Genomic DNA, 113121 nt, shown 5'->3' on the forward strand with positions numbered 1-113121 from the left:
GGTATGGCCCTGGGCGTCAGCCAGCAGCACGCAGTAGTCGGCGGCCTCGACCCGCCCATGCAGGGCCGCGAGTTCGCCGTCGGCCACGCGCAGGAAGTCTTCGGCGGCCTGCTGGTGCTGGCGCAATTCGTAGCGCGAGAGGATGCGCGGGCCCCGCAGGCTGCCCGGGTCGAGCTGATACTGCTCGAAGGAGCGCCGCCAGGAATCGAGGATGCGCCCGGGCGGACTGGCCGCGCGCAGCGGGGCGCGCAGGGCCTGGTCGATGGCGCGGGCGTGATAGCGGGCCTGGGTAGACAACATGGGCGTCTCTCCCTGAATTCCGGTCATGGCATGGAAGGCCGGTCATTGTTCTGCCCTTCATTTAGCGCTCCCCAGGCGCTGGCTTCAAGTCCGCCGCTCCGTGAGACGAATCGTCTCAGCGTCTCGCTGTTCCGCCATCGCCCTGAGACGAGCGGGCTCGTCCAGCCGCTCCCGACCAGACCGCTCCAGGTGCCTGCAGCCCGCGCCAGGCCTGACCCGTGAGGGATCGACGCCAACCTGGCACCGGCCTTGCTCTGGCCTCTGCGACGCTCCCATGACAACGACAAGAGGGCCAGACCCATGAGCGCATCGCGGTATAGCAGAGCGGCTCCCATGACGGGCGACCTGGCACTCCGGAGCCCGTCATGCCCATAACCGTTGGCATCCTGCCCAACCCGGCCTCGGGCCGTGACCTGCGGCGGCTGACCGGTAATGCCGCCCTGACCTCCAGCACCGACAAGGCCGGGGTGGTGATGCGCCTGCTGGCCGCCTTTGGCGCCACCGGCGTGGAGCGGGTGCTGCTGCCGCCGGACATGACCGGCATCGCCGCCGCCGTGCTCAAGGCCAGCGGCAGCCGTCAGGCCCGCGAGCAGCACTGGCCGGAGCTGGTGTTTCTCGATCTGCCGCTCACGCAAACGGTGGATGACACCCGCCGTGCCGCCAGGGCCTTACTGGCCCAGGGCGCCCGGGTGATCGCCGTGCTCGGCGGCGACGGCACCCACAAGGCGGTCGCCGCCGAGGTGGGCGACCTGCCGCTGCTGACCCTCTCCACCGGCACCAACAACGCCTTTCCGGAATTGCGTGAGGCCACCAGCGCGGGACTGGCCGGCGGCCTGGTCGCGGCCGGCCGGGTCGACCCGGCACTGGCGCTGCGGCGCAACAAGCGGCTGCGGGTGGAAGTGCCCGAGCGCGGCATTCGCGACTGGGCGCTGGTGGACGTGGCGGTCTGTCGCCAGACCTATATCGGTGCCCGCGCGGTGACCCAGGTGGAGGATCTCGCGGAGGTCTTCACCACCTTCGCCGAGCCCTGGGCCATCGGCCTGTCGGCCCTCTGCGGCCTCTGGCATCCGGTCGCGCGCAGCGCCCCCCATGGCGGCTGGGTGCGGCTGGAACCCGAGGCTCCGGCGCAACTGACCGTTCCCCTCGCCCCCGGCGTGCTGGCCCAGGCCGGCATCGCCGCCAGTGGCCTGCTGCTGCCCGGCGAACCCCGGGCGCTGTCCCTCGCTACCGGCACCCTGGCGCTGGACGGCGAGCGGGAAATCGAATTCGGCCCCGAGGAGCGTCCGCTGGTGACGCTGGACCTCGACGGCCCCCTGAGCATCGACGTGGAGCGGGTATTGGAACTGGCGGCGCAGCAGCGCCTGCTGGTCCGCCGCGTGCCCGCGTCGGCCCTCGGCAATCCTGGAGAACAATAAGATGAGCGAGAACCCTAGCGTCGAAAACCTGAGCCATGCCTATCGGGTGATGCGCACCATCCGCGCCTTCGAGGAGCGGCTGCACGTGGAATTCGCCACCGGCGAAATTCCCGGCTTCGTCCACCTCTATGCCGGCGAGGAGGCCTCGGCCGCCGGTGTCATGGCCCACCTGGGCCACGAGGACAGCATCGCCTCCACCCACCGCGGCCACGGCCACTGCATCGCCAAGGGCGTGGACGTCTACGGCATGATGGCCGAGATCTACGGCAAGAAGACCGGGGTCTGCCAGGGCAAGGGCGGCTCCATGCACATCGCCGATCTGGAAAAGGGCATGCTCGGTGCCAACGGCATCGTCGGGGCTGGCGCACCCCTGGCCGCAGGTGCCGCCCTGGCGGCCAAGCTCAAGGGCAGCGACGCGGTGGCCGTGGCCTTCTTCGGTGACGGCGGCTCCAACGAGGGCGCGGTATTCGAGGCCATGAACCTGGCCTCGGTGTGGAATCTGCCATGCATCTTCGTCGCCGAGAACAATGGCTACGCCGAGGCCACCGCCGCCAACTGGTCGGTGGCCTGCGACCACATCGCCGACCGCGCCGCCGGCTTCGGCATGCCCGGCGTGACGGTGGACGGCTTCGACTTCTTCGCCGTCCATGAGGCCGCCGCGGCCGCCGTGGCCCGTGCCCGGGCCGGCGAAGGTCCCTCGCTGATCGAGGTGAAGTTCACCCGTTACTTCGGCCACTTCGAAGGTGATGCCCAGACCTATCGCGATCCGGACGAGGTCAAGCACACCCGGGAGCAGCGCGACTGCCTGATGCAGTTCCGCGAGCGGGTGACGCGCTCCGGCCAGCTCCAGCCCGCCCTGCTCGACAGCATCGACCAGGAGGTGGAACAGCTCATCGAAGACGCCGTGCGCAAGGCCAAGGCCGATCCCAAGCCCGGCCCGGAAGACCTGCTCACCGACGTCTACGTCACCTACGCCTGATCGGAAAACAACAAGGAGCGCCACCATGGCCAGAAAGATCAGCTACCAGCAAGCCATCAACGAAGCCCTGGAACAGGAGATGCGCCGCGATCCCACCGCCTTCCTCATGGGCGAAGACAACGCCGGGGGCGCCGGAGCGCCTGGCGAGCAGGACGCCTGGGGCGGCGTGCTCGGGGTCACCAAGGGCCTCTACCACAAGTTTCCCGGACGGGTGCTGGACACCCCGCTGTCGGAGATCGGCTACGTCGGCGCGGCGGTAGGCGCCGCTGCCCGCGGCACCCGGCCGGTGTGCGAACTGATGTTCGTCGACTTCGCCGGCTGCTGCCTGGACCAGATCCTCAACCAGGCGGCCAAATTCCGCTACATGTTCGGCGGCAAGGCCGTCACCCCGCTGGTCCTGCGCACCATGGTCGGCGCGGGCCTCCGCGCCGCGGCCCAGCATTCGCAGATGCTGACCTCCTGGTGGACCCATATCCCCGGCCTCAAGGTGGTCTGCCCGGCCACCCCCTACGATGCCAAGGGCCTGCTGATCCAGGCCATTCGCGACAACGACCCGGTGATCTTCTGCGAGCACAAGCTGCTCTACGGCATGCAGGGCGAGGTGCCCGAGGAGTCCTACGCCATCCCCTTCGGCGAGGCCAGCTTCCTGCGTGAGGGCGACGACGTCAGCCTCATCACCTATGGCCGCATGGTGCACCTGGCCATGGAGGCCGCTGCCAACCTGGCGCGCCAGGGCGTTTCCTGCGAGGTGCTGGACCTGCGCACCACCAGCCCGCTGGATCGCGACAGCATCCTGGAAAGCGTCGAGAAGACCGGCCGTGCGGTGGTCATCGACGAGGCCAATCCGCGCTGCTCGGTGGCCACCGACATCGCCGCCCTGCTCGCCGAGCAGGCCTTCGACGATCTGCGCGCCCCGGTGCAGCTGGTGACCGCGCCGCACACCCCGGTGCCCTTTTCCGATGCCCTGGAAGACCTCTACATCCCCGACGCGGCCAAGATCGAGCGCGCCGTGCTGAAGATCACCCAAGGGAGGCAGGCCGCATGAGCCAGATCCATACCCTGACCATGCCCAAGTGGGGCCTGTCCATGAGCGAAGGCCGGGTCAACGCCTGGCTCAAGGCCGAAGGCGACAGCATCACCAAGGGCGACGAGGTGCTCGACGTCGAGACCGACAAGATCAGCAGCAGCGTGGAGGCGCCCTTCTCCGGCACCTTGCGCCGCTGCCTGGCGCGGGAGGACGAGACCCTGGCGGTAGGCGCCCTGCTGGCCATCGTGGTGGAAGGCGAGGCCAGCGACGAAGAGATCGAGGCGGTGATCGTGCGCTTCCAGGAGGAGTTCGTGCCCGGTGGCGAAGACGCCGCCGATGCCGGTCCCCAGGCCCAGCGCATCGAACTCGACGGCCGGCCAGTGCGGTATCTGGAGCGCGGTGAAGGCGGCCTGCCGCTGGTGCTGATCCACGGCTTCTCCGGCGATCTGGACAACTGGCTGTTCAACCAGGAGGCGCTGGCCGCCGAACGCCGGGTGATCGCCCTGGACCTGCCGGGCCATGGTCAGTCCGGCAAGGGCCTGGCCACCGGGGACCTTGCCGAGCTAAGCGTTGCGGTGCTGGCTCTGCTCGACCATCTGGACATCCCCCGCGCCGTGCTCGTCGGCCACTCCATGGGCGGCGCCGTGGCTTTGCAGCTGGCGCAGACCGCGCCACAACGGGTTGCCGGCCTGGTCCTGATCGGCAGCGCCGGGCTGGGCCAGGACATCAATGGCGCCTACCTGGAAGGCTTCGTCGCCGCCACCAGTCGCAACCAGCTCAAGGGACCGGTCAGCCTGCTGTTCAGCGATCCCGGCCTGGTCACCCGACCACTGCTGGAGGACCTGCTCAAGTACAAGCGCCTGGAAGGCGTGGACCAGGCCCTGAATCGACTGGCCGGCACGCTCTTCCCCAATGGCCAGCAGGCCCAGGTGCTGCGCCAGGTACTCGAAGGCGATCTGCCCGCCCTGGTGATCTGGGGCAAGGCCGACGCCATCATTCCGGTCCAGCATGCCCAAGGCCTGCCGGAAACCGTCCAGGTCGAGATCCTGGAGGGCCAGGGCCATATGGTGCAGATGGAGGCCGCGGACCGGGTCAATGCCCTGATCCAGGCCTTCCTGCCCCGCTGCGAACGCTAGAGGAGCCTCACGATGAAAGCAGCCCGTTTCCATGCCGCCCGCGACATCCGGGTGGAAGACGTCCCGGCCCCCGGCGAGCCGGGCCCTACCCAGGTCTTGGTGAAAAACCAGTTCTGCGGGATCTGCGGTACCGATCTGCACGAGTACCTTGGCGGTCCCATCTTCATTCCTACCGCGCCGCACAGCTACACCGGTGGCAAGGTGCCGCAGATCCTTGGCCACGAGTATTCCGGCGTGGTGGAGGCCGTGGGCAGCCAGGTGACGTCGGTGAAACCCGGTGACCGGGTCTCCATCCAGCCCATGGTGTCGCCACGCGACGACTACTACGGCCGCCGCGGCCAGTACCAGCTCAGCGAACAGCTGGCCATCATTGGCCTGTCCCATCCCTGGGGCGGCATGGCCGAGTACTCCCTGGTGGAGGACTACAACGCCATCCCCATGCCGGACGACCTCAGCACCGAGCACGCGGCGCTGATCGAGCCCACGGCGGTGACCGTCTATGCCACTCACCGGGGCGGCGTGAAGCCCGGCGACAGCGTGCTGGTCGCCGGCGCCGGGCCCATCGGCCAGCTGCAGGTCCTGGCCGCCCGCGCGGCCGGGGCCACCCGGATCTTCCTGGTGGACCTCAACGACAACCGGCTGGAGATGGCCCACCGCCTGGTGGAGGGGCTCATCACCCTGAATCCCGGTAGCACCGATGTCCTGCGCGAGATCCGTGCCCGGACCGCAGGGGGCGTGGGGGTGGATGTGGCCTTCGAATGCGTGGGTGCCGAGGCGCCACTGGGACTGTGCCTGGAAGCCGTGCGGCGCCAGGGCGTGGTGGTCCAGGTGGGAATGCAGGGCAAGCCCCCGGCGCTGGATGGCTTCACCCTGACCTACAAGGACGTCGACCTGCGCGGCTCCTGGTGCTACTCCACGCTGATGTGGCCCCAGGTGGCAGCCCTGATCGCCAGCGGCCAGCTACCGGCCGAGAAGGTCGTGACCCGCCATATCGCCCTGGACGACGTGGTGGAACAGGGCTTCGAGGCTTTGCTGGACAAGGCCGGGACCCAGCTGAAGATCCTGATCGAGCTCTAGCGCTTACCACGCGGTCGGCGGGGGCCGCCGCGTGGGCTTTTACGGCCTTACTGGAAGGTCGTCGCGGCAAAGCTGGGGCGCGCCATGAGCCGCTGGTGATAGGCCACCAGCCGCGGGTGCGCGGACCAGTCTATTTCCGGCAGGCGAAAGCTCAGGTAGTCGAGCCCGACCGCCACCAGGTAGTGGCTGAAATCAAGGCCCTCTGCATCCAGGGTGGAAGACTGGTCCAGGCGCGCCAGCAGGCGCCCGATGGCCGCCAGCCGGCGGGCGCCCAGCACCGATTCATCCTGGGCCGCACCGCCCTGCTTGCGGGCGATCACCGTGCCGAAGGCCGCGTCGATCAGGCCCTGTCCCAGACCAGCCAGTTGCAGGCGTTCGGCCGCAAGCGGACCGCCGCCTGCCCGCTGATGCAGATAGACACAGATCAGCAGGGTCTCGCTGAGGGCGATACCCTCGTCAGTGATCAGCACCGGCACCTTGTTGGCCGGGTTTGCGGCCAACAATTGCGCGTCTTCGTTCCAGGGGTCGCTCCATACCAGTTCCAGTCGCTCGCCAAAGCCGGCTTCGAGGGCGGTGACGCGCGCGGCGCGGGCATAGGGCGAGGTCTGGTTCAGCAGCAACTGCATGGCGGACTCCTTGACACGGGCGGGCGGTGAAAGGGGCCCGCCAGTGTAGCCGCTCCCGAGCGCCTTCAGCGCGGCCGGGTCACGGTCAGGACGACGGCGGCGATGCGATCGGTATGGGCATAGACCCCTGCCTCCAGCTCTTCGCCGAAGACATCCGGATCGAGTTCGCGATAGCGCCAGGCCATGTCCTGGCCGTCCAGGCGGGTGCGGACTTCTTTGAGGAAAGGATCTCGACCGTCGACCATGGCGACACCGGTATAGAGCAGCAAGGTGCCGCCCGGCGCCAGGCGCTGCAGCGCCGTGTCCAGGATGGCCAGGGACAGACCGGCCCCCAGGGGACCGCCACCATGGCGATAGGCACGCTCGCCGGGATCGACCAGATAGGGCGGATTGGACAGGATGAAATCGAAGTCGCCCGCCACATCGTTCAGCAGGTTGCTATAGCGCGCGCTGACATTGTCGGCACCGGCCAGCTCGGCATTGACCCGGGTCAGTGTCAGGGCGCGCTCGTTGATATCCACCGCCAGCACCTCGGCATCGGGCCGCGCCAGGGCGACCAGGATGGCACCCGGACCGGCACCGCTGCCGATGTCCACAGCGCGGCGGATGTCAGCGGTGTCGAAGCGCAGCTGGGCTTCGAGGGCATTGGCGTAGCGATAGGTGTCGGGGCCGAAGAACACCGCATCGGCTTCTTCCGTGGGATAGGCGGAATGCACGAACAGCTGGCCGCCCAGGCTCGATACCCGCACCCGACTACGCCAGCCGCCCGGCACCGCGGTCAGCAGTTCGGCCGCCGCCAGGGTATCGACGAGAGATCCGGGCAGCAGCTCGGGGGAAAACGGCCGGCTCCAGCCGAAGATGCCCTGCAGATCCTGCGCCCAGGCGTTGCCGGGCCGGGAATTGACCCGCGCATGGGAGGCCGGGGTGGGCGTGATGAAGTGATAGTCCGCCGCCCGGAGTGTCTCGATCAGGAGTTTCAGGGCAGCGGCCGCGTCAGGGCTGGTCGCGGTTCGTTCGGGATGTTCCATGGCCGTCACGGGTGGTTCCTTCAATGACAGTCGAAATGAAAAAGGACCCGCGAGGGTCCTTGAATAGGGTCAGCCCAACAGGGAGACGAACAGCCGCGTCGCCAGCAGGCCGGCGCGGCCGTGATGGCGTGCCGGTGACAGCTGCTCCACCAGCAGGGCCATGGCGGCCGCGCGGCTGGGCTGGCTGGCCAGACGCTGCTCCAGCGCGACCTCATCGCTATCGAAGTCGCTCGCCTGGGCCATGCTCGCATTGGCCGCCGTGCCCTGCTCGGCTTCCAGCGCCGGGCACAGGCGCTCCTGCTGACGCTGGCGAGCGCGAAAGCTCACTTCCCGGCGTGGCAGTACCGCCACCCGCTCGGCGGCAGCCTGGTTCCGGGCACCGCTGTGCACGAAGTCGCCAGCGATCCAGTCGTGGATCAGCTGTTGCTCGTAGGCAGTGAAGACGCCGAACATCTCGGCGCGCTCCCCCTGGATCAGCCGCCAGAAACGACTGTTGGCCGGATCTTCATGACGCTTGATCCAGCCCTGCTCCTGCATGACCTGAAGGAAATCGGGAATCTGCGAGGGATCGGTCAACCAGTCGCTGACACTGCGGCCACCGATGCGGCAATAGTCCGAGTGCACATAGCGGCCAACGGTACTCTTTTCCGCCAGTACCTCGATCACCGCCTGCTCCAGATGGAAGCTGCCGATCACCGACGTAGTGCCGGCGCCCAGTTCGTTGAGCAGATAGCCCTGCACCACGCGCTGGTAGAAGGCGGTGCGGCCTTCGGCAGGCATGGCATCGTGCACCGCCTGCAGTGCCTTGCGGGCATGGCCGGTACCGGCGTTGTCGACGGTGACATGCAGGGTGAAGTAATAGGGATCGATGCCCAGTTCGTTGAGCTCGTAGGAGGTGATCAGCAGGTGCAAGGGCAGCTGCTCGTAACCCAGATTGAAACCAAGCACCTCGGGCAGGTAGTGATCGGCGTGGTAGGCCAGGGCCAGCTGGATCGCGCCCTGGACATAGTGGTCGTCGCTCAGCAGCGAGAAATCTTCACAGCCGTGGCTGGCCAGCAGCTTGCGATAGAGCACCACATGATTCTTGTCGGGCTGACCGTCACCCAGTTCTTCGAGAAAGATCTGGATGGCCGCGCGATAGCGCAGGTCGTCCCAGTGGGCGAGCGTGCCGTAGAGCCAGGCGCCATCGACCAGCTTGGTAGGCGCCACGCCACGCAGGAAGTACAGCGCATGGGCCTTGCTGCCAAAATAGCGTCGCGGCGCGCCAGCCTTGCGGGCCGCCAGATAGTCCTGGTACTGCGCGCCCACCTGGGCGTTGTTCTCCAGCACCCAGGCTTCCAGCGCCTCGGGATCCGCCGGGAGGTCGGCCTTCATGGCACTCACGGCCTGCAGCTGGTCATCGAGATAGTGCCGCGCCCGCTCCCGCGCACCGCCACTGGGTTTCTCCACCAGCAGCTCGCGATAGAGCGACTTGGCGGGTTCCATTGCGACGGGAGTCGACCCAGCGCGCTGGCCGGTTACGGCTCTTGTAGTGGTCTGCATAGAGGGCACATCTGGCAGCTGATGAATACCCTATTCGGCCTGCAGGCCCCAGCTTGGTTCCGACCGGCCCAGGCATACGGGCCAGCCGTCTCGCTTGAAGCCGTCAAACGCCTACGCCTGCCCGGCCTGCCATTCGTCGGCAAACGCTCCAATCGGCTGACCTGCCCCGCTCTCACCGACAACACGGCGACGGGTGACCGGACGACAGACCTCAGTTCCTGCCGTACCAGGCCGATAGCCTGACAATTCGTACGACCTCCAGGCCCTGCCCATGTCCCCTGCCGATTCCGACGTCGATCTTCGCGCCCTCCTCGATTCGATTCAGGAGTTCATCGTCGCCAAGGACGGCCAGGGGCGCTGGTTGTTCGTCAACCGCATCGTGCTCGAAGCCTATGCCATGGTCGGCTTCGACTACGTCGGCGTCACCGACGCCGAGTTGATCGAGCGCTTTCCCGCCTTTGCCGAGGCGTTCGTCTACAACATCCGGACCGATGAACTCGCCTGGCAGAACGCGGCGCCCACGCTGGTCGAAAAGTCCTTCATGGGTCCCGATGGACGTATCAATACCTGGGAAGTGGTCAAGACCCCGCACTTCGACGCCCAGGGCGAGCGCCGGCTGCTGACCATCGTCAGTCGCAACGTCACCGAGCGCAAACTGGCCGAGACAGCCCTGCAGGAGAGTGAAAGTCGCTACAAGTCCCTGGCCTATCTGGATGCCCTGACCGGGGTGGCCAACCGACGCAGCATTCTCGACCAGATCGCGCGCCATAGAGCCAGTGATGCCAACAGCCCCTGTGCCCTCCTTTACCTGGACCTAGACCGCTTCAAGGCCATCAACGACGAATTCGGCCACGAGTTCGGCGATCTGCTACTGGTGGCCTTCGTCGCCCGGGTGACCGCCTGCCTGCGTCAGGGGGATCTGCTCGGCCGCATTGGCGGTGACGAATTCATCGTCTTCCTGCGCGATACCTCGCCTACCGCCGCCCTGACTCTGGCCGAGCGCCTGTGCTGCGCCCTGCAGGAGTCCTGGCAACTCCAGGGCGTCACCTTGAGGACCACCTCCTCCATCGGCATCGCCCGCTGCACCGATGCCAGCCTCAGTGTCCATGAGCTGATCCGCCGGGCGGACGCCGCCCTTTACCAGGCCAAGCGAGCTGGGCGCGCGCGGGTCGTGCTGGACGAGGCCTAGAGTCGTTCCGTGGGCTGGGCGCGGATCAGGATCTCGCGCTGGCGGAAGGCCGTTTCCAGCTGGCGGCGATAGCCGTCCCACCAGGCTCGATCCAGGGTCTCGGTCATCACTTCGTAGACCAGCAACTCATCGTCCTCGACCCGGTCCGCCTCGTCCTGGCACAGGCCTTCGACCGGGGCGCGGCTGAAGGCGGTCAGGCCGCCGAAGCGCTCGACCAACACCTGGCGCACCTCCTGAAACAGTGCACCCGGCAGGCGCTGGCCGTCATTGTCGTTGAGGGGTAGCAGCAACTGGACGAGGTACATGGTCGTCTCTCCTGGGGTATTGGCTGCAGACCTTGGCGTTCCCCGGATGGGTTCCCGCCCGTTGGTCCTGTAGCCCCTGCCCGCCAGCCGCCCGGAAACGAAAAGGCCCTGCCGAGGCGCTCTCGGCAGGGCCTTTCATCACCTTTGCGTCTGGATCAGACCGAGAAGCGGCCAACCAGGCGATTCATGTCCACCGCCAGGCGCGAGACCTCGTGAGCGGCCGCGGCGGTCTGGTGGGCACCGGCCGAGGTCTGGATCGAGAGGTCACGGATGCTGACCAGGTTCTGATCCACCGAGCGGGCGACCTGGGCCTGCTCCTCCGAAGCCGTGGCGATGAGGAAGTTGCGCTCGTTGATCTCGGTGATCGAGCGCGCGATCTCTTCCAGGGCGGCGCCTGCTTCATTGGCGATCTTCAGGGTAGCGTTCGCCTCGTCGCGGCTGCGCTGCATGGCCTGGACAGCTCCTTCCGAACCGCTCTGGATGCCGCCGATCATCTGCTCGATTTCACGGGTGGATTCCTGGGTCCTATGGGCCAGGGCGCGTACCTCATCGGCGACCACGGCGAAGCCGCGGCCCTGTTCACCCGCCCGGGCGGCCTCGATGGCCGCGTTCAGCGCCAACAGGTTGGTCTGCTCGGCGATCCCGCGGATCACGTCGACCACGGTGGCGATACCCTGGGCCTGCCCCGCCAGCGCGACTATCTGCTCGCTGGTATGGGATACGGTGCCGGTCAGCGAGTGAATGGCGTTGACGGTTTCGGTGACCCGCGCCGCGCCCAGACCGGTCGACCGCTCCGACTGCTGCGCCGAGGTCGAGGCCGAGGCGGCATTGCGAGCCACTTCTTCGACAGCCGCGGTCATCTCGTTGACCGCAGTCGCCGCCTGTTCCACTTCGCTGTTCTGCCGCTGCAGCCCGCGGCTGCCCTCTTCGGTCACCGCGTTCATCTCTTCCGCCGCCGAGGCCAGTTGCGTCGAGGCCTCGCCGATGTGGCTGACGGTATCGCGCAGGGTCTGCTGCATCTGCACCGTGGCCTGCATCAGCTCGGCCATCTCGTCGCGCCCCTTGACCTCGGCAGCGACCCGCAGGTCACCTTCGGCGATACGCCGGTTGATCCCAAGCACCTCGCGCAGCGGTTGCAGGATACTGCGGGTATAGAGCACGGCCAGCACCACGGTCAGGGCCACGGCCGCGGCCGAGAGCAGGCCCAGCAGCCAGAGGTTGCGGCTATAGGTCTCGATTGCCAGTTCGCCGGCCTTTTTGGCGCCGCGCTGGTTGAACTCACCCAGGGCCACGATCTTGTTTTGCAGATCGTTGGTCAGCGGGCGAATGTTGGCGTTGATGAAGGCGGTGCCTTCATTGGTCGGCCGCGTCCGCGCAATCGTCAGAATCTCGTCGAGACGCGCATCGTAGGCCTTCACCCCTGCGGTCACCGCGTCGGCCAACAGCTGCTCTTCAGGTGAGGCGACCAGTGGCTGATAGTCCGCCACCGCCTGTTGCAGATCGCGGCGCGCCTGGGCGATGGTCGCGCCGGCGGTCTGCTTCATCTGCTCGTCTTCAGAAGCCACGATGCGCAGCGTTTCCAGGCGCAACCGGAGCACCAGGGTGTCCATCTTGCCGGTCTGGGCGATGCTGGCCATCCAGTTGGTCTCGACGTCCTGTTCGGCGTTATACAGCGAATTCAGGCCCAGGGCCGAGGTAACGGCGAGCACCAACAGCAACAGGGTGATAGTGGCAAAGCAAACGGCCGAGCGGGCCGACAATTTCAGGGTACGCATGGCGCAACTCCGAGAGGGAAAGGCAGGTTCACCCCTTCTGGTCGGCGGCCCGGGCACCCCCTGAACCACCACCCATCGCCGATAGGCGGCCGCCCTGTCGACAACCGCATGCTAGAGCGGCCGCGGGTTCCAGGGAGTTGTCCGGGTTCCCGACGACCGTGCATTCCTGGCAAATCGCCACCGGTGCTCAGGCTAGAATGACGACTTTCCGCCATTGAAGCCGACATGCCACCGCCGATCGCTCGCCCCAAGCGTCTGGTCCCCTTGCGCAACCGCCTGCTGGCGATCGCTCTCGCGGGGATCGTGCCTCTGGCCCTGGTGGCCGGCCTCGGTCTCTGGCTGCTGGTGCAGCACCAGCAACGTGAAACGGAGCAGCGGGCGCTGGAATCCAGTCGCCAGGCGGCGACCACCATCGAAATCGAATTGCGCCGTTCCGTGACCATCCTGCAGGCGCTCGCCGAGTCCCCCCTGCTGAACGAGAACCTCGACGACTTCGCCACCCAGGTCGGACGGGTATTGCCCCTGGTTCCGGGCTGGCGGACGGTATTGCTGGCCGCTCCCGACGGCCAGATCGTGCGGCGGATCTCGGCCCACAATCGGGCACCTGGGGGCCCCCTGGCCGAACCGGACAGCTTTGCCGAGGTGATCGCCCAGCACCGGCCGGTGATCGGCCAATTGGCCCGCGGACCCGCCGGGCAGTTCGCCTTTCCGATACGGGTACCGGTACTCCGCGACGGGCAGCTCAACTTCGTGCTGACTGCCGTGATGACGCCGGAAAGCATCAGAGCGGCCCGGATGACCCGCACCCTGCCGAAAGACTGGGTCGGCTCGGTGTTCGATCGTCAGGGTCTTCGCATCGCGCGAACGGCTTTGCACGAAGAATCCCTCGGCCAGCGGGCCTTGCCGGGGTTGACAGAGATCCTGGCGCAACCGGGTGACGAAGGGGTCGGCATTTCCCGTACCCGGGAGGGCCATGACGTCTACACGGCCTTCGTGCGCCTGCCCGATTCCGGCTGGACCGTGACCACGGCCATCCCGACCGAAGAGGTGTCGGCAGCCGCCATCCGCTCCTTCGCTCTCTATGGCGGCGGGCTGGTGCTGTCGGTGGCCTTCGCCTGGGCGGTGGCCCTGCTGCTGTCACGGCGGATCAGCCGCCCGGTGCAGGCGCTGCAGAAGGCGGCCGAGGCCCTGGGTCAACGCCTGCCACCGGTACTGCCCGACAGCGATGTCCTGGAGGTTCAACTGGCAGGCGAGGCGCTGCTGGCCGCCGCCGAAGCGCGCCGGCTGATCGAAGAGCAGCGCGACGACTACCTGCGTGGTCTGCAGCTGAGCCAGGGGGAGCTGCAGCTGCAGGTCGCCGACCTGGAGATCCTTCAGCGGCTGAACCATCGCCTGCTGCAACTCCCTTCGCTGCCACAGCAGTTGCAGGAGATCCTGGATGTCCTGTGCCGCTTTCATCAGACGCCCTTCGGCTGTGTGTCGCTGGTCGAGGACGGCAGGCCGCCGCAACTGTATTTCACCGCAGGCTTCGCGGCCGAGGACCACGCGCAGTTGGCCGCCCTGCCGCCCGAGGCCAGCGCCTGTGGTGCTGCCATTCGCAGCGGTGACCGAGTAGTGGCCGAACTCGGGACCGCGACCGAATTCGCCGCCTTGGCGACCGTCGGCCGCCGCCTGGGCTTCGCCGCCGTGCATGCCGTGCCCCTGCGCAGCACCCTGCATGGCACCCTTGGAGCCATCACCGTACACCTGCCGGCGGCCCGGGCACCCACGCCACGCGAGCAGCGTCTCGCCGATCTCTGTGCCTCCAAGGCGGTGCTGGTGATCGACCGTGCGCGCAGCCAGGAAACCGCGCAGCGATCCCAACGACGCCTGCGGGTAGCCCTGGAGAGTTCGCAGGTCTGCTTTGGTATCGCCGTGCCCACAGCGGGGGCTACCCTGGCCTGGGACTACCTTAATCCCATCGGCGCAGCGACCCTGGGGCTCGCTCAGGCGGAGGCCACCGGCAGCCTGACGTGGGCCAGCGCCAGCATCCTACAGCTCTGTCAGGAACGGCTGGGCAGCGACACGACCTGGTCCACCGAGGTGCAGGGCCCTGACGTCGCGGGTACCAGCAGCTGGCTACAGGTCAGCGCGACGCCGTTCGATGGCAACGTGGCCGTCTGGTTCCTCGACATCAGTACGCGCAAGCAGCAGGAACAGGCGCTGAGGGACATCGATCGGCAAAAGGACGAATTCCTCGCCATCCTCGCCCACGAGCTGCGCAACCCGCTGGCGCCGATTCGCCATGCGGCGGCGCTGATCGCGTCCCCGGCCGCCTCGCCCGAACAACAGCGGCGCAGCTGCCAGACCATCGATCGGCAGGTAGAGCGCATGGGCGCCCTGCTCAACGACCTGCTGGACATCTCCCGCCTTACCTTTGGCCGGATCACCTTGCACCAGGAGTTCATCACCCTCCAATCGGTTCTCGACGCAAGCGCGGATGCGGCGCTGCCCCTGATGCAGGAGCGGGGGCAGGCCTTCGACCTGCAACTGCCCGAGGCGCCCATCTGGCTCTATGCCGATCCACTGCGCCTGGAGCAAATCTTCCTGAACCTGCTGGGCAATGCGGCTCGCTATACGCCGGTGGCTGGGCAGATCAGCCTGGCCGTCCAGGAGCGCGCCGACGAGGTCCGGGTGGAGATCGCCGACAACGGCATCGGCATAGCGCCCGAGCGCCTGGACGCCCTGTTCCAGATGTTCGGCCAGGTCGATCCGCGCCTGACGGAGCGCTCGCCGGGGCTGGGCATCGGCCTGGCGCTTTCTCGGGAACTGGCGCGGCTACAGGGGGGCGACATCACCGCCGACAGCGCCGGACTCGGCCAAGGCAGCCGCTTCACCGTGACCCTGCCGGTCACGGTCGCCCCGCCGTCCGCCCTGCCGGCAGCGCCCGAGCTGGGGCCCGCGGCCCCAGTCGTCCGCCGGATCCTGGTGGCGGACGACAATCCCGACATCGCCAACACCATCGCCGAACTGCTGGAGCTGGACGGTCATCAGGTGCGAATCGCCTACGACGGTCAGCAGGCCCTGGACAGCTTCCAGAGTTATCACCCCGACATCGTCATCTCCGACATCGGCATGCCGGGCCTGACTGGTCATCAACTGGCCCGGGCGATCCGCGACACCGCTGCGGGCCAGGCGGTCAAGCTGATCGCCATGACCGGCTGGGGCCAGGCGCAGGACAAGGCGGATGCCCTGGCCGCGGGTTTCGATCATCACCTGACCAAGCCCGCCGACATGCAGACGCTCTATGAGCTGGTTGCCTCCTGATCGCGTGAAAGTCCGCGGACCTCAGGCCGCGACCCGACGCGTCCCGGCCAGCCGGGTCAGGCCATAGAGCACGCCGCCGACCAGCAGCAGGACGCCGGCACGCAGCCAGGTCGCCGCGCCCTGCTGGGCGATCAGCAGCACACAGGAGCCCAGGGCCAGCACCGGAAAGACCCAGTGCACCCGAAAATGCGGATGCTCGACGCGATCGCGTTTGAGCACCAGTACCGCCAGGTTGGTGCTGATGAATACCACCAGAAGCAGCAGCACCACGGTTTCGGCCAGCACGTCCAGGGTGCTGGTGTAGGTCAGGGCGATGGCCACCGCCGTCGTGGCGAGGATGGCTACGCCAGGCGTCTGCCGCCGCGGCAGCACCTGCCCGAGCACCCCGGGCAGCAGCCCCTGGCGGGCCATGCCATAGGCCAGGCGGCTGGCCATGATCATGGTCAGCAGGGCACCGTTAGCCACCGCAATCAGTGCGATGACCGCGAACAGCCGGGTCGGCACGCCCAGGCCCGAAGCGCCGAGCACGTCCATCAGCGGCGCGCCCGACGCCTTGAGCTGGTCGACCGGCAGCACCAGGGCGGCGCCTGCCCCTACCAGCAGGTAGACGATGCCGGCGATGATCAGGGCGCCGAACAGGGCGCGCGGATAGACGCGACTCACGTCCCGCACCTCTTCAGCCAGATTGGCCGAGGTCTCGAAACCGACGAAGGAATAGAAGGCCAACAGCGACGCACTGAGAATGGCCACGGTGGCGGAAGGCGCATCCACTTCCAGCAGGCGCGCAGGCTCGGCCTGCCCCTGGGCGACGAACCAGGCCGCCGCCGCGACGACGATCACCAGGCCTGAAAGCTCGATCAGGGTCATCACCAGGTTGACCGACAGCGACTCCTTGATGCCGCGGGCATTGAGCAGGCCTATCAGCAGCAGGAAGCCCAGGCAGACCCAGCTGGCGGGCCAGGGCACCAGTGCCTGCAGATAGCCACCGGCAAAGGCCACCGCCAACCCCGCGGCGCTGGTGACCCCGGCGGCCAGCATCGAGAAACCTACCAGGAAGGATAGCCAGGGCCGCCCGAAGGCCCGTTCGGCGAACACCGCGGCCCCACCCGCCTTGGGATACTTGGTGACCAGTTCGGCATAGGAGGCGGCGGTGAGCAGCGCGAACAGCAGGGCGATCAACAGCGGCGCCCAGATGGCCCCGCCAACCCGTCCGGCGATGGTGCCGGCCAGGGCGTAGACGCCCGCCCCCAGCACATCGCCGAGGATGAAGAACAGCAGCATCGGCAGGGTAATGGCGCGGCGAAGCGCCGCCGGTGCAGAAGAGGATTCGGTGGCCATGCGGGTGGTGCTCCTGAGTCAGGGGACTGCGGGGTCCTTGACGGTCGTGACGACTGCCCCGCGCCTTCGTAGAGGGCCGGGGTGGCGACGGGGTTCCAGGCCAGGCACCGTACGTCTGGTCGCCACGGCGCAGAGGGGCGCCACGCGGCTCCTTTCGGCCAGGTCGGTGCAACCAGACGGTTTCCGCCATTCGCACGGCTCTAGCGCTACTATTTAATCCAGTTAGCCGCTTCGCTGCCCTGCCTCCTTCGACCAGGTCCTCCAGGGAGATCATTACCCCAGCAAACCGCCGATCAGCGGCAAGGGCTTTTCTGCTCCGCGCCGTGCGGACACACTGCGCGGCTTGTATGGTCGAACGCCCCGTCAATGGATTCCGAGAGGTCCCCAGCGCGATGAATGAGGTACCCCTGGCCACGCTGACCCGCGAAGAGCTGGAAGCTGAAGTGCTTCGCCTACGCGAGGCACTGCAGGCCAATTCCACACCTGCCTCGCCAAGGGACGAGCGCGGCCGCCTGAGCAAGGCCCGCAGCCGGGCGGTGCTGGAGAGCACGACTCAGTTCGCCATCGTGGTCAGCGATCGCGATGGCCGCATCACCGACTGGAATCCGGGTGCCGAACAGGTCATGGGCTGGACCGCCGAAGAAATGATCGGCCAGGACGCCTCGCGCTTCTTCACGCCCGAAGACTGCGCCAACCATCGTGCCGAGTACGAGATGGCCAAGGCCCTGCGTGACGGCAGTGCCTTGGACGAACGCTGGCACCTGCGCAAGGACGGCCAGCGCTTCTGGGCCTCCGGCGAGATGATGGCCCTCACCGATGACGACGGCGAGCCGCTCGGCTTCGTCAAGATCCTGCGCGACCGCACCGTCGAACACCTGGCGGGCCAGGCGCTCAAGGAAACCCAGGAGCGCTACCGGCTGGTCGCCGAAGCGACCAACGACGCCATCTGGGACTGGGACTTCAGCTCGGGCCAGATTCGCTGGAACGAAGCCCTGACCGCCGCCTATGGCCATCTGCCGGAGCACCTAGCATCCACTGGGACCTGGTGGCTCGAGCAGATCCATCCGGATGATCGCGCGCGGATCGATGCGTCTATCCATGGCGTGATCGACGGCGATGGCGTGGTGTGGACCGACGAGTATCGCTTCCTGCGGGCCGATGGCTCCTATGCCCTGGTGTTCGACCGCGGCCGGGTGATCCGCGATACCTATGGGCGCCCCACGCGCATGATCGGCGCCATGCTGGACATGAGTCAGCTGCAATCGGCGCAGACCGCGCTGCGCAAGAGCGAGGAACGCTTTCGCGCCATCATCGAGACCATCGGCTCGGCCTTCGCCATCATCCAGGTCAAGTTCGATGCCGACGACAAGCCCATCGACTACCGTTTCCTCGAAGCCAACCCGGCATTCGAACTCCAGGCCGGCGTCAACCTGCGGGGCAAGTGGGTCACTGAATTTGCGCCCAACCTGGAGCAGTTCTGGTTTGATACCTATGGCCACGTGGCCAAGACCGGCGAGCCGGCGACCTTCGAGAACTACGCCAACACCTTCGAGCGCTGGTTCGACGTGCGCGCCGTGCGGGTGGGCGACCCGGACGAGCGCCAGATCGCCATCCTGTTCAGCGACGTCACCGAGCGGCGCAATGCCCAGGAGCGCCTGCGCATCAGCGAGGCCCTGGCCCGCCAGAACATCGAGCGGGTGCAATTGGCGCTCTCCGCTGGCGCCATCATCGGCACCTGGCACTGGGACCTGCCCAGCGACAGCTTCACGGTGGACGAAGCCTTCGCCACGGTGTTCGGGCTCGATCCGCAGCTGGGCCTGGACGGCCTGAATCTCACCCAGGTGGTGAGCAACGTCCATCCGGACGACAAGGAGGGCCTCGCCCGGGCCATCGGGGTGGTCGTCGCCCAGGGCGGCCCCTTTGCCCATCAGTACCGCGTGCGCCGGGCTGACGGCCACTATTACTGGATCGAGGCCAACGGCCGGGTCGACCATGATGCCGACGGGACGCCGCTGCGCTTTCCCGGGGTGCTCATCGACGTGGAGGAACGCCGGGCCATCGAGGCGGAGCGCGACAAGGCCCTGGCGGCCCTGCGCGCCCTCAACGATACCCTGGAGATCCGCGTGGCCGAGCGCTCCGCCGAACTGATGCAGGCCGAGGAAAAGCTGCGCCAGTCACAGAAGATGGAAGCCGTCGGCCAACTGACGGGGGGCCTGGCTCACGACTTCAACAACCTGCTGGCCGGCATCTCCGGCGCCCTGGAGTTGATGGAAACGCGCATCGCCCAGGGCCGGCTGCGCGACCTGGATCGCTATCTGGTCGCCGCCCAGGGCGCCGCCAAGCGCGCCGCCGCCCTCACCCACCGCCTGCTGGCCTTCTCCCGCCGGCAGACCCTGGCGCCGCGTCCGGTCGACGTCAATCAGCTGATCAATGGCCTCACCGAGCTCATCCAGCGCACCGTGGGCCCGGGCATCCAGGTCGAAACCGTCGGCGCCGCCGCCCTGTGGCCGGCACTGGTGGACCCGAGTCAGCTGGAGAATTCGCTGCTCAACCTCTGTATCAACGCCCGCGATGCCATGCCCGAGGGCGGCCGCATCACCATCGAGACCGCCAACCGCTGGATGGATCGGGAGGCGGCCCGCGCCCAGGACCTGCCGGAGGGTCAGTACCTGTCGCTGTCCGTGACGGATACCGGGGTAGGCATCCCGCCCGAGGTCGCCGCCCGGGTGTTCGAGCCCTTCTTCACCACCAAGCCCATCGGCCAGGGCACCGGCCTGGGCCTGTCGATGATCTATGGCTTCGCTCGCCAGTCAGGCGGCCAGGTGCGGCTCTACTCCGAGGTCGGCCAGGGCACCACCCTGTGCATCTACCTGCCGCGCTACTTCGGCGAGATGCCGGCCGACGAGGGCCTGGCGGCGCGCCTGGACGTAGCCGGCGCCGCCCAGGGTGAAACGGTGCTCATCGTCGACGACGAGCCGACGGTGCGGATGCTGGTCATGGATATCCTCGAAGACCTCGGCTATGCCGTCATCGAGGCGGGTGACAGCCTGACCGGCTTGAAGATCCTGCAGTCGGACGTCCACCTCGACCTGCTGATCACCGACGTCGGCCTGCCCGGCGGCATGAACGGTCGGCAGATGGCTGAAGCGGGACGCCAGTCGCGCCCCGGTCTCAAGACCCTGTTCATCACCGGCTACGCGGAGAACGCCGCCATCGGCAACGGGCATCTGGATCCCGGCATGGAGATCCTCACCAAGCCCTTCGCCGTCGACCACCTGATCAGCCGCGTCCGCGACATGCTCGGCTAGAAGCTGGCGCCGATGCGCAGCGCCACGGTATAGCCCTCCGCCCGGTTGCGCGCCTCGAATTCCTTGTAGGCGTGCAGCCAGATGGCCGGCAGCCCCGAGGTGGGCTGGAAGAAGCTTACCGCCGGGCCCAGCGCCAGCACCCGTGCGCGATTGCCGCGGGTCAGGCCCGGGGCGTCGTCGTCACTGAGCTGGCGGTAATAGTAGCCACCCAGGCCCAGGGTCCAGTCGCCGACATGCTGGCCCACGGCGAACTCGTGGCGATACTCCACCCCGCTGCGGTAGTCGGTGGCCGCATTGCGCGCATTGATGTCGAGCTGGAAGCTGGACGACAGCTCCAGCCCGCTCGGGCTGATGTAGCTGGCGTTGAGGATCGGCGAGACCGTCCAGTGGTTGGTGCCGGGGCTGACCAGGCGGTCCTTGTCGTAGTTGCCGGTGGGCGCCTGGATGGACAGCTGGGTATTGATCCCTACCCCTGGCGCCGGCCGCCAGTCGAGGATCAAGGGGATCAGTTGCACGTCCGCCGGGCGGAACAGCTCGGCGCTGTCGCTGAATACCCGCTGCCCGCCCGCGTCGATGCCGAGGTCGGCGTCCATGCGAAAGAACACCGAGACCGCGCCAAAGCCGTAGCGCGCGCCGAGCAGCTGCTGATCGGTCATGCGCAGATAGGCCAGGCCGATGGCCAGGACGTTGATGTTGAAGTCATTGCCATTGTCCTTGCCGTGGCTGTCCCTGATCACTCGCGCCTGGTAGTCGCTGATGCGCATGCCAACCGTGCCGAAGGGCGTCGTCGGCGGCATGAAGCCGGCCCCGAAGTCCTGCACCCCGGCGGCCGTGGTCGGCATGCCCTTCTCGGTGGCATGGGTGATGGGGGCGGCCAGCGCGGCGAGGGACAGGACAGCAGCGCGAGTCAGAACTCCGGGCGAAGGCATGGTAAAGGCTCCTCAAGACGTTCGAGCGGGCGAGCGAGGCCTCACCAGGCGCGCGGAGCGCCCGGTCTTGGCGAAAGGGTCAGAACGGGGGTGGGATCAGTCCGGCGCGGCAGCGACCTGCTGGGCGATCTGCGCCTTGCGATTGACGCCGAGCTTTTCGTAGATTCGCCTCAGGTGATGGCGCACCGTGGCCGGTGCCATACCCAGGGTGCGGGCGACTTCCTTGTAGGTCTGGCCCAGGGCGAAACACTGGGCCACTTCCAGTTCGCGGGCGCTGAGCCGCTCCGCCGAACTGCGCCGGCGCGCCTTGAGCAGCAAGAGGTCGCCCAGCGGCTGGGCGTCCAGCTGCAGGGTCCGGCCCTGGTAGCTGTGCTGGGGTGCACAGGCGGGTGGCAGCCGGTTGCCCTGCCAGCCCTCCCATTCCGCTGCCAGCAAGGTGGCGAAACCCGGCTCCATGGACAGCAGCACGCCGTAGCGATCGCACACCGCCAGGGCCAGTTCGTCGAAGCTGCCGCCGCTGTCCCTCAGGGTCGCCAGGGTGCGCAGGCAACTCTCGCGCTCGGCGTGCAGCAGGTGTGGCATCAGCCATTCCACCAGTTGGCATTCCAGGGCGGTGAAGGGGGTAGCGCGGAACAAGGTGAGGTGCACACCCAGGCGGGTCTGGTCGTCGGTCAGCACGATGCGCAGGCCCTGGGCCAGACCATAGCGTTGCCCCAGGGCGGCCAGCGCCGGCGAGGCCGTTGCGTCATGGCAGTCGAACACCTGGCAGCGCCCCTGCTCCTGGTGCAGCTCGCCGAGGTCGTGGTCGTCGGCCTTGAGGGCGTCCCATTCCCGGGTATAGGCGCTGGGCAGCCCCAGCAGGAAGGCGCTGTGCGCCACCGGCACCCCGTCACGCCAGGTGGAGTTGCCCCACCAGGCCTTGTCGAAGGCGACCAGGCGCTGCAGTTGCTCCAGGGCCTGGGCATGGAACTCGGTGATGGCCCCGCCGCGCAGACGGGACTGCAGGGCCAGGACGACCTCGCTGAAGCGGGCGACCACCTCGGCGGGCACACTGCAGGAAACGGCGGCTGACTGAGCCATGCTACCCCCATTGTTGTGATTGTCTTGGGTAGAACGCCGGCCCCAGGAGGGCCCGGCTTGGGGTCCGAGTTTACCGTAGCAGGGCGGCGCGCCTATCGTTCAGATGCAGGATAGGTAGCCCTCTGCCTACCCGCGTGCCAGCGTAACCGTCGCGCGATAGCGGAGATTCCTGGCTGGCGACCATCGTTCATCTGATCGATAGACCGGTCCGCGCCCGGCGACGAGGCTGGCAGCGACTCGGCGTCCACCCTGGCGCCCCGACATTCAGGAGAAGCCCCATGCCAGACGCCTTCGCGCGCCTCACCCCGGAAGTTGCCCAGCTGCTGGCGCAGTTGGCGGCCCAGCCGCAGCCGCCCATGGACAGCCTCACGCCGCAGGACGCGCGCGCCGCCTATGTGCAGATGAGTCGTGCACTCGGTCTGCCGCCGGCTCCGGTGGCGCGGGTCGAGGCGCTGAGCGCGCCTGGTCCCCTGGGGCCCATTCCGCTGCGCCTCTATCGACCCTATGCGGAAGACGACCGGCCGCGCCCGCTGGTGGTCTATCTGCATGGGGGCGGCTGGGTGATCGGCGACCTGGACAGCCATGATTCGCTCTGCCGACAGATTGCCCTGGGCACCGACTGCGCGGTGCTAGCGGTGCACTATGCCCTCGCCCCGGAACATCCGGCGCCGGCCAGTCCCGATGATGTCCTGGCCGTCCTGCGCTGGCTGGCCGAGGCCGGCAGCGCCTTCCACCTGGATCTGCAGCGGGTTGCCCTGGCCGGCGACAGCGCCGGCGGTGGCCTGGCCGCCATGGCCGCCCTGCACCTGCGCGAAGGACCCCTCACGCTCAGGGCCCAGGTGCTGATCTATCCCGGGGTCGACAACACCCCAGAGGCCTGGAATCACCCCTCCCGGATCGAGAATGCCCAGGTCCCGCCGCTGACCCGGCCGATGATGGACTACTTCTCCGGCATGTACCTGCAGGACGTGGATACCCGCGATCCGCGGGTGTCACCCCTCTATGCCTCCTCCCACGCCACTCTGCCGCCAGCGCTGATCTTTGGCGCCGAATGCGATGCCCTGCGCGACGACGCCCGCCTCTATGCCCAGGCACTGATCGGTGCTGGCAACGCCGTGGAGTATCACGAGCTGCCCGGCATGATCCATGGCTTCATCGAGATGCTCGGGGTGCTGCCAGGGGTGCGCTGGACCCTGGCGCGGATCAATGCCTTCCTGCGCGAGCACCTGCAGCACCAGGCCTGAGCCCCGCGGCCCCACCTAGATCCGTCCCAGCCAGTGCAGCACCAGACGATAGAGGTGCTGGGGCCAGCGTGACCACCAGCCGCCCTGCTCCACCGCCTCCAGGGCTACCAGCGGGCGGGTCTGCAGGACTCGCTCGCCATCCAGCAGCTCCAGTTGCCCCACCACCGCGCCCTGGGCGAGGGGTGCCACCAGCGGCTCGTTCAGCACCAGGCGATGCTGCGGCGGCTGCTGGCCCTTGGGTTGGGTAAGGACCACGTCCTGGGTCACGCCCACCGGCACACTGGAACGCTCCCCCTCCCAGACCGCCGGGGTCCCCAGGGTCGCGCCGGCCTTGTCGACGGTCAGGTTGTCGAAGAAGCGAAAACCATAGGTCAGCAGCTTCTGGGTATCGGCGGCACGGTTGTTGATCGAATTGGAACCGAACACCGCGGTGATCAGCCGGCGCCCGTCGCGCAGTGCCGAGGTCACCATGCAATAGCCAGCGGCCTCGGTGTGGCCGGTCTTGAGGCCGTCCACGCTGTGATCGCGCCAGAGCAGCAGATTGCGATTGGGCTGGCGGATGCCGTTCCAGGTGAAGTATTTCTTGGCATAGAGCTCATAGTAGGCCGACTCGTCCTGGATGATGGCGCGGGCCAGCAGCGCCATGTCGTAGGGCGAGGAAAAGTGCTCGGGATTGGGCAGCCCGGTGGGATTCATGAAATGGCTGTCGTGCAGGCCGAGGCGCTGGGCAGTGGCGTTCATCAGGCTGGCGAAGCTGTCGTTGCTGCCGGCGATATGCTCGGCCAGCGCCACGCTGGCGTCGTTGCCCGAATCGATGACGATGCCCTGCAGGAGATCGTGCACCGACACCGGGGTGCGCGGATCGAGAAACATCCGCGAGCCCTCGGTCCGCCAGGCGTGCTCGCTGACGGTGACCTTGTCGTCCGCCTTGAGCTGGCCAGCCTGGATATCGCGGGTCGCCACATAGACGGTCATCAGCTTGGTCAGGCTGGCGGGTGGCAGGTGCTCATGGGAGTCCTCCTCGGCAATCACCTGGCCGGTGGTGGCATCCATCAGCACCCAGGCCTTGGCCGAGAGCTGGGGTGGCGAGGGAATCAGGACGGAGGCGGTAGGCGCAGCCTCGACCTGGCCGAGCCAGGTGAGACCCAGGGCGGCGAAGCCGAGAAAGAGCAAGGGGCGTTTCACGAGCGGCAAATCCGGATCGGCAGGAGGGGTCGCTACCCTAGGCAAGCCCTGCCCCGGTCTCAAATGAAGGAAAGTGAAGAAAAATTTAGGAAGGCCCAACCGCCGACGTTCAGTCGGCGGTGGCGATGACCACCCTAGCGCCCACCGGCTCAGCCGCCGCGATGCTCAGGTGGAACCCGTGCAGCCGGACGATGGCCGCCACCAGCGACAGGCCCAGACCGTAGCCTGGCTGCTGGCGACTGGCATCGCCGCGATAGAGCCGGCGCAGCACGCTCTCCCGCTCGGCTTCGGGGATGCCGGGGCCGTCGTCGATCACCTCGATGCGCACCGCGGTGCCGACCCCGCGCGCCACCAGGCGCACCTGCCCACCCTCGGGGGCGAACTTGAGGGCGTTGTCCAGCAGATTGACCAGGGCCTCGAACAGCAACTCGGCGTCGCCCTGCACCTCCGGCAGCTCCTCGCCCAGTTCCAGACTCAAGGTCTGGGCCTTTTCCTGGGCCAGGGGCTCGTAGAAATCATGGGCCTGGCGCAGCAGCGCGGCCAGGTCCAGAGGGGCGAAGGCCATGCGCCGGCGGGTGTCCTCCAGTTCGGAGATGCGCAGCAGGCCCTGGAAGCGCGACATGATGGCCTCGGTCTCGGCCAGTGCCTCGCCCAAGCTGTCGGCCTGAGGCACCGCCAACGGCAGCTGCTGCAATTGGTGCAGTCGCGCCCGCAATCGCGTCAGTGGGGTGCGCAGGTCATGGGCGATGCCGTCGCAGACCCCTTTCACCTCGTGCATCGAACGCTCCAGCTGGGCCAGGGTGGTGTTGACCGCATCAGCCAGCATGTCCAGTTCATCATGCCGCGGTGACAGCGGCAGGCGCTCCTCCAGATGACCGGCGACGATCCGCTCCAGGCTGCGCTGCAGCCGTTCCACCCGTCGCAGCGGGCGCCGCCGCAGCAGGTGCCAGCCCACCAGGCCGGGAATCAGGGTCAGCGACAGCCCCCAGAACAGCGCCTGGCCGATGATGCCGCCTACCGCCGAGATCGAGCCGCCATCACGCGCCAGCACCAGGATGCGGCCGTCCGCGCGGCGCTGCAGGAAGGCGTGGCTGCTGCGCGTCTCGTCCAGGGCATCGGTGGTCCTGAGGCCGCGCTGCAGATAGTGCACCTGGCCGTCGTCCGGCAGATTGCGCAAGAGCTTCACCAGGTTGCCGGCGATATAGCGGCCATCGGCCTCGAACAGGCCGTAGGCGTCGATGCCGGGCATGGAAAAGACCTCGCTGGCCTGCAGCTCACCCAGCAGGTCACGGTCGGCGACCTTGCGGTAGTAGTGCGCCCGTTGCAGCAGGGTGCGCTCCGCCACGGCGCCGAGGTAGTTGGAGATCTGCCAGTAGAGCACCCCGGTGAAGACCGCCCCCCAGGCGGCAAAGAACAGCGCATAGAGGGCCAGCAGGCGACTGCTACCCGAGCGCCATCGTCTAGTCCTGGGCGACGAGGACATAGCCGGCCCCGCGTACCGTGTGCACCAGTGGCCGCCCTGCCCCCTCGATCTTGCGTCGCAGGCGGCCCATGTGCACATCGATGATGTTGGTGCCCGGATCGAAGTGATAGCCCCAGACCTGCTCGAAGAGCATGGTGCGGGTGACCAGTTGGCCCGCGTTGCGCATCAGGTAGGTGAGGATCTTGAATTCGGTGGGCAACAGGGCGATGGCCTCTCCGGCGCGGGTCAGGGTGTTCTCGATCAAATCCAGGGTCAGCTCTCCGACCCGCAGCTGGTGACTGGCGGATGGCACGGCCGGCCGTCGCAACAGCGCCTCCAGCCGGGCCATCATTTCCACCAGGGAAAACGGCTTGGTCAGGTAGTCGTCGCCGCCGCATCTCAGGCCGCGGACGCGTTCGTCGACATCGGACAGGGCGCTGAGCATGAGCACGGGGGTAGCGATGCCAAGACCCCGCAGGGTGCTGACGATGGTCAGGCCATCGAAGTCCGGTAGCATGCGGTCGAGGGTGATGATGTCGTGGCCGCCGCCAATGGCCGCGGCGAGACCGTCGCGGCCGGTGCTTTCCCAGCGCACCTGGTAGTGCTGGGCCTGCAATTCGCTGGCGATGGCGTGGGCGGTCACCTCGTCGTCTTCGATGACCAAAGCCTGGGTCATGATGGCCTCTGGATCTGGCGCCCGGTCTGGCGGACCGCACAGCCTAGGGAAAACCTCCAGGGTAATAAATTAAATTTTTCTTCATCCGGACTAACGCGCTCCGCGCACGCCCGCGGTCTATCGTCCGTTCTTTCCTATCGGAGTCATCCTCATGTTTCCACGTTTGCCCACCCTTGCCCTCGGCGCCCTGCTGCTGGCTTCCACCCCGCTGCTGGCCGCGCAACCCGTCACCACCCTCACGGTGCTGAGCTCGGGCGGCATCATGGGCACCATCCGCGAGGTCGCCCCGGCCTATGAAAAGGCCACTGGGGTCAAGCTGGACATCGCCGCCGCGCCATCCATGGGTGATACGCCCCAGGCCATTCCCAATCGCCTGGCACGCAATGAGCCGGCCGACGTGGTGCTGATGGTGGGTTCGGCGCTGGACAAGCTGGTCGCCAGTGGCCAGGTGGTCAAGGACAGCCGCGTCGACCTGGGCCAGTCCTTTATCGCCATGGCAGTTCGCCAGGGCGCACCCAAGCCGGACATCTCGAACATGGACGCCTTCAAGCAGACCCTGGAAAAGGCCCAGTCGGTGGCCTATTCCGACAGCGCCAGCGGCGTCTACCTGTCGCGCATCCTCTTCCCGCGCATGCAGCTGGACAAGAGCTTCATGGCCAAGGCACGCATGATTCCCGCCGAACCCGTGGGCGCCGTGGTAGCCCGTGGCGAAGCGCAGCTGGGCTTCCAGCAGCTGAGCGAGCTGAAGGCGGTGCCAGGCATCGACATCATCGGCCTGATCCCCGACCAGGCGCAGAAGATGACCCTCTACTCCGGCGCCATGGTCAGCAAGAGTCAGCACCCGGAGGCCGCTCGCACCCTGCTCCAGTACCTGGCCTCGAAAGACGCCGCCAAGGCCATCGAGGACAGCGGCCTCAAGCCGGTTCCCGCCCAGCCGTAATCGCCAGGCCGCCGGCGTCAGACGAAGAACGAAATGGCGCCTGTGAGCAACGCGAGGGCGGTGATGACCAGGGAGGTCAGCACCGCCCATTTGACGGTGGCCTTCTGGAAGTCACCGATGTCGCGGTCGACCATGCCCACCAGCAACAGGGTGGAGGCCACCAGCGGACTCATCAGGTGCACCGGCTGGCCCAGCACCGAGGCGCGGGCGATCTCCACCGGGTCGATGCCGTAGGCCGCGGCGGCATTGGCCAGGATGGGCACCACCCCGAAGTAGTAGGCATCGTTGGACAGCACGAAGGTCAGCGGCATGCTGGTGATGGCCACTACCAGCGGGAACCAGTGGCCCCAGGCCGGCGGGATCCAGTCGACCAGGGTCTGGGCCAGGGCGTCGACCATCTTGGTGCCGGAAAAGATGCCGGCGAAGATGCCTGCGGCGAACACCAGCAGCACCACGGTCATGGCATTGCCGGAGTGCGCCAGGATGCGCTCCTTCTGCAGCTCCAGCTGCGGGTAGTTGATCATCAGCGCCAGCACGAAGCCGATCATGAAGAGAATGGCGGCATGCATCACGCCCATGACCAGGGCGGTCATCACCAGGATCACCAGCACCAGGTTGACGTAGGCCAGGCGGGGGCGCTTGTTCGGCGAGTCGCCGAGGATCTCCTCGATATAGCACCTGCCACCGGCCGCCCCACCACTTTCCAGGCTGACGTTGCCGATGCGGGCGCGCTCGCGACGACCGAGCAGGAAGGCAGTGAACACCACCCAGGCCGCGCCGCCAATCACCGTGGGCAGCAGGGGGATGAAGTAGGCGGTGGCGTCCAGGCCCAGCGCGGCGATGGCGCGGGTGGCCGGGCCACCCCAGGGACTCATGCCGCTCATGATGCTCAGGGAGAGCATGGACACCGTCGCCAGCACCATGGGATTCATGCCGATCCGCTTGTACAGCGGCAACATGGCGGCGCAGGTGATCATGTAGGTGGTGGTGCCGTCGCCGTCCAGGGCGACCAGCAGCGAGAGCAGCGCGGTGCCGATGGCGATCTTCACCGGGTCGCCGTTGACGCGCTTGAGGATCTTGCGGATCAGGGGATCGAACAGGCCGGCGTCGATCATCAGCCCGAAGAAGAGGATGGCGAACAGCAGCAGCGCCGCCGAGGGCGCCACCATCTTGAGGCCGTCGAGCATCATCTTGCCGGTGGTGGGGGCGAAGCCACCGATGAGGGCGAAAACGATGGGCACCACGGTGAGCGCCACGATGGGCGACAGACGTTTGCTCATGATCAGGTAGGTGAAGGTCACCACCATGATCAGACCGAGAAGCGCGAGCATAGGCATATCCCTTGTTCTTGTTGTGTACCTGGCCAAACGCAGGCCAGCCGATCCCCTCCTTCGGCCAGCTGACGACGCGGAGGTGGGGCTACAGCAGGAGAGGCGTTTGGACGGTCAGGCGTGGGGACGGGCGTCCGGTACGGTCCACTCGACGGCGTCGGGCATTGCCTGGGGTTCGGCCTTGCCGCTGGCCAGGGCGCGTAACAGCCGCTCCCGGTCGCAGGCACCTTCGGACAGCGAGATCACCACGGTGGCCACGGCGTTACTCGCCAGGCTGGTCAGCGCGCGGGCTTCGGACATGAATCTGTCGATCCCGATGAGCAGCGCGAGTCCCGCCAGGGGGATGTCATGGATCACGGTGAGGGTCGAGGCCAGGGCGACGAAGCCGCTGCCGGTCACGCCGGCTGCGCCCTTGGAGGACAGCAGCATGATCGCCAGCATGGTCAGGGTCTGGCCGATGGTCAGGTCGATGTTGCAGGCCTGGGCGATGAAGACGGCGGCCAGCGACAGGTAGATGGCGGTGCCGTCCAGGTTGAAGGAATAGCCCGTGGGCAGCACCAGGCCGACCACGCCCTTCTTGCAGCCCAGGCCTTCGAGCTTCTGCAGCATGCGCGGCAGCACCGGCTCGGTGGACGAGGTGCCCAGCACCACCAGGAATTCCTCCCGGAAGTAACGCAGGAGTTTCCACAGGCTGAAGCCCCGCGAGCGGCACAGGGCGCCCAGCACCACGAAGACAAAGAAGGCGCAGGCGATATAGAGGGTGGCGATCAACTTGGCCAGGGAGCCCAGCGAGGTGATGCCGTACTGGCCGACGGTAAAGGCCAGGGCGCCGAAGGCGCCGATCGGCGCGAAGCGCATCAGGTAGCCGAAGATCCGGAAGACCATCTGGGAGGCCGACTCCAGCACATTCAACACCGGCCGGCCGCGCTCCCCCATGGACGACAGGGCGAAACCGCAGAGCACGGCGATGAACAGCACCGGCAGTACCTCACCCTTGTTGAACGCCCCCATGAAGGTGTCCGGGATGATGTGCATGAAGAAGTCCACCACGCTGAGCTTGGCCGCCGACGCCGTGTACTGGGCGATGCTGGCGGTGCTCAGGGTCGCGGGATCGATGTTCATGCCCACACCGGGCTGGAACAGATAGACCGCGCCGAGGCCGATGAACAGGCTGATGACGGTGAGCACCAGGAACAGCAGGAGCGTCTTGCCCATCAGCCGACCCAGGCTGCTCTTGTCGGTCATGCCGGCGATGCCGGTGACGATGGTGCAGAACACCACCGGGGCGATCATCATCTTGATCAGCTTGATGAAGGCGTCACCCAGGGGCTTGAGCGCAACGGCCTGTTGCGCCCAGAAGTGACCGACCAGCACCCCGAGGACCACGGCGCAGAGGATCTGGAAGTACAGCGATTTGGCAAGTTTCATGGGGCATCACCGTTTATTGAAGTTGTGCGGATGCGCTGGTGGGGGTGGGTTCTTAGAGCCTGTTCATAATCTCGCGAGCTAGAGCCAAACAAGGCGAAAAGGGCTGAGGAAGCGGAGTTTACGAGTGGTAAATGAGCATTCCGAAGCCCTTTTCAACGCGGTTTGGCCGACGCGCAGCAGATTCTGAACAGGCTCTTGCGTCAGCCGGCGAGCCTTCGCGCGACGGGCGCGTAGACATGGCCGGCGAACAGGCGGCGCGCGGTCCGGACGACCGAGGCCTGGATGGTAGTGCCGTCAGCGCCGCCGCGCGACAGCACCACGTCGATACCGCCGCTGGGATGCTCCAGGCGAACGTCGGTGAGGGTTTCGGCGCCGGCTCCGAGCAGCGCCATCACCACCGTTTCCGGGGTGACGCAGGCGGTGGCCAGGCCGATGGAGCCGGTGATGGCCAACGCCCGGTGGCAGCTGTGCGGCATGAAGTAGCGGACCTGCAGGGTGCCGCCGTGCTGAGGCGGGGAAATCAGCACCGGCTTGGGAATCACCTTGCCGCTGACATCGCCCAGGCCCATGGCCCGGCCGGCCTGCAGCCGCAGGGCTTCCAGCCGCGCCAGCAGCCCGGTGTCGGCGTCCAGCTCGGCCGGGCGCTCGCTGCCGGTCACACCCAGGTGGCGGGCGTCGACGATCATCATCGGCATGGCCATATCGATGCAGGTCACCGGCACGCCGTCGAAGACATCGGTGGCCTGGCCCGTGGGAAACAGCTTGCCGGTCTTGCTGCCCACGGCGTCGAGAAAGGTCAGTTGGACCGGTGCCGCGGTGCCGGGCACGCCGTCGATGGCGGTATCGCCTTCGTAGCGCACCACGCCGCCGGGCGTGTGCACCAGGGCGTCGACGAAGCTGTCGGTGTTGAGGTTGCGGATACGTACCAGAGTCTTGCCGTCTCTGGCGGCGACCAGGCCCTGCTCCACGGCGAAAGGACCCACGGCGCAGAGCATGTTGCCGCAGTTGGGCGCGGTATCGACACGGCGGTCGGCGACCATCACCTGAACGAAGAGGTAATCCACGTCGGCATCGGCATGGCTGGACGGGCTGATGATGGCGACCTTGCTGGTCTGGGGACTGCCACCCCCGATGCCGTCGATTTCCAGCTCGTGGCCGGCGCCCATGAGGTCGATCAGCATCTCGTCGCGTAGCGCGGGATCGCTGGGCAGGTCGCTGGCGTGGAAGAAGGGCCCCTTGGAGGTGCCACCGCGCATGAGAACGCAGGGAATACGTTGCATGACTGCTGTCTCTTGTTGATCAATAGCGTTTATTGATGTTCTAGGGGCAAGATTGGCAGCCGTAGATAAATCTATCCAATGCAAATATCGTCGCTATTATTCCACTTGGATAATCAATAAAGCTGGATTCGAGAGATAGGTAATTCATGGACTACGAGCTGCAAGACATTCGATCTTTCGTGAAGATCGCCGAACTGGGCAGCTTCCATGAAGCGGCCGATGCCCTGCACCTGTCGCAGCCCGCCCTGAGTCGGCGCATCAAGAAGCTGGAAGACGGCCTGGGCACGCCCCTGCTCGAACGCACCACTCGTCGCGTCGGACTCACCAGCGTCGGACGGGATTTCCTGCCCAAGGCGCGTCGGCTGCTGGATGACTTCGAGGATTCCATCCTCAGCATCCGCGAACTGGCCGAACGCCAGACCGGCCAGGTCACCCTGGCCTGCATCCCCACCGCGGCCTTCTACTTCCTGCCCTCGGTGATCCGCCAGTACAACGCGCAATACCCCAAGATCCGCATCCGCCTGCTGGACCTCAGTGCCAATGATGGTCTGGAAGCCGTGCTGCGTGGCGAGGCGGACTTCGGCATCAACATGCTCAGCGGCCAGCACCCGGACATCGAGTTCGTGCCTCTGGTGCAGGAGCAGTTCGTGCTGGCCTGCCGGCGCGACCACGAACTGGCCGGGCGCCCGTCGATCAGCTGGGGCGAACTGGTCGAGCACCGGCTGATCGGCGTAGGTCGCCTGAGCGGCAACCGGGTGCTACTCGACCATGCCCTCTCCGCCCGTGGCATCCGTCCCAAGTGGTTCTATGAGGTACAGCACCTGTCCACCTCCCTGGGCATGGTGGAAGCCGGGCTGGGCGTTTCCGCCATGCCCAGCCTGGCCATGCCAGCCGCCGACCACCCGACGCTGGTCAGCGTGCCCCTTACCGATCCGGAGGTAACCCGGACCCTGGGCCTGGTGTCCCGGCGCGGTGCCTCCCTGTCCCCCGCGGCGGAAAAATTCGTCGCCATCCTGCTCGGCCAGTGGAAGACCGAACAGCCCTAGCGCGGGTCCTGTATGCCACCGTGTCCCAAGCCGAGGCGGCCAAGCGCCAGTATCCAGTGAACGCCGCCCCTGATCGGATGGTCTGTTGGCTGCAATAACTGGTTACGGTCGAGTCCGCTCATGTCCCTTGCGCGATTACCGCGTCCCGCTCTGCGCCTGCCGACCTTCAAGGGTGGGCAGCCCCTGCCATTCCGGTTGGCTGCCACTCTGGTTGTGGCCACCCTGCTGGCCGGCTGCTCGCCCCTCCAGCATGGTTTCCTCGTGCCCGCAGGGCTCGCCGCCAGTGGCGAGCGGGACCTGCTGCAGTGGATCGTCGGCCTGGCGCTGGTGGTGGTGCTGCCGGTGATCCTGCTGACCCCGCTCATCGTCTGGCGCTATCGCCACGGCAACGATCGCGCTGCCTACCGGCCGCGCTGGGAGTTCTCCTGGCTGCTGGACATCTTCGCCTGGGGCGTGCCGGCGCTGATCGTGGTAGCCCTGGCCTTCCTGGTCTGGACCCGGACCCATAGCCTGGACCCCTATCGCTCGCCAACGCCCAGCGTGGCGCCGCTGGAGGTCCAGGTGATCGGCCTGGACTGGAAGTGGCTGTTCCTCTACCCCGAGCAGGGCATCGCCAGTGTCAACGAACTGGTCCTGCCGGCGGGCCGTCCGGTACAGCTCAAGCTCACCAGCGATACGGTGATGCAGTCGCTGCTGTTGCCGCGCCTGGGCGGCCAGATCTATGCCATGGCCGGCATGCAGACGCAGCGCTATCTGCAGATTCCCGCGCCCGGCCAGTTCGAGGGACGCAACGCTCAGTACAGCGGTAAGGGCTTCCAGGACCAGCACTTCCCGATCCGGGTGTTGGGCGAGGCCGACTTTCAAGCCTGGACCCAAAGGGTGGGTCAGGCTCGCGAGGCGCTGGACTGCGCTCATTACCAGGTGCTGGCCCGCCCCGGCACCCTGGAGCAGGCCGCCGAGCTGCGCCTGACCCAACCCGCTCTCTTCGCCTGGGTGCTGGCGCGCTATCGCCAGGATCCGGTACCCGCCTGCGACACCTTCACCGGAGCCGCCCATGACTGACTCCTCGGCCCTCTGGCACCTGCTGTTCGGCCGCCTGGGCTACGACGCCCTGCCCTTCTACAGCCTGGTCGCCACCTGCGGCGCCAGCGTGGTGATCCTCGGCGCCCTCGCCACGGCCGGGGTGATCACCTGGCTCGGCAAATGGCGCTATCTCTGGCAGGAGTGGTTCACCAGCCTGGACCACAAGCGCATCGGCATCATGTATGTGGTGCTGGCCTTGGTGATGTTCAGCCGTGGCGTGGTGGAAGGGGTGATGATGCGCACTCAGCAGGCCCTGGCCATCGACGCGCCGGGCTATCTGCCGCCGGAACACTTCGGGCAGCTGTTCAGCACCCATGGCACCATCATGGTGTTCTTCGTCGCCATGCCCTTCCTGACGGGGCTGATCAACTTCGTCATGCCGCTGCAGATCGGCGCCCGCGACGTGCGCTTTCCGCTGCTCAATGCCATCAGCCTCTGGCTGACGGTAGCCGGCGCGGCGCTGGTGATGGTCTCACTGGTGCTGGGGCGCTTCTCCACTGGCGGCTGGAGCGGCTACCCGCCCTATACCGGCATCGAATACCAGCCCGGCGTCGGCCCGGACTACTGGATCTGGGCCCTGACCCTGAGCTCCCTGGGCAGCACCCTCACCGGCCTCAACTTCGCGGTCACCCTCTACAAGGAACGGGCGCCGGGCATGCGCCTGTTCCACATGTCGCTGTTCAGCTGGACCGCGCTGTGCACCAGCATCCTGATGATCTTCGCCATGCCGCCGCTGACCGTGGCCACCCTGCTCCTGGCCCTGGACCGCTACCTGGACTTCCACTTCTTCACCAATACCCAGGGCGGCAACCTGATGAATTACATCAACCTGTTCTGGCTGTTCGGCCACCCGGAGGTGTACATCCTCATCCTGCCGGCCTTCGGGGTGTTTTCCGAGGTCTTCGCCACCTTTTCCACCAAGCGTCTCTATGGCTATCACTCGCTGGTCTGGGCCACCCTGGTGATCGCCGTGTTGTCCTTTACCGTGTGGCTGCACCACTTCTTCACCATGGGCCAGAGCCCCAGGATCAACGCCGCCTTCGGCATCGCCACCATGCTCATCGGCATTCCCACCGGGGTGAAGATCTACGACTGGATGGCGACCATGTTCCGCGGTCGCATCCGCCTGACCACGCCGCTGATCTACGCGGTGATGTTCATCATGCTGTTCGTGATCGGCGGCCTCACCGGCATCACCCTGGCCACGCCGCCGGTGGACTACCAGGTACACAACACCGTCTACCTGGTCGCCCACTTCCACAACATGCTGATCCCGGGAATGCTGTTCGGCATGCTGGCCGGCTACCACTTCTGGTTTCCCAAGGCCTTCGGCTTCCGCCTCGACGAACGCTGGGGCCGCATCGCCGCGCTGAATTTCGGCCTGGGCTTCATCCTCGCCTTCATGCCCCTGTATGTGCTGGGCGTCTCCGGCCTGCCGCGGCGCAGCCAGGCCATCCACAACCCCGATTTCGCCCCGCTGCTGTGGGTCGCCGAACTCGGCGCGGTGGTGCTGCTGGCCGCCCTGGGCAGCCTGGTGATTCAGCTGGTGGTGAGCATTCGTCGCCGCGACAGTGCGCGGGTGCCGGCGGGTGATCCCTGGAACGGCCGCACCCTCGAATGGGCGGTCGCCGCGCCGCCGCCAGAGTACAACTTCGCCGTGCCGCTGCCGATCAACGACCGGGATCCCTTCACCTGGCTCAAGGAACAAGGCCTGGCCTACGACCGGCCGCGGACCTATGCCGATCTGGTGCTTCCCAAGAACAGTGCCGTCCCGGCCATCGTCGGCGCGGCGGGCTTCGCCTGTGCCTTCGGCCTGGTGTGGCACATCGGCTGGATGGCCGTACTTGGGCTGCTGGTGGCCTGGGGGGCGGTCATCGCCCGCAGCTTCCAGCGCGATACCGAGCGACTGATCTCGGCGGCGGACGTTCGGCGCGAACATGAAGCCTGGCTGGATGAGGTCGCCGCGACCCGCCCCGTCACGCGCGACGAGGAAACCAGCCCGGGCAATCGTGGCCTGGCGGAGATGGGGCCATGAGTTCGCGTGACATGAACCACGCTGGCCTCAACGTCGGCGCCACCGATCACGCGACCCACGCCGAGGCCGAATACTCGCTGTTCGGTTTCTGGATTTTCCTGATGAGCGACGCCCTGGTGTTCGCGCTGCTGTTCGCCATCTATGCGACGCTGCAGCACGCCACCGCCGGGGGGCCAGTCGCTCGCGACGTCTTCGAACTGGGCAGCGTGACCCTGCAGACCCTGGTGCTGCTGGCTAGCAGCTTCACCTATGGCCTTGCCTCGCTGGCGATGAAATACCACGAGGGCCGCCTGCGTCCCCTGGTGACCTGGCTGCTGGTGACCCTGGCGCTGGGCCTGGTCTTTCTCGGCCTGGAGCTGCACGACTTCCTGGGTATGGCGGACAAAGGCGCCCTGCCCCAGCGCAGTGCCTTCCTGTCGGCGTTCTTCGCCCTGGTAAGCATGCACGGGGTGCACGTCGCCAGTGGCTGCCTGTGGCTGGTGGTGATGCTGGTGCAACTGAGGGTGTTCGGCCTGGATACGTCCGTGAAGACCCGGCTGATGCGCCTGGGGCTATTCTGGCATTTTCTCGATATCGTCTGGGTCGCCATCCTGTCGGTGGTCTACCTGCAGGGGCTGTTGCCATGAAGCGTGACGACTATCGCCGCGAATTGGCGAGCTATGTGACTGGCCTGACGCTGGCCGTGCTGTTGAGCCTGATCCCCATCGCCCTCATCCAGTTTCCCAGCCTGCCGCGCGGAACCACCCTTGGCGTCATCTTTAGCCTGGGCTTGCTGCAGACCCTGGTGCACCTGCGTTGCTTCCTGCATATCAGCCTGGGCCGTTCGCACCGCCACGACCTCTATCTGCTGCTGTTCACCAGCCTGATCCTGGTGCTGATGGTGGTGGGCAGCCTGGTGGTGCTGGGGGATCTACATCACCGCATGGGTTGAGCGCAGTTGCCGCCCCTCCAGGGGCGGCAACGCGATCGTCTCGGCAGGGCCTTACTGGGTGCGAGTCACGCGCCAGATGGTGTTGGCCAGGTCGTCGGCGATGATGACGCCGCCTCGCTGATCCACCGCCACCCCGACCGGTCGGCCACGGGTCTTGCCGTCTTCGCCATAGAAGCCGGTGGCGAAATCGACAGGCTCGCCGGCCGGACGGCCATCCTTGAAGGGCACGAAGACCACCCGGTAACCCACCGGCTTGTCGCGGTTCCAGCTGCCGTGTTCGCCAACGAAGACGCCGTCGGTGAACTGCCCGCCCACCGCCGCGGTGGAAAAGCTCAGGCCCAGGGCGGCAACGTGGGAGCCCAGGCTGTAATCGGGCTTGATGGCCGCCGCCACCTTGGCTGGATCCTGCGGCTTGACCCGCGGATCGGCGTTCTGGCCCCAGTAGCTGTAAGGCCAGCCATAGAAGCCGCCCTCACGAATCGAGGTCAGGTAGTCGGGCACCAGGTCCGGGCCGAGTTCGTCACGCTCGTTGGCCACTGCCCAGAGCTGGCCGCTGCCGGGCTGCATGGCCAGCGCCGTGGGATTGCGCACCCCGGTGGCATAGGCCTTGTGGGCGCCACTCTGGGCATCGATCTGCCAGATCTCCGCGCGATTCACCTCGACGTCCAGGCCACGCTCGCCGACGTTGCTGTTGGAGCCGATGCCGACATAGAGGTAGCGGCCATCAGGACTCGCGGCGAGCGACTTGGTCCAGTGGTGATTGATCGCCGCCGGCAGGTCCACCACCTTGGTCGGCGCGGCACCGGCCTGGGTCTGGCCGTCCTGGTAGGGAAAGCTCACCAGGGCATCCTGGTTGGCCACATAGATGCGGCCGTTCGCGAACGCCAGGCCGTAGGGGGCGTTGAGATTCTCCGCGAATACCGTCTTGAGTTCGTAGGTGCCGTCGCCGTCGGCGTCGCGCAGCAGGGTCAGGCGATTGCCACCCTTCACCTGGGTGTTGCCCTTCGCCTTGATGTAGCCGGCGATGACATCCTTGGGCTTGAGCTTAGGCGCATTGCCGCCCCGGCCTTCGGCTACCAGGATGTCGCCGTTGGGCAGCACCAGCATCTGCCGGGGAATGCGCAGGTCGGTGGCGATGGCGGTGATCTTGTAGCCTTGGGGAACGGCGGGCGTGCGGTCGCCCCAGGCCGCCGGCTCGGCGATCTTCATGCTCGGCAGGAGGCCGCGCTGGGGTTCAGGCAGCTTGGGATCGGGACCTCGGGCCTGGGTATCGGCGCCACCCTCGCCACCGCACGCGGCGAGCAACATGGCCAGACTGAGGGCGCTCAGGGCTCTTGGCGTGCTCATCGGGTCACCTCCGAACGCAGATTGGACAGGCCGATCCAGGCAGCCGCCAGGCTCAGCACCGTGACGACCACCGAGAGGATCAGCCCGTTAGGCATCACCGCCCAGGCATCCTTGGCGTGTTCGAAGGCATTGACCAGCCCGAGCACCCAGGCCAGCAACAGCAGGAGGAAGTAGACCGCCGGACGGCCACCCTTGCGTTCCGCGCGGATCAGATTGACCAGCGCGAACAGCAGCGCCAGCCCCGACAGCAGCAGGGCGCCAGCGATCAGCCAGGCCGCGAAGTTGGCCCACTGGATGTGATAGGTCTGGTAATAGGCGATATCGCTGAGCAGACCGCCGATAAACAGCGGCACAGAGCCGCCCAACAGCAGCGCATGCAGCGGGCCGGGCCGGACGGGATGGTAATGATGGGCAGCTACGGTCACTGACGACTCCTTTTCATGACGGGACGCCGTGGGCCGAATGGCCACCACGACGGGAAGGACGCACTGAAAAGGATTGCTGGCGCGCGAGGTTAGTTCAGCCGTATCGCTTGGCGGACACCTCTTGAAAAAGAAGAGATAATGACAGGCTCGTTGCAGCCGCGGCGTCTACCAGGCGCCTGCGCGGACGAGCCGTCCCTGCAATCCGCTGTCCAGCCGCCGACCATCGGGCTGGATGTCACCTCGTCTACAGGAATCCCTCGCGCATGACCTCTTCCCGGTCCGTCGACCAGGCCTCCCGGCGCGCGGCCATCGCCCTCGCCTTCTGCCTGCCCAGCGACGTGCTGCTCTACCTCGTCCTGCCCATGTACGCCCCGGTCTTCGGCATCACCCTGATCGAAGCCGGCATCCTGCTGGCCGCCAACCGGGTGATCCGCATCGTCGGCTATCGCTATGTGGTGCAGCTCTATGCCCGTTTCGGCGATCGGCGCAGCCTGGTGGTGGCCGCCGCAGTGGCCGCGCTCTGCGCCCTGGGCAATGCCAACCTCTCGGGTTTCTGGGCGTTGCTGGGGCTACGCCTGGCCTGGGGCCTGAGTTTCGCCACCTTCAACCTGTCCACCCAGGTGCTGGCCACCGCCGATCCGGCCGGCGCCGCCCGGCGCACCGGCACCTCCCGGGCGCTGATCGCCATCGGTCCCATGCTCGCCCTATCCGCGGGTGCCTGGCTCACCCTGCAATACGGGCCGCGCGCGGTGCTGCTGCTCTGCAGCGGCCTCTGCCTGATCGGCCTGCTGCTGGCGCTGGGGCTGCCCAGCGCCGGGCACCAGTTGCCGGCACCCGGGCGCCGCCTGCGCTGGCCGGATCGCATCGTCACCTGGTCCTTCATCGAAGGAGTGACCCTGGACGGCTTGTTCATCTTTGGCCTGTCGGCCTTTTCCCAGGCGGTGCTGGGCGGCGACGCGGTGCTGGTGGCCGGGCTGCTGATGGCGCTGCGTTATGTGTCCGACATGCTGCTCAGCCCGCTCGGCGGCCGGGCGGCGGATCGCTATGGCGCAGCGCCCATGCTGGTGGCCTGCTCGACGTTGACGGCGCTATCGCTGACCGCCTTCGGCTTCCATTGGCTGATCCTGGGCGCCGGCGGGGTGCTCATCCTGCGCGCCCTGCAGATCCCCCTGGTGGTGACCCTGGTCGCCACCCGCCATCCGGGTCAGGCACGGCTGCCAGCGCTGGCGTCCAACGCCATGTGGCGCGACGTGGGTGCCAGCGTGGGGCCGCTGCTGGCGGGCGTGCTCATCCCGCTGGTGCCTTCGACCCTGTTGTACCCGTTGTCCGGCCTGGCCATCCTGGTCAGCTCCCTGGCGTGCCTGAAATTGAAACCGGCTTCCGAGTAGCCATCCGTACCCTGGCGTCCATTGCGGACGCCAGGGTCTGCCTGCCGCTACTTGCCGTGGGCCTGCAGCACCGGCTCGCTGACGCCCTTGACGCCCACCAGGGTCAGGCTGGTCAGCAGCACGTTCTGCGGGCCCTGGTAGGCATCCACCGGCTTGTACCACTCCGCCAGCGAGTGGGCACTGCCGCCCTCCCCGCCGCCGCTGATGGTCATGGCCGGCACGCCCAGGGACATGGCGGTGTTGGAGTCGGTGCTGCCACCGCTCAAGGTGACCTTGGCGCCGTTGGTTACCGCCGCGATGGAGCGCTGCGCCGTCTGTACCATGGGCGAATCCTCCGCCGTGCCACCGGCTGGACGATCACCGATCAGCTTGATGTCGACCGAGATCTGATCGGTGTCCCAGCGCTTGTTCTCCTCCTTCACCGCGTCCTGCACCAGAGCCAGGATCTCCTTCTCTTCCGCCAGCAGCGCGGCCTCCTCGTTGGATCTCATGTCCAGGGTCAGGCGCGCTTCGCCGGCGATGGCGTTGACCGAGGTGCCGCCCTGCACCGTGCCCACGGTAAAGGTGGTCTTGGGCTCCTTGGGCGGCCGCACCTCGGCGATCTTGGCGATGGCACGACCCATGGCGTGGATGGCGCTGGGTCGACCGAATTCGGCGAAGCTGTGGCCACCCGGGCCCTTGAAGGTCATCTCGTAGCGGTGGCTGCCGGTGCCGCGATTGACGATCCGCCGCACGTCGATGCCGTCCACCGAGATGAAGCCATCGATGCCCTGGCGATCCTTGAACAGGGCCTTCACCCCGCGCAGGTTGCCGAGCTCCTCCTCGCCCACGGTGCCGACGAATACCAGATCACCCACCGTCTCGATGCCGCTCTTGTTCAGGGCGTCGATCACCGACAGCAGCGCCGCCAGGCCCCGGGCGTCATCGCCGATACCGGGGCCGTAGGTCTTGCCGTCCTTTTCCTTGAGGGTCAGGTCGGTGCCCTCGGGGAACACCGTATCCAGGTGCGCCGAGACCACCAGCTGCGGGCCCTGGCCGCTGCCCTTGCGGGTGGCGATCACATAGCCTTCCGGGGCGATGCTGGCGTCCTTGAGACCCAGCTCCTGGAAACGCTTGAGGTAATACTCGGCGCGCACCTTTTCCTTGAACGGCGGCGAGGGAATCTGGGCGATGTGCTTCTGTTCCGTGAAGGTACGGCCATCATCGGCGCGCAGCGCGTCCAGCGCCTTGGTGACCCGGGCATCGCCCTGTACCGACGACAGGGCGCCCTCGACGGTGGGTGCCGCAGCCAGGGGTAGCGACAGGGTGGCGGTCGCCGCCGTAATAATCATTGCGGAAAAGCGATTGGCCAAAGCCGAACGAGCAAAAGACATCTGACACTCCCATTGCCTGAATTGGTATTCCGATCGGGCGCAATCGTCTGACGAATACACCCTTGCCTGACCCTAGGGGTGCGCGAACGAAAGGTCAAAGAACGGGGCGCTATCAGATATGTAGCGTCGCTCAGGGTGCTGCTTTCGACTCATAGGTCCAGAAATGTCCGGCCTTCGGCCGCTAGCTGCCTGAGCCGCGGCGAGATCCGCGTCCCGCGCTCGGCCAGGGCGGCGGACCAGCCTTCCAGGGTGGTGACGATCCGCTCCAGCCCACACTCGTCGGCGTGGTACAGCAGCCCGCCGCGATAGCGCGGAAAGCCGTAGCCGTGCAGCCAGACCAGATCGACGTCCACTGCTTGCTCGACGATGCCTTCCTCCAACAGCCAGGCCGCTTCGTTGATCATCACGAACAGGCAGCGTTCGAGGATCTCCGTATCACTGTGGCTGCGTGGGGTGACGCCCCGGCGCTCACGGTGGGCGGCGAGCAGCTCTGCGACCAGGGGATCCGCCTGGCCCCGGCGCTGACCCGGTTCATAGCGGTAGTAGCCGGCGCCGGACTTCTGGCCAAGACGGCCGAGGGCGTGCAGCTGCTCGATCAGGTCGCAGGCCCGCTCGGCAGGGCTGAGGGATTCACCCCGCCCCTGGCGATTGCGCCAGGCGATGTCGATCCCGGCCAGGTCACGCAGCTCGAAGGGTCCCATGGGAAAGCCGAATTCACGCAGCACCCGGTCGACCTGTTCGGGGGCGGCGCCCTCTTCCACCAGCAGGGTCGCCTCGCGTTCGCGTACCGCCAGCAGGCGATTGCCGACGAAGCCATGGCAGTTGCCCACCGCCACCGTGGTCTTGCCCAGGCGCTCGCCCAGTTGCAGGGCACTGGCCAGGACGGCGGGCGCGACCGCGCGGGTCCGAACCACCTCCAGGAGCTTCATCACCTGGGCCGGGCTGAAGAAGTGCATGCCGATCACCGCCTCCCGTCGGCCGGTCACCCCGGCGATGGCATCGATATCGAGATAGGAGGTGTTGGTGGCCAGGATGGCGCCGGGCTTGGCCAGGCGATCGAGCTGACGAAAGACCTCCTGCTTGACCGCCAGATCCTCGAACACCGCCTCGATGATCAGATCGGCGTCGGCTACCGCGTCCAGGGTCGCTTCACAGCGGATCAGGGCGGCGCGCGTGTTGGCCTGATCCGCCGTCAGGCGGCCCTTGGCCAGGGCCCCGGAGAAATAGCTGTCGATAGTGGCGCGGCCCCGTTCCAAGGCCTGCGGCTGGGTATCGATCAGGACGGTGGCCAAGCCGGCGTTGGCCAGGCAGAGGGCGATACCGCTGCCCATCAGCCCCGCGCCGATCACCGCCACCTGCTGTAACGCTACGGGAGGCGCCGCCTTGGCCAGGGCGCGGTTACGACCCGCCAGGGCGCGCTCGGCGAAGAACACATGGCGCAGAGCTCGGGCCTGCGCGGACTCGCGCCGGGCAACGAACAGCTCACGCTCGCGCTGCAGGGCGGCGGACAACGGCAGCTGCCAGGCACCGCGCAAGGCATCCAGCGCCAGCACCGGTGCCTCCTGGCCCGGCAGCTTGCGCAGCAAGGTATGCGCCTGGACCTCGAAGGCGTCGGGGTCGAACGAAGATACTGTCTGCGCCGCCGTCGGCCGTGGCGACAAGGGGGGATGTTCACGCAGAAAGCCCTGGGCCAAGGCCAACGGCTCATCCTCGCCCAGACCATCGATCAGCCCCGCGCCAAGCGCCGCGCTGGCATCCAGGTGCGTGCCGCCCACGATCATGTCCAGCGCCAGGGGCGCGCCAACCAGGCGCGGCAGGCGCTGGGTGCCGCCCGCGCCCGGGATCAAGCCCAGGCTGACTTCTGGCAAGGCGAAGGTAGTAGCGGTCGCCGCGACCCGGTAATGACAGGCCAATGCCAACTCCAGCCCACCGCCCAATACCGTGCCATGCAGCGCGGCGATCACCGGCTTGGGCGAGGCTTCGAGGGCCGCCAGCACCTCCGGCAGATGGGGCTCCTGCAGCGGCAGGTCGAATTCGCGGATGTCGGCGCCGGCGACGAAGGTCCGCCCGGCGCAGGTGATCACCAGGGTCTGGATCTCGTCATCGGCCAGGGCCTCCTGCAGCCGTGCCAGGAGCCCCGCACGCACCTCGCGGGACAGGGCATTGACCGGTGGATGGTCCAGGGTGATGACGCCCAGGGCGTCGATCCGTTGCAGGGTTACGGTGGTCATATGAGGTCTCCCGAAGGGTCAGAGCAGCGACAGCGGATAGCTGGCGATGACGCGGACGTCATTGGCGTCCCGCGAGAAATCGGAACGGTAGGTGGCGCTGCGCAGACGCAGGTTCAGGCCCTTGAGCGAGCCGCCCTGCAGCACGTATTGCAGCTCCACATCCAGTTCTCGCTCGCTTCCGGACGCGCCTCCGCGCAGTTCGGCCTGGCTGCCGCGTACGAAGCGCGTCATGAAGTTCAGACCAGGAATACCCAGTTGACCCAGGTCGTAGTCGTAGCGTGCCTGCCAGGAACGCTCATTGGTCTCGGCAAAGTCGCCCACCTGGACGAAGTTGACCAGATAGGGATCTGTGCCATTGACGTAGGGAAAGGCCGTTGAGCCCGACATCTTCTGATAGCCCAGGCCCAGGGAGTGGCCGGCGCGCTTGTAGGTACCCAGGGCGCTGAAGGCGCGGTTGTCGATCCGTCCGCCGCGGGCGCTGCCCTCGTCGTCGCTGTCGAACAGCCGCACCTCGGTGAGGAAGGCGCCCCAGTCGCCCTTGCGGCGGTCGGTCAGGCCGAGAAAGCGCTGGCGATAGACATCCTCCAGTACGGCATACTGGGCGCTCACATCGGTGGTGGTGCCGAAGCGGTAGAGGGCGCCGACGACATTGAAATCACCCCCCTCCAGGGAACCGCTGAAACGGCGATTCTTGTTGTTCAGCGAAAGGCCGTCGGCCCCGGAGCTGTCGCGATAGACCGTGCGCTGGATGGTGGCGCCGGTCAGGGTCAGATCCTTGATCTCCTTGAATTCGAACTGGCTGCCCTCGAAGGTCTGGGGCAGCAGGCGGCCATTGTTGGTGACCAGGGTCGGCCAGCGCGGTAGCAGGGTGCCGATCCGCAACTCACTCTTGGAGAAGCGCGCCTTGAAGGTCGCCCCGGCCTTGGCGTACTCGCCGGGTGCGCGGCCCTCGTCGTCTACCGGCAGCAGACCAGTACCGGTGCGGCCACGGCCTGAATCGAGCTTCAACCCCACCAGGCCCAGGGCGTCCAGGCCGAAGCCAAGGGCGCCCTGGGTAAAGCCGGATTCGTACTTGAGGATGAACCCCTGGCCCCACTCCTCGCGCTTGGACTGGCCGCTGCCGTCGCGAAAGTCGCGATTCATGTAGAAGTTGCGCAGCTCCAGGGTGGCCTTGCTGTCTTCCAGGAAACCCTCGGCATAGGTGAGGGGCGACAGCAGGGCAATACCCAGCCCTGCCGCCAGGATCGGCTTGTCATGATGCCTGTGCATAGGAGGTCTCTACCGAACCCTGGCCACCCACGGCGCGCCAGGGGGATGGAAGGAAGCGTGCGGGTCAGCGCACCTGCGTCAGGTAGTCGGCGGCGGTACCGGGGATCTGGGTGTTCTGGATCTGACCCAGGAAGGTAATGGCGCGCTGGACGTCCTCATCGGTGAGATAGGGCGTCGCGGGGAAGGACTTGCGGTTGTTCTTCCAGGCGGCGGCATAGACCTCGTCGTTGACGCCCTCGAAGCGGGTACGCACGGCCTTGGCGGCCTCGTCCGGATGCTGGCTGATCAGCTGGGTGGCATCACTGAGCGCGGCGAGAAAGGCCTTGACCGTGTCCGGGTGCTCTTGCGACCACTCGCGGCGAGCGCTCAGGGCGATGGAAGGATAGCCGTCCAGGGCCTTCACCTGGCCCTCGGACATGTCCAGCAGGGTGAAGCCCTTCTGCTCGATCACCGCGCTGTCCGACGCCGGCGACGACAGCGCAAAGCCGTCGATGCGGCCCTGGGCGAAGGCGGCCAGCATGGCGCCGCCGTTGTTCAGGTACAGCAGGGTGAAGTCCTTCTCCGACTGCAGCTTGGCTTCCTGGCCGAGGAAGCGCACCAGGAAGTCGGCGCTGCCGCCAGTACCGCTGACCGCCAGGCGCAGCCCCTTGAAGGCGGCCAGGCGCTGCTCGACGGTGGAGTTGGCGTTCAGCCCCAGGCGGTCGGCCACCTCCTGGCGGATCACCACGTTGCTCGCATACTGGCCGACCATGCGCCCCAGCAGGGTCACGTCGGCGCCCTTCACCTTGGCGTTGATAGCGTTCTGGATGGCGCAGGAACAGAACTCCACCGAGCGGCTGACCAGTCCGGAGGCGGCGGCGCCGCCACCCTTGAACTTGACCAGGCTGACGTCCAGCCCGTGCTTCTTGAACAGCCCGGCATCCAGCGCCACGAACAGCGGCATGTGCACGAAACCTTCGGTACCTATGGCCACCTTGACCGCTTCATCGGCCTGCACGGCGGGGGTGGCGGTGAGCAGCGCGGCGCTCAGGCCGAGGGCGGAAAACAGACGCTTGAACGACATGGCAAAGACCTCTCTTCTTCTTGTAATGGGTAGTAGGGGCGATCAGATCGAGAGTTCGCGGGCGTCCTGTTCCTTCTTCCAGGGCATCAACGCGGTTTCCAGCTTGCGCACCGCCGCCTGCAGCAGCAGCGCCAGGAAGATGATCGCCAGCAGCGCGGCGAAGACCCCGGCGGTATCCAGCTGGCCGGCGGCGTCCTGCAGCAGGTAGCCCAGGCCGCGGTTGGCCGCCATGATCTCGCCGACGATGGCGCCAATCAGCGCATAGGGCACCGACAGCTTGAGCCCGGTGAACACCCACTGGATGGCCGAGGGCAGCACCACCTTGCCGATCAGGTGATGTTCCTTGGCACCCATCAGCCGCAGGATCTCCAACTGCTCGCGCTCCACCGCGCGCACGCCGCTATAGGTGTTGAGGAACACCAGGAAGAACACGATGGTGGCGGTCAGGATGATCTTCATCTCGATGCCGATGCCGAACCACATGATGAACAGCGGCGCCAGCGCCACCTTGGGTAGGCTGTAGATGGAGATCAGAATGGGGTCGAGCAGCTTGGCCAGGGTCTCGTTGCGGCCCAGCAGCAGGCCGACGCTGATCCCGGCGCAGGCGCCGCAGAAGAAGCCGGCCAGGGTCTCGACGACGGTGATCCAGCCGTGGGCGAACAGCCGGCCACTGGAGACCAGCTCGACGAAGCGGCCGCCGATCTCGCTGGGCGAGCTGACGAAGAAGGGATCCACCAGCGGTCCCGAGGCGAACTGCCAGGACAGCAGGATGACGGCGAAGATGGCGACGCGGCCGAGAAAGATGTTCATAGCAGGATTCTCCAGGGGTGGGCCGCTCAGGCGTCTTGGCTCGGGGTGATGAATTCCCAGAGATCACCGCAGAGCTGGTGATACCGCGGGTCCTTGCGCAGCTGCAGGATGTTGCGCTCGTCGCCCAGGGGGATGGGCACGTCGCGGACGATGGTGCCGGGGCGACCGGAGAAGATCAGGCAGCGATCGCCCAGGGCCACCGCCTCGTCCAGGTCGTGGGTGACGAACAGCACGGTCTTCTTCAGCTGGCGACTGAGCTTGAACAACTCGGTCTGCATGCGCATGCGCAGCTGGGCATCGAGCGCTGCGAAGGGCTCGTCCATCAGCAGGGTCTCGGGATCGTAGGCCAGCAGCCGGGCCAGGGCGGCGCGCTTGCGCATGCCCCCGGAAAGCTGGCTGGGATAGGCCTTCTCGTGCCCTTCCAGGCCGACCAGGGCCAGCAGGTCGCGGATGCGTGCCTGACGTTCGGCCTTGCCTACGCCACGGATCTCCAGCGGCACGGCGATGTTGCCGGCCACGTCGCGCCAGGGCAGGAGGTGATCGCTCTGGGTCATGTAGCCGGTGCGGCCGTTGATGCCCTTCACCGGCTGGCCACCGTAGAGCACCTGGCCTTCGGTGGGGGCGAACAGGCCGGCCACCATGTTGAGCAGGGTCGACTTGCCGCAGCCGGAAGGACCGACGATGGTCACCACCTGGCCTTGCTGGATGTCGACAGTGATGCTGTGCGAAGCCTGTTTCGCCACGCCCTTGACGGTAAAGGCCTTGGCGACGTTGCGAAAGGAAATCACAGTGGGCGCCGGGGCGATGCCACCGATCGGCTCGCGAGGGCTGGCGTTCTTCAGTACGGCGGACATGGCATTACTCCCGGTTCGAGGACGTGGCGTCGGGTTCAGGACTCATGAACGACGCGACGGCGCCTGACGGTAGGAATGCACACCATGGGAAGTTGATCTGGAAGCTGTTCATAGTGACCTACTTATTGTTATGAGTCAGAAATGAAGCGTTCTTGGATTATGCAAGGGTGAACCTGAGCGGCAATGGCGCTGTTCCACCCTGTGGAACAGCGACGCTTCAGCTCAGCACCGTGAGACCGTCGAGGGCGACCACGCCCTGCCCTTGCGGCCTGACCAGCAGCGGATTGATCTCGGCTTCCTGCAGGCGCTCGCCCAGACGCAGGGCCATGTCGGAGAACGCCACGATGCAGTGCGCCGCCGCCTCGACGTCGGCCTTGGGTCGGCCGCGATAGCCGTCCAGCAAGGGGTAGGTACGCAATTCGGCGAGCATTTCCCGGGCATCCTCCAGGGTCACCGGCAGCAGGCGCAGCGTGGTGTCCTGGAACAGTTCGGCTGTCACCCCGCCCATGCCGAGCAGCAGCGCCGGGCCCAGTTGCGGATCACGGGTGAAGCCGAGGATCAGCTCCTCGCCGCCGCTGACCATCTCCTGCACCAAGAAGGCCTCGGGATCGAAGCCGACCTGGGTGGTCACCTCGTCGCGCATGCGCTCCAGACGCGCACCGATCCCGTCGGGTCGCTGGCGCAGGGCCACGCCGCCCACCTCGCTCTTGTGCGGGATGCGCGCCGAGAGCACCTTGAGCACCACCTCGCCACCCAGTTCGCGAGCCGCCGCTTCGGCCTGACGCGCGTCACCCACTACCCGCTCGCGGGTGACCGGAATGCCAAAGGTCTCGTAGAGCTGCTTGCTGCGCGCTTCGTCCAGCGGACCCGGTTGCAGACCGGGCAAGGTGACCCCTGCCGTGTCCGCGACGGTACCGACCTGGGTCTGCCGCTGGCGAGCGAAGCTGCCCTGCAGGGCCAGGGCCTTGAGCGCACCGGCACAGCTTTCAGGGGCACTGAAGGCTACGCCGCCCGAGCCGTTGATACGCTGCGCCGCTGCCGGCGCATGGGGACTGATATAGGCCAGGACCGGCTTGGTCGAATGGGCCAGGCTGTCACGGATGGCATCGGCCATCAGGTGCGGCTGGGCCACGCCGGAAGAGCCCACCACGCTGATCACCGCGTCGTAGTCGGGGCTGTCCAGCAGGATGCTGATGGCGCCGCGCATCACCTCGGGTTGCAGGCCCGCCAGGGTCAGGTCGATGGGGTTGCGGTCGAGCACTGCCTGGTCGCCGACGTCCAGGGCGCGCAGCCGCGCCGCCGTCTCCGCGCCGGGCGGCGGGGTCTGGAAGCCGTTGACGCCCAGGTTGTCGGCGATCAGGGTGCCGGCGCCACCGGTGGAGGTGAGGATGGCCACCCGGGTGCCCTGCATCACCCGGCCACTGGCCAGGGCGAAGGGAATGTCCAGCAGGTCGGCGAAGGTCTCGGCGCGGATCACCCCGAGCTGGCGGAAATAGGCCGAATAGAGATCGTCCGAGCCGGCCAGGGCGCCAGTATGGGAGGCCGCGGCGCTGGCGCCGGCTTCCGAACGGCCGACCTTGAACACCACCACCGGCCTGCCGGCAGCGCGGGCCCGGCCCACGGCGCGGGTGAACCTGGCGGTGTCGCGCAGCCCTTCGAGGTAGAGGGCAATCACCGCAGTCGCCGGATCGTCAGCCAGGTGGTCGACGAAGTCGGCGACGTCCAGATCCACCTCGTTGCTGGTGGAGATCAGCTTGGAAAAGCCGATGCCGGCCGCCACGCCGCGAGAGAGCAAGGCGCCAAGGATGCCGCCGCTCTGGGACACCAGGGCCACCTTGCCCGGCAGCAGGGCATCCATGTCCAGGGCGCCACTGGCGGACAGGGTGATGCGCTCGCTGACGTTGACCAGGCCGATGGTATTGGGGCCGAGGATACGCATGCCGCCGCGCGCGGCCTGGAGTTCCGCCTGGCGGCGGATGCCGCTCTCCCCCGTTTCGCCATAGCCGCCGGCCAGCACGATGGCCGCCGCACAGCCCAGCGCCGCCAGTTCGGCCACCGCCTGATTGGCGCGTTCGGCACCCAGCAGGATGACGGCCACGTCCGGCACCTCGGGCAACTCGGCGATGGAGGGATAGCAGCGCAGGCCATCGATCTCCTCGTAGCGCGGATTGACCGGGTAGAGGCGCCCCTGGAAACCATGCTTGCGCAGGAAGGCGATGGGCCGGCCGGAGGTCTTGCGGGCGTCGCCCGAGGCGCCGATGACGGCGACGCTGGCGGGGGTGAGCAGACGGTCGAGGGCGCTCATCGCTGGCCACCCGTGCTCTTGCGCGCCAGGAAGGCGGCGACCGACTCCTGGTGTTCGCTGGAGGTGTAGCAGATACCCTGGGCCTGGCTGCCCATGGCCGAGATCTGGCCCTGGGTCAGCTCGAAAGTATTGTTGAGGATCGACTTGCTCAGGCCCAGTGCCGTGGCGGAACCGGCGGACAGTTGCAGTGCCCAGTCCTGGGCCGCTGGCAGCAGATCGTCGTGGGGCACCACCCGGTCGATCATGTTGATGCGCTCGGCTTCGCCCGGCGCGACGGTGCGACCGGTGAAGATCAGCTCCTTGGCCCGACTCAGGCCGACCCGCCGTGGCAGAAAGTAGAGGCCACCGCCGTCGGGGATGAGGCCGCGGGCGATGTAGCTCATGGCGAAGGTGGCCTGCTCGGACGCGATGATGAAGTCGCAGCTCAATGCCATGTCGCAGCCCAGCCCGGTGGCGGCGCCGTTGACCGCGGCGATGGTCGGCTTGGGCAGGTTGTGCAGCAGCGAAACGGCGTGGTGAACCCGTTGCTGGCGCTTCCAGCCGTTGAAGGCCACCGAACCGGCCGGCGCACTCATGCGCGCCTGCATGCCCTTGATGTCGCCACCAGCGCAGAAGCCCTTGCCGGTACCGGTCAGAATCAGCGCCTTGATCTCGCTGTCGGCGGCGATACGCTCCAGGTGCTCGATCAGCAGCGTTCGCATGTCGTCGCTGATGGCGTTGCGCGCTTCGGGTCGGTTGAGCGTCAGGGTGGCGATGCCCTGGGTCACCGTCAGCTCGATGGGGGTCGACGATTCGGGAGCTGTCGTCATGGGAGGCCTCTCTCTTATTCTTGGGTTGATTGGCTGCCCGGATCTGCGCCAGGCTTGAAATCAATCTGCGCGAGGAGACCTGTCATGACAACGCAGCCATTCCACCAGGTGGAACACGCCGTCGCCGAGCCGAACGCCGCCGACATGCCTGGCCAGGGCAAGGCGCCGGCCAACCGCTCGCTGGAGCGTGGCCTGGATGTCCTGCGGGCCTTTCGTCCGGGCACCGAATACCTCACCAATGGCGACCTCAGCGACCTCCTCGGCCTGGCCAAGTCCACCGTCAGCCGCCTGACCCAGACCCTGGTGCGCACCGGCTTTCTGGACTACGACGGCGGCCGCAGCGCCTATCGCCTGGCGCCGACCTTTCTCGGCCTGGCCCATGCCATGCACCAGGGCAGCAGCCTCCTGCAGGCCGCCTCGCCGCTGATGATCAAGGTGGCGCGGGAACACCAGGTCAACGTCAGCCTGGCGGCGGCGGACCGCGACGAGATGATCTACCTGGAGTCGATTCGCCTGAGTCAGCGCAAGACCCCGCGCAACGTCCTGGTCGGCCAGCGCCTGCCGATGGACATCACCTCCCTGGGCCGCGCCTGCCTCGCCGGCCTGGGCGAAGCCCAGCGCGAGACGCTGATCGCCACCTTCTGCGCCCGCCGCTGCGAGGCACGCCGGGCGCCGCTGGAACAGGAGATCCGCGCCGCCATCGCCAGCGTCCGCAGCAAGGGCTACTGCCTGGCTGCCTGGCAACCCGAAGTGGTCGCCATCGCCACCCCCCTCGGCCTCCCCGGCTACCGCACCCATGCCCTCAACATCAGCCTGGCCACCCCGCTGTCGGAGGCGGAGATCGAGGAGCGCTATGCCGGGGTGCTGCTGGAGTTGGCCAGGGAGATCAGGGCGGTCTGTGGGGGTGATCCTGGCGGACTGACGTAATGTCTCGGGGCAACATCTCCGCCCGGGAGGCCATCCTTCCGCTCCGTGGTGTCACTCCTGCCTATTACTGAAGACTGGTTGAGCCCGGTAGTACAGCGGGGGCACCGCCCTACATGACCGGGCTACGTCCCGGCCCGGCCAGGCTCACTCGGCCCGCCCGGCCTCGCCCAGATGCTCCAGCGCCCACTGCTCTGCGCTGGTCACCGCGAAACCGTGCCGGGCATTGAAGGTGGTTTCCATCGGCCAGGCGACGCCGCGACCCTGGCCGAAGACGGCACGGTACTTCCGGATGTGCTTGGCATTCTCGTCGGACTCCTTCTCCAAGTCGTCCACTAGGCAGGGAACCGACCAGACATTGGTTTTGAAGGGACGCTTCAATACCCACTCCAACAGGCCGGCCACTTCGCCGTAGGCCAGGGTATCGCCCGCGAGATAGACGATTTCATTGCAGAAACGTGGCTCGAAGAACACGATCTCCGCGGTCAGCCTGCCGATGTCTTCAGGGGTGGTGAGGGTAACGCAGGTATCCAGGCTGCCCAGTGCATTCACGGTATCCGTTACGAGGTCGACCACCCCGAACACGGGTTCGAACAGGAAGCTGGTGAACATCCCGGTGGAGATGATCACCCACTCGGTCTGGCGCTGGGCGCGCAGCAATTCCCGCACCTCGAGTTGCGCATCGAACAGGTCCTGGGGACTGCCCCGACCGATGACGTCGTAGTCCACTCCGAATTGCCAGGGAAAGTAGCGTTCCACGCCGGAAGCGAGTGCTGCACGAGCCAGCTTCATGGGGGTTTCCCGCCCCGCAACCATGCCGGCACAACCGATGACGGTATCGAATTGCGCGAAGACCGCCGCCAGGTCGGCAATGGAATCCTTGACCAGATCGCCCGCCACCAGGGCAACGCCGAGCGCGCGCAGCTCGTCTATCTCCCTTTTCTTGCCAGGTTCCTGGCTGTCGAGCGTGGACTGGCGCAGCAGCACGCTGATCCGCGAGCCCGGCTTTTGCCCGGAGAGCCGGGCGAGATTGCGCAGCACCGGCAGACCGAGTTCGCCGGCGCCGAGTACGAGAACGGATTGGGTAGCGGTAGGGAATTGGGCAGTCATCATGACTCCTGACGTCAGGTGTAAGATGAGTGAATGCTGGCAGACGCCAGCAGCGCTCAGAAGAAGGCACACGCGTGATACCAGGGGATGAGATGACCGATCTGGAGATCCTCAGACAGTCTGAAGCCATCTGCCAGACGCTCAGGCGGGATGAAGACGGCGTACGCCGGGAGGTGCTGACCCATGCGGGCAGTCGCTGGTCCCTGGGGGTCCTGCATTCGCTTGGAGTCTATGGCGTCATGCGGCATGCCGAACTGGCGCGACAACTGTCGGGCATCACCCAGCGGATGCTGACCAAGACCCTGCGCGCCCTCGAACGTGACGGCCTGCTGCTGCGGCACGACTTCGACGAAATCCCGCCTCGGGTCGAATACGAATTGACGCCGCTGGGCCTGAGTCTGCTGATCCGGATGACGCCCATCTGGACCTGGGTCATCGAGAATGTCGAAGATTTCCGCGCCGCGCGCCGTGCCTTCGATGAGCGAGTTCACGAGAAGCCGGCGTGGCAATCGCCAAGGCCCATGCCGGACGAGCCAACCGGCGAAGACCCACGGGCCTGAATGGGACCGCCAGGGCAACCCACCGCGTTCCGCAGGGGCTGGCATCGTGAGCCAGGCCTGGCCGGTGAACGCCAACCGGATCCTGCCGCCCCTTTCGTGCTCGCACCTTACCCACTCAGGAGTCGCACCCATGAGACGTGCCAGCCTGGATCATCTGGTCGTCGTGGCCCCAACGCTCGCCGCAGGCGCCCAGTACGTCGAAGAACGACTCGGGGTAGTGATGCAGCCAGGCGGCAAGCATCCGCGCATGGGTACCCATAACCTCTTGCTGCGCCTGGGCGACTGCTATCTGGAGGTCATCGCCCCGGACCCCGACGCTCAGGCGCCGACCAGACCCCGATGGTTTGGCCTGGATGACCTGGAGCCTCGGACTGCCCCCTGCCTGGCGCACTGGGTCGCGCGGACCCAGCGGCTGGATCGCGCGGACGCTAGCCTCACGCAGACCTTCGGCACCATCGAATCGATGAGCAGAGGCACGCTTTCCTGGCAGATATCGATCCACGCCGATGGACACTTGCCGCTGGGAGGGATGCTACCCAGCCTGATCGACTGGGGCGACGCCCAGCATCCCGCCCTGCACCTGATCGACAGGGGCTGTCGGTTACAGCGGCTGGAGATCGCCCATCCCGATCCCGCTTCGATAAGGCAGCAGCTGGACGCCATCGGACTCTCCGGTCCGATAGCGTGTATGGCCGCTGCGCATCCTGGCTTGCTGGCTTGTATCGAGACGCCCAACGGACTCAAGACCCTTTGATGTGCCAGCCTTTAGCCATGGCGAGCAAGGCACCTTGGCCACCCAGCCCGCTCAATGGCCAAGCCAGTGGGCTGCCTCCTTCCAGGGCCCCACGGTGACCAACTCCTCCAGGGTTTCCAGCACGATCTTTTCCCAGCTCAGGGCCAGGCGGCTGCTGCGACGTTCCTTCAGCCGCGCCAGGGCCACCGTCGAGCGGATGCCTGGTCGCTCGATCTCGTGGCCGACCAGCTCGCCGCGGTCGATGTCCTGCTGCACGGCGGCGTGGGCGAGGATCGAATAGCCCTGCCCTGCGGCGACCAGCTTCTTGGTCAGGCCGACGCTGTCCACCTCCAGGATCACGTTCAGGCGCACCGTGTTCTGCGCCGCCACCTGCTCCACCAGGCGTCTGTTGCTGTGCGGCAGCCCGGGCAGGATCAGCGGCACCTCGCCTAGCGCCGACAGCCGCTGCGAGCGACTGGCTTCGCCCGGCGGCCCTACCAGCACCATCCGCTCGCTGAACAGCGGCCGCACCTCGAAGGCTTCCAGCAACGGCTGGTTGTAGACCACGGCCACCTCGATGCGCCCCTGCAGCAGCCACTCCTGCAGCGAGGTGCTCAAGCCCTCCAGGGCATGCAGTGAGGCCTTGGGCCAACGCTGACGAAACTTCTGGATCAACTGGGGACCGACCAGCGAACCGATCGCCGGTGGCAGACCTACCGCCAGGTGGCCCCGCTCCTCCTCGGCACTGCTGCGCACATGGTCGGCGGTTTCCTCCAGATACCGCAGCATCACCTCGGCACGCTCTACCAGCCGTGCTCCCGCGGCGGTCAGTTCCACCCCCTTGCCGTGGCGGGTGAAAAGCTCGACCCCCAGTTGCTCTTCGAGCTTGGCGATCTGCCGGCTGAGCGCGGGTTGAGCGACATAGAGTTCTCGCGCAGCGCGGCTGAAGCCGCCGCACTGAGCGACTTTGACGAAGGAGCGAAGCTCGCGAATATCCATGGCAACCCCATGCTTTCAAAGCATAGCTTTTGATGAAAATAAGGTTTTTGTCCACCTAAAGCGACTTATCTATGCTCGCATCAAATAGCTCGTAGGGGGAATTGGCTATCCCTACAGGCCAATCACAAGAACAACGACGCCCGCAGGGCGAGGACACGCCATGACTCTGTTGAAGAAACTGCACGTGCAGGTGCTGATCGCTCTGGTCGCCGCCATCATCGTCGGCTTCGCCGCCCCGGGTTGGGCGGTCGCGATGAAGCCGCTGGGCCAGGCCTTCATCGCCCTCCTGAAGATGATGCTCGCCCCCATCGTCTTCGTGACCTTGGTCCACGGCCTCACCCATGTCCAGGACATGCGCAAGCTGGGTCGCCTGGGGATGAAGTCCCTGGCGTACTTCGAGGTGGTCAGCACCGTCGCCATGCTGGTCGGCTTCGTCCTGGTCAATCTCGTGCAGCCCGGCAACGGCCTGCACGCCACCAACCTCGCCGAATCCACCGCTGCCATCAAGGCGACGTCGAGCGCAGGCGAGATCTCGGTGACGGGCTATCTGCTCAGCCTCATCCCGCACACCCTGGTCGATGCCTTCGCCAAGGGTGACATCATCCAGGTCCTGCTCATCTCGCTGCTGGCGGGCATCGCCATCAACCGCACCTGTGGTCCCGAGTCCATCGCGGTACGCGCCCTCGACGAAGCCCAGACCATCCTGTTCAAGATGCTCGGCTTCATCATGAAGCTCGCGCCGCTGGGCGCCTTCGGGGCCATGGCCGCCGCCATCGGCAGTTACGGCGGCGCCACCCTGCTCTATCTGCTCAAGCTGATCGCGGTCTACTACGCCGCCTCGCTGTTCTTCGTCTTCGGCGTGCTGGGCAGCATCAGCTGGTCGATCGGCCTGCCGTTCATGGCTGTATTGCGCCTGATCCGCGACGAGATACTGCTAGTGTTCGGCACCGCCTCCGGCGAGGTGGCCTTCCCGCGCCTGATCGAGAAACTCAAGCGCAGCGGCTGTGACGAGGTGGTGGTGGGCTTCGTGCTACCGGCCGGTTACAGCTTCAATCTGGACGGCACTGCCATCTACATGGCCATCGCCGTCGGCTTCATCGCTCAGGCCACCGACACCCCCTTCTCGCTCTGGCAGCAACTGGGTCTGCTGGCGGTCCTGAGCATCACCTCCAAGGGCGGCACCACGGTGGCTGGCGGCGCCTTCATCAAGCTGGCGGCCACCCTGCAGTCGGTGCACGTCCTGCCGCTGAGCGGTCTGGGCCTGCTGTTCGGCATCGATCGCATCATGGCCACCGCCACGGCCTTGACCAACATCGTCGGCAACACCGTCGCGGTGTTCGCCATTGCCCGCTGGGAGGGCAGCTTCGACCGTGACGCCTTCACCCGCGCCACGGGCAAAACGCCCGGCCGCAGCCTGCTGCGCCCCTCCGCCGCGGCCATCCGGGAAGCCCAGGCAGAAGCTCAGGCCGAAGCCGTCGCCACCTCCTCCTCTTCCACCCTGCGCCCCTGACAGGACACCACCATGCATCGTCTCGCCCCCGTCGACCCGCAGCACCTCAACGCCGCGCAACAGGAGATCTACGACCGCATCGCCAGCGGTCCCCGTAAAGGCGTCCGCGGCCCCCTGGCCATCTGGCTGCACCGCCCGGAACTGGCGGCCTGCGCCCAGGCCCTGGGCCGCTACTGCCGCTACGACAGCTGCCTGGAACCGCGTCTATCCGAGCTGGCCATCCTGCTGCTCGGCCGCCACTGGCTCGCCGAATACGAATGGGCTGCGCACAAACCCTTCGCCCTGGAGGCCGGGCTGGATCCAGACGTCATCGAGGCGATCCGCCTTGGCGAGGAGCCCGCATTCCAGCGTCGCGACGAGCAGCTCGTTTACCGCTTCGTTCGCGAGCTGCACGAGCAGCGCCAGGTGGGCGATGACCTCTACCAGGCCTTCGTCGCCGAGCTGGGCAACGACGCGGCGGTCGATCTGGTCGGCATCGCCGGCTACTACACGCTGATTTCCATGACCATCAAGGTGTTCGAGGTTCCGCCACCCGTCGGCGTCGCCCCCGAATTGCCCGCCACCCTTGCCTGAGGAACCTTTTATGACCGATCAACTTCCCCGCAGTGACCGCCTCCAGGGCAAGGTCGCCATCGTTACCGGTGCCGGTTGCGTCGCCGCCGGCTGGGGCAACGGCCGCGCGGTAGCCACCCTCTTCGCCCTGGCCGGCGCCAAGGTGTTTGCCGTGGACCGCGACCTCGGCGCGCTCGAAGAAACCCTGGCGCGCATTCGCGAAGCCGGTGGCGAAGTGACCCCTCATGCCTGCGACGTCACCGACAGCGACGCGGTGGCTGCCATGGTAGAGGCCTGTCAGGCCACCTATGGCCAGGTCGACATCCTGGTCAACAACGTCGGCGGTTCGGCCGCCGGCGGCGCCGTCGCCCTGGCCGAGGAGCGCTTCGATGCCCAGATCGCCCTTAATCTCAAGAGCGTCTACCTGACCTGCAAGCACGTCCTGCCACTGATGGAAGCCCAGGGCAGCGGCGCCATCGTCAACACCGCTTCCACCTCGGGCATTCGCTGGACCGGCTCGGCCCAGGTGGCCTATGCCGCCAGCAAGGCCGGCGTGATTCAGCTTTCACGGGTGACGGCGGTGGAATACGCGCCCAAGGGCATCCGGGTGAACACCGTGGTGCCCGGCCAGTTGCACACGCCCATGGTCGAAGCGCGCCTGGCCGGCCAGCGTACCGGCGGCGACGTCAGCAAGCTGCTCGATACGCGCCTGGCGCGCATCCCCCTGGGCTTCATGGGTGATGGCCGCGATACCGCTTTCGCCGCGCTGTACCTGGCCAGCGACGAGGCGCGTTTCGTCACCGGCACCGAGATCGTGGTCGACGGCGGCATGACCGCGCGCTGCGACTAGTTCGCCCAGGGCGGCGCCGGCCGCCCGGTTCTTTCTTTTCCAACCCTGGAGCGCCCGATGGCCGATGCCCACGTTCCCCCTACGCGCCGCCGCTTTCTGAAGCAGGCAACCCTTGCCGCCGCCGCCCTGGGGCTGGGCGCCGCCCCCCTCGTCCAGACCCATGGAGCCACCATGAACGCTTCCCCTGCCCTGACCGGCCTCTGGGATTGTCACACCCATATCTATGGCCCTTGGGCACGCTTCCCCTTGCCGGCCAACGCCGCCTACACCCCGGCGCCGGCGCCCTTCAGCGAGCTGCTGGCCCTGCATCGCCGCCTGGGCATCAGCCACGGCGTACTGGTCCAGGCCGCACCCTATGGCACCGACCACAGCGCCATCCTGGCCGCCATCGCGGAAAGCGACGGCCACTACCGAGGCGTCGGCCTGATCGACCAGGACACCAGCGACGCTCAGCTGCAGGCACTGCACGACGGCGGTCTGCGCGGTATCCGCTTCAATCTGATGGGGCACCTGCCGGGCGCCCGCGACCCCCAACAGCTACGCCGACTGGCCGAGCGCGTCGCCCCCCTGGGCTGGCACGTGCTCATCCATGGCGAACTGCCGACCCTGCTGCCGTTCCTGGAACAGTGGCGCACCCTGCAGGTGCCGCTGGTGATCGACCACATGGCCCGCCCCAACCTCACCCAGCCGCTGGACGAGGCAGGCTTTGCCGCGCTGCGCAAGGAACTGCGGCGTCCGGATCGCTGGATCAAGTTGTCCGGTATCGACCGGGCCATGCAGGGTCAGCCCGGCCCCTGGCCCCAGGCCCTGGATCGCGTGCGGCAACTCCTCGAATGCGCGCCGGAGCGTGCCCTCTGGGGCAGCGACTGGCCGCACCCGAACATCAAGGGTCCGGTTCCCGACGATGGCCAGCTGCTGGACTTCGTGCTGCAGGTCTGCGACAGCCGGGCGCTGCAACAGGCCGTGCTGATCGACAACCCGCGCCGGCTATACGCCTAGCCCACCTGCTTCCCCGAGGAGAGCCCATGGACGCCATCGAATGGCAACCGAGTCGCCGGGTACCCGACCCGGCAGTACGCGAACTGGATTCGCGCTTCGCCCAGTACCGTCTGGCCCATGCCAAGGTAGAGCGCCTGGCAACGGGCATGCGCTGGGCCGAAGGTCCGGTCTGGTTCGGCGATGGCCGTTACCTGCTGTTCACCGACCTGCCCAACGACCGCATCCTTAGGTGGGACGAAGCCACCGAAACCCTTGGCGTCTTCCGCCAGCCCGCTCACCAGGCCAACGGCCTGACCCGTGATCGCCAGGGCCGACTGCTGGCCTGCGAGCACGGCGGGCGCCGCATCACCCGCACCGAGTACGACGGCAGCCTGACGGTGCTGGCCGACCAATTTGCCGGTAAGCCCCTGAACTCGCCCAACGACATCGTGGTGAAGGGCGACGACAGCATCTGGTTCACCGATCCGCCCTTCGGCCTGGTCAGCGACTACATGGGGCGCCAGGGCATGGCGGAATTGCCTGCCAATCTCTATCGCCTGGACCCCGACGGCCAACTGCACTGCGTCGCCGAAGACCTCGAAGGCCCCAATGGCCTGGCTTTTTCGCCGGACGAGCGCACCCTCTACCTGGTCGAATCCCGCGCACGCCCGCGCCGGATCGTGGCCTATGCGGTCGATGCGCAGAACCGCCTGCACGACCGCCGCGCATTCATCGATGCCGGCAGCGGCCTGCCCGACGGCTTGCGCGTGGACGTGGACGGCAACCTCTGGTGTGGCTGGGGTGCGTCCGAGCCTGGCCTGGACGGTGTCCGTGTCTTCGCTCCAGACGGCACCGCCATCGGCCACATCGACCTGCCTGAACGCTGCGCCAACCTCTGCTTTGGCGGCCCACGGCGCAATCGCCTGCTGATGGCCTCCACCACCTCGCTCTACGCCCTGTTCGTCAACACCCGCGGCCTGTAAACGACCGCGCCTGCCTGGAAGCCACCATGAAAAAAACAAGATCCGCTTCGCTCCTCGTGACCACCGGCCTGGCCGGTCTGGTCAGCCTCGCCCCGGCCGTCGATGCCGCCGAACTGAAGATCATTGCCAGCGGCGCGCTCAAAGGCGCCATGGCGCAGTTGCAGCCGGCCTATGAAAAGGCTACTGGCAACACCCTGAGCATCGCCTGGGGCCCCTCGATGGGCACCTCACCGGAAGCCATCCCCGAGCGCATCAAGCACAGGGAACCCATGGACCTGGCCATCATGGCCGACGAGACCCTTGCCCTGCTCGGCCCCACGGGCGTCTTCGATATGGCGAGTCGCCGCGAAATCGCCGAATCCCGTATTGGCGTAGGGGTGCCCAAGGGTCACGCTCACCCTGATGTGAGCACGGTGGCGGCCTTGCGTACGGCGCTCTTGCAGGCGCCCCGGATCGCCTACTCCCAGGGCGCCAGCGGCGTTTTCGTGCGAAACGAGCTGTTCCAGCGCCTGGGCATCAGCGAGCAGGTCAAAGGCAAGACAATCGAGATTCAGGGCAAGGAGCTGGTAGGTACCGCCCTCGCCCGGGGCGAAGCCAACATCGGCATGCAGCAGGTCAGCGAGCTCAAGGTTACCCCCGGTGTCGACTACCTCGGCCCATTGCCAGAAGAGGTGCAGAAGGTCAGCCGCTTCTGCGCCGCGGTAGCCAGCAACACGCCCCACACCCAGGTCGCCAGCGAATTCGTGGCCTTCCTGGGCAGTCCCGCTGCCCGTCACCTGCTGGTCGAAAGCGGCCTCGAACCCATCGCTGGAGCTCACCCATGAATATCCCTGCTTCCCTGCTGTTGGCCGGCTCTCTGACATTGGCCAGTGCCCTGGCCTGCGCCGCACCGGTAACGCCACCTCTGACCCAGACGCTGGTCAAGCACGACAACGTTCAGATCGAAGTCAATGCCCAGGGTAAAGGCCCCGTGATCGTGATGCTGCCCTCTCTCGGCCGCTCGGGTCGCGACTACGATCAAGTGGCCGCCTACCTGGTCGAGCAGGGTTTCCGCGTCGTACGGCCCGAGCCCCGGGGCATAGGCCGTAGCCGGGGCCCTATGGACAATCTTTCGGTTCACGACTTCGCTCGCGATGTCGCTGCCGTGGTCGAGCACGAGCAGCGGGGCCCGGTGGTAGTGGTCGGCCACGCCTGGGGCAATTTCCCGGCGCGGCAGCTCGCGGTGGATCGCCCGGATCTGGTGCGCGGCGTGGTTCTGGCCGCCGCCTCGGCCGGCAAGGTGCCACCCGGTTCGACCGAAAAGCCGATCAACGCCGAGATGCGCCAGGCCATCGACGGCGCCGGCGATCCCTCGCTGTCCGAAGCACAGCGCCTGGTCTATCTGCGCAAGGCCTTCTTCGCCCCGGGCAACGATCCGCGCCTCTGGCTGAATGGCTGGCACGAAGCCACCCACGAAGCCGAATCCCATGCGCGCAACACCACTCCCGTGGACGACTATTTCGCCGCTGGCAAGGCGCCCATTCTCGATTTGCAGGGTGAGGCCGATGCGGTGGCGCCCCGTCGCTTCTCGGGTGTGCTCAAGAGCATGCTGGGTGATCGAGTACAGGTGGAAGTGCTGAAGAACGCTGGTCACGCCATGGCCCCGGAACAGCCCAAGGCCATGGCTGACGCCATTGGTGCCTTTGCCCGCACCTGCTACGAGCAGCCTCCACACAGTTGAGGTGCAGTGGCGCATAGGGCTGGCTGTCGGTTTGCGAAATAGATGCGACCCCTGGCCAACGAGTCTGCAATAGGGAGCTTCAGATCTTCGAAATAGCTGCGACTGCTGGTAGCAATCAATGCGACGGCCCAAGGACTTGCTTGTAATAGCTACGACTGTCGGTGGATTCTTGTTTGAAGAATCCACGGATGGCCTTTATGCAGTAGGAAAAGCTTGAGGTCTGCTCTCGACCCAAAGCTGCCGTTGCTGTCTGCAGCCAGCGGGCAAAAGCTGCTTCCAGCTGGGGCCGCTGAGAGTCACTATCCACGTCTTTCAGCGGATTCACCTCGCACACGCAGGCTTTCCACTACGTCACGGGAAACGCTGTCGAGGTGCACGACAGACGCGTGTCGAGCTGCTTCGCCATTTCGCACCTCGAGGGCAGCGATGATCTCGTTGTGTTCACCGGCAACATCTTTCAAGTGAACCCCAAAACCGCAACTTTGGACGATCAGGAAGTCGGAGAGCTCGAAGTTAGCGAGCTGTCTTGACGAGACGATGGGCGAGCGGGCCATCGTGTGCAGTAGCCGGTGGAAATCACCATTGAGGACCCTGTAGCTGTCTGCAGCGTCGCTACGGTTTGGATCGATGCGGGCAATGCGGCTGTTGATTTCCTTCAATCGAGCGACTTCGACATACGAACCACGCTCCGCAGCCAAACTGGCAATCAGGCCTTCGGTGTGGGCGAACATGTCGTAGAAGTCTGCGATCTCTTCAGCTGCGGGGTCGACGACCTGGCATCCAACCTGAGCCGTGATCTGGACAAACCCACGCTCCTGAAGGCTGTTGAGCGCAGTCATGATTGGCTGCCGACTTACGCCAGTCGATTCGCCAATCTCCTTGACCAGAATCTTCTCACCAAACCGATACCGCTTGGTCAGCAAGCGCTCCAAGATCTCTTGGTATATCGCAACTTTTTTATTAACGATTTGCATAAAGGTCGGTCGATTACGCTTCTTGGAATAGTTATGTTACCACTGCACCGCGCCTTTCATCTCCGCTGCAAGGTAGCAGGCCTCGTTCAGAGGCCGAAAGTATCTAAATCGCGCTCTTCGGGGTAGCTAGTCGCACGAAACCTACCGAATCCACCGGCCCCGGTAACATCATGAGCTAATCAAGCCAGAGCTGACGAGAGGTCTCCATTAGGAGCTTGCATGCTAGAATGCAAGGGTGCATAGTGGTTTGACTTACAACAAAAGCGTGGCGTTTCAATCAGGGCCATCGGCGATCCAGCCACCCGTAGCAGTTGCCTGCCAGACGGGACTGCCCCTTGATGCGCATCAGGTGTTTCTGACTGCTGTGCCGCGCCCTTCAAGGTGAACGGATATGAGTGCATTGCTTCACTGCCTGTCACATACCCCCCTCGTAGGTCTGGTCGATCCAGCAGCGGAAGTCCTCGCGGAAATCGACCAGTCAATCGCAGATGCTCGCAGCCAGATTCAGCAGTTCGATCCCGAGCTAGTCATCCTTTTTGCGCCCGATCACTACAACGGTTTTTTCTATGACGTAATGCCATCCTTCTGTATGGGTATGGCTGCGGACGCGATCGGCGATTTTGGATCAGCTGCTGGTGAAATCCTGGTTCCTGGTGACCTAGCGGAAACTTGCGCGACTTCGGTACTCAACGAGGGCGTCGACACTGCTGTCTCGTATCGCATGCAGGTAGATCATGGGTTTGCTCAGCCCTTGGAGTTACTTCTGGGGGGCCTTGATCGATATCCAACCATCCCTGTCTTCATCAACTGCGTGGCTAAGCCAATGCCATCGTTTAAGCGTGCTCGTATGTTGGGCGAGGCGATTGGGAAGTTCGCCAAAGGGCTCGACCAACGCGTGCTCTTCATTGGCTCGGGTGGACTGTCTCACCAACCTCCAGTTCCTGAACTCTCAACCGCTAATCCGCTGATGAAGGATCGCCTCTTGGGCAGCGGGCGGCACCTAAACGCTGGTGAGCGCAACGCTCGCACTCAACGGGTGGTCGATGCAGCCCGGAAGTTCGTGGACGACCAGGATTCTCTGCATCCGCTTAACCCCAAGTGGGACAACGAATTCCTGGACATCATGGTTTCGCAAGATCTCGCTGCCTTGGATGCGCTTGCCAACGACGACCTGTCTGTCATCGCCGGCAAGTCGACTCATGAGGTGAAGACGTGGGTCAGCGCATTCGCCGCGCTCTCGGCTTACGGCCCTTACGAGATCACCAGCCGTTATTACCGCCCGATCCCCGAGTGGATCGCCGGCTTCGGCGCCCTTAGCGCCCATTCCGCTCGATAGCCCACCATTGCCGACCGGCCAGGTCCAAGCAACGCACATTTACAAGAGGACTTATCAATGTCTGCATCTCTCACCGAATCCGGTACCAGCAAGTTCGTCCGCATCAAAGAAGGCGATCTGGATCTTCAGCTTCACTACAACGAAGCTGGCGATGGGGCTGAGACTGTCATCATGCTTCACGGCTCCGGCCCTGGTGCTAGCGGCTGGGCAAACTTCAGCAAGAACATCGAACCCTTCGTTGAAGCAGGCTACCGAGTCATTCTTCTTGACGTGCCAGGCTGGAGCAAAAGCGACCCCATCGTTTGCACCGGCTCGCGCTCGAACCTGAACGCTAATGCGCTAAAAGGCTTCGTCAATGCACTTGGCCTAGATCGTGTTCACCTGGTTGGTAACTCAATGGGTGGCCACACCGCTGTCGCATTCGCCCTCGATAACCCTGAGCGTGTAGGCAAGCTGGTTCTGATGGGCGGCGGCACAGGCGGTATGAGTCCATTCGTGCCGATGCCAACCGAAGGTATCAAGCTGATCCAGGGTGTGTACCGCGATCCCAACATCGAAAATCTGAAGAAGATGATGACCGTCTTCGTCTACGACAGCAGCGCTCTGACCGAGGAGCTGTTCCAGGCCCGTTTGGACAATATGCTCAAGCAGAAAGAGCACCTGGAAAACTTCGTAAAAAGCATCAATGCCAACCCGAAGCAATTCCCCGATTTTTCTCACCGTCTCGGTGAGATCAAAGCGCAAACCCTTGTCATCTGGGGCCGCAATGACCGCTTTGTGCCAATGGATACCGGACTGCGTCTGATCGCCGGCATCGCCAACTCTGAGCTCCATGTGTTTAACGCCTGCGGCCACTGGGCGCAGTGGGAGCACGCGGACAAGTTCAACCGCATGGTCATCGACTTCCTGAGCCACTGAACCCCCAAGAATCGAATCGGACGCACAAGCGGCTGACGCCATGAGGAGGTAACGATGGGTACCGAACAAAAAAAGGTCATTGAAGATCTTGCACGCGGTTTGCGGGAGGCTGAAGCCACTGGCGAGGCAGTCGTCCCGCTGCGCGAAGTGATTGGAGAAGAAAACCGTGACGTGGCGTACGCCATTCAGCGCCTTAATGTGGCTTACGCAAGTGCTAACGGTCGACGTGTAGTTGGCCGCAAGATCGGCCTGACGAACAAGAAGGTTCAGGCTCAGCTCGGTGTTGATCAGCCTGACTTTGGAACGCTATTCGCGGACATGTGTTACGGCGATAACGATGTCGTGCCTTTCGCCAGTGTCATGCAGCCGAAGATCGAAGCTGAGATCGCACTCGTGTTAAAGGCCGATCTTCCCAATGCTGACACTACCTTTGCCGAGGTCGTTGCGGCGACAGGTTGGGTAGCGCCTGCACTGGAAATCGTTGGCAGCCGAATCCAAGGTTGGAACATTCGTTTCGTTGACACTGTTGCTGACAATGCATCCAGCGGTAGCTTCGTCCTGGGTGGCCCTGCCCAAGGCCTGGACGGCGTTGACCTTCGCAATGCATCCATGGTGATGACTCGCAATGGCGAGGAGGTTTCCTCGGGCAGCGGCGCTCAATGTCTGGGCCACCCAATCAACGCGGCTGTATGGCTCGCCCGTACGATGGCTGAGCTCGGTGCTCCCCTGAAAGCCGGGGACATCATCCTTACTGGCGCTCTTGGCCCAATGGCCCCGGTTTCGCCTGGAGATCGTTTTGAAGCGGTCATCAGCGGTGTCGGCTCTGTGGCCGTCGAATTTTCCAACGACTAATCGCACGGTCGCTTTAAAGAGACAAATATGAAAAAACTCAAAGTTGCCATCATTGGCTCGGGCAACATCGGAACGGATCTGATGATAAAGATCCTGCGCAACGGCAAGCACCTGGAGATGGGTGCGATGGTCGGTATTGATGCGAAATCAGACGGCCTGGCACGTGCTGCCCGCATGGGTGTTGAGATCACGCACGAGGGCGTCGAGGGCCTTACCCGACTCCCAGTGTTTTCTGAAATCGACTTTGTTTTCGATGCCACCAGCGCCGGGGCGCATGTCAAAAACGATGCCTTTTTGCGCTCCATCAAACCTGGCATTCGAGTTATCGATCTGACACCGGCTGCTATCGGGCCTTACTGCATCCCGGTGGTCAACCTGGAACAGCATCTCGATGCGTTGAACGTGAATATGGTGACCTGCGGTGGTCAAGCAACTATCCCTATGGTTGCTGCTGTATCGCGAGTCGCCAACGTTCACTACGCCGAGATCGTTGCATCCATTGCCAGTAAATCAGCCGGCCCAGGCACTCGCGCCAATATCGACGAGTTCACCGAAACCACCTCCAAGGCAATCGAGGATGTAGGCGGCGCCGCCAAGGGCAAAGCCATCATCATCATGAACCCGGCAGAGCCGCCGTTGATGATGCGCGATACCGTTTTCGTGCTGTCTGAATTGGCCGATCAAGCAAAGGTCGAGGCGTCGGTAGAAGAGATTGCAGCCGCTGTTCAGGCTTACGTGCCTGGCTACCGCCTGAAGCAGAAGGTTCAGTTCGATGTGATCCCAGAGGACGCGCCACTGAACATCCCAGGGCTTGGAAAGTTCTCGGGTCTGAAGACCTCAATCTTTTTAGAAGTCGAAGGCGCGGCGCACTATCTGCCGTCCTACGCAGGCAACCTCGACATCATGACCTCCGCTGCGCTCGCAACTGCAGAGCGTATGGCCCAGTCGTTGAGCAAGGCATAAGGAGACCGTCATGACTACTCAATCCGGCAAAAAACTCTACATCTCTGACGTGACGCTCCGCGATGGCAGCCATGCGGTTCGCCACCAGTACTCGCTGCAAAACGTCCAGGACATTGCACGAGCTCTGGATGAGGCAAAGGTCGACTCTATCGAAGTCGCGCATGGCGACGGCCTGCAAGGTTCAAGCTTCAACTACGGCTTCGCCACTCACACTGATCTGGAGTGGATCGAAGCCGCCGCCAGTGTGATCAAGCACGCCAAGATTGCCACCTTACTGTTGCCAGGCATTGGAACAGTTCACGACCTGAAGGCAGCTTATAACGCAGGCGCACGCGTTGTTCGAGTTGCTACTCACTGCACGGAAGCTGATGTTTCCAAGCAGCATATCGAGTACGCACGCGAGCTGGGCATGGACACCGTTGGCTTCCTGATGATGTCGCACATGATTGAGCCTAAGCTCTTGGCCGAGCAGGCCAAGCTGATGGAAAGCTACGGTGCGACCTGCGTGTACATGGCGGACTCTGGTGGTGCCATGAACATGGGGGATATCCGTGACCGCTTCCGTGCGTTCAAGGATGTGCTCAAGCCCGAAACCGAAACGGGCATGCACGCCCATCACAATCTGAGCCTTGGTGTGGCGAACTCCATTACTGCCGTTGAAGAAGGCTGTGATCGCATTGATGCCAGTCTTGCAGGAATGGGGGCCGGTGCCGGTAACGCGCCTTTGGAAGTGTTCATCGCCGCTGCTGATCGTCTCGGCTGGAACCATGGCACTGACGTCTACAAGTTGATCGATGCCGCAGACGATATCGTTCGTCCGCTGCAGGATCGTCCAGTGCGGGTTGACCGAGAAACACTGGCGCTGGGTTATGCCGGCGTCTACTCAAGCTTCCTGCGCCACTCTGAACTGGCGGCTCAGAAGTACGGCCTCAAGACCATCGACATTCTTGTCGAGCTTGGCAAGCGCCGAATGGTCGGTGGACAAGAAGACATGATAGTTGATGTGGCACTGGATCTGCTCAACAAGCGGTAACTGATGAGTGGCTGCAATGCAGCCACTTTCCAAAGATAAAAAAAACAAAAGGTCTACTAATGAAACTGGTCATTATTGCCAAGTTTGCGCTCGGCTGCGCGTTCGTGCTGTCGGTGCCTGTCGCACCCGTAACTACCACAGATTTCGTCGCGGAGATGAACCAATGAGCACTCAAGGTGCTAGTTCGTCATCTCGCCTCGTGCTAACTATTTCGCTCTGCTTCGCAGTGGCATTGATGGAAGGCCTGGATCTGCAGGCGCCCGGCATCGCTGCACAAGGTATTCTCGCCGAGTACGGTTTCGACCGTCTTCAAATGGGCTGGATATTTAGTGCCGGAATTTTCGGCATGCTTCCTGGAGCATTTATAGGTGGACGACTGGCTGATCGATACGGGCGCAAGATCGTACTCATCGGGTCGGTCGCCATGTTTGGTATTTTCTCGCTCGTAACCGCACATGCACCAGAGCTTTACACACTGCTGCTCGCGCGCTTCCTCACGGGCGTTGGGCTCGGTGCCTCACTACCCAATCTTATTGCAGTAGCCTCTGAAGCAGCGGGCAAAAGTTTTCGCAGCACTGCTGTGAGCATGATGTACTGCGGTGTGCCCCTGGGCGCGGCTTTGGCTGCGTTGGTTGGTATGTTCAGTGAGCAAACCGAGTGGCGTCTGGTGTTCTACATCGGTGGTGTCGTGCCCTTGGCCATCGTCGCATTGCTGGCACTGTTCCTGATTGAAACTGCCAAATTTGCGGCCAAAAACAGCGATGAGCAGCCCGCACAGGAATCGGTCAACAGTGTACTTTTCCGTCAGAACACTTTGCCGACAATGACACTGTGGGTGAGCTTGTTCTTCACACTGATGGTGACCTACATCCTGATCAACTGGTTACCGAGCCTACTAGTAGGGCAAGGCTATACCGGCAAGCAGGCGAGCATGATCGTTCTGACCATGCAGATCGGTGCAACACTCGGCACTCTAGCGCTGGGCTATCTGACTGACCGTCTCGCGGTCTGGAAAATGTCGATGATCATCTACATCGGCATGGCCATTTCGCTGGTCTCGCTTTACGCCTCGCCAACACTTGCCCTGACCATGGCGGCTGGCTTTCTGGCCGGGATCTTCACCACGGGCGGTCAGAGCGTCATCTATGGCCTCGCTCCGCTTTACTACCCAAATACGAGCCGTGCAACAGGCGTAGGTAGCGCAGTCGCAGTCGGACGCATTGGCGCGATAACTGGCCCGCTCGTCGCTGGGAAAATGCTCGCAATGGGACTGGGTGTTTATGGGGTGTTTCTTGCCTGTGCCCCTGGAATTTTCCTGGCCGCAGGCTCGCTCTGCATCCTCTCCAAAGTGAAAAAAGTCTCCGACTAAGCGCCTTCCACCCAAGTAACGAAACCTCTGTTGGTGCACGTCTCGCATGCACCAGTGTTCTGCTGCACGCCCAAAAAAAATAATATTGCGGAAGCTAACCATGAAAAAAACAACCCCTAGCGCTCTTGCCATTGCAGTTGTCGCCGCCATGACTGTTCCTACCGCAAGCAATGCCCAAGGCTTCGTCGAGGACAGTAAAGCGAGCGTGACCTTCAGGAACTACTACTTCGACAGGAACTATGTCGGTACTTCGCCTCAAGCGGCTGCTCGCGAATGGGCACAGGGCGTTATTGCCAAATTTAGCTCTGGTTTTACTCCAGGCATTGTCGGTTTCGGTCTTGATGCGACTGGAATGCTCGGCATCAAGCTCGACTCGTCTCCCGACCGCTCAGGCACCGGGTTACTGCCACGAAATCCGGCCACAGGTGAAGCCGCAGACGAATATTCCGAGCTTGGCCTCACGGCCAAGGTGAAGGTCTCAAACACCGAGTTGCAGTACGGCACAATCTCAACATTTTTGCCTATCGCATTTGCCAGCCCTACGCGGCTGCTTCCACAAACATTCCGAGGCGGTTACCTGCGATCTACCGACATTCCAGATCTGAGCTTGCATCTGGGGCGCTTGGATCGCATCAACTACCGTGATTCGACCGACTATCAACGCATGAGTGTTGCCTCACCGAACCGGCGTTTCAATGGTGCCGCTGACAGTGATGAGTTCCTGTTTGCTGGTGGTGACTACAAGGTGACCGACAGCCTGACAGTGAAGTACTACTACGCGCAGCTTACGGACATCTATTCCAAGCACTACGTCGGCTTCGAGCACCTTTTACCGCTTGGCGCGGGGAAGCTCAAAACAGATTTCCGTTACTACCTGACCGGTAAGGACGGTGAAGCAAGGGGAGGGAACGTCGATAACCGCAACCTCGGCGTCATGTTCACCTACACAAACAGCGGTCATTCCCTCGGTGCCGGCTACATGCAGCTTTCAGGTGACACTGCCATGCCTTACCTGGCCGGTACTGAGCCGCTGGTTGTCAGTGAAGGATTCATGAGCTCAGAGTTTCTGAATCCCAAAGAGCGCTCCTGGCAGGCACTGTACGGCTATGACTTCTCCGAAGTCGGTATAACCGGTCTGAAAGCTGTCGCTCGCTATATCAAGGGTTCCAACATCTCGCTACCGACCTTAGGCGGCGATGGGCTGACAGAATCGGAGCGCTACCTGGAGCTGGCATACGCACTTCAAGGCTCCTTAAAGGGCTGGACGGTGCGCCTGCGGCAGTCTCAGTACCGCAACGATTTCGCATCCGCCGCCAGCTTCAGAGACGGGAACGAAGCCCGAGTAAACGTCGATTACACCCTGAAACTCTGGTGATCACGGTGCCTGCGTTTGCTGATGCAAGCGCAGGTTCATCGGCATTTCGGAAAGAGCTTTCTATTCTCAGATAAACTTACATGCTAGCATGCTAGATACTGCAAAGCTCGGTTGGGCACGCATACGTTGATTGCCTTAGATGGAGACAAAAACAATGACTCAATCCAATGAATTCGATACTGATGTGTTAGTGATTGGTACCGGCCCTGCCGGTCTCACCACGACCCTTGCTCTCGCTTCGCAAGGCGTGCGAGTGCGCACCGTAACCATGTTCAACTGGCTCGCCAACTCTCCCCGTGCCCACATTACTAATCAGCGTGCGATGGAGGTTCTCAGGGATCTCGGTATTGAGCAGGAGGTCATTCGCCAGGCCACGCCTTGGGAGCAGATGGGCGATACGCTTATTACGACCAGTTTGGTCGGCGAGGAGATTGCCCGCGTTCGTGCATGGGGTACAGGAGATTTGCGTAAAGGTGACTACGTCAAAGGCAGCCCTTGCACCATGGTCGACCTGATTCAACCAGAGATGGAAGCCATCCTGGTAAAAGCTGCTGCCGAGCGCGGTGCGCAGCTTTCCTTTAGCACGGAATACCTCGGGCACAAGCAAGACGATGAGGGTGTCACCTCTCTTCTGCGTGACACTCTCACCGGACGAGAATACACCGTGCGCTCTAAGTTCCTTGTCGGTATGGATGGCGCCCGCTCGAAGGTAGTAGAGGAGCTCGAACTGCCAATCGAAGGCGAGATGTCTCGTGCAGGAACAGCTTACGTCATTTTTGATGCCGATCTGAGCAAGTACGTTGCTCATCGCCCTAGCATCTTGCAGTGGATCGCCAACCCAATTGCTGGATTCGGCGAAATCGGCATGGGGCTGCTGCGCGCTATTCGTCCGTGGGATCAGTGGATCGCTGGCTGGGGCTTCGACATGAGCAAGGGAGAACCCGACCTGAGCGATGCGACTGTTCTTCAGCGAATCCGCACGTTGGTGGGAGACCCAGACTTGGAGGTCGACCTCAAGCGCAGCTCGATCTGGTACGTCAACCAGGCTTACGCCACACAGTACTCGAAAGGTCGCGTATTTTGTGGTGGTGATGCCACTCATCGGCACCCGCCATCCAGTGGCCTTGGCTCCAATACCTGCATGCAGGATGGTTTCAACCTGGGCTGGAAACTCGCCTATGTAGTCAAAGGTTATGCAGGGCGGGAGTTGCTGGAAAGCTATTCGCTGGAGCGAGCGCCGGTTGGCAAGCAAATCGTTGCGCGTGCTAACCAGTCCCGAAAGGATTACGCACCATTCAAAGATTGCTTCCAGTTCAACAATGGCATCGATTCGGTTGAGAAGCTTTTGGCGCACGTCAAAGCGCCTACCCCGGAAGGTGTCGAAACCAGGCAAAAACTCCAGGCTGCGCTTGAGCTGAAAAGCTACGAGTTCAATGCCCAGGGTGTGGAATTGAACCAGCGCTACAAATCCTCTGCTGTGATCCCAGATGTGGGGCAACAGGAGGAAGTGTGGAAGCAGGATCCGGTTCTGTACCTCCAAGCTACTACTCGGCCCGGCGCCAAGATCCCACATGCGTGGCTGGTCAACAAAGAAGGCCATCGGATCTCTACGCTCGATGTCGTCGGCAAAGGAAACTTCACCCTGGTGACAGGCCTTGCGGGGCGTGCTTGGGTGGATGCAGCCAAAGAGCTCAACCAGCCATTCCTTAAAGTCGTTGTTACCGGCGAACGTGGTACAGCAGATCCATACTGCGACTGGCAGCGCATTCGCGAAATTCACGAAGCAGGAGCACTGCTGGTTCGACCAGACGGTGTCGTGGCATGGCGCAGCGTTGATGCTGTGTGGGACTTGGAGCAGGCCTACAAGGCGCTGAAAGAGGCATTGAGTCAGATCCTCTCCAACCCTGCTTGAAGCTTCATTCTAAAGCGCCGATTTCGGCGCTTTGTTTTTCTGGCCAATCAACGCTTCTTCAGCTTCTGCTCTGGTCAGGTGCTCCCATGCCGCTTTGATCTAAGAACAGACACCTATAGGAATCTAGAAACTCTTGCATGCTAGCATTTAAGAATGCAGTATGAATCTCAGCATGCGCCCTTGAGCAATTCTCGTAGGCGCTGCAATGCCCCCCACACACCGGCACCGACCTTTCATTCCATGCAGGAGAAAAGCTGATCCCATTACCAACCCTCAGGGTTGGTGATTTCCAAACTAGAAAACCTACGTGCGCTCTCTAATAAGGATAAAACTCATGAGCAAAATGCAAGCCGCGCGCCTTCATGAAGTAGGGCCGACGTTCACCATCGATCAAATCGACATCCCGCAATGCGGCCCGAATGACGTGCTGGTTCAAGTCAAAGCCTGCAATGTTGTGCCCAACCTGCGCAACGTCATCGAACACTACCCGACCTGGTTTCCTTACCTGCCTCTTCCCAAGCTGCCGGCCATTTATGGGCTCGATGCCGCAGGTATCGTTCATACCGTCGGTAGCCATGTGCACTCGCTCAAACCCGGTGACCGTGTTTACGTAAACCCTGGGCGTAGTTGCGGGTCATGTCACTCCTGCCTGCGTGGACAGCATCTTAATTGCACCGCCTTCACATTTCAGGGGTACTTCGGTTTTGGAGCCGGCTCTCAGCGTGTTTTTGAAGACTACCCATACGGTGGTTTCTGCGAATACATGACCTCGCCTGCGGACGGGTTGGTGAAGCTGCCAGAGTCGATCTCGTTTGAGCAGGGATGTCGCTTCGGTTATCTCGGCACTGCTTACTCAGCGCTTCGCAAGGCCGGTGTGTGTGCCGGTCAGACTGTTCTCATCAGCGGTGCGACAGGCACCTTGGGGCTGGGTGCCGTCATGTTGGCACTGGCCATGGGAGCAACCAAAGTCTTTGGCATCGCCCGAAACCGCCAGCTTTTAGAGCGCGTACGCCAGATCGACCCGAGTCGCGTTCAGGTACTCTCGATAGGTGATCAGCCTACTGAGGAGTGGGTGCAAGCCAACACGGACGGGTTGGGTGCTGACGTATTCATTGATGCCATTGGCCCTGGGGCTCCTCACGAGATTTCAATCTCCGGAATCAAGTCTCTGCGCCGTGGTGGACGAATGGTCGACATTGGTGGCATGGCAGAAGACTTGCCGGTGCCGATGTTCCAGTTGATGTGCTACCAGATCAGCGTCATTGGCTCGCTCTGGTTCTCGGTTGCTGAAGGTCAGGACATGGCAGCAATGGCCGCTGCCGGCACACTGAATTTGTCCCTCTTCGAGCAAGAAGTCTTCCCGCTGTCACAGGTCAACGATGCGCTTGATGCTTTGGAAGATCGCAAAGGCGGCTTCACCAATGTCGTCGTAAAACCAGGCCAGTGATGACCATGGCGCCGCCAGCGGCGGCGCTTCGTATAAGGGGTCTGTAATGTCGATTAGAAGGCTAGTTACTGGAAATCGTGACGGGAAGTCAGTGGTTCTTAGCGATGGCGCGATACCACGGCATCATCATTATCGTGAAACACCAGGGTTCTCGACTGCCCTTGCTTGGTCATCATTGGAAGCTTTACCAACCAGTCCAGATGAAGCGGTCGGGTCAAAAACCTCCTACCTGCCAGCAGGCGGCGAATCCAAGTTTCTCGTCGTCACTTTCCCTCCTGATTCAGTGTTCACTTCAGACTCGTTCGACCCCGAGGCAGCTTACCTCGAACAGAGGGAACACCTCACCGGTTTGATTGATCACTTCGATCCCGAAAGACCTGGTATGCACGCTACACCAACGCTCGACTACGGCATCGTTCTGTCTGGATCTGTGTGGCTTGAGCTCGATGATGGCGTAATTGAGCGACTCGACTCATTCAGTGTCGTTGTTCAGCAGGGCAACGTTCATGCCTGGAGAAACCAGGGAACTGAGCCTGCGATGGTAGCGTTTGTGCTTATCGGCCAGCACGTGTAACGACCGCACCCCCTCACCACAAAAACAATATTGAGGTTCGCTATGAAGACCTATGCATTGCTGTGCCTGTCATTTGGCTCACTGATGAGCTCAGCCGCTTACGCAACTGAAAACGGCGACACCACTTGGCCACTGGGTGTGCAGACTGTCGTACCTGCATTAGTCCCCGCACCAGGTGAAACAAGCTTTTATAGCTACACCGTCTACTACCACGCCGACAAAACGGTCGATGGGAAAGGTCATTCAGCTGTACCAGGGTTCAAGCTCGATAACTATGTGCAAGCTTTACGGGTGGTTCATACCTGGGATCTGCAAACTGATTTTGGCCTCCGACTTTCCAGTGGAGTCATTGGCAATGGCGGCCATGTGAAGGTGGAAGCTTCAGGGAAATCGGCAAGCGATACTGGCATGCGTCAGGCTTACATCACCCCTCTGAATATCTCGTACTCTCCATCCGCAAACCTAAACCTCACTGGTGGGTTAAGCCTTTTCACCCCGCTTGGCAACTACGATAAGAATTCGCTAGCGAATGCCAGCCCCAATTACCGCACCTACGTTGCTGAGTTTGCTGCCACCTGGTTTCCCAGTCAAAACTGGGAAATCTCGATCGCGCCTACCTTCTCGTTCAATGAGCGTAATAAGGACACTGGGTATAAATCCGGTGATGTCATGAACATCGATTACGGTGTCGGCTACCGATTCGCGAGCATGCCCAAGCTACAGGTTGGCCTCGCCGGCTACTACACCGACCAGTACTCGGATGACGACTTGTCTGGGCAGGTACTGCCCAGTGGCAATCGACTGAAGAAGCTCGCTGTAGGGCCGCAGCTGCTCTACAACTTTGACGAGAAATCAGGAGTAGCTCTCAAGTGGCTGCATGAGGCGGAAGTCGAAAACGGCCCGCAGGGACATTCGATTTGGTTGCAGGCTGCGATACCACTTTAACTCCTGCTCAACAAGCTAACAGAGAATCGAGGTTAACGAGCTCCAAAGATACACAGAAGATGCTTTTCACGCATGGTAGCCACAGTTTCATCTGGTGCTCCTTCTGCCCGCCCAGTGCGGGTTTACACTTCAATGGTGGGAAGCGAAAACGCTAGTTTCCTGAACAGTGCCGTTTCGCTTATCTACAGAATAGTGAATCTGGGTACATGGCGACAATTCGTTCTTGCACCAGAGGTAGCTTCTCGCCGCGAGCTGCCCTACGGCAACGGCAGCTTTGGGTCGATTGCTGTCATTAGCTATTTTCGGTTTTGGTATTTCCAGAATGTCGCAACAATTCGGGAACCGATACTGGCTGCAGCCTTATCCGCCCGTTCAACTATCGCCAATTTCCTTCCTGACGACGTGGCAGGGGCTTTCCTGCCACGTCGCTCAGCTTTGGCTTAAAGCCCATACACCCGCTTGGCAAAACCGGCGATGGCGGACGCCATCGCCTTGGGCTGCTCAGGAGCCATGGCATGCCCGGCGTTGGCGATGACCTGGTGTTCGACGCGCGCCCCGAGCATGCCTTTGAGGATATTCGGGATGACCACGGCGTCATGCTCACCCTGCAGGTCGAGAATGGGCACCTGGCTTCCGGCGGACCAGTAGCTGTCAACCGGCGTATTGTCGCGGGCATAGCCCTCGGCGTCATGGGTCTGCCCATACCAGCCGGTCAGCCAGGGCCGCGGATCGTTGCCCGGCGCGAAGAACGCCTGCTTGAGATAGGTCAGCCGCTGCGCCTCCGGAAGTGCATAGTTGCCGGAGCCGTTGATCGCCTCTTTGAGCCGGCCATAGGGCTTTTCCTTGGAGTCCGGCGGCAGCTTGCCAATCGAGGCGGCGGCCAGGACGATGCCCTTGACCAGATCCGGACGATCCACCGCCAGTACCCGCGCGGGTTGGCTGCCCCAGGCATGCCCCACTACCACCGCCGGGCCGCTCTTCACCTCGTCGAGTACCTGGGCCACGTCGGCGGCGAAGTCGTGGAGCGTCAGCTCGGCCATGGGCGCCTTGCTGCCATTGACGCCCCGCGGCTCAGGGCGCAGGACCCGATAGCCATCGGCGGCAAGTTGTGCGGCGACCTCGTCGTAGTCATGGGCACCCCGGCCAAGGGACGGCAGGATGACGATGACCTTGCCCTCACCCTGATCGAGCACCTGGATGCTGATATCGCCCTTCACGCTCTGAAAGCTTCGTACGGGGTCCGCCGCAAGGGTCGCCAGGCTGAGCGTCAGGGCGCCGAGCGTGAGGCAGCCGGTGGTGAAACGCTGTTTGATCATTGCATCTGTTCCTTGTTGTTTTCGGATGTCACGCAGCAGGCGTGATCCCCGAACGTGATGCAAAGCCTCACGCGGAACAAATGCTTTATCCGGATGGATTCCCATAGTGTTCCGGCATGGACAGGCACATGCCGAAACGCTATGAGGAGCCATGTCGAAAAGGTTTTGGCGGGCAAACGAAGGGCCGCCCTAAGCTGGCGCGCCCCCTACAAGAACAAGGTCCGCCCTATGCCAACTCCATCCGTGCACGAGGCGCCAGGCCTCGATCCGGTCGTGCAGCGAGCCTGCCGCAAGGCCGCCTTGCGCCTGGTGCCACTGCTGGCCCTCGCCTACTTCTTCAACTACCTCGACCGCACCAATGTCGGCTTCGCCTCCCTGACCATGAACGACGATCTGGGGCTCACCGCCGCCCAGTTCGGCTTTGCCGCCGGGATCTTCTACCTTGGCTATTGCCTGTTCGAGGTGCCCAGCAACCTGGCGCTCTATCGCTTCGGCGCCCGGCGCTGGTTGGCGCGGATCATGATCACCTGGGGGCTGTGCGCGGCGGCCACGGCCCTTGCCCAGGGTCCGACGAGCTATGCTGTGATTCGCCTCCTGGCCGGCATCGCCGAGGCAGGCTTCTTTCCCGGCGTGATCTTCTTTCTGTCGCTATGGTTTCCTGTGCAGTACCGCACCCGGGTGATGGCCTGGTTTCTCTTCGCCATTCCGCTGTCCTCGGTGCTGGGTGGCCCCCTGTCCGCCGCCATGCTCCAGCTGGACGGCCTCTGGGGCTACGCCGGCTGGCAATGGCTGCTGGTGCTGCAAGGGCTGCCGGCCTGCTTCCTGGGTATGCTCTGCCTGAAGATGCTGGCCGATCAGCCCGCCCAGGCTGCCTGGCTCAGCGCGGAAGAACGCCAGGCCCTGCAAGGCGCGCTGGACGCCGAACAGGCCAGTAAGGGCACCCACAGCTTTCGGCAGTCGCTCAAGGACGGCCGCGTCTGGCTGCTGGCGGCCATCCTCTTCAGCTACATCATCGGCATCCTGGGCATCGGCGTCTGGCTGCCGCAGATCCTCAAGAGCCATCACCTCACCACCCTGCAGATCGGCTGGATCTCCGCGGTGCCCTACATCATCGCCAGCGGTGCCATGCTGATCTGGGCGCGGATCCTGGCCGGTAAGCGGCGCTACATCCTGCACCTCGCCCTCACCTGCGGCACTGGCGCGGCGGGCTTTCTGTTTTCGGTGGTGTTCAACGAACTGCTACCGGCCCTGATCGGACTCACCGTCGCGCTGATCGGTCTGTGCTCGGTGCGCACCTGCTTCTACAGCATTCCAGCGACCTTTCTCAGCAGACAGGCCGCGGCGGGCGGCATCGCCTTCATCAACGCCACCGGCAGCCTGGGTGGCCTGGTCGGCCCCTACGCCGTGGGCTGGCTCAAGGATGCGACCGGCTCCTTCACCGCTGGTCTGCTGGGCATGGGCTGCATGCTGTGTTTGGCCACGGCGCTGACCGGCGTGCTGGGTCTGGTAGCGCGTCGCGACCGGATCAGAAGCACGGCCATCGATTCCGCCCCTGCGCCCACCGCCGCGTGAGGAAAGCCGGATGGCGCTGAACCTGGCCCCGGGCCAGAGCCCGAAGAGCGCGACTCCTGCGCGCTCGTTGCCCACTCAGGTCGGCACCACCAGGCCCTTGTCCCGGTAGTTGTCGATGTCGATCCCGTAGGCACCAGAGGGCTTTACCGAGCGGACAATGATCAGACGGTCAGCGGCATCCCGCGGATTGCGCGCCAGATCGAGCACCTGTTCCGGCCGTGGCTGCTTGTCGGCGTCAAGGACGAGCAGGACCCGCGGCTTGAGTTTGCTGCCGGCTTCGAAGCCGATGATGATCCCGACCTCCCCGGTGCTCAGTTCGACGATTTCGCCGGGTGGGTAGACGCCAATCAACTGGATGAAGGCGAGGACGACCGTTTCGTCGAATTGCGTGCCCTTGGCTTCGAAGAGAATACGCAGGGCTTCCAGGCTCGACCGCCCTTCGCTGTAGGCCCTGTCACTGGTGATGGCATCGTAGGCATCCACCACGGCGATGATCTTGGCCTTGAAGGGGATGCGCTGCGCCGGCAGCTTTCGGGGATAGCCCAGGCCATCCATGCGCTCGTGGTGGGTATAGGCGACATCGACGGCCGCGGGCGGCACCTCGCGGTTGGCCATCAGCAGCTGCCAGCCGTAGGTGGTATGGGCTTGCATGATGAGGAATTCCTCATCGGTCAAGCGACCCGGCTTGTTGAGGATCTCGTCGGGAACCTTGATCTTGCCAACGTCGTGCAGTATGCCGCACATGCCGAGCTCTTCGAGCTCCAGCGGCAACATGCCCAGTTCCTTGCCCAGGGCGATGGCATAGAGGGCTACGCGCAGGCAATGCTCCGCCGTGTATTCGTCACGGTGCTTGATGCGCGCCAACCAGAGGCTGGCTGCCGGGTGCTTGAGGACACTCTCGACGCACTCGCCGATCGCCTGGCGCACTTCGCCGACATCGAGCGCCTTGCCGAACCTGACGGCATCCAGCATCCGCCTCGACACCGCCTGGGCTTCGCGCCACATCGGCTCGGCGACATTGACCGCCTCCCGATAGTCGATGGCATAGGTTTTCGCCTGGGCACCTGCCGCCTGGGCACCTGCCGCCTGGGCGGTCGAGAGCGGGGTCAGCGACCTGTTCTGACGCCGATCAACCCAGACGAACTCGCAGGTTTCCTGCAGGGTGCGGATATCCTGCACGCTCTGGATGGGAAACCCCTGGAACAGAAAGGGCGTGCCTTCCCATGGACGATCCAGTTCGCAGACGTACATGCCCAGTTGCAGCTGGGTGACAGGTACTCTGATGCTGTATTGGGGCAGCGCCATGGTTTCTCTACGAGAGCGTCAGGGACGGATCTGAAAGGTATTACAATAACTATTGATACCAAAAAGCCATCACCCATGGAAGCACCCAGCCGCCTTGAGCCGATGAGCCGGCAGAAATGAGTCGCCAGAGGCATATCATCGGATAGCCGCAGGCCAGGGTGGAGCCGGCATCTCTAACCTCTGGTACCCACCGTGATGCCCGGGCCAGCCGCTTCATGGCCTACCTCCCTCGCGGAACAGCAGTCCGCCTCAGGCAGTACGGCCACTCGCCCCAGACCGGGCATGCCCACTCATGCGGTCAGGCGCGTAGCCCAGCTGCGCGCCCGTCCCCACTCACTCACGCCAGCTTGAAACGGCGCACCAAGGTCTGCAGCTCCCCGGCCAGTTCGGACAGTTGCTCGCTGGCGCCCACGGTTTCTCGGTTGCCGTCGCTGGTCTGCACCGACAGGTCGCGGATGCTGATGAGGTTGCGGTCGACCTCGCGGGAGACGTGGGCCTGCTCTTCGGAGGCGGTGGCGATCTGCAGGTTGCGCTCGTCGATCAGGCGCACGGCTTGGAGGATGTCGTTCAGCGCCCGGCCGGCTTCCTGGGCCACCTCGTAGGTGGCCTGGGCCTGGTTGGTGCTGAGCTGCATGGAGTCCACGGCTTCCGCCGAACCCTTCTGGATCGCCTGGATCATCTGCTCGATCTCGCGGGTCGAGGTCTGGGTACGGTGCGCCAGGGCGCGGACCTCATCGGCGACGACGGCGAAGCCGCGACCCTGCTCGCCGGCCCGTGCCGCCTCGATGGCCGCGTTGAGCGCCAGCAGGTTGGTCTGCTCGGCGATGGAGCCGATCACGCTCAGCACCTGGCTGATGTCCTGTGCTTGCCCGGCCAGGCCTTCGACCTGCACCGACGTCGACTGCACCTGCTGGGTGAGGCGCTGCATGGCGTCGAGCGCCTGGCCGACCTTGGCATTGCCGTTTTCCGCGGCCGCACTGGAATCCCGCGCGGCCTGGGAGGTGGAGGAGGCATTACGCGCCACCTCTTCGACCGCAGCGCTCATCTCGGTGACCGCGGTGGCGGCCTGGTCGATCTCGGCGTTCTGGCTGGACAGCGCACGGCTGGCCTGGTCGGTGACCGCGTTCATGGTGCGGGCGGTTTCGCTCAGGCGCCCGGAAGATCGGGATATGCCGTGCAGGGTGTCTTTGAGGTTGTCCTGCATCTGCGCCAGGGCGCGCATGAGGCCAGCAGCCTCGTCCGCACCGCTTGGATCGATCTTGCCGTTGAGCTCGCCCTTGGCGATGGCGTTGGCCACGGCCAGGGAATCCCCGATGGGTTGGGCCAGGCTGCGGGTCAGGCGCCAGGCCAGCAGCAGGGTCACCACGACCGCCAGCAGCATGATGCCGACGGTGATGCGCACACTGTGCTCATAGATGCCCAACGCGGCCTGGCTGGCCTGGCGGGCGCCTTCGCTGTTGAATTCGCGCAGTGCGGTCAGTCGTTCCTGATAGCCCTCCGCGCGCAGGCGCTGGTCACCGTTGGCCAGCTTGAGCGCCTCGTTGCGGTCGGTACCGACCAAGACGACGACGTGTTCCAGCCCTTCCAGATAGGCCTTCATCTGCAGGGCTGCCTGCTCGAAGTTGGTCCGCTCTTCAGGGGTCGAAACCAGGTGCTCCCGGTAGTAGGCCGTGCGGGCGTTCATCACGTCGCGATTCAGCTGGATCTGCCGGGTCGCGATGGCCATGGCCGCGCTGTCTTCGCTGGCCAGCAGGCGGATGCTTTCCAGGCGGGTATGCAGCAGCGCGATCTGGATGTCGTCGGTGGTCTGGACGCTCGCGAGCCATTCGGCCTCCATCGCCTGTTCGGTCGCCCGCAAGGCATTGAGCTGGAACAGGGCGAACACCCCGAGCAGCATCACGAACAGGGTGACCGCACCAAAGCAGAGGGCGGCGCGGGGGGCAATGCGTAGCGAGCGAAGGTTCAAGACGGGCTCCTTGAGATCAGCGAAAGGCGATCCTCTAACGCCCTAAGATCGACTGACTATTTCCTTTCTTTAGCGCGATTTTTATTTATGCGCTGATTAAATCTGACTATCTGACTGACTATTCTGGTCGTGGCTTGATCCTGACCGAAACAAGGCGTCTGGTCCCTGCACACCGTTGTTGTTCTTGGCGTCGAAACTTCATCTTCCTGTCATCGAAACGACATTCGTAGCCCTCACTGTCTGCCCTCGATGAGATCGATCTCAAACGAGGCAGGCATGACCGATCTGAAACAGGTAGCGCAGCAGGCAGGCGTCTCCCGGGCCACCGCGGCGCGGGCCTTCGCCACGCCCGAACAGGTGCGCGAGAGCACCCGGCAGCGGGTGCTGGATGCTGCGCGTAGCCTCAACTTCCGGCCCAACCTGCTGGGTCGCCAGCTGCGCCAGCAGAGCACCCGGCTGATCGGCGTGGTGGTACCCAGCCTGCTCAACCCGGTGTTCGCCGAGCAGCTGCAGGCCATGGAGCGCACCGCCCGTAGCCAGGGCTACTCCCTGGTGATCGCCACCACCGATTACCAGCCCGAGCGCGAGGCGGCGGTGGTGGAAGAACTCTTGCGCCAGCGTGTCGCCGGCCTGGTGCTGACGGTGGCCGATGCCGACCGCAGCCAGGTGCTGGCCGAGCTGAGCCGGGAGAAGACGCCCTTCATCCTGGCCTATCACGAACCCCAGCGTCCCTATGCGGCGGTGGCGGTGGACAACTGCCAGGGCATGGCCATGGCCACCGAGCACCTGCTCGCCCTGGGTCACCAACGCATTGCCCTGGTCTCGGGGCCGGCCCAGCAATCGGATCGCAGCGAGCGGCGCTTCACCGGCTATTGCCAGGCGATGGACGCCGCCGCCCTGCCCCTGCTGCCGCGCCTGGAGCTGGCCAGCCATACCGACGCCGACTGGGCGGAGCTGGCCCCACTACTGGAGCGCCATGCTCCGACCGCCCTGCTCTGCACCAACGACCTGCTGGCCATCAGCGTCATCGCCGAGCTGCAGCGGCATGGGCTATCCGTCCCCGACGACCTCTCGGTGGTGGGCTTCGATGGCATCGCCATGGGCGCCCGCCTGGAACCCAGCCTGTGCAGTGTCATGCAGCCGCTGCAGAGCCTGGGCGCCGTGCTCGTCACCGAATTGCTGGCGCTGATCGCTGGCAGCCCCATCCACCAGCAGTGCCTGCCCTGCCTCGTCCGTCCCGGCACCAGTGCCGGTCCCTTGAAGGAGCCTTGCCGATGAAATCCCGATTCCCCTTGCGTCGTCTCCTGGCCGGTGTGGCCCTGGCTTGCGGTCTGGCCAGCGCCCAGGCCGCCGAAACCGCCATCTGCTACAACTGCCCGCTGGAATGGGCCGACTGGGGCGCCCAGCTCAAGGCCATCGCCGCCGATACCGGCATCCAGGTGCCCCAGGACAACAAGAACTCCGGCCAGTCCCTGGCCCAGCTGGTGGCCGAACGCGACGCACCCGTGGCCGACGTCGTCTACTACGGGGTGACCTTTGGCATCCAGGCCGACAAGGCCGGGGTGCTGGAGCCCTATCGGCCCAGGCATTGGGACCAGGTCCCTACTGGCCTCAAGGATCCCAAGGGCCAGTGGACCGCCATTCACTCCGGCACCCTCGGTTTCATGGTCAATACCCAGGCCCTGGGCGGCAAGCCGGTACCCCAGCGCTGGAGCGATCTGCTCAAGCCCGAGTACCGCGGCCTGGTCGGCTACCTGGATCCCTCCAGCGCCTTCGTCGGCTACGTCACCGCCGTGGCGGTGAACCAGGCCCTGGGCGGCACGCTCGACGACTTCGGCCCGGCGCTGGGCTTCTTCAAGAAGCTGGCGGCCAACGATCCCATCGTGCCCAAGCAGACCGCCTATGCGCGGCTGCTGTCCGGTGAGATCCCGATCCTGGTGGACTATGACTTCAACGCCTATCGCGCCCGCTACAAGGACAACGCCCCGGTGGCCTTCGTCATTCCCCAGGAAGGCAGCCTGACCGTGCCCTACACCATGAGCCTGGTGAAGGGCGCGCCGCACCGCGGCAATGGCGAGAAGGTGCTGGACTACGTGCTGTCGGACAAGGGCCAGGCGCTCTGGGCCCAGGCCTATCTGCGCCCGGTACGCGACGTGCCGCTGCCGGCCGAGGTCAAGGCGCGCTTCCTGCCCGCCGCCGACTATGCCCGCGCTGGCACCGTGGACTACGGCCACATGGCGGCGGTCCAGGAAGCCTTCGCCAAGCGCTACCAGGCCGAGGTGCGCTGAGATGCAGGGCCTCGCCGTCTCCCTCGGGCGCCGCCAGGCGCCGCGTCGGCTACCCTGGCCAGCGCTCGTCGCCCTGGCACCGGCGAGCGCCTTTCTGCTGGCGTTCTGGCTGCTGCCGCTGGCGCAGCTGCTGGTGCTCGGCGCCCGCCCGGACGCCGCCGGCAGCTCCGGCTACTGGCAGGTGCTGACCAGCGCCGGCTATCTGTCCGGGCTCGCCCAGACGGTGGTCCTGGCCGCCGTCACCACCCTGGCCACCCTGGTGGTGGCCGGCATCACCGGCTGCTTCCTGGCGCGCCATGCCTTCGCCGGACGCAGCCTGCTGGTGGCGCTGCTGACCTTTCCGCTGGCCTTTCCCGGCGTGGTGGTGGGCTTCCTGATCATCCTGCTGGGCGGCCGCCAGGGTCTGTTCGCCGGCCTTGGGCGCAGCCTGTTCGATGAACCCTGGGTGTTCGCCTATTCGCTATTCGGGCTCTTTCTGGGCTATCTCTATTTTTCCATCCCGCGGGTAATCCTCACGGTGATGGCAGCCTGCGAAACCCTCGACACCAGTCTGGAAGAAGCGGCCCGCTCCCTGGGCGCCGGGCTCTTTGCCGTGGTGCGCGATGTGCTGATTCCCGGGTTGACCCCAGCCCTGCTCTCCAGCGGCGCGCTGTGCTTCGCCACCGCCATGGGCGCCTTCGGCACCGCCTTCACCCTCGGCACACGCCTGGCGGTAACGCCCATCGCCATCTACGACACCTTCACCAACTTCGCCAACTTCGGCGTGGCGGCAGCGCTCTCGGTGGTGCTCGGCCTCGTCACCTGGCTGGTCCTGCTGCTGGCCCGGCGCCTCGGCGGCGCCCAGGGAGACCTGCGATGAATCGTCCCCTGCGTTTCTGGCTGCAACTGCTGTTCACCCTGCTGGTGGCCGCCTTCCTATTGGTGCCCGTGCTGCTCTCGGTGCTGGCCGGCCTCACCCGCAACTACTTCCAGGGCCTCGCCAGCGGCCTGACCCTCGACTGGGTGATCCAGGTCTGGCAGGCCTATGCCCCCACCGTCTGGCTGTCGCTGCAACTGGCGCTGGGCACGGCGGCCCTCGCGGTTGTGCTCGGTGTCCCCGCGGCCTATGCCCTGGTACGGCTGGACAACCGCTTCGCCCGAGCCTTCGAGGAATTGCTGGTGCTGCCGGTGGCCATGCCCGGCTTCGCCTCGGCCCTGGCGCTGCTGCTGACCTACGGGCACCTTGGCGGCTTTCGCCGCAGCCCGGCGATCATCCTGGTGGGCCATCTGCTGTTCACCCTGCCCTTCCTGATCCGCCCGGTGATGGCGGTGCTCAGACGTAGCCAGCTGCCGCAGCTGGAAGAAGCCGCGGCCAGCCTGGGCGCCGGTCCCTGGCAGCGCTTCTTCGGCGTGGTGGTGCCCAATGCCCGCGCCGGCATCCTCGCCGGCAGCCTCATGGTGATCACCCTGTCGCTGGGCGAATTCAACCTCACCTGGATGCTGCACACGCCCCTGACCAAGACCCTGCCGGTAGGCCTGGCCGACAGCTACGCCTCGGCGCGGCTGGAGGTGGGCTCCGCCTACACCCTGATCTTCCTCTTGCTGATCGTGCCGCTGCTGGTCGCCCTCCAGGCCCTCAGCGCCCGCCTCTCCCGTGGAGCACTGCGATGAACCAAGGTACCGCCGTTCGCCTGCGCCACTGCGCCAAGACCTTTGCCGCAGGCCGCCAGGTGCTGCAGCCCCTGGACCTCGACATCCACCCGGGCGAGACCCTGGTGTTCCTCGGTCCGTCCGGCTGCGGCAAGACCACCACCCTGCGCCTGATCGCCGGCCTGGAGCAGCCCGATGCCGGCGGCCAAGTGCTGTTCGACGACCGTGACGTCACCGCCCTGCCCATCGAGCGTCGCGACGTCGGCATGGTGTTCCAGAACTACGCCCTGTTCCCCAACCTGGACGTGGCCGGCAACATCGCCTACGGCCTGAAGATCCGTGGCCTGACGCGCGCCGATCGCGATGCCCGGGTCGCCGAATTGCTGGCCATGATGCAGCTGGAGGCCCTGGCCGACCGGCGCATCCAGCAGCTGTCCGGCGGCCAGCGCCAGCGAGTGGCCCTGGCCCGCGCCCTGGCGCCACGGCCGCGGGTGCTGTTGTTCGACGAACCCCTGGCGGCGCTGGACGCCCAGCTGCGCGAGCAGCTGCGGGCCGACATCGGCGCCCTGCTGCGCGAACTCGGCACCACCGCGGTCTATGTCACCCATGACCAGCAGGAAGCCCTGGCCCTGGGCGATCGCATCGTGGTGATGGGCGAAGGCCGCATCGCCCAGATCGGCACGCCGGCGCAGATCTACCAACGCCCGGCCAATCGCTTCGTGGCCGGTTTCGTCGGCCAGCTCAATCGCTTCGAGGTGCGCAGCCAGACGGGCAACGAGGTGGCCGTCGCGGGCGGTCGCCTGCCCTGGACCGGTTCGGCGAGCATCCTGTTCTGCCGCCCGGAACATCTGGAGCCCAGCCCGACGCCTGCGCACCTCGTCGGCATCCTGGTCGGCCAGTTCTTCCAGGGCGCCCATTCGCGGCTGCTGGTGGAAGTGGGCACCGGCCAGCCGCTGCTGGTCGACACCGCCCAGAACGTGCAGGCCCAGCCGGGCGACCTGCTGCACCTGAACGTGCGTCCCGACGCCCTCTTCACCCTGGCTTCCTGATCGGAGAATCTCATGCACGAACCCTTCCTCCTGGCCCAGCTCAGCGACCTGCACATCAAGGCCGGCGGTCGGCTGTCCTACGGCGTGGTCGATACCCTCGGCGCGCTGCGCATCGCGGTGAGCCACCTCAACGCCCTGCAGCCGCGCCCGGATGCCCTGGTCATCACCGGCGACCTGGTGGACTTCGGCACCCCCGAGGAATACGCCACCCTGCGTGAAGTACTGGCCGAACTGGTCATGCCCTTCTTCGTCATCCCCGGCAACCACGACGACCGCGCCGCCCTGCGCGCCGCCTTCGCCGACCACCGTTATCTACCGACCCTGGGCCCCCTGGACTGGCAGCAGGATTGCGGCCCGCTGCGGCTGATCGGCCTGGATACCCATATTCCCGGCGAGCACGGCGGTCGTCTCGATGCCTCTCAGCTGGCCTGGCTCGACGACCAGCTCAGCCAGGCGCCCGCGCAGCCGACCCTGGTGCTCCTGCACCACCCGCCCTTCCCGGTCGGCATCGGCCATATGGATCGCATCGGCCTGGACGGCAGCGCCGAGCTGGAAGCCGTCATCCGCCGTCATCCCCAGGTGGAGCGGCTGCTTTGCGGGCATCTGCACCGGCTGATCCAGCGCCGCTTCGGCGGCACCCTGGCCTGCGTTTGCCCAGGCGTTTCGCACCAGGTCGAGCTGGATCTGCGCGAGGCGGCGCCGTCGCGCTTCCGCCTGGAGCCGCCAGGGCTGCTGCTGCATCGCTGGGCGGACGAGGCCCTGGTGACCCACCATCTGCCGCTGGGCAACTACCCGGGGCCCTACCCCTTCTTCGCCGCCGATGGCCAGTTGCTGGACTGACGCCAGCGGCCGCCCCGTTTCGGGTCCTCGGGTAGCAAAGGGCCCCAGCGGCGACCCAGAGCGGTGCAAAAGGTAACGGCGGCCACCAGGCGCTCAGGCTCCCAACCCAGCACTGGCGCGCCTTGCCCTCCCTGGCATGGCCCTTGCTCTGGCAGATTGGATACAAAAATCCAGGAAGCCAGCCATGCCGCTCTCCGCCCTGTCCCGCTCCGCCGCCCTGAGCGCCGAAGAAGAGGCCTATCGCCACCTGCTGCAGGCCATCTGCGCCGGGCGCTATCGCAACGGCGAGCGCCTGATCGCCGAGGACATCGCCACCACCCTGGGCATGAGTCGCATGCCGGTGCGCAGCGCCTTCCAGCGCCTGGCCGCCGAGGGCCTGGTGATCCTCCGGCCACACCGCGGCGCGGTGGTCAGCGGGCTGGACCTGGACGACATGCGCGAGGTGTTCGAGATGCGTGGCGCCCTGGAAGGGCTGGCGATCCGCCTGGCCACGCCTCACGTCGGGCCGCGCGAGATGACCCGCCTGGAACGTTTGCTGGAAGACCTGGACGACGAGCAGGAACCCGGCGCCTGGGTCGCCCAGCACCGCGCCTTCCATGAATACCTGTGCAGCCTCGCTGGCCGGCCGCGGCTGCTGCGCCAGATCAACGGCCTCTATGCCCTGATCGAGCCGCACATGCAGCTCTGGCTGCACGCCGACCGCCCCCAGTCGGCGCGTGACGAACACGCGCCCATCCTTGCCGCCCTGCGCGCCGGAGACGCCGTCGAGGCCGAACGGGTACTGCGCGAGCACATCGAGGGCACGGTGCCCGATCTGCTGACCTTTATCGAACGATCGGGCGACCAGACCCGACCTGAGCCCCCGCGTTGAGCCATCCGCCCTGCCCACCCCCGTCCTTCCGGAGAAGACCATGACCCGCCACCGGCTTTCCTGCAGTCTGCTCGCCCTGACCCTCGTCGCCGGCTTCACCCAGGCCGCACCCCAGATCCCCGACCGCCTGGCCAAGGCGTCCAAGATCACCTATTGCGGCGCCCTCGATACCCCGCCGATCGGCTTCTTCGACGAAGCCCAGAAGCCCAAGGGCCTGACCGTCGACCTTGGCGCCGAGATCGCCAAGCGCCTCGGCGACAAGAAGGTCGACTGGCGCGTGGTGCCCTTCTCGGGGCTGATCCCCGCACTGCTCGCCGGTCAGTGCGATGTGCTCATCGACCAGCTGTTCGACAAGCCCGAGCGCCGCCAGGTGATCGACATCGTCAACTACATGTATTCCAGCCAGGCAGTGGTGGTGCCCAGCGGCAACAAGGCCGGCATCCACACCCTGGACGACCTCGCCGGCAAGAAGGTGGCGGTGCTCAATGGCTCCACCATCCGCACCCTGCTCGACGCCCACAACGAAGAGCTGAAGAAGGCCGGCAAGGCGCCCATGAAGCTGGTGGCCTACAACAGCGACACCGACGCCTTCCAGGCCCTGCGCCTGGGCCAGACCGACGCCTACGGCACCACCGTGGAAACCGCCGCCTATTACCAGGGCGTGGCGCCCGGCCAGTTCGAGACCGGCGTGCCGGCCTTTGCCCGCATCCTCACCGGCGTCGGCGTGCGCAAGGACGACAGCCAGCTCAGCGCGGCCCTCACCCAGATTCTCGCCGACATGAGGGCCGACGGCAGCTACGCCGCGCTCATGGCGAAGTGGCACCTGGAAGGCGACAAGCTCGATTAAAGGATGGCCACGATGAACTTCAGCTGGGATGTGTTCTGGCAGTACCTGTTGCACCCGAGCGACGTCTACCTCTACGGCCTCTGGCTGACCTGCGTCATCGCCATCGGCGCCATGCTGCTGGGCTGCGCGCTGGGCCTGCTGGCGGCACTGGCACGGCTGTCGCGCTACCGAGCGCTGCAATACCCGGTGCGCGGCTATGTGTGGCTGATGCGCGGCACGCCGCTGCTGGTGCAGATCGTCTTCCTTTACACGGCCCTGGCTGCCGGCGGCATCTTTCGCTTCGAAGACCTGGACCTGGGCTTCCTGGTGATCCCGGGCAACATCCAGGCCGCCATCATCGCCCTGGGTCTCAACGAGGGCGCCTACATGGCCGAGATCATCCGCGCCGGCATCGGCGCGGTGGATCGCGGCCAGTACGAGGCGGCCCGCTCCCTGGGCATGACGCCAGCCAAGCTGATGCGCCGCATCGTGCTGCCCCAGGCGCTGCGGGTGATCATTCCGCCGCTCGGCAACGAGTTCAACGTGATGCTCAAGAACACCACCTTGGTCAGCGTCATCGGGGTGCAGGAGCTGCTGCTCAGCACCCAGATGATCACCTCGGCGACCTTCCGCGTCTTCGAGCTGTACCTGGTGGTCGCCATCTACTTCCTGGTCCTCACGACCCTGTGGGGGCTCTTCCAGTCCTGGCTGGAGCGGCGCTTCGGCAAGGCCGACGGTCAACGACCCACCGCCACCGGCCGGCTGTTCAGCCTGCAGGGCTTCAAGCTACGGGGACGCTAGCCATGACGACCACGCAAGAACCCGTGATCCAGGCGCTGGAGGTACACAAGGCCTTCGGCGAGCTGGACATCCTCAAGGGCGTGACCCTGGAGGTGCGCCGTGGCGAGGTGGTAGTGCTGATCGGCGCCTCCGGCTCGGGCAAGACCACCTTCATCCGCTGCCTCAATCAGCTGGAAGAGATCCAGGGCGGCACCATCCGCGTCAACGGCGAGCTGATGGGCTTTCGCGAACGTCCCGACGGCCGTCGGGTGCGGGATTCGGAGCGCAACATCGCCCGCCGCCGCCGCGACATCGGCATGGTGTTCCAGAGGTTCAACCTCTTCCCGCACATGACGGTGCTGGAAAACATCATCGAGGCGCCCATCCAGGTGCTGGGCGTGGCGCGCGCCGCCGCCGTGGAGCAGGCGCGCGCCCTGCTCGCCCGGGTACGCCTGTCCGACAAGGCCGATCACTATCCGGCGCAACTCTCCGGCGGCCAGCAGCAGCGTGTCGCCATCGCCCGCGCCCTGGCGATGAAACCCCAGGCCATGCTGTTCGACGAACCCACCAGCGCCCTCGACCCGGAAACCGTTGGCGAGGTGCTGCAGGTGATGAAGGAGCTGGCCGAAGACGGCATGACCATGGTGGTAGTGACCCACGAGATGGGTTTCGCCCGCGAGGTGGCCGACCGCGTGGTGGTGTTGCACCAGGGCGAGCTGATCGAAGAAGGCCCGCCGGCCCAGGTGTTCGGCAATCCCACCCATCCACGCACCCGCGAATTCCTCAGCCGCGTGCTCTAGACCGGAGACCTTCATGACTGTTCGTCCGCTGCTGGCCGCCCTCGCCCTCTGCCTGACGCCCCTGGCTCAGGCCGCCGAGTCCGAAGTGCGCTTCTACAACTGGTCGGACTACATAGGTCCGGACACCCTCAAGCAGTTCACCGAGGCCAGCGGCGTCCAGGTGCGCTACGACGTCTTCGACACCAACGAGATGCTCGAAGCCAAGCTGCTGTCCGGCCACTCCGGCTATGACCTGGTGGTGCCGTCCAACCAGTTCCTCACCAAGCAGATCAAGGCGGGCGCCTACCAGCCGCTGGATCGCAGCCGGCTGCCTAACTGGCAGCATTTGGATCCAAGGCTCATGCAACGCCTGGAAGCGGCCGATCCCGGCAATCGCTACGCCGTGCCCTACCTCTGGGGCACCGTGGGCATTGGCTACAACGCCGCCAAGGTCCGCGCCGCCCTGGGCGATGGCGCCCCGGTGGATTCCTGGGACCTGCTGTTCAAGCCGGAGAACCTGGCCAAGCTCAAGGGCTGCGGCGTGGCCCTGCTCGATGCGCCGCAAAAGGTCTTCGCCCAGACCCTGCACTACCTGGGCCTGGACCCCAACAGCCAGAAGCCCGAGGACTACCGCAAGGCCTCCGCGCTGCTGCAGCAGCTCAAGCCGTCGGTGACCTATTTCAGCTCCAGCAAGTACATCACCGACCTGGCCAACGGCGACGTCTGCGTGGCCATGGGCTATTCGGGCGACGTCATGCAGGCCCAGAGCCGCGCCAGGGAAGCCGGCAAGACCAGCGACGTGCGCTACGTGATCCCCAAGGAAGGTGCCAATCTCTGGTTCGACATGCTCGCCATCCCCAAGGACGCCAGGAACCCCAAGGGCGCCCTGGCGCTGATCGACTACCTGCTGCGCCCCGAGGTGATCGCCCCGGTCAGCGACTATGTCGGCTACGCCAACCCCAACCGCGACGCCACCGCCCTGCTCGATGCCAAGGTGCGCGACAACCCGGGCATCTACCCGAGCGAGGCCATCGCCGAGCGCCTCTACGTCTCCGCCGATCTGCCGCCGCAGATCCAGCGGCTGATGACCCGCGAGTGGACCCGCATCAAGACCGGACAATGACCCCGAAGAGCCTGCCATGCTGAATTTCTCTGCCCACGACTACCCCTACGCCTCGCAACGCCAGAGCGTCTTCGCGCGCAATGGCATGGTCGCCACCTCCCAACCGCTGGCCGCCGAAGCCGGCATCACCATGCTGCGCCAGGGCGGCAACGCCATCGACGCGGCCATCGCCACCGCCGCGGCCCTGACCGTGGTGGAACCTACCGGCAACGCCATTGGCGGCGATGCCTTCGCCCTGGTCTGGGTCAAGGACCAGCTGCACGGCCTGGACGCCAGCGGCCATGCCCCGGCCAGCCTCGACATCGCCACGGTCAAGGCCGCCGGCCACGAGCGCATGCCGGTGCACGGCTGGCTGCCGGTCACGGTGCCGGGCTGCCCCGCGGCCTGGGCAGAGCTGTCGCGTCGCTTCGGCAAGCTGCCCTTCGCCACCCTGTTCGAACCCGCCATCGCCCTGGCCCGCGACGGCTTCCCGGTATCGCCGGTGGTCGCCCACCAGTGGCGCATCGCCCAGGCCGAGTACCAGGCCAGCCGGGACCAATCGCCCGAGCTGGAAGCCTGGTTCGACACCTTCCTCATCGACGGCCAGGCACCGGTCGCCGGCCAGCTGTTTCGCAACCCCGCCCAGGCCCGCACCCTGGAGGAACTGGCACAGACCCGCTGCGAGAGCTTCTACCGGGGCGCCATCGCCAAGCGCCTGGCGGACCATGCCGCGGCCAGCGGCGGCCAGCTGAGCGCAGCGGACCTGGCCGGCTACCAGCCGCGCTGGGTGGAGCCGATCAAGGTCGACTACCGCGGCTACCAGGTGTGGGAGATTCCGCCGAGTGGCCAGGGCCTGATCGCCCTCATGACCCTGAACATCCTCAAGGGCTATGACTTCGATCAGCGCGACAGCCAGCTCACCTGGCACCGCCAGCTGGAGGCCATGAAGAAGGCCTATGCCGACGGCCTGCACTACATCACCGATCCCGAGCACATGAGAGTCGCCGCCAGCGTCTTGCTGGACGAGGCCTACGCCGACCGCCGCCGCGCGGAGATCACCGACCAGGCCCAGCCGCCGCTGCATGGCGATCCCCAGGCCAGCGGCACCGTCTACATCGCCACCGCCGATGGCGAGGGCAACATGGTGTCCTTCATCCAGAGCGCCTACCACGGCTTCGGCTCCGGCGTGGTGCTGCCCGACAGCGGCATCGGCCTGCAGAATCGCGGCTCGGAATTCAGCCTGGATGCCGGCCACTCCAACGCCCTGGCGCCGGGCAAACAGACCTTCCACACCATCATCCCGGGCTTCCTGAGCAAGGGTGACGTGCCCATCGGCCCCTTCGGCGTCATGGGTGGCTATATGCAGCCCCAGGGTCATGTGCAGATGGTGATGAATCTGGTGGACTTCGGCCTGAATCCCCAGGCGGCGTTGGACGCGCCGCGCTGGCAATGGCTGGGGGACATGAAGGTCGGCATCGAACAGGCCGCTTCGCGGGCCCTGGCCAGCGGCCTGGCGCGGCGCGGTCACCAGATCGAGATCGCCCACGACTCCACCGATTTCGGCCGCGGCCAGATCATCGTCCGCGATCCGGAAACCGGCGTGCTCTGCGGCGGCACCGAGCCGCGCGCGGATTCCCATATCGCGGTCTGCTGACCGCCAGGAAAGCCCCGCCCGGGTCCGGGCGGGGCTTTCCGTTAGAGCGCGATCCCAGCCGCCCTGGCCCGCGCCGCGTGCAGCTTGCGATAGCTGTCGATCAGCCGCAGGTGCTTGTCGAGACCTTCCAGCTTGAGGCTGGTGGGCGTCAGGCCAGGGAAGCGCACCTCGCCCGAGACCGAACCCAGGGCGGCGTCCAGGCGCTCGTCGCCGAACATCCGGCGGAAATTGACTTCGAAGTCGGCCAGTTCCAGTTCGTCGTCCAGCTCGACTTCCAGCACCGCATTGAGCGCCTGGTAGAACAGGCCGCGCTCCAGGGTGTTGTCGTTGAACTGCAGGAAGGTCTCCACCTCTTCCTTGGCCTCTTCGAATTGCTGCAGCGCCAGATGGATGAGCAGCTTGAGCTCCAGCACGGTCAGCTGGCCCCAGACGGTGTTCTCGTCGAACTCCACGCCGATCAGGGTGGCGATGCGGGTGTAGTCGTCCACCTGGGTATCGTCCAGGCGCTCCAGCAGCGACTCCAGGGTCGCATCGTCCAGCTGGTGCAGCGTGAGGATGTCCTCGCGCACCGCCAACGCCTTGTTGGTGTTGTCCCAGATCAGGTCCTCGACCGGATAGATCTCCGAATAGCCCGGCACCAGGATGCGGCAGGCCGGCGCGCCCAGTTCCTCGTACACCGCCATGTAGGCTTCCAGATCGTGCTCGGCGAGGATGCCGAACAGGGCGGCGGCCTCCTGGGCGGTGGAATCTTCGCCCTCGTGGGAGAAATCCCAGTCGACGAACTCATGGTCGGCCTTGGCGCTGAAAAAGCGCCAGGAGACCAGGCCGCTGGAGTCGATGAAGTGCTCGACGAAGTTGTTCGGCTCCATCAGCGCCTGGCTCTCGAACGTCGGCTGTGGCAGGTCGTTGAGGCCCTCGAAGCTGCGGCCTTGAAGTAGCTCGGTGAGGCTGCGCTCCAGGGCGATCTCCAGGCGCGGATGGGCGCCAAAGGAAGCGAACACCCCACCGGTGCGCGGATTCATCAGGGTCACGCACATCACCGGGAATTCGCCGCCCAGGGAGGCATCCTTGACCAGCACCGGAAAGCCCTGGGCCTCCAGGCCGCGGATGCCCTCGACGATGGCGGGATAGCGCGCCAGCACCGCCTCGGGCACGTCGGGCAACGCCAGTTCGCCTTCGAGGATCTCGCGCTTCACCGCCCGCTCGAAGATCTCCGACAGGCACTGCACCTGGGCTTCGGCCAGGGTGTTGCCCGCGCTCATGCCGTTGCTGAGGTAGAGGTTCTCGATCAGGTTGGAGGGGAAGTACACCACCTCGCCGTCGGACTGGCGCACGAAGGGCAGCGCGCAGATGCCGCGTGCCACATTGCCGGAATTGGTGTCGTGCAGGTGCGAGGCGCGCAGCTCGCCTTCCGGGTCATAGATCTTGCGGCAATGGCGATCCAGGATTTCCCGGGGCAGCGCATCCTTGGGGCCCGGCTGGAACCAGCGCTCGTCGGGGTGGTGGACGAAGGCCGCGTTGCCGATGTCCTCGCCCCAGTACTGGTCGTTGTAGAAGAAATTGCAGTTGAGGCGTTCGATGAATTCGCCCAGCGCCGAGGCCAGGGCCGCTTCCTTGGTCGCGCCCTTGCCGTTGGTGAAGCACAGCGCCGACTGCACATCGCGCAGGTGCAGCGACCAGACGTTGGGCACGATGTTGCGCCAGGAGGCGATCTCCACCTTCATGCCCAGGTTGGCCAGGATGCCCGAGAGCGTGGCGATGGTCTCTTCCAGCGGCCGGTCCTTGCCGGGAATGTAGGTCTCGCTGCCGGTATCGCTGGGCAGCAGCAGGGCCTGGGCATCGGCGTCGAGGTTCTCCACCGCCTCGATGATGAAATCGGGACCGGCCTGCACCGCCTTCTTCACCGTGCAGCGGTCGATGGATCTGAGGATGCCCTGGCGATCCTTGTCGGAGAGATCCGCCGGCAGCTCGACCTGGATCTTGAAGGTCTGCTTGTAGCGATTCTCCGGGTCGACGATGTTGCTCTGTGCCAGGCGGATGTTGTCGGTGGGGATGTCGCGGGTCTGGCAGTAGAGCTTGACGAAATAGGCCGCGCAGAGCGCCGAGGACGCCAGGAAATAGTCGAAGGGCCCCGGGGCCGAGCCGTCACCCTTGTAGCGGATGGGCTGATCGGCGATCACCGAGAAGTCGTCGAACTTGGCCTCGAGCCTCAGGTTGTCGAGAAAATTGACCTTGATTTCCATGCACAGCTTTCCGGTTTGAAGACAGATTGGCCGCCATTATCCGGACAAAGGGGCGCGGGCGATATGCAGGCCGTCGTTCCGTGGACCACGGAGCAGGCCTCGTCAGTCGCTAGTCCAGCAAAAAGGTGCCGTCTGGATACCGTGCGCAGAGGAAGTCGACGAAGGCCTTCACCTTGGGGCTCTGCAGTCGTCGCGAGGTGTGCAGCACCCAGAGTTCGGTCTCACCGGCGAGGGTGCCCCAGCGCCTGAGCGCGCCTTCGTCCAGCTGACGTTGCACCAGCGAAAGCGGTAATAGCGCCGCACCTGCCCCGGCCAGTACCGCCTCGCGGATGGTCAGCAGCGAAGTCAGCTGCAAGACCGGCTGGGGCAGGAAGCGCTCCCCATCCTCCGTCAGTGTCCAGACCTCGCCCTCGCGCTGGCCGGGCATGACCACCGCAGGCAGAGGTGCAGGTTCGGCGCCAGACGCGAGAGGGCCTTCGAGGCCCGGCGCAGCGACCAGCACCCGGCGGTCCCGGGCGAAGCAGCGACCCACCAGGGTGCTGTCGGGCGCGGGGTTGATACGAATGGCCAGGTCGAAGTGTTCCTCCACCAGATCGGCCAGGCGATCCTCGGCCACCACCTCGATGAGGATCTCGGGGTACTGCCGCCGGAAATCCGCACTCAGCCGGCCCAGCGCCACCTGGGAAAACAGCAGCGGTGCCGCGATGCGCAGCCGTCCGCGGGGCACAGCCACGCCCTCCTGCACCGCGGCCACCGCCTCCTGAATCTCGCGCAGCGGCCCCAGGGTACGAGCCGCCAATTCAACCCCGGCAGGCGTCAGGACGAGGCTGCGCCCGCCGCGCTCGATCAGGCGTATCCCTAGCGCCTCTTCCAATTCGGCCAGCCGCCGCGACAGGCTGGCCTTGGGTCGGCCACTGGCACGACTGGCCTTGCCAATGCCGCCGTGAGTGGCGATGAGCTGAAAATCGGCCAGCAGGCTGAAGTCCATCAGGATGTCTCAATAATGGAACGGTATGTCCCTATCCTAGCGGCTATTGGCGAAAGATGGGACGTCGTAAGGTGGCTCCACCCCTCACCCACCTGGAGTTACCGACATGACCATCCTCGTCACTGGCGCCACCGGCCGCGTAGGCCGCCACCTCGTCCACCAACTGGTACAGCGCCAGGCCAAGGTCCGGGTGCTGACACGCAATCCGGCCAACGCCGTTTTCCCCGCGGCGGTGGAAGTCATTCGCGGCGACCTGCTGGATCTCGATTCACTGCGCAGCGCCTTCGCTGGCGTTTCCACCCTCTTCCTGCTCAACGCCGTGACCGGCGACGAATTCACCCAGGCGCTCATCACCCTCAACATCGCCCGGGAAAGCGGGGTCGAGCGGATCGTCTATCTCTCGGTCTTTGGCGCTGACACCGCGGTCAACGTGCCGCACTTCGCCGTGAAGTTCGGCGGCGAGCGGATGCTGGACGCCATGGGTTTCAGTGCCACCGTCCTGCGGCCCACCTACTTCATCGACAACGAGGTCATGATCAAGGACATCATCCTGCAGCATGGGATCTATCCCATGCCCATCGGCAGCAAGGGCGTGGCCATGGTCGACGCCCGGGATATCGCCGAGGTCGCAGCCCTCGAACTTATCCGCCGCGATCAGGCGATCGACAAGCTGCCCAGCGAAACGATCAACCTGGTCGGCCCGGACAGCCTCACCGGCGCAGGCGCCGCGGCGATCTGGAGCGAACTGCTGGGCCGCCCCATCCACTACGCCGGTGACGATCCGCGCGGCTTCGAGCAGAACATGGCGACCTTCATGCCGGCCTGGATGGCCTACGAGATGAGACTCATGGCCGAGCGCTATGTCAGCGACGGCATGCTTCCGCAAACTGGGGACCGTGAGCGGCTGGTGCAAATGCTCGGGCGCCCGCTGCACAGCTATCGCGACTTCGCCCGGTCGCTGATCGACTGACCGTGCGCCACCCCTGAGCCTGGGCCGCCCGACGACCCCGACTTGCCAGCTAGACAATATACATTATATAAAACTGTATATTGAATAAGTCGGGCTTGCTCATGACCACTCCACCTACCAGACCCACCCCAGGCGCGGTCCTCTCCCCCCAGGACATGCAGACCCGCGCCCGGGAGGTGGCCGCCCTGCTCAAGACCCTGGCGCATCCGGTTCGCCTGCTGCTGGCCTGCGCCCTCGCCGAAGGTGAGTACGCGGTCGGCGAACTGGAAGCCCGTCTGGATATTCATCAGCCGACCCTTTCCCAACAACTCGGCGTGCTGCGTGAGGCTGGCCTGGTCACCACCCGCCGCGAGGCCAAGCAGATCTTCTACCGGCTCACCGAAGACAAGGCCGCCCAGCTGCTGCAGGCGCTCTACCAGATCTTCTGCCAGCCCGAGAGCCAGACACCATGATCCTCGTCTCCTATATGCCCGCCCTGGGCGGCGGTCTGCTGCTGGGCCTGGCCGCCAGCCTGCTGTTGCTGGTCAATGGGCGGATCGCCGGCATCAGCGGGATCTTCGGCCGGCTGCTCGGCGGACAGCAGGCCGGCACCGGCCTGGTCTTCGTGCTGGGCCTGGTGCTGGGACCGCTGCTGGTGAGCGGCCTGCACGCGCCTCCCTCCCTGACCGTGGACGCGACCTGGCCTCAACTGCTACTGGCGGGGCTGCTGGTCGGTTTCGGGACGCGGCTAGGCTCGGGCTGCACCTCCGGCCATGGCATCCTCGGCGTGGCCCGCGGTTCCCGCCGCTCGCTGGCCGCCACCGCCGTCTTCCTGGCCTGTGGCCTGGCCACGGCCACCCTGCTGGGACTGCTGCGATGAAATCGTTGCGACTGGTCGTAGCGCTGCTGGCTGGCCTGCTCTTCGGCAGCGGCCTGGCCCTCTCGGGGATGCTTGATCCCGCCCGCGTGCTGGGTTTTCTCGATCTCGCCAGCGGACGCTGGGACCCTAGCCTGCTGTTCGTACTGGGCGGCGCCCTGCTGGTGGCGTTGCCCGCGGTCCAGCTCCAGCGCCGGCTGGCGCGGCCCTTGCTCGACAGCGCCTTTCACCTGCCGCCCACCGTACCTGTCGACCGCCGCCTGCTACTGGGCGCTCTGATCTTCGGCCTTGGCTGGGGGCTGGCCGGGCTATGCCCTGGGCCCGCGCTGGCAGGCCTGGGGTTGGGTATCGCCAAGGTCCAGGGTTTCGTCGTGGCCATGGTCCTGGGGATGGTGCTGCATGACCGCGGCGCTAGTGGGCATTCCCAGGCAAGGCGTAGGCCTTGACGTAGTCCCCCGCCTTGGTGCCCAGACCACCATGACCACCTGCGGCGATGACCACATACTGGCGGCCATCACGCCCGGTATAGGTCATGGGCGTCGCCTGGCCCCCCGCGGGGAGGCGCGTCTTCCATAGCTCCTTGCCGCTGGCCGCGGAAAAGGCCCGCAGGTAGTTGTCCGCCGTGGCGCCCATGAAGATCAGCCCCGAGCGGGTATTGATCTGGCCGCCGATATTGAACATGCCGGTGGGGAACGGCGGCGCCATGTGCAGGCCCAGAGGACCCATGTCGCGGGTGGTACCCACGTCATGCTGCCAGGCCAGGGTGCGGGATTTCAGGTCCACGGCCGCCAGCTGTCCCCAGGGCGGCGCCTTGCAGGGCGCACCGAGCAGGCCGAGCCAGGGATCGACCTTGACCACATAGGGCGTGCCGTATTGCGGGTTGATGGCGAACTTCTTCGGCCGCGGCGGTGTGCCCTTGCCGTCCCAGGGCTCCACCAGCCCTTCGCGCTCAGCATCCGCCCGGGCATAGACCTCGGCCTTGAAGGGGATGTAGCTGAGGTTGGCATAGAGGCGCTTGCGCTCCGGGTCAATGGAGGCGCCATGCCAGTCGATCACGCCGTCGAACGCCGGATACACCAGGGTCGTCTTGTCCAGCTCGAAGGGCGTGAAGGCGCCCTTGTAGTTCATCTGGCGGAATTCGATCCGGCACAGCAACTGGTCCAGGGGCGACACGCCCCAGGTGTCGGACTCCTTGATCTCCGGCGGCGCGAAGGTGGGCATGCCCGTCGAATAGGGTTGGGTCGGCGCGACATGTTCCTCCGGCAGCCCGCCCTGGGGGGCCGGCTTTTCCTCGACCTGGGCGATGGGTTCGCCGGTCACCCGATTGAGCATGAAGAGTTCGCCGCGCTTGGTGGTCTGCACCAGCGCGGGGACGCTGTTGCCCTTGCCGTCCGGCAGGTCCACCAGCGATGGCCCTATGGGTACGTCCATGTCCCAGAGGTCATGGTGCAGCGTCTGGAAACTCCAGCGCGGCGCACCCGTGTCCACGTCCAGCGCCACCAGGGAGCTGGAATACTTCTCGTCGAAAGGTCTGCGCTCGGCGCCGTAGTAGTCGGGCACCGCATTGCCGGTGGGCAGGTAGATGATCCCGCGCGCTACATCGGCGGTATAGACGCCCCAGGCGTTGGGCGTGCCCCGGGTGAAGGTCTGGTCTGGCGCCGGGTGGACCACCGGATCGTCCGGATGGCCGATATCCCAGGCCCAGACGATCTCGCCATTGATGGGGTTGAAGGCCCGCACGGCGCCTGATGGCTCGTTGGTCTTCTGGCCGTCATAGATCCAGCCCCCGAGCACCACGCGGTCGTGGATCACCAGCGGTGGCGAGGTCACGAAGTGAAAGCCCTTGGGTACCTCGCCCAGATACTGCCGCAGCGAGACATAACCGCCTTTGCCGAAGTCCTGGCACAGCTCCCCGGTACGGGCATTGAGGGCCATGATGCGGGCATCGCCCACCGACGAGATGATGCGCTCCGGACAGGCCGTCGCCGTTCCTTCGGGGGCCTTGTAGTAGGCCACGCCACGGCAGGCCAGGTAGGCATTGTTCGAGGTATCGGCGCGCGGATCGAAGCGCCAGCGCTGCTCGCCGGTGTCCGGATCGAGGGCGATGACTTCCCGGTGCGGGGTGCAGAAGTAGAGGGTGTCGCCAACCTTGATCGGCGTGGCCTCGAAGTTGAATTCGTAGCCGTGCTTGTTTTCGTCGCCCCTGGGCAGATCGCCCGTGCGGTAGGTCCAGGCTTCCTGCAACTGGCTGACATTGTCAGGCGTGATCTGCGCCAGCGGCGACCAGCGCTCGCCTTCGGCGGTGCGCCCATAGAAATTCCAGTCACCCTCGGCGACACCCGAGGCATTGGTAGTCACCTGACTACCTGGCGCGACGCCTGCCAGAGGCTGGTCTGGCGGATAGGGATGGGCGAAGAACAGACCGCCGACCAGGACCGCGGCGGCCAGGGGAACGATCACATAGCCTGCCCCTGAAACCCTGCGGTTGCCATCCAGGCGCCGACGGATGAAGGGCAACAGCAGATAGAGCCCCAGCAGGGTCGGTAGCATGAGTCGGGGTTCGAGCTTCCAGACGTCGGGGCCAACCTCCCAGAACGCCCACAGCACGCTGCCCAGCCAGACGAGGCCGTACACCCACAGCGCCAGCCGGCGCCCCTTCATCAGCAAGCCGCCGGTCAGGCAGAGGCCTATGCCGGCAACCAGGTAATAGGCGCTGCCGCCCAACAGCAGCAGCCAGGCCCCGCCAGCGGCCAGCAGTATGCCGAGGAGCAGGATGAGCAAGCCGGATAACCGGGGTTTCGTCAGGAGCCAGGACTTCATGCGTCTTATCTGCCAGGTTTGTTGTTCTCCACTGGCAGACTAGGCACCACCGGCTGGTGTTCAAATGTTTTGCAAGAAATTTCAAAGATGGCGAGAGGTGGAACTAGCCTTGCTCTGCCTACCTGCAGGCTCACTCGCCTGAAGATCGCCCGAGCTGGACCGCTGTGGCCCTTCCTCACTACGGGCGGTGCCTGGCCACGAACTGTGCAGAGGCCCTCCCCCCGATCAGCCACCACCGGTCTCGTTTTCATGATGAGGCCGGCGCGGACGCTGCGGGTACTTCAGCCAAACGTCACTGTCCAAGCCTCTGACGAGTTGCCTCGGCGAACAGCGGGCAGTGGACTTCCGCTTGCGGACCGTCCAGGCCAGCGCCAAGGGCGCCACTCGCCTTCATCCCTCGCCCCAGGAGGCGCCCATGTGTGGCCGCTTTGCCCAGTACCGTTACGCTCTCGACTATCTGGACGCCCTGGGCGCCAATGCGGCTGACGTCCGCACCGGCCTGGAGCCTCGCGCCCTGGGCCGCTACAACGTGGCACCCGGCACCCGGGTGCTGCTGCTCAATCAGCAGGAGGATGGCTTGCACCTGGACCCGGTGCTCTGGGGCTACCAGCCCGCCTGGGCGCGCCACGCCAAGCGCCCACCCGTGATCAATGCCCGCGTCGAAACGGCGGCCACCAGCCGGATGTTTCGCGGCCTCTGGCAAAGGGGCCGCGCCCTGGTGATCGCGGACGGCTGGTACGAATGGAAAAAGGATCCTGAGGACCCGAAGCGCAAGCAGCCCTATTTCATCCAGCTGAAATCCGGCGAGCCGCTGTTCTTCGCCGCCATCGGCCACTTCCGGCCGGCAGACCAGGCACCCCAGGAGGATGATGGCTTCGTCATCGTCACCGCAGCTTCCGACGCCGGCATGGTCGATATCCATGACCGCCGCCCCCTGGTCCTGCCCCCGACCATTGCCCGCGAATGGCTGGATCCCGAGCTGTCCATGGAACGCGCCGCCGAGATTGGTGAGATCGAAGGAACGCCGGTGGAGGCCTTCCACTGGTATCCGGTCGGCAAGGCCGTGGGCAGCGTGAAGAACGATGGGCCAGAGTTGCTAACTAGGATCGTCAAGCCAATGGTGTCAAAGCCAATTCGCATCAATTAATCAGGACTCAACCATGACATTAACCAACAAAACTTAAAACCCAGCGACCGATAGCTCACAATCAATTTACAGAAAATCAACCTCACGAAACTAGAGCCATCTTAATAGCTATGTAATAAAAGTCATCTACAATTCAACCATTAATTCAAAATGATTTCTCTAAAAATTGAGAACACCCCCCTACAGCTGACCAACTGGAAAAGCTTGACAACCCATCACCATCTTAAAATCGGAATATCTCTGAAATTTAAAAAGTCTTCTGGTAATTACAGGAGACTACTTTAAAGTGAACGTCAGAGTAAGGAAAGTATGCAAGAATTCGCCCTCCATCGAGAAACACAACACCCTTCGCTTGATTGGCCCAAGGATCAGTACAAAGATGATTTTCGTAAAAATCAGCCCAGAGCGCAAAATTCATAACTGCAGATTTAAACTCGATATTAATTCTCATCATGAGAGCAAGAAAAAAAGGAATGAAAAATAGCAGAACAATGAAATAAATAATTTTCTTACCACGACCTACAACTCTTCTAGCCAACAGCAAGTAAACCAGATAATAACCACCCAGCAATACAGAAAAACCTAAAAAAACCTGATACGCTATACCAATAACACCTTCACGATACAAAACGCCAAAAGGTGTAAAAAGCACTGTTAGCAGTATTGAGGTGATACCAAAATACTTTGCATCTACACCAAACAAGCTATTGATTGTATCTGCAGCCCACTTTTGACCATAAGCCCAGTAGACAAAAAACACAGCAGCGGCGAAAATCCTGACAGGCCATACTTCAAACTGACCACGAATACTCTTCCCACGCTCTGAAATACCAAGCCAAAAAACCCCCAGCACAAATGGCAATAACCCGGTAAAGGCAATCGATACGAGAATGACAACTCCTATCTTTGACCAAAGAGCCAAGATAAGCAATAGAAGCCATAAAGCGAAAATTATCTTAACAGCGCTGGAGAACGGCGTTTTAGCGCACATAGTTTAGGACCTGTACGAAAATCAGATAAGTACCTACTAGGCTACGAAAATATTAAAATATTTCAAGGATTATATTTGGCCAGCAAAAAAGCAATACAATTAGTATTGCCCAGGCATTCATCTATTCCCGAACCGACGCCGGTAATCCCCCGGGCTCAGTCCCACGACACGGGTGAAGACTTTGCGGAAGGCGCCCGGATCGCTGTAGCCCACCTCCCAGGCGACGCGTTCGAGGGGCAGACGGCTGGCCTGCAACAGCTCCCGGGCGCGGCCGACGCGCAATTGCTGACAGTAGGCGGTGGTGGTCATGCCAGTCGCCTGGCGAAAGCGGCGTAGAAAGGTGCGCTGTTCGAGTCCGGCGCGCTGGGCCAGGGTAGCCAGGGCGATGTCCTGGGCGCCGGTTTCCTGCAGCCACTCCTGAACGGCGAGGACGGCGCTGTCGCCATGGCTCAGGCGCGGCGAAAAGGCGCTGTAGTAGCGCTGCTGTCGACCCGGCGGGTCGATGACCAGGAGGCGCGCGGTATCGAGCATCCGCTTGACACCCAGGTACCGATCGACCAGGCGCAGGCCGAGGTCGGTCCAGGCCATGAGGCCGCCTGCGGTGACGAGATCCTCGCCATCGATGAGGAGCTGGTCGGCATCCAGGCGGACGGCAGGGAAACGCGCATTGAAGCGCTCGACATAGAGCCAGTGGGTGGTGGCGGTGCGACCGTCCAGCAAGCCGGTTTCAGCCAGCAGAAAGGCGCCGGCGCAGATCGAGGCCAAACGCACGCCGCTCTGGTGCTGGCGACGTAGCCACTCGCGATAGGGCGCAGCAGCCTCCGGTGTGATCGGCTCAGCCAGGCTGGGTGGCAGGATCAACACGCTGGGTGAGCCGCTCGCTGTGGGCAGCGAGTCGTAGACCCGCCTGGGTGCCGCTTCGCCCTCCTCCAGCCGCCAGTGGCTGACGCGCAATCGAGGGCGCTCGGCATCCTCCGCGGTCCCGGTCAGGCGCCCGGCGATCTCGAACAGATCCGTGAGGCCGTGGACCGTCGCCAGTTGCGCGCCGGGATAGAGCAGCAGACCGAGTTCGACCGGTGGTTGATCGTGCATGTGTCGCTGGCACCCCTGATGTTGTCGGTCACGCCCCTTCGCCTGCCGGCGCGGCTGGCCAATCATGACCGGACCCAAGACCTGAAGCATCTTCCGAGGAGCTGGACATGAGCAAGCACGCCGTCGTCGTCATCGATCTGCAGAACGAATACCTCCCCACCGGCAAGCTGCCCCTCGACGGCATCGAGGCCGCGGTCGCCAACGCCGCCCGGATCATCGCCAACGCCCGCGACCAGGGCGTCCCGGTAATCCATGTGCAGCATCAGTCGCTCAGCAGCGAGGCACCGATCTTCGTGCCTGGCAGCGAGGGCGTCACGATCCAGGCGGCCGTCACGCCCCAGGCTGGCGAGCCGGTAGTGGTCAAGCATCATCCCAATGCCTTTCGGGAAACCAACCTGAAGCAGCTGCTGGACGAGCGTGGTATCGGCTCGCTCGTCGTGGTGGGCGCCATGAGCCATATGTGCATCGATGCGGGCGTCCGGGCCGCGGCCGACATGGGCTACGCCGTGACGGTGATCCACGATGCCTGCGCCACCCTCGATCTGGAATTCGAAGGCGTCCGGGTGCCGGCTGCCCAGGTGCATGCCGCCCTGATGGCGGCGCTGGCCTTTGCCTATGCGAGCCTGGAATCCACCGACGCCTATCTCGCCGGCTAAGGCGCTGGCGAAAGGTTGCCCAGGCCGGCGAGGAATTTCAGCCGTCGCGCCGCAGCCTCAGGTACCGGCTCGACAGGGTCGGCCCCGTGCAGCAGGTATTATCCAGCCGATGTTCGGACTTTTTTCCAAAGACGCAGTAGGTATCGCGCCTGACCGGTGGTAGCTAGAAAACACCCGTCAGGACCACCATCCGCCGGGAAGGACACTTTCAAGGATGCCTTATCGGCAGGCCAGCCTTTAGAATGACGAGCTAACCGGTTTGGCCGTGCCGATTTGCAAAGGGCGCGGTCCAAGCCCGGCATGGGTTACCCTTGCACGTGAATTCTATTTGGAGCGGTGAGCTGAACGATGGGCTTTGAGCAACTAGCTGAACTACGCGACCGCCTGCGGGCCGAGAAAGCGCAGGTAACGACCGAGAGCAAAGAGCGACCGGCGCGGAGACCTTCACCGAAAGCCAAGCCCCGCGAGCAAAAGCCCCGCGAGCAGGATCCGGTGGTCGAGGGCATCCGCCGTCTGCAAAAGCATTTCCCGCTGGCCTTCCCGGTCAACCCTGCGCCCAAGGTGCCGCTCAAGGAAGGCATCCTGAAAGACGCCGAGCAGCACCTGGAGCGGCTGGGCATCACCGGTGACCAGCTCAAGCAGGCCATCGCCACCTGGTGTCGCGGCACTCGCTACTGGGCGGCCATGACCGAGGACGCGCCCCGTCTGGACCTGAATGGCCAGCCGGCAGGCAGCGTGACCGCTTCCCAGGCGGTCTATGCCAAGCAGCAGGCGCGCCGCCAGCGCGCCCAGGCCCGCCGCGAGCAGGCCAAGGCCAAGGCTGAAACGGCCTCGCCCGCCGAGCCCGAAGCCACCGAACCCGTCGCCGCTCCCGCGGACGGCGAATCGGCCTGACGCCGATGGCGCGCTGCCCTGGGCGGCGCGCCACTCGACGACGGGTTGCTGTTACAGCAGCAAGGCTACTTCTCCGGTAACGATCGCGACTGGCGCGGCCATCTGGTGGTCGCTATCTCCGTCGCCACACCCCTTTCATCCTTGCAGCGTTCGCTGCGGGGCCGAAGTCTGGCACCTGCCCCGCAGCCGGGATAGCCGAGCCTGATAGGCTTCATCGCGTCATTCCATGACGTCGAGCACCCGCCTCCACGCAACAGCCTCGGCCTCGAATGGGCGGCACCCTTCACCCACCCAGGGGATGCAGGTGGCCCGCTGTCTATCAGGCGAGTGCGGCACCCTTCAGGTCACCGCACCCAGCTGCCAGGGCACGAACTCGTTTTGCCCATAGCCATGCAGCTCGCTACGGCTACGCTCTCCCGAGGCCAGGGCCAGCAATCGCTCGAAGATGAAGGCGCCGCGCTCTTCCAGAGTGGTGCTGCCATCGACCAGGCCGCCGCAATCCACGTCCATGTCATCACGCTGGCTCTCCCAGAGCCGGGTATTGGTGGCGATCTTGAGCGATGGCGTCGGTGCACAGCCATAGGCGGAACCGCGTCCGGTGGTGAAGGCGATGAGGTTGGCACCGCCCGCCACCTGGCCGGTGGCCGAGACGGGGTCGTAGCCGGGGGTGTCCATGAACACCAGACCAGGGGTGCGCACCGGTTCGGCGTAGCCATAGACCGCCATGAGATCGGTGGAGCCGGCCTTTATCACGGCGCCGAGGGATTTCTCCAGGATGGTGGTGAGACCACCCGCCTTGTTGCCCGCCGACGGATTGTTGTCCAGGCTGGCGCCCGCACGGGCGCAATAGTCCTCCCACCAGCGGATGCGCTCCACCAGTCGCTCGCCTACCGCCGGGCTGGCGGCGCGCCGGGTGAGCAGGTGTTCGGCGCCGTAGATCTCCGGGGTTTCCGAAAGGATCGCGGTGCCGCCGGCGGCCACCAGCAGATCCACCGCGCGGCCCAGCGCCGGGTTGGCACTGATGCCTGAATAGCCGTCCGATCCGCCGCATTGCAGACCAAGGATCAGATGCCGGGCGCTGACCGGTTCGCGCTCCACCTCGTTGGCCGCAGGCAACAGGGCTTTTACGGCTTCAATGCCGCGAGCAACGGTGGCGGTGGTACCGCCGCTGTCCTGGATGTTGAGGCTGCGCAGCCCCGCATGCTCGGCGAGACCCTGGTCAGCCAGCAGCGTGGGGATCTGGTTGGCCTCGCAGCCCAGGCCGATGAACAAGACGGCGGCGAAATTGGCATGGGCCGCGTAGCCGCCCAGGGTCCGGCGCAGCACCGCCATGCCCTCTCCCTGGGTATCGATGCCGCAACCGACGCCATGGGTCAGGGCTACCACGCCGTCGACATGGGGATAGGGCTGCAGCGCCTCGGGGTGGACGTCTCGCCGGAAGTGGTCGGCCACTGCCCGCGCCACCGTCGCCGAGCAATTCACCGAGGTGAGGATGCCGATGTAGTTGCGGGTCGCCACCCGACCATCGGCACGGACGATGCCCCGGAAGCTGCGCTCGATCGGCACCGGCGCGCCACGGGCCTCGATGCCGAAGGCATGCTCCCGGGTGAAGTCGCCCATGGCGAGGTTGTGCACGTGGACGTGGCTGCCCGCGGTGATGGCCTCCCGGGCGAAGCCGATGATCTGACCATAGCGTCGTACCGGCTCGCCCACCGCTATAGCACGTACGGCAACCTTGTGACCGGCAGGCACAGGTTCGCGAACCTGCACCCCCTCCTCCGGCAGTTCCAGGCCCGGCACCAGTGGCTGGCGGGCGATGAGCACATCGTCCTGGGGATGCAGGCGCAGGGTGGCGCGGGTGGCCGCCGCGGCGCCGCTACGGGTGATCAGTTCCATGTCCGTCTCCGCTTCAGCATTCGATGAGGGCCTTGACCACGCCCTCGGCAGGATCGAGCAAGGGTGGGAAAGCCTCGGGCACGTCCTCCAGGCGCAGTCGGTGGGTATTCAATGCCTGGGTGGGTACTAGCCCGCGCCGGAGACAATCGTGCACGTGGCGGAAATCCTCGGCGGTGGCGTTGCGGCTACCGAGCAGGGTCGTCTCGCGCTTGTGAAATTCCGGATCGGCAAAGCTCAGGTTGCCCTGGACGATGGACACCAGCACGTACTTGCCGCCATGGGCGATGAAGGCGAAGCCGCGCTCCATGGCGCGGGGATTACCGGTGGCGTCGAACACCACATCGAAAAAATCACCGCCGGTGAGGTCGCGCAGGCGCGCCTCGTCATCCTCGCCAAGCGCGACCGTGGCCTGCACCCCCAGATGCTCGGCGCAGAAGGCCAGGCGATCGGTACGGCCGTCCAGCACCGTCACCCGCGCCCCGCGCAGGCGGGCGAACAGCGCCACCGCCATGCCGATGGGACCGGCGCCCACCACCAGCACCTGCTGCTGGGCGGCCACCTCACCACGCCGCACCGCATGGGCGCCAATGGCGAGAAACTCCACCATGGCCGCCTGGTCGGCATCCAGGCCATCCGCACGGAACAGTGCGCTGTGAGGCAGGCTCAGGTAGCCGGTCATGGCGCCATCACAATGCACGCCCAGGACCTGGATGCGGGTGCAGCAGTTGGTCTTGCCCTGGCGGCAGGCCACGCAGTCGCCACAGGACAGATAGGGCATCACATAGACCAGATCGCCCTCGGCGAGGCCCGAGTCGGCTTCGGTCTCGGTCACCGTGGCGGAGATCTCGTGGCCCATGACCCGCGGATAATTCAGGTAGGGCTGGTTGCCGGAAAAGATGTGCAGGTCGGTGCCGCACACCCCGACCCGCTCGATGCGCACCAGGGTTTCGTCCGGGCGACGCGAGGGCTTCTCCCGCTGCTCGGCGCGCAGCAGACCGGGCTCCTGACAGACGATGGTCAACATCAGTGTCTCTCCTCTTCCAGGCGCCGCACGGCCTGTTCCACGCCGCGCAATTCCGCCAACCCCTTGAGCCGGCCGATCAGTGAGTAACCTGGATTGGTCCGTCGGCCCTGATCATCCAGCAGTTGGTGACCGTGATCCGGTCGCATCGGCAGGCGCGCACCGCCTTCGCGTTCGCGGCGACGCTCCTCGCGCACCAACTCGCGGATCACCCCGACCATGTCCACGTCGCCGTCCAGATGATGGGCTTCGTGGAAGCTGCGTGGATCTTCCTCACGGCGGGTCGCCCGCAGGTGGACGAAGTGAATGCGCGAGGCGAACTGGCGGGCCATGGCTACCAGGTCGTTGTCGGCGCGCACGCTATAGGAGCCGGTGCAGAAGGTCAGGCCGTTGGCCGGGCTGGGCACCGCCTCCAGCAGCCACTGGGCGTCGGCGGCGGTGGAGACCACGCGGGGCAATCCCAGCAGCGGCCGGGGCGGATCGTCCGGATGCACCCCCAGGCGGATCCCTACCTCCTCCGCCACCGGCACCACGGCCTGCAGGAAGACCGCCAGGTGCTCACGCAGGCGCGCGGCGTCGATCCCGGCATAGGTGGCCAGCAACTGTCGGAGGTCGGCGACCGAATAGCCTTCCTCGGCACCGGGCAGCCCGGCGATCAGGGTGCGTACCAGCTCTTCGCGACCGGCCGCGTCGAGACCGTCATGATAGCGGCGCGCGCGTTCGATCTCTGCGGCGGAGTAGTCCGCTTCGGCCCCATCCCGCTGCAGGATGCAAAGGTCGAAGGCGGCGAAGGCATCCTGATCGAATCTCAGCGCCCAGCCGCCGTCGGGTAGTCGATGGGCCAGCTGGGTGCGGGTCCAGTCCAGCACCGGCATGAAGTTGTAGCAGACCACGTCGATGCCGCACTGGGCGAGGTTGCGCAGGCTCTGCCGGTAGTTGTCCAGGTAGCGCTCGCGCCCCGGCAGGCCACGCTTGATGTCCTCGTGCACCGGGATGCTTTCCACCACCGACCAGCTCAGACCCGCCGCCTCGATCAGCGCCTTGCGCTCGGCGATGGCCGCTAGCGGCCAGACCTCGCCATTGGGAATCTCGTGCAGCGCCGTGACGATGCCGGTGGCACCGGTCTGGCGGATATCGGCGAGGGAGATGGGATCGCGCGGGCCGAACCAGCGCCAGGTATGTTCCATGTCAGACTCCTTGATCGGTCAAGTCGGCGATGGCTGCGCCTATGCCCGCCTCGGCGATGCGCCGATGGGCCCGCTGCACCGCTTCGCGGAAGGCGGCCTGCTCGGCCAACGCGGGCGGAAAGACCTCGGCCAGCGCCAGGACGGCATCGACCCGCGCCATGCCCTTGGGCAAGGCGGCCAGGGTGGCGCGCAGGGGATCGTCCAGCGCCTCGCCCTCACCTTCACCAAAGTGAATCCAGGCCGCCACGCCGAGGGCGGTACAGGAGAAATCACCGCCCTGCTCCAGCAGCCGCTGGGCCCCCAGCAGCCAGCGCTGGGGCAGCTTCTGCGAGCCATCCATGGCGATCTGCCGCAGCCGGTGCTGCAGGGCATCGTTGCGAAAGCGTGCGACCAGGGCTTCGGCATAGGCATCGAGGTCGACACCGTCGGGCATGTCCAGGGTCGGCGCCGCCTCGCGACTCATGTAGCGGTGCACCAGGGCGGCCAACTGGCGGTCGGCCATGGCCTCGGCCACGGTGCCGTGGCCGGCCAGGCTGCCCACATAGGCCAGTAGCGAATGGCTGCCATTGAGCAGCCGCAGCTTCATGGTCTCGAAGGGGCGGACGTCCGCCACCATCTGCACCCCTTCGTGCTCCCAGTCCGGGCGTCCCTGGGGAAAGCGATCCTCGATCACCCACTGGCTGAAAGCCTCGCCCACCACCGCAGCGGGATCGTCACAGCCAAGGTCGCGCAAACGGGCGAAGGCGGCCTCGTCCATGGCCGGCACGATGCGATCGACCATGCTGCAGGGAAAGGCCACCTCGGTGGCGATCCAGGCCGCCAGGTGGGTGTCCTGGGCCTCGGCCAGGGACATCACCGCCTGTCGGGTGCGCTGGCCGTTGTCCGGCATGTTGTCGCAGCAGAGCACGGTGAAGGGAGCGATGCCCGCGGCACGGCGCCGGCGCAGCCCCTCCACCAGCAGGCCGGGCGCCGTACGCGGGGTGCGCGGTTCGGCCAGGTCGTGGACGATGCCCGGATCGTCGCGACGCAAGGCGCCACTGGCCGGGCTCAGGCAGTAGCCCTTCTCCGTCACCGTCAGGCTGACGATGCGCACCCCGGGATCGGCCAGCCGCGCCAGCAGGGCTTCGCGGTCGGCTCCGCCGTCACCGGCATAGAGCACTTCGCGCAGGGCGCCGATTTCACGCAGCACCCCCTCGCGTTGGTTGCGGTACTCCGCCACATGATAGCGACCGCCGCTGGCCTGCAAGGTCTCCACGAGGGCCCGCCCGGATCTCAGGTTGGCGCTGCACAGGCCCCAGGCGCCGCCACCGTGGCGGGCCAGGTTGCGCTCCAGGTAGACCGCCTGGTGGGCACGGTGGAAGGCGCCCAGGCCCAGGTGGACGATGCCGATGGCCGGCACTGGATAGCGCGAGGGAATGCATTCGAAATCGCTCATCGGACGCCTCCCGCTGCCAGCTCGGCCGGTGCGTCAGCCGGCCGCTCGGCCAGTGGCTTGACGAAGCGCGCCACGCACAGAGAACCGATCACGGTGAGGGCGCCAGCCAGCAGGAAGGCACTGGTGAAGGCGCCGGTGAATTGCACCAGGTAGCCGGTCACCGCTGGGCCGATGATGCCCGAGGTGTTGGCCAGGAAGTGCATGAAGCCACTCACCCCGCCCACCCGTGCCGCCGGCACCGTGTCCTGGATGATCGCCCAGTAGATGGCGCCGGTCAGGTAGAGGAAGAATACCGAGAGCGCGACCAGCGCCACCGCGGCATAGAGGGTGCTGACCAAGCCGGCCACGGCGATGCACAGGGCGCAGGCCAGCAGACAGGTCACCAGCACCACCTTGCGCGAGAACATCAGCCGGCCGGTCTTGCGGAACACCCAGTCGGACAGGTAGCCACCCACCGCCAGGCCAATGAAGCCCAGCACCCAGGGAATGACCGTGGCGATGCTCATGTCCTTCACGTTGAGGCCGTAGGCCTGGATCAGGTAGCTGGGGAACCAGGTCAGGAAGAAGAACAGCGTGTAGTTGTAGGCGAAGAATGCCAGGGCGGTGAACAGCACCGTGGGCTGGCGCAGGTAGTACTTGAGCGGCCGCACCTCGGTATCCACCACGGCCACGGCGCGCTCCTCGGCGGCGATGTCGGCGGCCAGCTGGCCGGTCGGCTTGTCCTTGATCCAGAGGTACCAGACCACCGCCCAGACGAAGCCGATCAGCATGATGACGACAAAGGACACCTTCCAGCCGTAGGCCACCGCGATCACCCCGACGATGGGGCCGGAGATGGCACCGCCCAGGGGCGTGCCCGACATCGACAGGCCCAGGGTGCGTCCGCGGTTATGGGGCGCGTACCAGTTGTTGACCATCTTGCTGGTGGAAACGCTCAAGGGACCCTCGGCCATGCCGAACAGCACCCGGATCACGATCAGCGCAGCGAAGCCCGAGGCCAGCACCGTAAGGCCGCTGAACGCCGACCAGAGCACCATCGCCAGTAGCAGCGTGGTCTTGGCGCCGTAGCGATCGGCGGCCCAGCCACCAATGAAGTTGAACGCCGCATAGCCGACGAAGAAGGCGCTGAACAGCAGCCCCATCTCCCCGGCGCCCAGCCCGAAGTCCTTCTGGATCAGGGGCGCTGCCACCGACAGCGCCGAGCGATCCAGATAATTGACGACCCCCGCCAGGAACAGCATGACGAGTACCAGTCCACGACCTTGTCCAGCCATTTGTTACCTCCCGCTCATTGTCTTTATTCGGTAAGGCATCAGAGAACTCCCCGAGGGGGGAGCGTGTTTTTTCAGGCGTTACCACCCCACTGCACCAGCACCTTGCGCGTCTGCTCGGGGTGCTTTTCGATCAGCTCGATGGCGGCCGGCATCTCCTGGCTGGCCACCTGGTGACTGATCAG

At 65.1% G+C, this 113121-nt stretch carries 99 protein-coding genes and 3 pseudogenes (2 of these 102 running past the window's edge); 58 read left to right on the forward strand and 44 right to left on the reverse strand.

Features of this window, described 5'->3' with window-relative positions; translation table 11 throughout:
* Nucleotides 1–300, reverse strand: partial view of a sigma-54-dependent Fis family transcriptional regulator gene (locus PJ259_RS05425; protein WP_271655014.1) — the start only. 1584 nt of this gene lie to the left of the window's left edge; the window shows 300 of its 1884 coding nt (coding positions 1–300); its start codon is at nt 298–300; its stop codon lies off the left edge, out of view.
* 365 nt (nt 301–665) lie between these two features.
* Between PJ259_RS05425 and PJ259_RS05430 the strand changes: the two genes are divergently transcribed.
* Genes PJ259_RS05430 through PJ259_RS05450 form a run of 5 tightly spaced genes read left to right on the forward strand, consistent with a single transcriptional unit; the run spans nt 666 to nt 5934 of the window.
* Nucleotides 666–1715: an ATP-NAD kinase family protein gene (locus PJ259_RS05430; RefSeq protein WP_271655015.1), complete on the forward strand. Its 1050-nt coding sequence runs from the start codon at nt 666–668 to the stop codon at nt 1713–1715.
* A 1-nt stretch (nt 1716) separates the two neighbouring features.
* Complete coding sequence (locus PJ259_RS05435; RefSeq protein ID WP_271655016.1) at nt 1717–2694, forward strand: thiamine pyrophosphate-dependent dehydrogenase E1 component subunit alpha; 978 nt, start codon at nt 1717–1719, stop codon at nt 2692–2694.
* A gap of 25 nt (nt 2695–2719) precedes the next feature.
* The gene (locus PJ259_RS05440; RefSeq protein ID WP_271655017.1) at nt 2720–3739 is read left to right on the forward strand and encodes an alpha-ketoacid dehydrogenase subunit beta; all 1020 of its coding nucleotides are present in this window, start codon (nt 2720–2722) and stop codon (nt 3737–3739) included.
* A complete protein-coding gene (locus tag PJ259_RS05445) occupies nt 3736–4857 on the forward strand; it encodes an acetoin dehydrogenase dihydrolipoyllysine-residue acetyltransferase subunit (protein ID WP_271655018.1) in 1122 nt (373 codons plus the stop codon). Before PJ259_RS05440 ends, PJ259_RS05445 begins: the two co-directional genes overlap by 4 nt.
* Before the next feature lie 12 nt (nt 4858–4869).
* Entirely contained in the window at nt 4870–5934 is a 1065-nt protein-coding gene (locus PJ259_RS05450) for a 2,3-butanediol dehydrogenase (protein WP_271655019.1), read from the forward strand.
* 47 nt (nt 5935–5981) lie between these two features.
* On the opposite strand, the gene PJ259_RS05455 is transcribed toward PJ259_RS05450, so the two are convergent.
* The 3 genes from PJ259_RS05455 to PJ259_RS05465 form a co-directional block, all read right to left on the reverse strand.
* Nucleotides 5982–6560 (reverse strand): glutathione S-transferase family protein, encoded by a 579-nt coding sequence (locus tag PJ259_RS05455; protein ID WP_271655020.1) that lies wholly within the window; start codon nt 6558–6560, stop codon nt 5982–5984.
* A gap of 65 nt (nt 6561–6625) precedes the next feature.
* Nucleotides 6626–7588 carry a class I SAM-dependent methyltransferase gene (locus tag PJ259_RS05460; protein ID WP_271655835.1) on the reverse strand — a complete coding sequence of 321 codons (963 nt, stop codon included), beginning with the start codon at nt 7586–7588 and terminating at the stop codon, nt 6626–6628.
* A gap of 69 nt (nt 7589–7657) precedes the next feature.
* Entirely contained in the window at nt 7658–9130 is a 1473-nt protein-coding gene (locus PJ259_RS05465; RefSeq protein WP_271655021.1) for an iron-containing redox enzyme family protein, read from the reverse strand.
* A gap of 271 nt (nt 9131–9401) precedes the next feature.
* Here PJ259_RS05465 and PJ259_RS05470 point away from each other — a divergent pair, with 271 nt between their 5' ends.
* Nucleotides 9402–10319, forward strand: a complete 918-nt coding sequence (locus PJ259_RS05470) for a GGDEF domain-containing protein (protein ID WP_271655022.1) — start codon at nt 9402–9404, stop codon at nt 10317–10319.
* Here PJ259_RS05470 and PJ259_RS05475 read toward each other — a convergent pair.
* The 3 genes and pseudogenes from PJ259_RS05475 to PJ259_RS22845 all read right to left on the reverse strand — a co-directional run.
* Nucleotides 10316–10624: a hypothetical protein gene (locus PJ259_RS05475; protein WP_017641205.1), complete on the reverse strand. Its 309-nt coding sequence runs from the start codon at nt 10622–10624 to the stop codon at nt 10316–10318. The two genes, PJ259_RS05470 and PJ259_RS05475, sit on opposite strands and share 4 nt — an antisense overlap.
* A gap of 155 nt (nt 10625–10779) precedes the next feature.
* The gene (locus PJ259_RS22840) at nt 10780–11661 is read right to left on the reverse strand and encodes a methyl-accepting chemotaxis protein (RefSeq protein ID WP_442964888.1); all 882 of its coding nucleotides are present in this window, start codon (nt 11659–11661) and stop codon (nt 10780–10782) included.
* Nucleotides 11635–12399: pseudogene (locus PJ259_RS22845) on the reverse strand (MCP four helix bundle domain-containing protein); the annotation flags it as partial. The pseudogene PJ259_RS22845 and the gene PJ259_RS22840, both read right to left, overlap by 27 nt.
* Nucleotides 12400–12624: 225 nt before the next feature.
* Between PJ259_RS22845 and PJ259_RS05485 the strand changes: the two are divergent.
* Entirely contained in the window at nt 12625–15705 is a 3081-nt protein-coding gene (locus PJ259_RS05485) for a hybrid sensor histidine kinase/response regulator (RefSeq protein WP_271655024.1), read from the forward strand.
* Nucleotides 15706–15726: 21 nt separating this feature from the next.
* On the opposite strand, the gene PJ259_RS05490 is transcribed toward PJ259_RS05485, so the two are convergent.
* Entirely contained in the window at nt 15727–17043 is a 1317-nt protein-coding gene (locus tag PJ259_RS05490; RefSeq protein WP_271655025.1) for an APC family permease, read from the reverse strand.
* A gap of 392 nt (nt 17044–17435) precedes the next feature.
* On the opposite strand from PJ259_RS05490, the gene PJ259_RS05495 reads away from it, so the two are divergent.
* Nucleotides 17436–20351, forward strand: coding sequence for a PAS domain-containing hybrid sensor histidine kinase/response regulator (locus PJ259_RS05495; RefSeq protein ID WP_271655026.1), 2916 nt, complete (start codon nt 17436–17438; stop codon nt 20349–20351).
* On the opposite strand, the gene PJ259_RS05500 is transcribed toward PJ259_RS05495, so the two are convergent.
* A complete protein-coding gene (locus tag PJ259_RS05500; RefSeq protein WP_442964889.1) occupies nt 20348–21193 on the reverse strand; it encodes a SphA family protein in 846 nt (281 codons plus the stop codon). The two genes, PJ259_RS05495 and PJ259_RS05500, sit on opposite strands and share 4 nt — an antisense overlap.
* Before the next feature lie 183 nt (nt 21194–21376).
* Complete coding sequence (locus PJ259_RS05505) at nt 21377–22360, reverse strand: helix-turn-helix transcriptional regulator (protein ID WP_271655028.1); 984 nt, start codon at nt 22358–22360, stop codon at nt 21377–21379.
* A gap of 278 nt (nt 22361–22638) precedes the next feature.
* On the opposite strand from PJ259_RS05505, the gene PJ259_RS05510 reads away from it, so the two are divergent.
* Nucleotides 22639–23604: an alpha/beta hydrolase gene (locus PJ259_RS05510; protein WP_271655029.1), complete on the forward strand. Its 966-nt coding sequence runs from the start codon at nt 22639–22641 to the stop codon at nt 23602–23604.
* A 15-nt stretch (nt 23605–23619) separates the two neighbouring features.
* Here the strand turns inward: PJ259_RS05510 and PJ259_RS05515 are convergent, their stop codons facing one another.
* From PJ259_RS05515 to PJ259_RS05525, 3 genes are all read right to left on the reverse strand, one after another.
* Entirely contained in the window at nt 23620–24753 is a 1134-nt protein-coding gene (locus PJ259_RS05515) for a D-alanyl-D-alanine carboxypeptidase family protein (protein WP_442964890.1), read from the reverse strand.
* A 145-nt stretch (nt 24754–24898) separates the two neighbouring features.
* Nucleotides 24899–26272 (reverse strand): sensor histidine kinase, encoded by a 1374-nt coding sequence (locus PJ259_RS05520; RefSeq protein WP_271655031.1) that lies wholly within the window; start codon nt 26270–26272, stop codon nt 24899–24901.
* The gene (locus PJ259_RS05525) at nt 26250–26927 is read right to left on the reverse strand and encodes a response regulator transcription factor (protein WP_271655032.1); all 678 of its coding nucleotides are present in this window, start codon (nt 26925–26927) and stop codon (nt 26250–26252) included. Before PJ259_RS05525 ends, PJ259_RS05520 begins: the two co-directional genes overlap by 23 nt.
* A 151-nt stretch (nt 26928–27078) precedes the next feature.
* Between PJ259_RS05525 and PJ259_RS05530 the strand changes: the two genes are divergently transcribed.
* Nucleotides 27079–27867, forward strand: a complete 789-nt coding sequence (locus PJ259_RS05530; protein ID WP_271655033.1) for a substrate-binding domain-containing protein — start codon at nt 27079–27081, stop codon at nt 27865–27867.
* 17 nt (nt 27868–27884) lie between these two features.
* Here the strand turns inward: PJ259_RS05530 and PJ259_RS05535 are convergent, their stop codons facing one another.
* The 3 genes from PJ259_RS05535 to PJ259_RS05545 all read right to left on the reverse strand — a co-directional run bounded on the left by PJ259_RS05535 (nt 27885) and on the right by PJ259_RS05545 (nt 31906).
* On the reverse strand, nt 27885–29198 hold the full coding sequence (locus PJ259_RS05535; RefSeq protein ID WP_059315092.1) for a CitMHS family transporter: 1314 nt from the start codon (nt 29196–29198) through the stop codon (nt 27885–27887).
* 114 nt (nt 29199–29312) lie between these two features.
* On the reverse strand, nt 29313–30626 hold the full coding sequence (gene dctA, locus PJ259_RS05540; RefSeq protein ID WP_271655034.1) for a C4-dicarboxylate transporter DctA: 1314 nt from the start codon (nt 30624–30626) through the stop codon (nt 29313–29315).
* A 200-nt stretch (nt 30627–30826) separates the two neighbouring features.
* A complete protein-coding gene (locus PJ259_RS05545) occupies nt 30827–31906 on the reverse strand; it encodes a 4-oxalomesaconate tautomerase (RefSeq protein ID WP_271655035.1) in 1080 nt (359 codons plus the stop codon).
* 146 nt (nt 31907–32052) lie between these two features.
* On the opposite strand from PJ259_RS05545, the gene PJ259_RS05550 reads away from it, so the two are divergent.
* The 5 genes from PJ259_RS05550 to PJ259_RS05570 all read left to right on the forward strand — a co-directional run bounded on the left by PJ259_RS05550 (nt 32053) and on the right by PJ259_RS05570 (nt 37001).
* The gene (locus PJ259_RS05550) at nt 32053–32952 is read left to right on the forward strand and encodes a LysR family transcriptional regulator (protein ID WP_059315095.1); all 900 of its coding nucleotides are present in this window, start codon (nt 32053–32055) and stop codon (nt 32950–32952) included.
* 120 nt (nt 32953–33072) lie between these two features.
* A complete protein-coding gene (locus PJ259_RS05555) occupies nt 33073–34014 on the forward strand; it encodes a ubiquinol oxidase subunit II (RefSeq protein ID WP_271655036.1) in 942 nt (313 codons plus the stop codon).
* Nucleotides 34007–36070, forward strand: a complete 2064-nt coding sequence (locus tag PJ259_RS05560) for a cbb3-type cytochrome c oxidase subunit I (protein ID WP_271655037.1) — start codon at nt 34007–34009, stop codon at nt 36068–36070. The genes PJ259_RS05555 and PJ259_RS05560 overlap by 8 nt, the downstream gene beginning before the upstream one ends.
* The gene (locus PJ259_RS05565; protein WP_271655038.1) at nt 36067–36696 is read left to right on the forward strand and encodes a cytochrome c oxidase subunit 3; all 630 of its coding nucleotides are present in this window, start codon (nt 36067–36069) and stop codon (nt 36694–36696) included. The genes PJ259_RS05560 and PJ259_RS05565 overlap by 4 nt, the downstream gene beginning before the upstream one ends.
* Nucleotides 36693–37001 (forward strand): cytochrome o ubiquinol oxidase subunit IV, encoded by a 309-nt coding sequence (locus PJ259_RS05570; RefSeq protein ID WP_271655039.1) that lies wholly within the window; start codon nt 36693–36695, stop codon nt 36999–37001. Before PJ259_RS05565 ends, PJ259_RS05570 begins: the two co-directional genes overlap by 4 nt.
* Nucleotides 37002–37052: 51 nt before the next feature.
* On the opposite strand, the gene PJ259_RS05575 is transcribed toward PJ259_RS05570, so the two are convergent.
* Together PJ259_RS05575 and PJ259_RS05580 are read right to left on the reverse strand one after the other, a co-directional pair.
* Nucleotides 37053–38348 carry a PQQ-dependent sugar dehydrogenase gene (locus PJ259_RS05575; protein ID WP_271655040.1) on the reverse strand — a complete coding sequence of 432 codons (1296 nt, stop codon included), beginning with the start codon at nt 38346–38348 and terminating at the stop codon, nt 37053–37055.
* Entirely contained in the window at nt 38345–38773 is a 429-nt protein-coding gene (locus PJ259_RS05580; RefSeq protein ID WP_271655041.1) for a DUF2231 domain-containing protein, read from the reverse strand. The genes PJ259_RS05575 and PJ259_RS05580 overlap by 4 nt, the downstream gene beginning before the upstream one ends.
* Nucleotides 38774–39036: 263 nt before the next feature.
* On the opposite strand from PJ259_RS05580, the gene PJ259_RS05585 reads away from it, so the two are divergent.
* On the forward strand, nt 39037–40161 hold the full coding sequence (locus PJ259_RS05585) for an MFS transporter (RefSeq protein WP_271655042.1): 1125 nt from the start codon (nt 39037–39039) through the stop codon (nt 40159–40161).
* Between the two features lie 47 nt (nt 40162–40208).
* On the opposite strand, the gene PJ259_RS05590 is transcribed toward PJ259_RS05585, so the two are convergent.
* The 8 genes from PJ259_RS05590 to PJ259_RS05625 form a co-directional block, all read right to left on the reverse strand.
* Nucleotides 40209–41534 carry a M20/M25/M40 family metallo-hydrolase gene (locus PJ259_RS05590; RefSeq protein WP_059315102.1) on the reverse strand — a complete coding sequence of 442 codons (1326 nt, stop codon included), beginning with the start codon at nt 41532–41534 and terminating at the stop codon, nt 40209–40211.
* 149 nt (nt 41535–41683) lie between these two features.
* Entirely contained in the window at nt 41684–43765 is a 2082-nt protein-coding gene (locus PJ259_RS05595) for a 3-hydroxyacyl-CoA dehydrogenase NAD-binding domain-containing protein (RefSeq protein ID WP_271655043.1), read from the reverse strand.
* 18 nt (nt 43766–43783) lie between these two features.
* The gene (locus PJ259_RS05600) at nt 43784–45034 is read right to left on the reverse strand and encodes an OprD family porin (RefSeq protein WP_271655044.1); all 1251 of its coding nucleotides are present in this window, start codon (nt 45032–45034) and stop codon (nt 43784–43786) included.
* A gap of 64 nt (nt 45035–45098) precedes the next feature.
* Complete coding sequence (locus tag PJ259_RS05605; protein WP_271655045.1) at nt 45099–46097, reverse strand: ABC transporter substrate-binding protein; 999 nt, start codon at nt 46095–46097, stop codon at nt 45099–45101.
* A 42-nt stretch (nt 46098–46139) separates the two neighbouring features.
* Nucleotides 46140–46907: an ABC transporter permease gene (locus PJ259_RS05610; protein WP_059315106.1), complete on the reverse strand. Its 768-nt coding sequence runs from the start codon at nt 46905–46907 to the stop codon at nt 46140–46142.
* A gap of 26 nt (nt 46908–46933) precedes the next feature.
* A complete protein-coding gene (locus PJ259_RS05615; protein ID WP_017641234.1) occupies nt 46934–47761 on the reverse strand; it encodes an ABC transporter ATP-binding protein in 828 nt (275 codons plus the stop codon).
* A gap of 217 nt (nt 47762–47978) precedes the next feature.
* The gene (locus PJ259_RS05620; RefSeq protein ID WP_271655046.1) at nt 47979–50066 is read right to left on the reverse strand and encodes an acetate--CoA ligase family protein; all 2088 of its coding nucleotides are present in this window, start codon (nt 50064–50066) and stop codon (nt 47979–47981) included.
* Nucleotides 50063–50875, reverse strand: a complete 813-nt coding sequence (locus tag PJ259_RS05625; protein WP_271655047.1) for an enoyl-CoA hydratase/isomerase family protein — start codon at nt 50873–50875, stop codon at nt 50063–50065. The genes PJ259_RS05620 and PJ259_RS05625 overlap by 4 nt, the downstream gene beginning before the upstream one ends.
* 84 nt (nt 50876–50959) lie before the next feature.
* Between PJ259_RS05625 and PJ259_RS05630 the strand changes: the two genes are divergently transcribed.
* A complete protein-coding gene (locus tag PJ259_RS05630; protein WP_271655048.1) occupies nt 50960–51802 on the forward strand; it encodes an IclR family transcriptional regulator in 843 nt (280 codons plus the stop codon).
* Nucleotides 51803–51946: 144 nt separating this feature from the next.
* Here the strand turns inward: PJ259_RS05630 and PJ259_RS05635 are convergent, their stop codons facing one another.
* Nucleotides 51947–52909 carry an aromatic alcohol reductase gene (locus PJ259_RS05635; protein ID WP_271655049.1) on the reverse strand — a complete coding sequence of 321 codons (963 nt, stop codon included), beginning with the start codon at nt 52907–52909 and terminating at the stop codon, nt 51947–51949.
* 92 nt (nt 52910–53001) lie between these two features.
* Between PJ259_RS05635 and PJ259_RS05640 the strand changes: the two genes are divergently transcribed.
* Nucleotides 53002–53469, forward strand: a complete 468-nt coding sequence (locus PJ259_RS05640) for a winged helix-turn-helix transcriptional regulator (protein WP_271655050.1) — start codon at nt 53002–53004, stop codon at nt 53467–53469.
* Nucleotides 53470–53599: 130 nt separating this feature from the next.
* Nucleotides 53600–54223, forward strand: coding sequence for a VOC family protein (locus tag PJ259_RS05645; protein ID WP_271655051.1), 624 nt, complete (start codon nt 53600–53602; stop codon nt 54221–54223).
* A gap of 51 nt (nt 54224–54274) precedes the next feature.
* Here the strand turns inward: PJ259_RS05645 and PJ259_RS05650 are convergent, their stop codons facing one another.
* Nucleotides 54275–55201, reverse strand: coding sequence for a LysR family transcriptional regulator (locus tag PJ259_RS05650; protein WP_059315111.1), 927 nt, complete (start codon nt 55199–55201; stop codon nt 54275–54277).
* 160 nt (nt 55202–55361) lie between these two features.
* Between PJ259_RS05650 and PJ259_RS05655 the strand changes: the two genes are divergently transcribed.
* The 8 genes and pseudogenes from PJ259_RS05655 to PJ259_RS05685 all read left to right on the forward strand — a co-directional run bounded on the left by PJ259_RS05655 (nt 55362) and on the right by PJ259_RS05685 (nt 61794).
* Nucleotides 55362–56711 carry a cation:dicarboxylate symporter family transporter gene (locus PJ259_RS05655; protein WP_271655052.1) on the forward strand — a complete coding sequence of 450 codons (1350 nt, stop codon included), beginning with the start codon at nt 55362–55364 and terminating at the stop codon, nt 56709–56711.
* A gap of 12 nt (nt 56712–56723) precedes the next feature.
* Nucleotides 56724–57284, forward strand: coding sequence for a carboxymuconolactone decarboxylase family protein (locus PJ259_RS05660; protein WP_271655053.1), 561 nt, complete (start codon nt 56724–56726; stop codon nt 57282–57284).
* Between the two features lie 10 nt (nt 57285–57294).
* Nucleotides 57295–58113: an SDR family NAD(P)-dependent oxidoreductase gene (locus PJ259_RS05665; protein ID WP_059315114.1), complete on the forward strand. Its 819-nt coding sequence runs from the start codon at nt 57295–57297 to the stop codon at nt 58111–58113.
* A gap of 57 nt (nt 58114–58170) precedes the next feature.
* Nucleotides 58171–58260 (forward strand): annotated as a pseudogene (locus tag PJ259_RS22850) (twin-arginine translocation signal domain-containing protein); the annotation flags it as partial.
* A 24-nt stretch (nt 58261–58284) separates the two neighbouring features.
* Nucleotides 58285–59112, forward strand: coding sequence for an amidohydrolase family protein (locus PJ259_RS05670; protein ID WP_271655054.1), 828 nt, complete (start codon nt 58285–58287; stop codon nt 59110–59112).
* Between the two features lie 26 nt (nt 59113–59138).
* Complete coding sequence (locus PJ259_RS05675) at nt 59139–60074, forward strand: SMP-30/gluconolactonase/LRE family protein (RefSeq protein WP_271655055.1); 936 nt, start codon at nt 59139–59141, stop codon at nt 60072–60074.
* 26 nt (nt 60075–60100) lie between these two features.
* Complete coding sequence (locus PJ259_RS05680) at nt 60101–60898, forward strand: molybdate ABC transporter substrate-binding protein (RefSeq protein ID WP_271655056.1); 798 nt, start codon at nt 60101–60103, stop codon at nt 60896–60898.
* Entirely contained in the window at nt 60895–61794 is a 900-nt protein-coding gene (locus PJ259_RS05685; RefSeq protein WP_271655057.1) for an alpha/beta fold hydrolase, read from the forward strand. Before PJ259_RS05680 ends, PJ259_RS05685 begins: the two co-directional genes overlap by 4 nt.
* 299 nt (nt 61795–62093) lie before the next feature.
* Here the strand turns inward: PJ259_RS05685 and PJ259_RS05690 are convergent, their stop codons facing one another.
* Complete coding sequence (locus PJ259_RS05690; RefSeq protein ID WP_271655058.1) at nt 62094–62768, reverse strand: GntR family transcriptional regulator; 675 nt, start codon at nt 62766–62768, stop codon at nt 62094–62096.
* 391 nt (nt 62769–63159) lie between these two features.
* Here PJ259_RS05690 and PJ259_RS05695 point away from each other — a divergent pair, with 391 nt between their 5' ends.
* From PJ259_RS05695 to PJ259_RS05745, 11 genes are all read left to right on the forward strand, one after another.
* Complete coding sequence (locus tag PJ259_RS05695; RefSeq protein WP_271655059.1) at nt 63160–64104, forward strand: 3-carboxyethylcatechol 2,3-dioxygenase; 945 nt, start codon at nt 63160–63162, stop codon at nt 64102–64104.
* 57 nt (nt 64105–64161) lie between these two features.
* Nucleotides 64162–65022 (forward strand): alpha/beta fold hydrolase, encoded by an 861-nt coding sequence (locus PJ259_RS05700; RefSeq protein ID WP_271655060.1) that lies wholly within the window; start codon nt 64162–64164, stop codon nt 65020–65022.
* A 54-nt stretch (nt 65023–65076) separates the two neighbouring features.
* On the forward strand, nt 65077–65874 hold the full coding sequence (gene mhpD, locus PJ259_RS05705; protein WP_271655061.1) for a 2-keto-4-pentenoate hydratase: 798 nt from the start codon (nt 65077–65079) through the stop codon (nt 65872–65874).
* A gap of 27 nt (nt 65875–65901) precedes the next feature.
* A complete protein-coding gene (locus PJ259_RS05710) occupies nt 65902–66837 on the forward strand; it encodes an acetaldehyde dehydrogenase (acetylating) (RefSeq protein WP_271655062.1) in 936 nt (311 codons plus the stop codon).
* A 10-nt stretch (nt 66838–66847) separates the two neighbouring features.
* A complete protein-coding gene (dmpG, locus tag PJ259_RS05715) occupies nt 66848–67870 on the forward strand; it encodes a 4-hydroxy-2-oxovalerate aldolase (RefSeq protein ID WP_271655063.1) in 1023 nt (340 codons plus the stop codon).
* A 163-nt stretch (nt 67871–68033) separates the two neighbouring features.
* Nucleotides 68034–69239 carry a 3-(3-hydroxy-phenyl)propionate transporter MhpT gene (gene mhpT, locus PJ259_RS05720; RefSeq protein ID WP_271655064.1) on the forward strand — a complete coding sequence of 402 codons (1206 nt, stop codon included), beginning with the start codon at nt 68034–68036 and terminating at the stop codon, nt 69237–69239.
* 100 nt (nt 69240–69339) lie between these two features.
* Nucleotides 69340–70614 carry an OprD family porin gene (locus tag PJ259_RS05725; RefSeq protein WP_271655065.1) on the forward strand — a complete coding sequence of 425 codons (1275 nt, stop codon included), beginning with the start codon at nt 69340–69342 and terminating at the stop codon, nt 70612–70614.
* A gap of 154 nt (nt 70615–70768) precedes the next feature.
* Nucleotides 70769–72526 carry an FAD-dependent oxidoreductase gene (locus PJ259_RS05730; protein WP_271655066.1) on the forward strand — a complete coding sequence of 586 codons (1758 nt, stop codon included), beginning with the start codon at nt 70769–70771 and terminating at the stop codon, nt 72524–72526.
* A gap of 334 nt (nt 72527–72860) precedes the next feature.
* The gene (locus tag PJ259_RS05735; protein ID WP_271655067.1) at nt 72861–73973 is read left to right on the forward strand and encodes an alcohol dehydrogenase catalytic domain-containing protein; all 1113 of its coding nucleotides are present in this window, start codon (nt 72861–72863) and stop codon (nt 73971–73973) included.
* A 91-nt stretch (nt 73974–74064) separates the two neighbouring features.
* Nucleotides 74065–74547, forward strand: coding sequence for a cupin domain-containing protein (locus PJ259_RS05740; RefSeq protein ID WP_271655068.1), 483 nt, complete (start codon nt 74065–74067; stop codon nt 74545–74547).
* 42 nt (nt 74548–74589) lie between these two features.
* Nucleotides 74590–75492 carry a SphA family protein gene (locus PJ259_RS05745; protein ID WP_271655069.1) on the forward strand — a complete coding sequence of 301 codons (903 nt, stop codon included), beginning with the start codon at nt 74590–74592 and terminating at the stop codon, nt 75490–75492.
* A 440-nt stretch (nt 75493–75932) separates the two neighbouring features.
* Here PJ259_RS05745 and PJ259_RS05750 read toward each other — a convergent pair whose 3' ends face one another.
* On the reverse strand, nt 75933–76808 hold the full coding sequence (locus PJ259_RS05750) for an alpha/beta fold hydrolase (RefSeq protein ID WP_271655070.1): 876 nt from the start codon (nt 76806–76808) through the stop codon (nt 75933–75935).
* A gap of 228 nt (nt 76809–77036) precedes the next feature.
* On the opposite strand from PJ259_RS05750, the gene PJ259_RS05755 reads away from it, so the two are divergent.
* The gene (locus tag PJ259_RS05755) at nt 77037–78380 is read left to right on the forward strand and encodes an MFS transporter (protein ID WP_271655071.1); all 1344 of its coding nucleotides are present in this window, start codon (nt 77037–77039) and stop codon (nt 78378–78380) included.
* 75 nt (nt 78381–78455) lie between these two features.
* Here PJ259_RS05755 and PJ259_RS05760 read toward each other — a convergent pair whose 3' ends face one another.
* From PJ259_RS05760 to PJ259_RS22860, 3 genes and pseudogenes are all read right to left on the reverse strand, one after another.
* On the reverse strand, nt 78456–79685 hold the full coding sequence (locus PJ259_RS05760; protein ID WP_271655072.1) for an HD-GYP domain-containing protein: 1230 nt from the start codon (nt 79683–79685) through the stop codon (nt 78456–78458).
* 337 nt (nt 79686–80022) lie between these two features.
* Nucleotides 80023–80907 carry a methyl-accepting chemotaxis protein gene (locus PJ259_RS22855; RefSeq protein ID WP_423815093.1) on the reverse strand — a complete coding sequence of 295 codons (885 nt, stop codon included), beginning with the start codon at nt 80905–80907 and terminating at the stop codon, nt 80023–80025.
* Nucleotides 80881–81651 (reverse strand): annotated as a pseudogene (locus PJ259_RS22860) (MCP four helix bundle domain-containing protein); the annotation flags it as partial. The pseudogene PJ259_RS22860 and the gene PJ259_RS22855, both read right to left, overlap by 27 nt.
* A 276-nt stretch (nt 81652–81927) precedes the next feature.
* Here PJ259_RS22860 and PJ259_RS05770 point away from each other — a divergent pair.
* The 12 genes from PJ259_RS05770 to PJ259_RS05825 all read left to right on the forward strand — a co-directional run bounded on the left by PJ259_RS05770 (nt 81928) and on the right by PJ259_RS05825 (nt 93469).
* A complete protein-coding gene (locus tag PJ259_RS05770) occupies nt 81928–82929 on the forward strand; it encodes a substrate-binding domain-containing protein (protein ID WP_271655074.1) in 1002 nt (333 codons plus the stop codon).
* Nucleotides 82926–83939, forward strand: a complete 1014-nt coding sequence (locus PJ259_RS05775; RefSeq protein WP_271655075.1) for an ABC transporter substrate-binding protein — start codon at nt 82926–82928, stop codon at nt 83937–83939. Before PJ259_RS05770 ends, PJ259_RS05775 begins: the two co-directional genes overlap by 4 nt.
* Nucleotide 83940: 1 nt before the next feature.
* Entirely contained in the window at nt 83941–84798 is an 858-nt protein-coding gene (locus tag PJ259_RS05780) for an ABC transporter permease (RefSeq protein WP_271655076.1), read from the forward strand.
* Nucleotides 84795–85589: an ABC transporter permease gene (locus tag PJ259_RS05785; protein ID WP_271655077.1), complete on the forward strand. Its 795-nt coding sequence runs from the start codon at nt 84795–84797 to the stop codon at nt 85587–85589. The genes PJ259_RS05780 and PJ259_RS05785 overlap by 4 nt, the downstream gene beginning before the upstream one ends.
* Nucleotides 85586–86617 (forward strand): ABC transporter ATP-binding protein, encoded by a 1032-nt coding sequence (locus PJ259_RS05790; RefSeq protein WP_271655078.1) that lies wholly within the window; start codon nt 85586–85588, stop codon nt 86615–86617. The genes PJ259_RS05785 and PJ259_RS05790 overlap by 4 nt, the downstream gene beginning before the upstream one ends.
* A gap of 12 nt (nt 86618–86629) precedes the next feature.
* The gene (locus PJ259_RS05795) at nt 86630–87457 is read left to right on the forward strand and encodes a phosphodiesterase (protein WP_271655079.1); all 828 of its coding nucleotides are present in this window, start codon (nt 86630–86632) and stop codon (nt 87455–87457) included.
* A gap of 184 nt (nt 87458–87641) precedes the next feature.
* The gene (locus tag PJ259_RS05800) at nt 87642–88328 is read left to right on the forward strand and encodes a GntR family transcriptional regulator (protein ID WP_059315128.1); all 687 of its coding nucleotides are present in this window, start codon (nt 87642–87644) and stop codon (nt 88326–88328) included.
* 40 nt (nt 88329–88368) lie between these two features.
* Nucleotides 88369–89175, forward strand: a complete 807-nt coding sequence (locus tag PJ259_RS05805; protein WP_271655080.1) for an ABC transporter substrate-binding protein — start codon at nt 88369–88371, stop codon at nt 89173–89175.
* Nucleotides 89176–89187: 12 nt separating this feature from the next.
* Entirely contained in the window at nt 89188–89955 is a 768-nt protein-coding gene (locus PJ259_RS05810) for an amino acid ABC transporter permease (RefSeq protein ID WP_059315130.1), read from the forward strand.
* Between the two features lie 2 nt (nt 89956–89957).
* Nucleotides 89958–90734: an amino acid ABC transporter ATP-binding protein gene (locus PJ259_RS05815; protein ID WP_271655081.1), complete on the forward strand. Its 777-nt coding sequence runs from the start codon at nt 89958–89960 to the stop codon at nt 90732–90734.
* Between the two features lie 13 nt (nt 90735–90747).
* The gene (locus PJ259_RS05820) at nt 90748–91836 is read left to right on the forward strand and encodes a polyamine ABC transporter substrate-binding protein (RefSeq protein WP_271655082.1); all 1089 of its coding nucleotides are present in this window, start codon (nt 90748–90750) and stop codon (nt 91834–91836) included.
* Between the two features lie 16 nt (nt 91837–91852).
* On the forward strand, nt 91853–93469 hold the full coding sequence (locus PJ259_RS05825) for a gamma-glutamyltransferase family protein (RefSeq protein WP_271655083.1): 1617 nt from the start codon (nt 91853–91855) through the stop codon (nt 93467–93469).
* Between the two features lie 41 nt (nt 93470–93510).
* On the opposite strand, the gene PJ259_RS05830 is transcribed toward PJ259_RS05825, so the two are convergent.
* Nucleotides 93511–95712 carry an OsmC domain/YcaO domain-containing protein gene (locus PJ259_RS05830; RefSeq protein WP_271655084.1) on the reverse strand — a complete coding sequence of 734 codons (2202 nt, stop codon included), beginning with the start codon at nt 95710–95712 and terminating at the stop codon, nt 93511–93513.
* Between the two features lie 109 nt (nt 95713–95821).
* A complete protein-coding gene (locus tag PJ259_RS05835) occupies nt 95822–96700 on the reverse strand; it encodes a LysR family transcriptional regulator (protein ID WP_271655085.1) in 879 nt (292 codons plus the stop codon).
* A 106-nt stretch (nt 96701–96806) separates the two neighbouring features.
* On the opposite strand from PJ259_RS05835, the gene PJ259_RS05840 reads away from it, so the two are divergent.
* The 4 genes from PJ259_RS05840 (at nt 96807) to PJ259_RS05855 (ending at nt 98972) form a co-directional block, all read left to right on the forward strand.
* Nucleotides 96807–97670, forward strand: a complete 864-nt coding sequence (locus PJ259_RS05840) for an SDR family oxidoreductase (RefSeq protein WP_271655086.1) — start codon at nt 96807–96809, stop codon at nt 97668–97670.
* A 101-nt stretch (nt 97671–97771) separates the two neighbouring features.
* Nucleotides 97772–98122 carry a sulfite-sensing transcriptional repressor BigR gene (bigR, locus tag PJ259_RS05845; protein WP_423815125.1) on the forward strand — a complete coding sequence of 117 codons (351 nt, stop codon included), beginning with the start codon at nt 97772–97774 and terminating at the stop codon, nt 98120–98122.
* Nucleotides 98119–98529, forward strand: coding sequence for a YeeE/YedE family protein (locus PJ259_RS05850; RefSeq protein ID WP_271655087.1), 411 nt, complete (start codon nt 98119–98121; stop codon nt 98527–98529). Before bigR ends, PJ259_RS05850 begins: the two co-directional genes overlap by 4 nt.
* Nucleotides 98526–98972 carry a YeeE/YedE family protein gene (locus tag PJ259_RS05855; RefSeq protein WP_271655088.1) on the forward strand — a complete coding sequence of 149 codons (447 nt, stop codon included), beginning with the start codon at nt 98526–98528 and terminating at the stop codon, nt 98970–98972. Before PJ259_RS05850 ends, PJ259_RS05855 begins: the two co-directional genes overlap by 4 nt.
* Here the strand turns inward: PJ259_RS05855 and PJ259_RS05860 are convergent.
* The gene (locus tag PJ259_RS05860) at nt 98938–101346 is read right to left on the reverse strand and encodes a membrane-bound PQQ-dependent dehydrogenase, glucose/quinate/shikimate family (protein ID WP_271655089.1); all 2409 of its coding nucleotides are present in this window, start codon (nt 101344–101346) and stop codon (nt 98938–98940) included. The genes PJ259_RS05855 and PJ259_RS05860 overlap by 35 nt on opposite strands.
* A gap of 415 nt (nt 101347–101761) precedes the next feature.
* Here PJ259_RS05860 and PJ259_RS05865 point away from each other — a divergent pair, with 415 nt between their 5' ends.
* Complete coding sequence (locus PJ259_RS05865; protein ID WP_271655090.1) at nt 101762–102493, forward strand: SOS response-associated peptidase family protein; 732 nt, start codon at nt 101762–101764, stop codon at nt 102491–102493.
* Nucleotides 102494–102740: 247 nt separating this feature from the next.
* Here PJ259_RS05865 and PJ259_RS05870 read toward each other — a convergent pair whose 3' ends face one another.
* Together PJ259_RS05870 and PJ259_RS05875 are read right to left on the reverse strand one after the other, a co-directional pair.
* Complete coding sequence (locus tag PJ259_RS05870; RefSeq protein ID WP_271655091.1) at nt 102741–103484, reverse strand: hypothetical protein; 744 nt, start codon at nt 103482–103484, stop codon at nt 102741–102743.
* A 117-nt stretch (nt 103485–103601) separates the two neighbouring features.
* Complete coding sequence (locus tag PJ259_RS05875; RefSeq protein WP_271655092.1) at nt 103602–104576, reverse strand: GlxA family transcriptional regulator; 975 nt, start codon at nt 104574–104576, stop codon at nt 103602–103604.
* A gap of 107 nt (nt 104577–104683) precedes the next feature.
* On the opposite strand from PJ259_RS05875, the gene PJ259_RS05880 reads away from it, so the two are divergent.
* Together PJ259_RS05880 and PJ259_RS05885 are read left to right on the forward strand one after the other, a co-directional pair.
* Entirely contained in the window at nt 104684–105232 is a 549-nt protein-coding gene (locus PJ259_RS05880) for a cysteine hydrolase family protein (protein ID WP_271655093.1), read from the forward strand.
* A 348-nt stretch (nt 105233–105580) separates the two neighbouring features.
* Nucleotides 105581–106126 (forward strand): ProQ/FinO family protein, encoded by a 546-nt coding sequence (locus PJ259_RS05885; RefSeq protein WP_059315147.1) that lies wholly within the window; start codon nt 105581–105583, stop codon nt 106124–106126.
* A 339-nt stretch (nt 106127–106465) separates the two neighbouring features.
* Here PJ259_RS05885 and PJ259_RS05890 read toward each other — a convergent pair whose 3' ends face one another.
* From PJ259_RS05890 to PJ259_RS05915, 6 genes are all read right to left on the reverse strand, one after another.
* Nucleotides 106466–108022 (reverse strand): UxaA family hydrolase, encoded by a 1557-nt coding sequence (locus PJ259_RS05890; protein WP_271655094.1) that lies wholly within the window; start codon nt 108020–108022, stop codon nt 106466–106468.
* A 13-nt stretch (nt 108023–108035) separates the two neighbouring features.
* Nucleotides 108036–109046, reverse strand: coding sequence for a zinc-binding alcohol dehydrogenase family protein (locus tag PJ259_RS05895; RefSeq protein ID WP_271655095.1), 1011 nt, complete (start codon nt 109044–109046; stop codon nt 108036–108038).
* Nucleotides 109046–110230: a mannonate dehydratase gene (gene uxuA, locus PJ259_RS05900; protein ID WP_271655096.1), complete on the reverse strand. Its 1185-nt coding sequence runs from the start codon at nt 110228–110230 to the stop codon at nt 109046–109048. Before uxuA ends, PJ259_RS05895 begins: the two co-directional genes overlap by 1 nt.
* Before the next feature lies 1 nt (nt 110231).
* Complete coding sequence (locus tag PJ259_RS05905; RefSeq protein ID WP_271655097.1) at nt 110232–111665, reverse strand: mannitol dehydrogenase family protein; 1434 nt, start codon at nt 111663–111665, stop codon at nt 110232–110234.
* Nucleotides 111662–112939 (reverse strand): MFS transporter, encoded by a 1278-nt coding sequence (locus tag PJ259_RS05910; RefSeq protein WP_059315152.1) that lies wholly within the window; start codon nt 112937–112939, stop codon nt 111662–111664. Before PJ259_RS05910 ends, PJ259_RS05905 begins: the two co-directional genes overlap by 4 nt.
* Before the next feature lie 71 nt (nt 112940–113010).
* Nucleotides 113011–113121, reverse strand: the 3' portion of a protein-coding gene (locus tag PJ259_RS05915) for a Zn-dependent oxidoreductase (protein WP_271655098.1). It continues 918 nt past the right edge of the window; 111 of the gene's 1029 nt are visible here — the last part of the coding sequence; its start codon lies off the right edge, out of view — the gene reads right to left on this strand; its stop codon occupies nt 113011–113013.

The sequence above is a fragment of the Pseudomonas sp. JBR1 genome (assembly GCF_028198185.1).
Classification (GTDB): domain Bacteria; phylum Pseudomonadota; class Gammaproteobacteria; order Pseudomonadales; family Pseudomonadaceae; genus Chryseomonas; species Chryseomonas oryzihabitans_E.

What these genes read in the sequence shown, in the direction of transcription:
- PJ259_RS05430 (WP_271655015.1), top strand. Translation starts at nt 666, where the DNA reads ATGCCCATAACCGTTGGCATCCTGCCCAACCCGGCCTCGGGCCGTGAC.
- PJ259_RS05435 (WP_271655016.1), top strand. Translation starts at nt 1,717, where the DNA reads ATGAGCGAGAACCCTAGCGTCGAAAACCTGAGCCATGCCTATCGGGTG.
- PJ259_RS05440 (WP_271655017.1), top strand. Translation starts at nt 2,720, where the DNA reads ATGGCCAGAAAGATCAGCTACCAGCAAGCCATCAACGAAGCCCTGGAA.
- PJ259_RS05445 (WP_271655018.1), top strand. Translation starts at nt 3,736, where the DNA reads ATGAGCCAGATCCATACCCTGACCATGCCCAAGTGGGGCCTGTCCATG.
- PJ259_RS05450 (WP_271655019.1), top strand. Translation starts at nt 4,870, where the DNA reads ATGAAAGCAGCCCGTTTCCATGCCGCCCGCGACATCCGGGTGGAAGAC.
- PJ259_RS05455 (WP_271655020.1), bottom strand. Translation starts at nt 6,560, where the DNA reads ATGCAGTTGCTGCTGAACCAGACCTCGCCCTATGCCCGCGCCGCGCGC.
- PJ259_RS05460 (WP_271655835.1), bottom strand. Translation starts at nt 7,588, where the DNA reads ATGGAACATCCCGAACGAACCGCGACCAGCCCTGACGCGGCCGCTGCC.
- PJ259_RS05465 (WP_271655021.1), bottom strand. Translation starts at nt 9,130, where the DNA reads ATGCAGACCACTACAAGAGCCGTAACCGGCCAGCGCGCTGGGTCGACT.
- PJ259_RS05470 (WP_271655022.1), top strand. Translation starts at nt 9,402, where the DNA reads ATGTCCCCTGCCGATTCCGACGTCGATCTTCGCGCCCTCCTCGATTCG.
- PJ259_RS05475 (WP_017641205.1), bottom strand. Translation starts at nt 10,624, where the DNA reads ATGTACCTCGTCCAGTTGCTGCTACCCCTCAACGACAATGACGGCCAG.
- PJ259_RS22840 (WP_442964888.1), bottom strand. Translation starts at nt 11,661, where the DNA reads ATGCAGGCCACGGTGCAGATGCAGCAGACCCTGCGCGATACCGTCAGC.
- PJ259_RS05485 (WP_271655024.1), top strand. Translation starts at nt 12,625, where the DNA reads ATGCCACCGCCGATCGCTCGCCCCAAGCGTCTGGTCCCCTTGCGCAAC.
- PJ259_RS05490 (WP_271655025.1), bottom strand. Translation starts at nt 17,043, where the DNA reads ATGGCCACCGAATCCTCTTCTGCACCGGCGGCGCTTCGCCGCGCCATT.
- PJ259_RS05495 (WP_271655026.1), top strand. Translation starts at nt 17,436, where the DNA reads ATGAATGAGGTACCCCTGGCCACGCTGACCCGCGAAGAGCTGGAAGCT.
- PJ259_RS05500 (WP_442964889.1), bottom strand. Translation starts at nt 21,193, where the DNA reads ATGCCGACCACGGCCGCCGGGGTGCAGGACTTCGGGGCCGGCTTCATG.
- PJ259_RS05505 (WP_271655028.1), bottom strand. Translation starts at nt 22,360, where the DNA reads ATGGCTCAGTCAGCCGCCGTTTCCTGCAGTGTGCCCGCCGAGGTGGTC.
- PJ259_RS05510 (WP_271655029.1), top strand. Translation starts at nt 22,639, where the DNA reads ATGCCAGACGCCTTCGCGCGCCTCACCCCGGAAGTTGCCCAGCTGCTG.
- PJ259_RS05520 (WP_271655031.1), bottom strand. Translation starts at nt 26,272, where the DNA reads ATGTCCTCGTCGCCCAGGACTAGACGATGGCGCTCGGGTAGCAGTCGC.
- PJ259_RS05525 (WP_271655032.1), bottom strand. Translation starts at nt 26,927, where the DNA reads ATGACCCAGGCTTTGGTCATCGAAGACGACGAGGTGACCGCCCACGCC.
- PJ259_RS05530 (WP_271655033.1), top strand. Translation starts at nt 27,079, where the DNA reads ATGTTTCCACGTTTGCCCACCCTTGCCCTCGGCGCCCTGCTGCTGGCT.
- PJ259_RS05535 (WP_059315092.1), bottom strand. Translation starts at nt 29,198, where the DNA reads ATGCTCGCGCTTCTCGGTCTGATCATGGTGGTGACCTTCACCTACCTG.
- dctA (WP_271655034.1), bottom strand. Translation starts at nt 30,626, where the DNA reads ATGAAACTTGCCAAATCGCTGTACTTCCAGATCCTCTGCGCCGTGGTC.
- PJ259_RS05545 (WP_271655035.1), bottom strand. Translation starts at nt 31,906, where the DNA reads ATGCAACGTATTCCCTGCGTTCTCATGCGCGGTGGCACCTCCAAGGGG.
- PJ259_RS05550 (WP_059315095.1), top strand. Translation starts at nt 32,053, where the DNA reads ATGGACTACGAGCTGCAAGACATTCGATCTTTCGTGAAGATCGCCGAA.
- PJ259_RS05555 (WP_271655036.1), top strand. Translation starts at nt 33,073, where the DNA reads ATGTCCCTTGCGCGATTACCGCGTCCCGCTCTGCGCCTGCCGACCTTC.
- PJ259_RS05560 (WP_271655037.1), top strand. Translation starts at nt 34,007, where the DNA reads ATGACTGACTCCTCGGCCCTCTGGCACCTGCTGTTCGGCCGCCTGGGC.
- PJ259_RS05565 (WP_271655038.1), top strand. Translation starts at nt 36,067, where the DNA reads ATGAGTTCGCGTGACATGAACCACGCTGGCCTCAACGTCGGCGCCACC.
- PJ259_RS05570 (WP_271655039.1), top strand. Translation starts at nt 36,693, where the DNA reads ATGAAGCGTGACGACTATCGCCGCGAATTGGCGAGCTATGTGACTGGC.
- PJ259_RS05575 (WP_271655040.1), bottom strand. Translation starts at nt 38,348, where the DNA reads ATGAGCACGCCAAGAGCCCTGAGCGCCCTCAGTCTGGCCATGTTGCTC.
- PJ259_RS05585 (WP_271655042.1), top strand. Translation starts at nt 39,037, where the DNA reads ATGACCTCTTCCCGGTCCGTCGACCAGGCCTCCCGGCGCGCGGCCATC.
- PJ259_RS05590 (WP_059315102.1), bottom strand. Translation starts at nt 41,534, where the DNA reads ATGTCTTTTGCTCGTTCGGCTTTGGCCAATCGCTTTTCCGCAATGATT.
- PJ259_RS05595 (WP_271655043.1), bottom strand. Translation starts at nt 43,765, where the DNA reads ATGACCACCGTAACCCTGCAACGGATCGACGCCCTGGGCGTCATCACC.
- PJ259_RS05600 (WP_271655044.1), bottom strand. Translation starts at nt 45,034, where the DNA reads ATGCACAGGCATCATGACAAGCCGATCCTGGCGGCAGGGCTGGGTATT.
- PJ259_RS05605 (WP_271655045.1), bottom strand. Translation starts at nt 46,097, where the DNA reads ATGTCGTTCAAGCGTCTGTTTTCCGCCCTCGGCCTGAGCGCCGCGCTG.
- PJ259_RS05610 (WP_059315106.1), bottom strand. Translation starts at nt 46,907, where the DNA reads ATGAACATCTTTCTCGGCCGCGTCGCCATCTTCGCCGTCATCCTGCTG.
- PJ259_RS05615 (WP_017641234.1), bottom strand. Translation starts at nt 47,761, where the DNA reads ATGTCCGCCGTACTGAAGAACGCCAGCCCTCGCGAGCCGATCGGTGGC.
- PJ259_RS05620 (WP_271655046.1), bottom strand. Translation starts at nt 50,066, where the DNA reads ATGAGCGCCCTCGACCGTCTGCTCACCCCCGCCAGCGTCGCCGTCATC.
- PJ259_RS05625 (WP_271655047.1), bottom strand. Translation starts at nt 50,875, where the DNA reads ATGACGACAGCTCCCGAATCGTCGACCCCCATCGAGCTGACGGTGACC.
- PJ259_RS05630 (WP_271655048.1), top strand. Translation starts at nt 50,960, where the DNA reads ATGACAACGCAGCCATTCCACCAGGTGGAACACGCCGTCGCCGAGCCG.
- PJ259_RS05635 (WP_271655049.1), bottom strand. Translation starts at nt 52,909, where the DNA reads ATGACTGCCCAATTCCCTACCGCTACCCAATCCGTTCTCGTACTCGGC.
- PJ259_RS05640 (WP_271655050.1), top strand. Translation starts at nt 53,002, where the DNA reads ATGACCGATCTGGAGATCCTCAGACAGTCTGAAGCCATCTGCCAGACG.
- PJ259_RS05645 (WP_271655051.1), top strand. Translation starts at nt 53,600, where the DNA reads ATGAGACGTGCCAGCCTGGATCATCTGGTCGTCGTGGCCCCAACGCTC.
- PJ259_RS05650 (WP_059315111.1), bottom strand. Translation starts at nt 55,201, where the DNA reads ATGGATATTCGCGAGCTTCGCTCCTTCGTCAAAGTCGCTCAGTGCGGC.
- PJ259_RS05655 (WP_271655052.1), top strand. Translation starts at nt 55,362, where the DNA reads ATGACTCTGTTGAAGAAACTGCACGTGCAGGTGCTGATCGCTCTGGTC.
- PJ259_RS05660 (WP_271655053.1), top strand. Translation starts at nt 56,724, where the DNA reads ATGCATCGTCTCGCCCCCGTCGACCCGCAGCACCTCAACGCCGCGCAA.
- PJ259_RS05665 (WP_059315114.1), top strand. Translation starts at nt 57,295, where the DNA reads ATGACCGATCAACTTCCCCGCAGTGACCGCCTCCAGGGCAAGGTCGCC.
- PJ259_RS05670 (WP_271655054.1), top strand. Translation starts at nt 58,285, where the DNA reads ATGAACGCTTCCCCTGCCCTGACCGGCCTCTGGGATTGTCACACCCAT.
- PJ259_RS05675 (WP_271655055.1), top strand. Translation starts at nt 59,139, where the DNA reads ATGGACGCCATCGAATGGCAACCGAGTCGCCGGGTACCCGACCCGGCA.
- PJ259_RS05680 (WP_271655056.1), top strand. Translation starts at nt 60,101, where the DNA reads ATGAAAAAAACAAGATCCGCTTCGCTCCTCGTGACCACCGGCCTGGCC.
- PJ259_RS05685 (WP_271655057.1), top strand. Translation starts at nt 60,895, where the DNA reads ATGAATATCCCTGCTTCCCTGCTGTTGGCCGGCTCTCTGACATTGGCC.
- PJ259_RS05690 (WP_271655058.1), bottom strand. Translation starts at nt 62,768, where the DNA reads ATGCAAATCGTTAATAAAAAAGTTGCGATATACCAAGAGATCTTGGAG.
- PJ259_RS05695 (WP_271655059.1), top strand. Translation starts at nt 63,160, where the DNA reads ATGAGTGCATTGCTTCACTGCCTGTCACATACCCCCCTCGTAGGTCTG.
- PJ259_RS05700 (WP_271655060.1), top strand. Translation starts at nt 64,162, where the DNA reads ATGTCTGCATCTCTCACCGAATCCGGTACCAGCAAGTTCGTCCGCATC.
- mhpD (WP_271655061.1), top strand. Translation starts at nt 65,077, where the DNA reads ATGGGTACCGAACAAAAAAAGGTCATTGAAGATCTTGCACGCGGTTTG.
- PJ259_RS05710 (WP_271655062.1), top strand. Translation starts at nt 65,902, where the DNA reads ATGAAAAAACTCAAAGTTGCCATCATTGGCTCGGGCAACATCGGAACG.
- dmpG (WP_271655063.1), top strand. Translation starts at nt 66,848, where the DNA reads ATGACTACTCAATCCGGCAAAAAACTCTACATCTCTGACGTGACGCTC.
- mhpT (WP_271655064.1), top strand. Translation starts at nt 68,034, where the DNA reads ATGAGCACTCAAGGTGCTAGTTCGTCATCTCGCCTCGTGCTAACTATT.
- PJ259_RS05725 (WP_271655065.1), top strand. Translation starts at nt 69,340, where the DNA reads ATGAAAAAAACAACCCCTAGCGCTCTTGCCATTGCAGTTGTCGCCGCC.
- PJ259_RS05730 (WP_271655066.1), top strand. Translation starts at nt 70,769, where the DNA reads ATGACTCAATCCAATGAATTCGATACTGATGTGTTAGTGATTGGTACC.
- PJ259_RS05735 (WP_271655067.1), top strand. Translation starts at nt 72,861, where the DNA reads ATGAGCAAAATGCAAGCCGCGCGCCTTCATGAAGTAGGGCCGACGTTC.
- PJ259_RS05745 (WP_271655069.1), top strand. Translation starts at nt 74,590, where the DNA reads ATGAAGACCTATGCATTGCTGTGCCTGTCATTTGGCTCACTGATGAGC.
- PJ259_RS05750 (WP_271655070.1), bottom strand. Translation starts at nt 76,808, where the DNA reads ATGATCAAACAGCGTTTCACCACCGGCTGCCTCACGCTCGGCGCCCTG.
- PJ259_RS05755 (WP_271655071.1), top strand. Translation starts at nt 77,037, where the DNA reads ATGCCAACTCCATCCGTGCACGAGGCGCCAGGCCTCGATCCGGTCGTG.
- PJ259_RS05760 (WP_271655072.1), bottom strand. Translation starts at nt 79,685, where the DNA reads ATGGCGCTGCCCCAATACAGCATCAGAGTACCTGTCACCCAGCTGCAA.
- PJ259_RS22855 (WP_423815093.1), bottom strand. Translation starts at nt 80,907, where the DNA reads ATGCGCGCCCTGGCGCAGATGCAGGACAACCTCAAAGACACCCTGCAC.
- PJ259_RS05770 (WP_271655074.1), top strand. Translation starts at nt 81,928, where the DNA reads ATGACCGATCTGAAACAGGTAGCGCAGCAGGCAGGCGTCTCCCGGGCC.
- PJ259_RS05775 (WP_271655075.1), top strand. Translation starts at nt 82,926, where the DNA reads ATGAAATCCCGATTCCCCTTGCGTCGTCTCCTGGCCGGTGTGGCCCTG.
- PJ259_RS05780 (WP_271655076.1), top strand. Translation starts at nt 83,941, where the DNA reads ATGCAGGGCCTCGCCGTCTCCCTCGGGCGCCGCCAGGCGCCGCGTCGG.
- PJ259_RS05785 (WP_271655077.1), top strand. Translation starts at nt 84,795, where the DNA reads ATGAATCGTCCCCTGCGTTTCTGGCTGCAACTGCTGTTCACCCTGCTG.
- PJ259_RS05790 (WP_271655078.1), top strand. Translation starts at nt 85,586, where the DNA reads ATGAACCAAGGTACCGCCGTTCGCCTGCGCCACTGCGCCAAGACCTTT.
- PJ259_RS05795 (WP_271655079.1), top strand. Translation starts at nt 86,630, where the DNA reads ATGCACGAACCCTTCCTCCTGGCCCAGCTCAGCGACCTGCACATCAAG.
- PJ259_RS05800 (WP_059315128.1), top strand. Translation starts at nt 87,642, where the DNA reads ATGCCGCTCTCCGCCCTGTCCCGCTCCGCCGCCCTGAGCGCCGAAGAA.
- PJ259_RS05805 (WP_271655080.1), top strand. Translation starts at nt 88,369, where the DNA reads ATGACCCGCCACCGGCTTTCCTGCAGTCTGCTCGCCCTGACCCTCGTC.
- PJ259_RS05810 (WP_059315130.1), top strand. Translation starts at nt 89,188, where the DNA reads ATGAACTTCAGCTGGGATGTGTTCTGGCAGTACCTGTTGCACCCGAGC.
- PJ259_RS05815 (WP_271655081.1), top strand. Translation starts at nt 89,958, where the DNA reads ATGACGACCACGCAAGAACCCGTGATCCAGGCGCTGGAGGTACACAAG.
- PJ259_RS05820 (WP_271655082.1), top strand. Translation starts at nt 90,748, where the DNA reads ATGACTGTTCGTCCGCTGCTGGCCGCCCTCGCCCTCTGCCTGACGCCC.
- PJ259_RS05825 (WP_271655083.1), top strand. Translation starts at nt 91,853, where the DNA reads ATGCTGAATTTCTCTGCCCACGACTACCCCTACGCCTCGCAACGCCAG.
- PJ259_RS05830 (WP_271655084.1), bottom strand. Translation starts at nt 95,712, where the DNA reads ATGGAAATCAAGGTCAATTTTCTCGACAACCTGAGGCTCGAGGCCAAG.
- PJ259_RS05835 (WP_271655085.1), bottom strand. Translation starts at nt 96,700, where the DNA reads ATGGACTTCAGCCTGCTGGCCGATTTTCAGCTCATCGCCACTCACGGC.
- PJ259_RS05840 (WP_271655086.1), top strand. Translation starts at nt 96,807, where the DNA reads ATGACCATCCTCGTCACTGGCGCCACCGGCCGCGTAGGCCGCCACCTC.
- bigR (WP_423815125.1), top strand. Translation starts at nt 97,772, where the DNA reads ATGACCACTCCACCTACCAGACCCACCCCAGGCGCGGTCCTCTCCCCC.
- PJ259_RS05850 (WP_271655087.1), top strand. Translation starts at nt 98,119, where the DNA reads ATGATCCTCGTCTCCTATATGCCCGCCCTGGGCGGCGGTCTGCTGCTG.
- PJ259_RS05855 (WP_271655088.1), top strand. Translation starts at nt 98,526, where the DNA reads ATGAAATCGTTGCGACTGGTCGTAGCGCTGCTGGCTGGCCTGCTCTTC.
- PJ259_RS05860 (WP_271655089.1), bottom strand. Translation starts at nt 101,346, where the DNA reads ATGAAGTCCTGGCTCCTGACGAAACCCCGGTTATCCGGCTTGCTCATC.
- PJ259_RS05865 (WP_271655090.1), top strand. Translation starts at nt 101,762, where the DNA reads ATGTGTGGCCGCTTTGCCCAGTACCGTTACGCTCTCGACTATCTGGAC.
- PJ259_RS05870 (WP_271655091.1), bottom strand. Translation starts at nt 103,484, where the DNA reads ATGTGCGCTAAAACGCCGTTCTCCAGCGCTGTTAAGATAATTTTCGCT.
- PJ259_RS05875 (WP_271655092.1), bottom strand. Translation starts at nt 104,576, where the DNA reads ATGCACGATCAACCACCGGTCGAACTCGGTCTGCTGCTCTATCCCGGC.
- PJ259_RS05880 (WP_271655093.1), top strand. Translation starts at nt 104,684, where the DNA reads ATGAGCAAGCACGCCGTCGTCGTCATCGATCTGCAGAACGAATACCTC.
- PJ259_RS05885 (WP_059315147.1), top strand. Translation starts at nt 105,581, where the DNA reads ATGGGCTTTGAGCAACTAGCTGAACTACGCGACCGCCTGCGGGCCGAG.
- PJ259_RS05890 (WP_271655094.1), bottom strand. Translation starts at nt 108,022, where the DNA reads ATGGAACTGATCACCCGTAGCGGCGCCGCGGCGGCCACCCGCGCCACC.
- PJ259_RS05895 (WP_271655095.1), bottom strand. Translation starts at nt 109,046, where the DNA reads ATGTTGACCATCGTCTGTCAGGAGCCCGGTCTGCTGCGCGCCGAGCAG.
- uxuA (WP_271655096.1), bottom strand. Translation starts at nt 110,230, where the DNA reads ATGGAACATACCTGGCGCTGGTTCGGCCCGCGCGATCCCATCTCCCTC.
- PJ259_RS05905 (WP_271655097.1), bottom strand. Translation starts at nt 111,665, where the DNA reads ATGAGCGATTTCGAATGCATTCCCTCGCGCTATCCAGTGCCGGCCATC.
- PJ259_RS05910 (WP_059315152.1), bottom strand. Translation starts at nt 112,939, where the DNA reads ATGGCTGGACAAGGTCGTGGACTGGTACTCGTCATGCTGTTCCTGGCG.